Annotated in this window: 104 protein-coding genes, 5 tRNA genes and 1 pseudogene (1 of these 110 running past the window's edge); 40 read left to right on the forward strand and 70 right to left on the reverse strand. The window is 70.2% G+C overall.

Features of this window, described 5'->3' with window-relative positions; all coding sequences use genetic code 11:
* Both ABD366_RS24785 and ABD366_RS24790 read left to right on the forward strand, forming a co-directional pair.
* Window positions 1–850 (forward strand): sigma-70 family RNA polymerase sigma factor (locus ABD366_RS24785; protein ID WP_344442483.1); only part of this gene is annotated, 850 nt, incomplete at its 5' end.
* Complete coding sequence (locus tag ABD366_RS24790) at window positions 847–1,617, forward strand: hypothetical protein (RefSeq protein ID WP_324766516.1); 771 nt, start codon at window positions 847–849, stop codon at window positions 1,615–1,617. The genes ABD366_RS24785 and ABD366_RS24790, both read left to right, overlap by 4 nt.
* Before the next feature lie 65 nt (window positions 1,618–1,682).
* Here the strand turns inward: ABD366_RS24790 and ABD366_RS24795 are convergent, their stop codons facing one another.
* The 3 genes from ABD366_RS24795 to ABD366_RS24805 form a co-directional block, all read right to left on the reverse strand.
* Window positions 1,683–2,885 carry a polyamine ABC transporter substrate-binding protein gene (locus ABD366_RS24795; RefSeq protein WP_324766515.1) on the reverse strand — a complete coding sequence of 401 codons (1,203 nt, stop codon included), beginning with the start codon at window positions 2,883–2,885 and terminating at the stop codon, window positions 1,683–1,685.
* A 133-nt stretch (window positions 2,886–3,018) separates the two neighbouring features.
* A complete protein-coding gene (locus tag ABD366_RS24800) occupies window positions 3,019–3,537 on the reverse strand; it encodes a DUF1990 domain-containing protein (protein ID WP_324766514.1) in 519 nt (172 codons plus the stop codon).
* On the reverse strand, window positions 3,534–4,973 hold the full coding sequence (locus ABD366_RS24805) for a gamma-aminobutyraldehyde dehydrogenase (protein WP_324766513.1): 1,440 nt from the start codon (window positions 4,971–4,973) through the stop codon (window positions 3,534–3,536). The genes ABD366_RS24800 and ABD366_RS24805 overlap by 4 nt, the downstream gene beginning before the upstream one ends.
* 195 nt (window positions 4,974–5,168) lie before the next feature.
* Between ABD366_RS24805 and ABD366_RS24810 the strand changes: the two genes are divergently transcribed.
* The 7 genes from ABD366_RS24810 (at window position 5,169) to ABD366_RS24840 (ending at window position 11,714) form a co-directional block, all read left to right on the forward strand.
* Window positions 5,169–5,684 (forward strand): Lrp/AsnC family transcriptional regulator, encoded by a 516-nt coding sequence (locus ABD366_RS24810; protein ID WP_324766512.1) that lies wholly within the window; start codon window positions 5,169–5,171, stop codon window positions 5,682–5,684.
* Window positions 5,669–7,048 (forward strand): aspartate aminotransferase family protein, encoded by a 1,380-nt coding sequence (locus ABD366_RS24815; RefSeq protein WP_324766511.1) that lies wholly within the window; start codon window positions 5,669–5,671, stop codon window positions 7,046–7,048. Before ABD366_RS24810 ends, ABD366_RS24815 begins: the two co-directional genes overlap by 16 nt.
* A gap of 197 nt (window positions 7,049–7,245) precedes the next feature.
* Complete coding sequence (locus tag ABD366_RS24820; protein ID WP_324766510.1) at window positions 7,246–7,986, forward strand: ABC transporter ATP-binding protein; 741 nt, start codon at window positions 7,246–7,248, stop codon at window positions 7,984–7,986.
* Window positions 7,968–9,161: a hypothetical protein gene (locus ABD366_RS24825; RefSeq protein WP_344442487.1), complete on the forward strand. Its 1,194-nt coding sequence runs from the start codon at window positions 7,968–7,970 to the stop codon at window positions 9,159–9,161. Before ABD366_RS24820 ends, ABD366_RS24825 begins: the two co-directional genes overlap by 19 nt.
* A 75-nt stretch (window positions 9,162–9,236) precedes the next feature.
* Entirely contained in the window at window positions 9,237–9,644 is a 408-nt protein-coding gene (locus ABD366_RS24830) for a VOC family protein (RefSeq protein ID WP_324767369.1), read from the forward strand.
* 52 nt (window positions 9,645–9,696) lie between these two features.
* Window positions 9,697–10,851: an LOG family protein gene (locus ABD366_RS24835; protein ID WP_324767371.1), complete on the forward strand. Its 1,155-nt coding sequence runs from the start codon at window positions 9,697–9,699 to the stop codon at window positions 10,849–10,851.
* A gap of 185 nt (window positions 10,852–11,036) precedes the next feature.
* Complete coding sequence (locus ABD366_RS24840; RefSeq protein WP_324767372.1) at window positions 11,037–11,714, forward strand: LAETG motif-containing sortase-dependent surface protein; 678 nt, start codon at window positions 11,037–11,039, stop codon at window positions 11,712–11,714.
* Window positions 11,715–11,938: 224 nt separating this feature from the next.
* On the opposite strand, the gene ABD366_RS24845 is transcribed toward ABD366_RS24840, so the two are convergent.
* The 11 genes from ABD366_RS24845 to rpsB form a co-directional block, all read right to left on the reverse strand.
* Complete coding sequence (locus ABD366_RS24845; RefSeq protein ID WP_324767373.1) at window positions 11,939–12,751, reverse strand: maleylpyruvate isomerase N-terminal domain-containing protein; 813 nt, start codon at window positions 12,749–12,751, stop codon at window positions 11,939–11,941.
* Window positions 12,752–12,760: 9 nt separating this feature from the next.
* Window positions 12,761–13,810: an ABC transporter ATP-binding protein gene (locus ABD366_RS24850; RefSeq protein ID WP_324767374.1), complete on the reverse strand. Its 1,050-nt coding sequence runs from the start codon at window positions 13,808–13,810 to the stop codon at window positions 12,761–12,763.
* Window positions 13,811–15,517 carry an ABC transporter permease gene (locus ABD366_RS24855; RefSeq protein WP_411293649.1) on the reverse strand — a complete coding sequence of 569 codons (1,707 nt, stop codon included), beginning with the start codon at window positions 15,515–15,517 and terminating at the stop codon, window positions 13,811–13,813.
* Window positions 15,493–16,578: a thiamine ABC transporter substrate-binding protein gene (locus tag ABD366_RS24860; RefSeq protein WP_411293650.1), complete on the reverse strand. Its 1,086-nt coding sequence runs from the start codon at window positions 16,576–16,578 to the stop codon at window positions 15,493–15,495. The genes ABD366_RS24855 and ABD366_RS24860 overlap by 25 nt, the downstream gene beginning before the upstream one ends.
* Before the next feature lie 222 nt (window positions 16,579–16,800).
* The gene (gene rlmN, locus ABD366_RS24865) at window positions 16,801–17,907 is read right to left on the reverse strand and encodes a dual-specificity RNA methyltransferase RlmN (protein ID WP_324767375.1); all 1,107 of its coding nucleotides are present in this window, start codon (window positions 17,905–17,907) and stop codon (window positions 16,801–16,803) included.
* 29 nt (window positions 17,908–17,936) lie between these two features.
* Window positions 17,937–18,116, reverse strand: a complete 180-nt coding sequence (locus ABD366_RS24870; protein ID WP_324767377.1) for a hypothetical protein — start codon at window positions 18,114–18,116, stop codon at window positions 17,937–17,939.
* A gap of 79 nt (window positions 18,117–18,195) precedes the next feature.
* Entirely contained in the window at window positions 18,196–19,437 is a 1,242-nt protein-coding gene (locus ABD366_RS24875) for a phosphatidate cytidylyltransferase (RefSeq protein WP_324767378.1), read from the reverse strand.
* Between the two features lie 32 nt (window positions 19,438–19,469).
* Window positions 19,470–20,027 (reverse strand): ribosome recycling factor, encoded by a 558-nt coding sequence (gene frr, locus ABD366_RS24880; protein WP_324767379.1) that lies wholly within the window; start codon window positions 20,025–20,027, stop codon window positions 19,470–19,472.
* A gap of 169 nt (window positions 20,028–20,196) precedes the next feature.
* On the reverse strand, window positions 20,197–20,967 hold the full coding sequence (gene pyrH, locus ABD366_RS24885; protein ID WP_324767381.1) for a UMP kinase: 771 nt from the start codon (window positions 20,965–20,967) through the stop codon (window positions 20,197–20,199).
* Window positions 20,968–21,128: 161 nt separating this feature from the next.
* A complete protein-coding gene (gene tsf, locus ABD366_RS24890; RefSeq protein ID WP_324767382.1) occupies window positions 21,129–21,965 on the reverse strand; it encodes a translation elongation factor Ts in 837 nt (278 codons plus the stop codon).
* A 142-nt stretch (window positions 21,966–22,107) separates the two neighbouring features.
* On the reverse strand, window positions 22,108–23,034 hold the full coding sequence (gene rpsB, locus ABD366_RS24895; protein WP_324767384.1) for a 30S ribosomal protein S2: 927 nt from the start codon (window positions 23,032–23,034) through the stop codon (window positions 22,108–22,110).
* Window positions 23,035–23,703: 669 nt separating this feature from the next.
* Here rpsB and ABD366_RS24900 point away from each other — a divergent pair.
* Window positions 23,704–24,240 carry a peptidoglycan DD-metalloendopeptidase family protein gene (locus ABD366_RS24900; RefSeq protein ID WP_411293654.1) on the forward strand — a complete coding sequence of 179 codons (537 nt, stop codon included), beginning with the start codon at window positions 23,704–23,706 and terminating at the stop codon, window positions 24,238–24,240.
* Window positions 24,241–24,531: 291 nt separating this feature from the next.
* Here the strand turns inward: ABD366_RS24900 and ABD366_RS24905 are convergent, their stop codons facing one another.
* From ABD366_RS24905 to proS, 18 genes are all read right to left on the reverse strand, one after another.
* Entirely contained in the window at window positions 24,532–25,089 is a 558-nt protein-coding gene (locus tag ABD366_RS24905) for a TetR/AcrR family transcriptional regulator (protein WP_324767386.1), read from the reverse strand.
* A gap of 136 nt (window positions 25,090–25,225) precedes the next feature.
* The gene (whiG, locus tag ABD366_RS24910; RefSeq protein WP_324767387.1) at window positions 25,226–26,065 is read right to left on the reverse strand and encodes an RNA polymerase sigma factor WhiG; all 840 of its coding nucleotides are present in this window, start codon (window positions 26,063–26,065) and stop codon (window positions 25,226–25,228) included.
* A gap of 363 nt (window positions 26,066–26,428) precedes the next feature.
* Complete coding sequence (gene dprA, locus ABD366_RS24915; protein ID WP_324767388.1) at window positions 26,429–27,610, reverse strand: DNA-processing protein DprA; 1,182 nt, start codon at window positions 27,608–27,610, stop codon at window positions 26,429–26,431.
* Window positions 27,607–29,226, reverse strand: a complete 1,620-nt coding sequence (locus ABD366_RS24920) for a YifB family Mg chelatase-like AAA ATPase (RefSeq protein WP_324767389.1) — start codon at window positions 29,224–29,226, stop codon at window positions 27,607–27,609. Before ABD366_RS24920 ends, dprA begins: the two co-directional genes overlap by 4 nt.
* Window positions 29,226–29,585 carry a YraN family protein gene (locus ABD366_RS24925; protein ID WP_324767475.1) on the reverse strand — a complete coding sequence of 120 codons (360 nt, stop codon included), beginning with the start codon at window positions 29,583–29,585 and terminating at the stop codon, window positions 29,226–29,228. The genes ABD366_RS24920 and ABD366_RS24925 overlap by 1 nt, the downstream gene beginning before the upstream one ends.
* Before the next feature lie 125 nt (window positions 29,586–29,710).
* The gene (locus tag ABD366_RS24930; RefSeq protein WP_005311352.1) at window positions 29,711–30,019 is read right to left on the reverse strand and encodes a DUF2469 domain-containing protein; all 309 of its coding nucleotides are present in this window, start codon (window positions 30,017–30,019) and stop codon (window positions 29,711–29,713) included.
* Window positions 30,020–30,074: 55 nt separating this feature from the next.
* On the reverse strand, window positions 30,075–30,584 hold the full coding sequence (locus ABD366_RS24935) for an NUDIX hydrolase (protein ID WP_324767390.1): 510 nt from the start codon (window positions 30,582–30,584) through the stop codon (window positions 30,075–30,077).
* A complete protein-coding gene (gene lepB / locus ABD366_RS24940) occupies window positions 30,577–31,323 on the reverse strand; it encodes a signal peptidase I (protein WP_324767391.1) in 747 nt (248 codons plus the stop codon). Before lepB (ABD366_RS24940) ends, ABD366_RS24935 begins: the two co-directional genes overlap by 8 nt.
* A gap of 92 nt (window positions 31,324–31,415) precedes the next feature.
* Entirely contained in the window at window positions 31,416–32,276 is an 861-nt protein-coding gene (gene lepB / locus ABD366_RS24945) for a signal peptidase I (protein WP_411293651.1), read from the reverse strand.
* Between the two features lie 4 nt (window positions 32,277–32,280).
* Window positions 32,281–33,396, reverse strand: a complete 1,116-nt coding sequence (gene lepB / locus ABD366_RS24950) for a signal peptidase I (RefSeq protein WP_324767393.1) — start codon at window positions 33,394–33,396, stop codon at window positions 32,281–32,283.
* Entirely contained in the window at window positions 33,389–34,093 is a 705-nt protein-coding gene (gene lepB, locus ABD366_RS24955) for a signal peptidase I (protein WP_324767394.1), read from the reverse strand. Before lepB (ABD366_RS24955) ends, lepB (ABD366_RS24950) begins: the two co-directional genes overlap by 8 nt.
* Window positions 34,094–34,159: 66 nt before the next feature.
* Window positions 34,160–34,510 (reverse strand): 50S ribosomal protein L19, encoded by a 351-nt coding sequence (rplS, locus tag ABD366_RS24960; RefSeq protein ID WP_164303143.1) that lies wholly within the window; start codon window positions 34,508–34,510, stop codon window positions 34,160–34,162.
* Window positions 34,511–34,642: 132 nt separating this feature from the next.
* A complete protein-coding gene (gene trmD / locus ABD366_RS24965; protein WP_324767396.1) occupies window positions 34,643–35,464 on the reverse strand; it encodes a tRNA (guanosine(37)-N1)-methyltransferase TrmD in 822 nt (273 codons plus the stop codon).
* Window positions 35,461–36,048, reverse strand: coding sequence for a ribosome maturation factor RimM (rimM, locus tag ABD366_RS24970; protein ID WP_324767398.1), 588 nt, complete (start codon window positions 36,046–36,048; stop codon window positions 35,461–35,463). Before rimM ends, trmD begins: the two co-directional genes overlap by 4 nt.
* A 107-nt stretch (window positions 36,049–36,155) precedes the next feature.
* Window positions 36,156–36,395, reverse strand: a complete 240-nt coding sequence (locus tag ABD366_RS24975; RefSeq protein WP_324767399.1) for an RNA-binding protein — start codon at window positions 36,393–36,395, stop codon at window positions 36,156–36,158.
* A 2-nt stretch (window positions 36,396–36,397) separates the two neighbouring features.
* Window positions 36,398–36,820 carry a 30S ribosomal protein S16 gene (gene rpsP, locus ABD366_RS24980; protein ID WP_324767400.1) on the reverse strand — a complete coding sequence of 141 codons (423 nt, stop codon included), beginning with the start codon at window positions 36,818–36,820 and terminating at the stop codon, window positions 36,398–36,400.
* A gap of 253 nt (window positions 36,821–37,073) precedes the next feature.
* Window positions 37,074–37,670, reverse strand: coding sequence for a hypothetical protein (locus ABD366_RS24985; RefSeq protein ID WP_324767402.1), 597 nt, complete (start codon window positions 37,668–37,670; stop codon window positions 37,074–37,076).
* A gap of 258 nt (window positions 37,671–37,928) precedes the next feature.
* On the reverse strand, window positions 37,929–39,344 hold the full coding sequence (proS, locus tag ABD366_RS24990) for a proline--tRNA ligase (protein WP_324767403.1): 1,416 nt from the start codon (window positions 39,342–39,344) through the stop codon (window positions 37,929–37,931).
* Window positions 39,345–39,591: 247 nt separating this feature from the next.
* On the opposite strand from proS, the gene ABD366_RS24995 reads away from it, so the two are divergent.
* Complete coding sequence (locus ABD366_RS24995) at window positions 39,592–40,455, forward strand: SAM-dependent methyltransferase (RefSeq protein WP_324767405.1); 864 nt, start codon at window positions 39,592–39,594, stop codon at window positions 40,453–40,455.
* A 66-nt stretch (window positions 40,456–40,521) separates the two neighbouring features.
* Here ABD366_RS24995 and ftsH read toward each other — a convergent pair whose 3' ends face one another.
* Window positions 40,522–42,459 carry an ATP-dependent zinc metalloprotease FtsH gene (gene ftsH, locus ABD366_RS25000; RefSeq protein ID WP_324767406.1) on the reverse strand — a complete coding sequence of 646 codons (1,938 nt, stop codon included), beginning with the start codon at window positions 42,457–42,459 and terminating at the stop codon, window positions 40,522–40,524.
* 116 nt (window positions 42,460–42,575) lie between these two features.
* Between ftsH and yhfZ the strand changes: the two genes are divergently transcribed.
* The 8 genes from yhfZ to ABD366_RS25040 all read left to right on the forward strand — a co-directional run bounded on the left by yhfZ (window position 42,576) and on the right by ABD366_RS25040 (window position 50,452).
* On the forward strand, window positions 42,576–43,520 hold the full coding sequence (yhfZ, locus tag ABD366_RS25005; protein ID WP_324767407.1) for a GntR family transcriptional regulator YhfZ: 945 nt from the start codon (window positions 42,576–42,578) through the stop codon (window positions 43,518–43,520).
* A 91-nt stretch (window positions 43,521–43,611) separates the two neighbouring features.
* Complete coding sequence (locus ABD366_RS25010) at window positions 43,612–43,986, forward strand: PRD domain-containing protein (RefSeq protein ID WP_324767408.1); 375 nt, start codon at window positions 43,612–43,614, stop codon at window positions 43,984–43,986.
* 44 nt (window positions 43,987–44,030) lie between these two features.
* Window positions 44,031–44,387 (forward strand): DUF2620 domain-containing protein, encoded by a 357-nt coding sequence (locus ABD366_RS25015; protein ID WP_324767409.1) that lies wholly within the window; start codon window positions 44,031–44,033, stop codon window positions 44,385–44,387.
* Window positions 44,388–44,404: 17 nt separating this feature from the next.
* Window positions 44,405–45,751 (forward strand): YhfT family protein, encoded by a 1,347-nt coding sequence (locus tag ABD366_RS25020; RefSeq protein WP_324767410.1) that lies wholly within the window; start codon window positions 44,405–44,407, stop codon window positions 45,749–45,751.
* Between the two features lie 209 nt (window positions 45,752–45,960).
* Window positions 45,961–46,908 carry a phosphotriesterase family protein gene (locus ABD366_RS25025; protein WP_324767411.1) on the forward strand — a complete coding sequence of 316 codons (948 nt, stop codon included), beginning with the start codon at window positions 45,961–45,963 and terminating at the stop codon, window positions 46,906–46,908.
* Between the two features lie 2 nt (window positions 46,909–46,910).
* Entirely contained in the window at window positions 46,911–48,047 is a 1,137-nt protein-coding gene (locus tag ABD366_RS25030; protein ID WP_324767412.1) for an aminotransferase class V-fold PLP-dependent enzyme, read from the forward strand.
* A 6-nt stretch (window positions 48,048–48,053) separates the two neighbouring features.
* Entirely contained in the window at window positions 48,054–49,220 is a 1,167-nt protein-coding gene (locus tag ABD366_RS25035; RefSeq protein WP_324767413.1) for an alanine racemase, read from the forward strand.
* A complete protein-coding gene (locus ABD366_RS25040; protein WP_324767414.1) occupies window positions 49,217–50,452 on the forward strand; it encodes a phosphopentomutase in 1,236 nt (411 codons plus the stop codon). Before ABD366_RS25035 ends, ABD366_RS25040 begins: the two co-directional genes overlap by 4 nt.
* A 102-nt stretch (window positions 50,453–50,554) precedes the next feature.
* Here the strand turns inward: ABD366_RS25040 and ffh are convergent, their stop codons facing one another.
* From ffh to nsdA, 5 genes are all read right to left on the reverse strand, one after another.
* A complete protein-coding gene (gene ffh / locus ABD366_RS25045; protein WP_324767415.1) occupies window positions 50,555–52,111 on the reverse strand; it encodes a signal recognition particle protein in 1,557 nt (518 codons plus the stop codon).
* Between the two features lie 195 nt (window positions 52,112–52,306).
* Window positions 52,307–54,832, reverse strand: a complete 2,526-nt coding sequence (locus ABD366_RS25050; RefSeq protein WP_324767417.1) for a [protein-PII] uridylyltransferase — start codon at window positions 54,830–54,832, stop codon at window positions 52,307–52,309.
* 31 nt (window positions 54,833–54,863) lie between these two features.
* Window positions 54,864–55,202 carry a P-II family nitrogen regulator gene (locus ABD366_RS25055; RefSeq protein WP_116509391.1) on the reverse strand — a complete coding sequence of 113 codons (339 nt, stop codon included), beginning with the start codon at window positions 55,200–55,202 and terminating at the stop codon, window positions 54,864–54,866.
* Complete coding sequence (locus ABD366_RS25060; protein WP_324767418.1) at window positions 55,199–56,551, reverse strand: ammonium transporter; 1,353 nt, start codon at window positions 56,549–56,551, stop codon at window positions 55,199–55,201. The genes ABD366_RS25055 and ABD366_RS25060 overlap by 4 nt, the downstream gene beginning before the upstream one ends.
* 320 nt (window positions 56,552–56,871) lie before the next feature.
* On the reverse strand, window positions 56,872–58,350 hold the full coding sequence (gene nsdA / locus ABD366_RS25065) for a transcriptional repressor NsdA (RefSeq protein WP_324767420.1): 1,479 nt from the start codon (window positions 58,348–58,350) through the stop codon (window positions 56,872–56,874).
* A gap of 460 nt (window positions 58,351–58,810) precedes the next feature.
* Between nsdA and ABD366_RS25070 the strand changes: the two genes are divergently transcribed.
* Entirely contained in the window at window positions 58,811–59,479 is a 669-nt protein-coding gene (locus ABD366_RS25070; RefSeq protein ID WP_324767421.1) for a bifunctional DNA primase/polymerase, read from the forward strand.
* Between the two features lie 115 nt (window positions 59,480–59,594).
* Here ABD366_RS25070 and ftsY read toward each other — a convergent pair whose 3' ends face one another.
* A complete protein-coding gene (gene ftsY / locus ABD366_RS25075; RefSeq protein ID WP_324767422.1) occupies window positions 59,595–60,797 on the reverse strand; it encodes a signal recognition particle-docking protein FtsY in 1,203 nt (400 codons plus the stop codon).
* 209 nt (window positions 60,798–61,006) lie between these two features.
* Here ftsY and ABD366_RS25080 point away from each other — a divergent pair, with 209 nt between their 5' ends.
* Both ABD366_RS25080 and ABD366_RS25085 read left to right on the forward strand, forming a co-directional pair.
* On the forward strand, window positions 61,007–62,452 hold the full coding sequence (locus ABD366_RS25080) for a cytosine permease (protein WP_324767423.1): 1,446 nt from the start codon (window positions 61,007–61,009) through the stop codon (window positions 62,450–62,452).
* Window positions 62,453–62,534: 82 nt separating this feature from the next.
* Window positions 62,535–63,512 (forward strand): LLM class flavin-dependent oxidoreductase, encoded by a 978-nt coding sequence (locus ABD366_RS25085; RefSeq protein WP_324767424.1) that lies wholly within the window; start codon window positions 62,535–62,537, stop codon window positions 63,510–63,512.
* An 89-nt stretch (window positions 63,513–63,601) separates the two neighbouring features.
* Here the strand turns inward: ABD366_RS25085 and ABD366_RS25090 are convergent, their stop codons facing one another.
* The 4 genes from ABD366_RS25090 to ABD366_RS25105 all read right to left on the reverse strand — a co-directional run bounded on the left by ABD366_RS25090 (window position 63,602) and on the right by ABD366_RS25105 (window position 70,143).
* Entirely contained in the window at window positions 63,602–65,026 is a 1,425-nt protein-coding gene (locus ABD366_RS25090; protein ID WP_324767426.1) for a sugar porter family MFS transporter, read from the reverse strand.
* A 236-nt stretch (window positions 65,027–65,262) separates the two neighbouring features.
* Window positions 65,263–69,045 (reverse strand): AAA family ATPase, encoded by a 3,783-nt coding sequence (locus ABD366_RS25095; RefSeq protein ID WP_324767427.1) that lies wholly within the window; start codon window positions 69,043–69,045, stop codon window positions 65,263–65,265.
* Between the two features lie 227 nt (window positions 69,046–69,272).
* A complete protein-coding gene (locus tag ABD366_RS25100; RefSeq protein WP_324767428.1) occupies window positions 69,273–69,476 on the reverse strand; it encodes a hypothetical protein in 204 nt (67 codons plus the stop codon).
* Window positions 69,477–69,861: 385 nt separating this feature from the next.
* A complete protein-coding gene (locus ABD366_RS25105; RefSeq protein WP_324767429.1) occupies window positions 69,862–70,143 on the reverse strand; it encodes an acylphosphatase in 282 nt (93 codons plus the stop codon).
* 133 nt (window positions 70,144–70,276) lie between these two features.
* Between ABD366_RS25105 and ABD366_RS25110 the strand changes: the two genes are divergently transcribed.
* Both ABD366_RS25110 and ABD366_RS25115 read left to right on the forward strand, forming a co-directional pair.
* Window positions 70,277–71,542 (forward strand): CAP domain-containing protein, encoded by a 1,266-nt coding sequence (locus ABD366_RS25110; protein WP_324767430.1) that lies wholly within the window; start codon window positions 70,277–70,279, stop codon window positions 71,540–71,542.
* Between the two features lie 85 nt (window positions 71,543–71,627).
* Window positions 71,628–72,008 carry a winged helix-turn-helix transcriptional regulator gene (locus tag ABD366_RS25115; RefSeq protein WP_324767431.1) on the forward strand — a complete coding sequence of 127 codons (381 nt, stop codon included), beginning with the start codon at window positions 71,628–71,630 and terminating at the stop codon, window positions 72,006–72,008.
* On the opposite strand, the gene mutM is transcribed toward ABD366_RS25115, so the two are convergent.
* The 8 genes from mutM to recG form a co-directional block, all read right to left on the reverse strand.
* Entirely contained in the window at window positions 71,981–72,850 is an 870-nt protein-coding gene (gene mutM / locus ABD366_RS25120; RefSeq protein WP_324767432.1) for a bifunctional DNA-formamidopyrimidine glycosylase/DNA-(apurinic or apyrimidinic site) lyase, read from the reverse strand. The two genes, ABD366_RS25115 and mutM, sit on opposite strands and share 28 nt — an antisense overlap.
* 164 nt (window positions 72,851–73,014) lie before the next feature.
* Complete coding sequence (rnc, locus tag ABD366_RS25125; RefSeq protein ID WP_324767433.1) at window positions 73,015–73,833, reverse strand: ribonuclease III; 819 nt, start codon at window positions 73,831–73,833, stop codon at window positions 73,015–73,017.
* Window positions 73,834–73,840: 7 nt separating this feature from the next.
* Window positions 73,841–74,014 carry a 50S ribosomal protein L32 gene (gene rpmF, locus ABD366_RS25130; RefSeq protein ID WP_030361955.1) on the reverse strand — a complete coding sequence of 58 codons (174 nt, stop codon included), beginning with the start codon at window positions 74,012–74,014 and terminating at the stop codon, window positions 73,841–73,843.
* A 2-nt stretch (window positions 74,015–74,016) separates the two neighbouring features.
* Window positions 74,017–74,655, reverse strand: coding sequence for a YceD family protein (locus ABD366_RS25135; RefSeq protein ID WP_324767476.1), 639 nt, complete (start codon window positions 74,653–74,655; stop codon window positions 74,017–74,019).
* Window positions 74,656–74,824: 169 nt separating this feature from the next.
* Window positions 74,825–75,955 (reverse strand): F0F1 ATP synthase subunit B, encoded by a 1,131-nt coding sequence (locus ABD366_RS25140; protein WP_324767477.1) that lies wholly within the window; start codon window positions 75,953–75,955, stop codon window positions 74,825–74,827.
* A 91-nt stretch (window positions 75,956–76,046) separates the two neighbouring features.
* Window positions 76,047–76,526, reverse strand: a complete 480-nt coding sequence (gene coaD, locus ABD366_RS25145) for a pantetheine-phosphate adenylyltransferase (protein WP_324767434.1) — start codon at window positions 76,524–76,526, stop codon at window positions 76,047–76,049.
* 26 nt (window positions 76,527–76,552) lie between these two features.
* Complete coding sequence (gene rsmD / locus ABD366_RS25150; RefSeq protein WP_324767435.1) at window positions 76,553–77,149, reverse strand: 16S rRNA (guanine(966)-N(2))-methyltransferase RsmD; 597 nt, start codon at window positions 77,147–77,149, stop codon at window positions 76,553–76,555.
* Between the two features lie 101 nt (window positions 77,150–77,250).
* On the reverse strand, window positions 77,251–79,470 hold the full coding sequence (recG, locus tag ABD366_RS25155; protein ID WP_324767436.1) for an ATP-dependent DNA helicase RecG: 2,220 nt from the start codon (window positions 79,468–79,470) through the stop codon (window positions 77,251–77,253).
* Window positions 79,471–79,643: 173 nt separating this feature from the next.
* On the opposite strand from recG, the gene ABD366_RS25160 reads away from it, so the two are divergent.
* Window positions 79,644–81,455: an HSP90 family protein gene (locus ABD366_RS25160; protein ID WP_324767437.1), complete on the forward strand. Its 1,812-nt coding sequence runs from the start codon at window positions 79,644–79,646 to the stop codon at window positions 81,453–81,455.
* A complete protein-coding gene (locus ABD366_RS25165; RefSeq protein ID WP_324767439.1) occupies window positions 81,452–84,148 on the forward strand; it encodes a tetratricopeptide repeat protein in 2,697 nt (898 codons plus the stop codon). Before ABD366_RS25160 ends, ABD366_RS25165 begins: the two co-directional genes overlap by 4 nt.
* Before the next feature lie 15 nt (window positions 84,149–84,163).
* Here the strand turns inward: ABD366_RS25165 and ABD366_RS25170 are convergent, their stop codons facing one another.
* Complete coding sequence (locus ABD366_RS25170) at window positions 84,164–85,840, reverse strand: DAK2 domain-containing protein (RefSeq protein ID WP_324767440.1); 1,677 nt, start codon at window positions 85,838–85,840, stop codon at window positions 84,164–84,166.
* Window positions 85,841–86,101: 261 nt separating this feature from the next.
* Between ABD366_RS25170 and rpmB the strand changes: the two genes are divergently transcribed.
* The 3 genes and pseudogenes from rpmB to ABD366_RS25185 all read left to right on the forward strand — a co-directional run.
* Window positions 86,102–86,287 (forward strand): 50S ribosomal protein L28, encoded by a 186-nt coding sequence (gene rpmB / locus ABD366_RS25175; protein ID WP_003957616.1) that lies wholly within the window; start codon window positions 86,102–86,104, stop codon window positions 86,285–86,287.
* Window positions 86,288–86,432: 145 nt separating this feature from the next.
* On the forward strand, window positions 86,433–89,456 hold the full coding sequence (locus tag ABD366_RS25180) for an AfsR/SARP family transcriptional regulator (protein ID WP_324767445.1): 3,024 nt from the start codon (window positions 86,433–86,435) through the stop codon (window positions 89,454–89,456).
* 227 nt (window positions 89,457–89,683) lie between these two features.
* Window positions 89,684–90,952, forward strand: a pseudogene (locus ABD366_RS25185) (FAD-dependent monooxygenase); the annotation flags it as partial.
* Here ABD366_RS25185 and thiD read toward each other — a convergent pair.
* Entirely contained in the window at window positions 90,940–91,863 is a 924-nt protein-coding gene (thiD, locus tag ABD366_RS25190) for a bifunctional hydroxymethylpyrimidine kinase/phosphomethylpyrimidine kinase (protein WP_324767478.1), read from the reverse strand. The pseudogene ABD366_RS25185 and the gene thiD overlap by 13 nt on opposite strands.
* Window positions 91,864–92,027: 164 nt before the next feature.
* Window positions 92,028–93,011, reverse strand: coding sequence for a thiamine-phosphate kinase (locus tag ABD366_RS25195; protein WP_324767447.1), 984 nt, complete (start codon window positions 93,009–93,011; stop codon window positions 92,028–92,030).
* Between the two features lie 245 nt (window positions 93,012–93,256).
* Here ABD366_RS25195 and ABD366_RS25200 point away from each other — a divergent pair, with 245 nt between their 5' ends.
* Both ABD366_RS25200 and ABD366_RS25205 read left to right on the forward strand, forming a co-directional pair.
* Window positions 93,257–93,490 carry an Lrp/AsnC family transcriptional regulator gene (locus ABD366_RS25200; RefSeq protein WP_324767448.1) on the forward strand — a complete coding sequence of 78 codons (234 nt, stop codon included), beginning with the start codon at window positions 93,257–93,259 and terminating at the stop codon, window positions 93,488–93,490.
* Between the two features lie 20 nt (window positions 93,491–93,510).
* Window positions 93,511–94,020, forward strand: a complete 510-nt coding sequence (locus ABD366_RS25205; protein ID WP_324767449.1) for a DUF3515 domain-containing protein — start codon at window positions 93,511–93,513, stop codon at window positions 94,018–94,020.
* 159 nt (window positions 94,021–94,179) lie between these two features.
* Here the strand turns inward: ABD366_RS25205 and ABD366_RS25210 are convergent, their stop codons facing one another.
* The 3 genes from ABD366_RS25210 to ABD366_RS25220 form a co-directional block, all read right to left on the reverse strand.
* Window positions 94,180–95,388 (reverse strand): D-alanine--D-alanine ligase family protein, encoded by a 1,209-nt coding sequence (locus ABD366_RS25210; RefSeq protein WP_324767450.1) that lies wholly within the window; start codon window positions 95,386–95,388, stop codon window positions 94,180–94,182.
* Window positions 95,389–95,458: 70 nt separating this feature from the next.
* Window positions 95,459–96,469, reverse strand: a complete 1,011-nt coding sequence (locus ABD366_RS25215; protein WP_324767451.1) for an NAD(P)H-dependent glycerol-3-phosphate dehydrogenase — start codon at window positions 96,467–96,469, stop codon at window positions 95,459–95,461.
* Window positions 96,466–97,227, reverse strand: a complete 762-nt coding sequence (locus ABD366_RS25220) for a lysophospholipid acyltransferase family protein (protein ID WP_324767452.1) — start codon at window positions 97,225–97,227, stop codon at window positions 96,466–96,468. The genes ABD366_RS25215 and ABD366_RS25220 overlap by 4 nt, the downstream gene beginning before the upstream one ends.
* Before the next feature lie 182 nt (window positions 97,228–97,409).
* On the opposite strand from ABD366_RS25220, the gene cofC reads away from it, so the two are divergent.
* Window positions 97,410–98,042, forward strand: a complete 633-nt coding sequence (gene cofC, locus ABD366_RS25225; protein WP_324767453.1) for a 2-phospho-L-lactate guanylyltransferase — start codon at window positions 97,410–97,412, stop codon at window positions 98,040–98,042.
* Window positions 98,043–98,055: 13 nt separating this feature from the next.
* Complete coding sequence (locus tag ABD366_RS25230; protein ID WP_324767455.1) at window positions 98,056–98,259, forward strand: hypothetical protein; 204 nt, start codon at window positions 98,056–98,058, stop codon at window positions 98,257–98,259.
* 98 nt (window positions 98,260–98,357) lie between these two features.
* Here ABD366_RS25230 and ABD366_RS25235 read toward each other — a convergent pair whose 3' ends face one another.
* From ABD366_RS25235 to leuC, 4 genes are all read right to left on the reverse strand, one after another.
* Window positions 98,358–99,044, reverse strand: coding sequence for an HU family DNA-binding protein (locus ABD366_RS25235; RefSeq protein WP_324767457.1), 687 nt, complete (start codon window positions 99,042–99,044; stop codon window positions 98,358–98,360).
* A 132-nt stretch (window positions 99,045–99,176) separates the two neighbouring features.
* Entirely contained in the window at window positions 99,177–99,416 is a 240-nt protein-coding gene (locus ABD366_RS25240) for an SCO5555 family protein (protein ID WP_324767458.1), read from the reverse strand.
* A 318-nt stretch (window positions 99,417–99,734) separates the two neighbouring features.
* Window positions 99,735–100,328 carry a 3-isopropylmalate dehydratase small subunit gene (leuD, locus tag ABD366_RS25245; protein WP_324767459.1) on the reverse strand — a complete coding sequence of 198 codons (594 nt, stop codon included), beginning with the start codon at window positions 100,326–100,328 and terminating at the stop codon, window positions 99,735–99,737.
* 6 nt (window positions 100,329–100,334) lie between these two features.
* Window positions 100,335–101,765: a 3-isopropylmalate dehydratase large subunit gene (gene leuC / locus ABD366_RS25250; protein WP_324767460.1), complete on the reverse strand. Its 1,431-nt coding sequence runs from the start codon at window positions 101,763–101,765 to the stop codon at window positions 100,335–100,337.
* A 185-nt stretch (window positions 101,766–101,950) separates the two neighbouring features.
* On the opposite strand from leuC, the gene ndgR reads away from it, so the two are divergent.
* Window positions 101,951–102,667 carry an IclR family transcriptional regulator NdgR gene (gene ndgR, locus ABD366_RS25255; RefSeq protein ID WP_324767461.1) on the forward strand — a complete coding sequence of 239 codons (717 nt, stop codon included), beginning with the start codon at window positions 101,951–101,953 and terminating at the stop codon, window positions 102,665–102,667.
* 139 nt (window positions 102,668–102,806) lie between these two features.
* Here the strand turns inward: ndgR and ABD366_RS25260 are convergent.
* From ABD366_RS25260 to ABD366_RS25285, 6 genes are all read right to left on the reverse strand, one after another.
* Window positions 102,807–102,879, reverse strand: a tRNA-Glu gene (locus ABD366_RS25260).
* A 40-nt stretch (window positions 102,880–102,919) separates the two neighbouring features.
* A tRNA-Gln gene (locus ABD366_RS25265) sits at window positions 102,920–102,991 on the reverse strand.
* 30 nt (window positions 102,992–103,021) lie between these two features.
* Window positions 103,022–103,094, reverse strand: a tRNA-Glu gene (locus ABD366_RS25270).
* A gap of 88 nt (window positions 103,095–103,182) precedes the next feature.
* Window positions 103,183–103,255, reverse strand: a tRNA-Glu gene (locus tag ABD366_RS25275).
* A 41-nt stretch (window positions 103,256–103,296) separates the two neighbouring features.
* Window positions 103,297–103,368 (reverse strand) — tRNA-Gln (locus tag ABD366_RS25280).
* Between the two features lie 91 nt (window positions 103,369–103,459).
* Window positions 103,460–104,179, reverse strand: a complete 720-nt coding sequence (locus ABD366_RS25285; RefSeq protein WP_324767462.1) for an HAD family hydrolase — start codon at window positions 104,177–104,179, stop codon at window positions 103,460–103,462.
* A 99-nt stretch (window positions 104,180–104,278) separates the two neighbouring features.
* On the opposite strand from ABD366_RS25285, the gene ABD366_RS25290 reads away from it, so the two are divergent.
* Window positions 104,279–104,674 (forward strand): hypothetical protein, encoded by a 396-nt coding sequence (locus tag ABD366_RS25290; RefSeq protein WP_324767463.1) that lies wholly within the window; start codon window positions 104,279–104,281, stop codon window positions 104,672–104,674.
* A gap of 62 nt (window positions 104,675–104,736) precedes the next feature.
* Here the strand turns inward: ABD366_RS25290 and gltX are convergent, their stop codons facing one another.
* The 3 genes from gltX to ABD366_RS25305 all read right to left on the reverse strand — a co-directional run bounded on the left by gltX (window position 104,737) and on the right by ABD366_RS25305 (window position 107,270).
* Window positions 104,737–106,212: a glutamate--tRNA ligase gene (gltX, locus tag ABD366_RS25295; RefSeq protein ID WP_411293652.1), complete on the reverse strand. Its 1,476-nt coding sequence runs from the start codon at window positions 106,210–106,212 to the stop codon at window positions 104,737–104,739.
* Complete coding sequence (locus ABD366_RS25300; RefSeq protein WP_324767466.1) at window positions 106,205–106,990, reverse strand: fumarylacetoacetate hydrolase family protein; 786 nt, start codon at window positions 106,988–106,990, stop codon at window positions 106,205–106,207. Before ABD366_RS25300 ends, gltX begins: the two co-directional genes overlap by 8 nt.
* Before the next feature lie 94 nt (window positions 106,991–107,084).
* The gene (locus ABD366_RS25305; RefSeq protein ID WP_324767467.1) at window positions 107,085–107,270 is read right to left on the reverse strand and encodes a hypothetical protein; all 186 of its coding nucleotides are present in this window, start codon (window positions 107,268–107,270) and stop codon (window positions 107,085–107,087) included.
* Between the two features lie 559 nt (window positions 107,271–107,829).
* On the opposite strand from ABD366_RS25305, the gene ABD366_RS25310 reads away from it, so the two are divergent.
* The 5 genes from ABD366_RS25310 to ABD366_RS25330 all read left to right on the forward strand — a co-directional run.
* Window positions 107,830–111,852: a nitrate- and nitrite sensing domain-containing protein gene (locus ABD366_RS25310; protein ID WP_344442515.1), complete on the forward strand. Its 4,023-nt coding sequence runs from the start codon at window positions 107,830–107,832 to the stop codon at window positions 111,850–111,852.
* Between the two features lie 9 nt (window positions 111,853–111,861).
* The gene (locus ABD366_RS25315) at window positions 111,862–112,275 is read left to right on the forward strand and encodes a roadblock/LC7 domain-containing protein (RefSeq protein WP_164305831.1); all 414 of its coding nucleotides are present in this window, start codon (window positions 111,862–111,864) and stop codon (window positions 112,273–112,275) included.
* Between the two features lie 183 nt (window positions 112,276–112,458).
* Window positions 112,459–112,872 carry a DUF742 domain-containing protein gene (locus tag ABD366_RS25320; RefSeq protein ID WP_324775234.1) on the forward strand — a complete coding sequence of 138 codons (414 nt, stop codon included), beginning with the start codon at window positions 112,459–112,461 and terminating at the stop codon, window positions 112,870–112,872.
* A complete protein-coding gene (locus tag ABD366_RS25325) occupies window positions 112,853–113,443 on the forward strand; it encodes a GTP-binding protein (RefSeq protein WP_324775236.1) in 591 nt (196 codons plus the stop codon). The genes ABD366_RS25320 and ABD366_RS25325 overlap by 20 nt, the downstream gene beginning before the upstream one ends.
* Window positions 113,444–113,826: 383 nt before the next feature.
* A protein-coding gene (locus ABD366_RS25330; protein WP_324775238.1) for a nitrate- and nitrite sensing domain-containing protein crosses the window boundary here: on the forward strand, window positions 113,827–115,343 show its 5' portion. Its footprint extends 1,702 nt past the window's final position; 1,517 of the gene's 3,219 nt are visible here — the first part of the coding sequence; it begins with the start codon at window positions 113,827–113,829; its stop codon lies off the right edge, out of view.

Here is a 115,343-nt window from a genome sequence, read left to right on the forward strand (position 1 = left end):
CGGCCGCCCGCTGGGACCCATCGCGGCCGACTGCAGCAGCGCCCACCGCGCCTGGCTGGAGCCCGTACGCGACGCCTACCGCAGGTCCGGGCAGACCATGAGCCAGCTCGGAACCCAGCTGCACATGGCCAAATCGAAGATCTCCGAGCTGATGAGCGGCCGCATGTACCCACGCTGGGAAGTCCTGTATCCGCTGGCGGTCGAACTGCGCATCCCGTACTCGCCGTTGTTCCGCCTCTGGGCACAGGCCGCGGTGAAGACCCACAACAAGTCCCGCGCGTGGGTCGACGATTCCGTCGCCGGCGTGGCGGTGACGACCAGGCCCGCCGCCCCGCCCCTGGACTACAAGGCCTTCCGCAAGCTCACCCACGACGGCTACCGCGACTACGCCAGCGTCTTCCTGGCCGACGACTGCTGCGACCCGGCTCTCGACGACACCTACGACCAGCTGTGGCTGCGCTGGACCCACGCCCTCTCCAGCCCCGACGCCCGCCGCTACGCCTGGCAGGTCCTGCGCACCACGGTCATGGCCCTCACCCCGCACATCGACGGCCGCCCGGAGTTCTCCCACGCGGCCTTCGACACCGTCGCCCTGCAGGCCGCCACCGACCAGGACGCGGCCCTCGAGCAGTTGCACGAAACGCTCGGGCTCTACAAGGCGATGAGCCGGCTGCCCGACCACCAACTCGACGTCATCGTCCTGCGCCGGCTGCGCGCCATGCCCACCGAGACCGTCTCCGACCTGCTGGGCGCCCCGCTGGCCACCGTCCGCTCCGATGAACGGCACGCGACCCGCTTCCTCGAGACCGCCCTCACCGCCCCGCCCGACCTCGAAGGGAACCAACCGTGACTCGCATCGAAGACATCCTCTCCAGGGCTCTGCTGGCCCGGGACCGCACCGTGCCCCGCGACATCGTCCCGACCACGTGCCCCACCGCACGCCAAGCGCAGACCGCCCCCGACGCCCCCGTCGGCACCACAGCGGAAGGCGATGCCGCCGAAGATCTGCGGGCCCTGTGCGAGACCCTCGTCTCCCACACCCCGGCCACCGACGTCGCCGACTTCGTCACCGAGCAAGTACCGCAGCCACGCAGTGCGCTGGCTCTGGCGTGTGTGCTGCAACTGACCGACACGGACGACGGCGCCCGCTTCTGGTGGCAGTACGCCGCGGGCGCCGGGCAGCCCGCGGCCGCCTACTGCCTCTACCTCCACCACCTGGCCCAGGGCGAGGACGCCACCGCCGACTGGTGGCACCGGCAGACCGACGATGTCGAGCCCGTACCCGACAGCCCCGCCGCCGCGCAGCCCGGGACGCCGGGCCCCGACCAGCCGCACAGCACCTCCACCACCACGATCCTGCGGATCCTGCGCCATCTGTCCAAGCACAGCGTCCGCCCGCGCACCACGGCGGTCACCCATCTCATGGCGTACATGCCCACCGCCGTCACCATCGGCTACCTCCGCGAACCGGACATGGACCTGCCCCTGCCCGGCCCCGACTTCGCCCACCACGTCAGCGAACTCCTCACCGCCGCCGGCCGGCCCGACGTCTCCGACACCCTCCCCGGCCGCAAGTCGTACGACGCCCGCTCGTTGCAGGAGGCCGTCAGCCGCTGACCGAGCGCACGTCCGACGGGTGAGGGGCCGGGGTCACGTACGGGGGCCGGCCCCTCCCCGCACCCCTACAACCCCGCGATCGCGTTCCACCGCTTCGCGAACTCCGTGCGCTCCGACGCCCGGATGTCCCGCGCGATGGCCAGCCGCGAGCGCATCGTGTCGTCGGGGAAGATCAGCGGGTCCTCGGCGAGTCCGGCGGTCTCCTTGTCCTTGGCGGAGGCCAGGACCTCCCGCGCGGCCGGGACCGGGCAGACGTAGTTGACCCAGGCCGCGAGTTCGGCGGCGACCTCGGGCTCGTAGTAGTGGTCGATGAGGCGCTCGGCGTTGGCCTTGTGGTCGGCGAGGTCGGGGATCATCAGGGACTCCGCCCACAGTTCGGCGCCCTCCCGCGGGACGACGAACTCGATGTCCGGGTCGTCGGCCCGGAGTTGAATGACGTCGCCGCTGTAGGCCTGGCACGCGAGGACGTCGCCGCTGGAGAGGTCCTTGATGTAGTCGTTGCCGGTGAAGCGGCGGATGTGCTGGGCCCGCACCAGCTTCTCGACCTGGTCGCAGACCCGGTGGAAGTCGTCGGCGGTCCACCGGGTGATGTCGACGCCGTTGCCCTGCATGAGGAGCGCGAAGGACTCGTCGAGGCCGGAGAGGAGCGTGACGCGTCCCTTGAGGTCGTCGGCCCACAGATCGCCGACGTGCTGGATCTCGCGGCCGAGCCGGCGTTTGTTGTACGCGATGCCGGTGATCCCGGACTGCCACGGCACGGTGTACTTGCGGCCGGGGTCGAAGGCGGGCGAACGCAGCAGCGGGTCGAGGTACTTGGTCACGTTCGGCTGCCGCGTGCGGTCCATCTCCTGGACCCAGCCGAGCCGTACGAAGCGCGAGCACATCCAGTCGGAGATGACGACGAGGTCGCGGCCGGTCCGCTGATGGTTCATCAGCGACGGGCTGATCTTGCCGAAGAACTCGTCGTTGTCGTTGATCTCCTCGGTGTACGCGACCTGGATGCCGGTCCGCCGCTCGAACGCGTCGAGGGTGGGCCGCTTCGAGGGATCGTCGTCGTCCACGTCGATGTAGAGCGGCCAGTTCGCCCAGGTGAGCCGCTTGTCCGAGGAGGAGAGGTCCCGGCCGGCCCGGTCGCCGGGCTCGACGTACGCGGCGGGCACCCCGCACCCCGTGGCGAGGGCGCCGACCGCCACGGCCCCGGCACCACCGCCCAGGGCGCGCAGCAGGGAACGACGGGTGACCCGGGAGGTGAGGTGGTTGGCTCGCACGTCCGCAGGATGCCGCCGCCGCCCGATCCCCGGCAATGGACGCTGCGTCGAGCGGGACGGCCCGCAGCCGACACCCTGTCGATTGGGCGCCGTGCCGTGCGAGCGCGCCCGCGAGTCACGGCGCGCAGGGGCTTCAGAGCTGGTCCCCCGGCCCCCGCCCGCCCCCGACGGTCCTGGCCACGGCCCGCAGATACCGCCGCGTCGCCCATAGCTGCACCACCCGGCCGGCCGGTCCCGCGAGCCGCGTGTACCAGCGGCCCGGCCGGGAGAACGCCCGGATGCGGAACCACACCGAGTCGTCCGCGTCCCGTGTCACGAGGAACGCCTCCTCGCCGCGCTCCGGGTGCCCGGGCAGTGTCCCGTACGCGAAACCGATGCGCGTGCTGTCGCGCACGACCGCCACCACCCGGCAGGGGATCCGCAGCCACAGCAGCCGCAGCTCCACATCGGCGCCGTCCCTGACGTCGTCGCCGGGTGTCACCCGCAGGCCGGCCCCGCGCTGCGCGCCCCACGCGAGGACCGCCGACCCCGCCCGCTCGAAGCACTCCGGCCCCGAGCCGAGACGGACGCGGCGGTCCAAGTGGGCGTACCCCGGCGGGAGTTCTCCGCCCGCCAGGGTCGATCCGGTGGCCTCCGGGTAGGTGAGGCTCACGCGTCCAGCGACGTCATCACGTGCTTGATACGCGTGTAGTCGTCGAAGCCGTACCCGGACAGGTCCTTGCCGTAGCCGGACTTCTTGAAGCCACCGTGCGGCATCTCGGCGACGAGCGGGATGTGCGTGTTGATCCAGACGCAGCCGAAGTCGAGCACCTTGGACATGCGCATCGCGCGCGCGTGGTCCTTGGTCCACACCGAGGAGGCGAGGGCGTAGTCGACGCCGTTGGCCCACTCGGTGGCCTGTGCCTCGTCCGTGAAGGACTGGACGGTGATGACCGGGCCGAAGACCTCGTTCTGGATGATCTCGTCGTCCTGCTTGAGGCCGGAGACGACGGTCGGGGCGTAGAAGTAGCCCTTCTCGCCGACGCGGTGGCCGCCGGCCTCGACCTTGGCGTGCGCGGGGAGCCGCTCGATGAACCCGGAGACCTGCTTGAGCTGGTTGGGGTTGTTGAGCGGGCCGTAGAGCACGTCCTCGTCGTCCGGCCGACCGGTCTTGGTGTCGGCGGCGGCCTTGGCGAGCGCGGTCACGAACTCGTCGTGGATGGACTCCTGGACGAGGACGCGGGTGGCGGCCGTACAGTCCTGGCCCGCGTTGAAGTAGCCCGCGACCGAGATGTCCTCGACGGCCTTGGCGATGTCGGTGTCCTCGAAGACGACGACCGGCGCCTTGCCGCCCAGCTCCAGGTGGACCCGCTTGAGGTCCTTGGCGGCGGACTCGGCGACCTGCATGCCCGCGCGGACGGAGCCCGTGATGGACGCCATCGCCGGGGTCGGGTGCTCGACCATGGCGCGACCCGTGTCGCGGTCGCCGCACACCACGTTGAAGACGCCCTTGGGGACGATCGAGCCGACGATCTCGGCCATCAGGACCGTCGAGGCGGGGGTGGTGTCGGACGGCTTGAGGACGACGGTGTTGCCCGCGGCCAGCGCCGGGGCGAACTTCCAGACGCCCATCATCATCGGATAGTTCCAGGGCGCGACCTGCGCGCAGACGCCGATCGGCTCGCGCCGGACGATGGAGGTGAGGCCCTCCATGTACTCCCCGGCCGCGCGGCCTTCGAGCATCCGCGCCGCACCCGCGAAGAACCGGATCTGGTCGACCATCGGCGGGATCTCTTCACTGCGGGTCAGCCCGATGGGCTTGCCCGTGTTCTCCACCTCGGCCGCGATGAGCTCCTCGGCCCGCTCCTCGAACGCGTCCGCGATCTTGAGGAGGGCCTTCTGCCGCTCGGCCGGGGTCAGGTCGCGCCAGGCCGGGAACGCGGCCTCGGCGGCGGCCATGGCGGCGTCGACGTCGGCCTGCCCGGACAGCGGCGCGGTCGCGTACGCCTCGCCCGTGACCGGGTTGACCACCTCGGTGGTCCGTCCGTCGGCGGCGTCCCGGAACTCGCCATCGATGTAGTTACGCAGACGACGCAGCTCACTGGTCACTGACCGGCCTCCTTGCGGATGGAAAGGACGTGGAATGTCAGGGATTGACGTATGTCCACTGCTTGAGACACCACCCTATGCGGTGCACCGTCGCTTTCGACACCCCCCACCACCCTGCACCTACGAAATCCGTGACGATTGGAGTCGCAGACAACGAATTACATCGATCCGGGCTTGCGGAACTGACGAGTCCTCGTGCAGAGTGAGGTCGTGGCCAGTCGTAGCGCAGACCCCAAGGGACCCCGTTCGAGAAGCGGCGGAAGCCCGCCCCTCGACGCCGTCTCCCTCGCCATCATCGAGCAGCTCCAGGAGGACGGCAGGCGTCCGTACGCCGCCATCGGCAAGGCCGTCGGCCTCTCCGAGGCGGCCGTGCGCCAGCGCGTCCAGAAGCTGCTCGACCAGGGCGTGATGCAGATCGTCGCCGTCACCGACCCGCTCACCGTGGGCTTCCGGCGCCAGGCGATGGTCGGGATCCACGCCGAGGGCGACCTCGATCCGGTGGCGGACGCGCTGACGGCCATGCCGGAGTGCGAGTACGTCGTGATGACCGCGGGCTCGTTCGACCTGATGGTGGAGGTCGTCTGCGAGGACGACGACCACCTCCTGGAGGTCATCAACCAACGCATCCGGGCCCTGCCCGGCGTGCGCTCCACCGAGAGCTTCGTCTACCTCAAGCTCAAGAAGCAGACCTATATGTGGGGAACCCGATAGCCGTGAGCAAGGACCTCAGCCGAACCGCGTACGACCACCTGTGGATGCACTTCACGCGGATGTCGTCGTACGAGAACGCGCCCGTTCCCACCATCGTGCGTGGCGAGGGCACCTACATCTGGGACGACCAGGGCAAGAAGTACCTCGACGGGCTCGCGGGCCTCTTCGTGGTGCAGGCCGGTCACGGCCGGCGCGAGCTCGCCGAGGTCGCCGCCAAGCAGGCGGCCGAGCTGGCGTTCTTCCCCATCTGGTCGTACGCCCACCCCAAGGCGGTGGAGCTGGCCGAGCGCCTGGCCCACTACGCGCCGGGCGACCTCAACAAGGTCTTCTTCACCACCGGCGGCGGCGAGGCCGTCGAGACCGCGTGGAAGCTGGCGAAGCAGTACCACAAGCTCACCGGCAACCACCAGAAGTACAAGGTCATCTCGCGTGCGGTCGCCTACCACGGCACCCCGCAGGGCGCCCTGTCCATCACCGGACTCCCGGCGCTGAAGGCCCCGTTCGAGCCGCTCGTGCCCGGCGCGCACAAGGTGCCGAACACGAACATCTACCGCGCCCCGATCCACGGCGCCGATCCGGAGGCCTTCGGCCGCTGGGCCGCCGACCAGATCGAGCAGGAGATCCTCTTCGAGGGCCCGGAGACGGTCGCGGCCGTCTTCCTGGAGCCGGTGCAGAACGCGGGCGGCTGCTTCCCGCCCCCGCCCGGCTACTTCCAGCGCGTGCGCGAGATCTGCGACCAGTACGGCGTACTGCTCGTCTCGGACGAGGTCATCTGCGCCTTCGGCCGCCTCGGCACGATGTTCGCCTGCGACAAGTTCGGCTACGTGCCGGACATCATCACCTGCGCCAAGGGCATGACCTCGGGCTACTCCCCGATCGGCGCCGCGATCATCTCGGACCGCATCGCCGAGCCCTTCTACAAGGGCGACAACACCTTCCTGCACGGCTACACCTTCGGCGGCCACCCCGTGTCCGCGGCCGTGGGCCTGGCCAACCTCGACGTGTTCGAGCGCGAGGGCCTCAACCAGCACGTGCTCGACAACGAGGCGAACTTCCTGACGACGCTGCAGAAGCTGCACGACCTGCCCATCGTCGGCGACGTCCGCGGCAACGGCTTCTTCTACGGCATCGAGCTCGTCAAGGACAAGGCCACCAAGGAGACCTTCACCGACGAGGAGTCGGAGCGGATCCTGTACGGCTTCGTCTCCAAGAAGCTCTTCGAGTACGGCCTGTACTGCCGCGCCGACGACCGTGGCGACCCGGTCATCCAGCTCTCCCCGCCGCTGATCGCCGACCAGTCGACGTTCGACGAGATCGAGAGCATCGTCCGCCAGGTCCTCACGGAGGCCTGGACGAAGATCTGAGCCGCCCGCGGCCCCTTCCGGCGACGGCCCGGCCGCGCCCATCCGAGTGAGATGGGCGCGGCCGGGCCGCGTCTTTTGTGACGATATGGCCCTGAAAACCTAGCGTGCCCTGTGACCGATCGGCCCTGCCTTCGTTCCCCCGTACGGGGGACGGGAACTCTCTCCCGGCACAACTGATCCGAACCGAGGTGTACGCCATGGTGGCCCCACCGGACAACGACGTGCTCCGGGCTCGCGCCCTGCACTTCTCCCACAACGGCTCCCCCGCGCTCACCGGCGTCTCGCTCGGTGTCCGCGAGGGCGAGATCCTCGCGGTCGGCGGCCCGCGCGGAGCCGGCAAGACGACACTGCTGCGGTGCCTGTCGGGCCAGCTCCTGCCGCAGCAGGGCGAGGTGTGGTTCAACAGCACCCCGGTGCACACCATGGGCGCGCTGGTACGGGAGCGGCTGCGCCGCGACCGGTTCGGCTGGATCGACCCGGAGCCCGCCCTCGTCCCCGAGCTGAACGTCTGGGAGAACACGGCCCTGCCGCTGATGCTGCGCGGCACCGGCCGCCGCCCCGCGAAGAACGCCGCCCAGGAATGGCTCGACCGGCTCGACGTCGGCCACCTCGCCCGCAAGCGGCCCGGCGCCCTGCGCATGGCCGAGCGGCAGCGCGTCGCCATCGCCCGCGCCCTGGTGCACGCCCCGAACGTGGTCTTCGCCGACGAACCGACCGCGACCCTGCACCGCGCCGACCGCGCGCACGTCCTGCGCACGCTGACCGCGGCGGCCCGCTCGCACGCCGTCACCGTCGTCCTGGCCACGCACGACCCCGAGGTCAGCGCCCTCGCCGACCGCACGGTGTCGCTGCTCGACGGACGCCTCGTCACCACTGTGCCCCTGCCGGCCGCGGCCCCCGACTCGGAAGGCCAGGCCGCGTGCTCGCTCTCCGTCTAGCCCGCGGCGGCCGCCCCCTGGTCCAGCTGCGCAGACTTCTGGTCGCCGCCGCCTCCGCGGGCACCGGCTTCCTGATGCTGTGCACGCTGGGCTACGCGCTGGGCCACCCCGAAGCCTCCACGGCCGCCCGCCTGCGCCTGGCCTGGTGCCTGGTGCCGCTCGCCGCCACCGTGCACTTCGCGGTCGCCGTGGCCCGCTCCGACCCGGGTACGAAACCGCGCTCCGGCCTGTCCGCGGTCGGCCTCGGCCCGGCCCGCCTCTCCCTGCTCGCCGCGATCTCCACGGCGGTGGCCTGCACGCTCGGCTCGACACTGGCGCTGTTCTTCTTCCTGCATCTGCGCGGCGACCTGTCGGGGCTCCCGTTCGACGGCGCGGCACGCCACCTCCTCGCCGCCGACCGGCCGTTGCCGCTGGCCGCCGTGCTCACCCTGCTCACTTTCGTGCCGCTGGCCGCGTCCGGTGCCAGCGCCCTCGTGCTGCGCCCCCGCACCACGCAGGCAGCGAAGCCCGGCCACGCGGCCACGGACGAGCAGGAGGAACCATTCGCCGAGCCGTCCCCCGCGCCGACGGGGCTGCCCTGGGGCGTCGCGCTGCTCGCCGCCGGGCTCGCCGTGGAGACGTACGCCGCGCGTGCGCGCGGCGGCGACGGACCACCGATGCCGGGTGGCCTCGGCGGCAGCTCCACCGGCGTCCTGGCCGGCTGGGCGCTGACCGCACTCGGCCTCGCGTTCGCCGGGCCCGCCCTGACCCACCTGTGCGGGCGGGCCCTGCAGGCCGTCCGGCCGGGCGCCGTCCGGCTGCTCGCCGGGCGCGTGCTCCAGGAGGAGGCGCAGCGCATCGGGCGCCCGCTCGGCATCGTCTGCGCGGTGGCCTCGGGCGCGTACGCCGCGAACACCCTGTACGGGCACGCCGGGGACGCCGCCCCCGGCCTCGGCCCGCTCTCCGCGCTCGGCGCGACGCTCGTCGTCGGCTGCACCCTCGCCACGCTGCTGACCGCGGCCGTGGAGGCCCGCCAGGCCCGCACGCACACCACCGGCGCACTCCTGCGGCTCGGCGCCCCGGCGGCGAAGCTGCGCGGCGCCGCGGCCCTGCGCGCGGGCGCCCTGCTGGCCCTCTTCGGGCCGCTGACCTGGACCGTCGCGGAGCTTTCGGCCATTCCTCTGATTGCGCGATGACTTTTGCCATCCAGGCCCGTCTAATCCTGCGTAGGAGCACGACACCGACCGACACAGAAGGCGACGGGCCTCCCCATGTACCAGCAGATGATCTTCGTGAACCTGGCCGTCAACGACCTGGACGCCGCCAAGAAGTTCTTCTCGGAGCTCGGCTACTCCATCAACCAGCAGTTCACGGACGAGACGGCCTCGGCCGTGGAGGTCAGCGACACGATCGTGCTCATGCTGATGACCAAGGAGAAGTACGCGGGCTTCACCCAGAAGACGATCGTCGACTCGACCAAGAGCAGCGAGGTGCTGCTGTGTCTGAGCGCCGAGAGCCGGGAGAAGGTCGACGAGCTGGTCGAGCGGGCGCTCGCGGCCGGCGGCACCGAGCACGGCGAGAAGCAGGACCACGGTTTCATGTACGGCCGGGCCTTCGACGACCTGGACGGCCACACCTTCGAGGTCGCGTGGATGGACCCGTCGGCCATCCAGGGCTGATCAACTACCGGGTCCCCATAGCTCGATCGGGCGTCGTGTTTAGCATGGGCGGGTGCAGCCGACATCATCTGAGTCATCCGTACCCGCCCTTCCCCGCACCACTTCCGAGCGCGAGATCGAGACGCTCGCCGAGTTCGACGAGACGGTCGCCGCGCACGGCACGCTGGCCGGCCACCGGGTGCAGGCCGTCGATCTGACGCAGCGCACGGACCGGCTGCTCGCCGCCGACGTGGCGGGCGCCGTCTTCCTCGGCTGCCCCATGGACCCGGCGGCCGCCGCCCGTGTCAGGGCCGCCGGGGCGCTGGTCTTCCCGCCGGTCCCCGGCCTCCCGTTCGACCCGTACCGCGGGCATCTGTACACGCCGGACGAGCTGTTCGACGGGCTGTCCACGCCGGGCGGGTACGAGGCGACGCCGGATGCCCGCGCGTACGCCTGGTTCCAGCGGACCAAGAGCGACGGCGACGTGTTCGCGTCGATGCTGCGGGCCGTGCACGACGACTCGGTCTCCGACGCCCTCGACGAACTCCTCGCCGGTGCGCGGGTGGTGGGCGTCATGGGCGGCCACGCGATGGCGCGCGGCACCGACGAGTACGCCGGAGCGGCCCGCCTCGGCCGGTCGCTGGCGCGGGCCGGGCTCACGGTGGCGACGGGCGGCGGTCCGGGCGCCATGGAGGCGGCGAACCTGGGCGGGTACGCGGCCCCCTTCGCCGACACCATGCTGGAAGAGGCGCTCCAACTCCTCGGCAAGACACCGTCGTTCACGCCGTCGGTCACGGACTGGGCCGCCGCCGCGTTCGAGGTGCGCGGTCGCTGGCCGCGCGGAGGCACCTCGGTCGGCATCCCCACCTGGTTCTACGGGCACGAGCCGCCCAACGCGTTCGCCGCGCACCTCGCCAAGTATTTCGCCAACGCCACCCGCGAGGACGGCCTGCTGGCCCGTTCGAACGCGGGCGTCATCTTCCTGCCCGGTGCGGCCGGCACGGTGCAGGAGATCTTCGACAACGCCACGCCCAACTACTACGAGTCGCGCGGCGAACCGACCCCGATGGTCCTCGTCGACCGGGACCACTGGACGCGGAAGCTGCCGGCATGGCCACTGCTTCAGGCGCTCGCGCGCGGCCGGTCGATGGAGTCGCGGATCGCGCTCGTCGACTCGGTGGACGAGGCCGGCGAGGCGTTGCGAAGGATGACTCGCGAGACAACGTGAGACGGATTCCGGGGCCCGCAGGGTCAAGTGAAGGTCAAGTCTCAACTTTCAGTGCCCCCGACGTATTGACGCTGCGTTATGTGCGCTTGTAAACGTGAGGTGACCGTGAGGATGCTGAGGCGGGAGCCACGCGTTCCCTCACGGCATCCATCTCTTTTCTGCACTTGATCCCGTGAAGGACAACCGTGTCCGTAACCCCCCGTATATCCGCACGCGCCGCGCGCTTCGCCGGTGTGGCGGCTGCCGCCACCGCGCTGACGCTGGGCGTCGCCGGTACCGCTTCGGCTTGCAACATCAGTGAGTTCAGCGCCGAGGCCGTCTGCGACGGCGACCAGGGCGTCATCACCGTCAAGGACGTCGACTCCTCCGGCACGCTCGCCACCGTCACCGTCTTCCTCCAGACGGACGGTGCCGAGAAGCTTGTGGGGACCCAGACCGTGAAGGGCACCCGCGAGGGCGCCACCATCACGTTCAAGGAGAACTGGCAGCCGAACGCCAAGTACCGCGTCCACGTGAAGACCGACGCGTACAACGTGGACGACGACATCAAGGGCGGCGTCACCACCCCGGCGACGGCCTGCGCCACCGAGAAGCCGACCCCGCCGGCCTCCACCCCGCCGGCGTCCTCCCCGGCGCCGAGCACCCCGGCCGAGTCGGCCAAGCCGTCCCCGTCGACGTCCGAGTCCGCCACCCCGGCGGCCCCGGCGCCGGACAACTCGGCCTCCCCGGCCGGCGGTTCGGACCTCGCCGAGACCGGCGCCAGCAGCAACACCGGCCTGTTCGCCGGCATCGCGGCGGCGCTCGTCGTCGCGGGCGGCGGCGTGGTCTTCGCCCTGCGCAAGCGCGGTGCGGCCCAGCGCTAGTCGCTAGTCGCCAATCGCTAGTCGTTTGAGAGGGGTCGTACGAGGCGTCACCGGCCGAGCATTCGGGCCACCGCCTCGTACGGCCCCTTTCGCATGGGGAGTTCGGAGCCTGGGCGGCTCGGGGCTCCGTGCTCGGGGCTCCGTGCTCGGGGCTCGGGGCTCGGGGCTCCGTGCTCGGCTCGCGGCTCGGCGCTCGCGGCTCGGTGCTCGGGTGGCTCGAGGGCTCAGCCGAACGACGCCCGTGCCAGCCAGAAGTCCAGCAACGCCCGGTCGCCGAGCACCTCGACCCGTCCGCCGTCGAGCGGTTCCCGCCGGTAGAAGGCGAGCAGCACCGCCGTCAGCGGCCCGCGCAGGGCGACGTCGGCCTTCGCATGGTCGCGGCGCCAGACGACCCCCTCGTCGCGCAGCTCGATCAGCCACTCGGCGCCCAACTCCGGTGCGGTGTCGGTGGCGTGCAGATGCAGGGTGCGCCCGCCGGCCTTCAGCTCCTGGGCCGAGTCCCGGGCGTCGATGTCCTGGACGTACCGCACGATCCGCAGCCATTCGTCGATCGCGTCGGCGGCGATCTCGGGCACCACGTCGTAGCCGGCCTTCGCGGCGAGCGCCGCGTCGGCCCGGTGGATCACCGTCTCGTGGGCCATCCGGCGGGCCCAGAACCCGGAGTCATGCTGCCAGGCCCAGCTCCAGCAGGGGGTGTCGGGCCCGGCGGCGCGCAGGGTGTCCGCGAGGCGCCGGGCGCCGTCGTCGAGCCAGGTGCCGAGTGTGGCGGGGCCGTCGTCCGCCGGCGCGCGGTCCGGTACGTCGTCCTCGGACAGTTCCCCGGCCGCCCGGGTACGCACCATCGCCTCGGCCCAGCGGTGGGCGCTGCCGATGTGCTCGGCGAGCTCGCGCACGCTCCAGTCGGGGCAGGTCGGCACGGTGGCGGTGAGGTCGGCTCCGGCCAGCTGCTCCGTCAACAGGCCGGTCTGCGCGACGATTTCCTCGCAGAACCGGTCGTGGGAGAGCTGTCCGTGCGGCGGCGGCGCTGATGTCGTCATGCGCCGACCCTACGTAGCCGGACCCTCGCCCAGCATCACGATTTCGGCGGCGTCGAAGGCGACGCCGACCTCGGCGCCCTGTTCCGGCGCATCGCGCAGCGCGCACGCCGCTTCGAGCCGGGGCGCGTCCTCGGGTTCGAGCTGGAGCGCGACGTGCGTACCGCGGAAGGTGCGGGCGGTGACGGTGCAGGTCAGCTGGGCATCGGCGGCGGCGACCAGGCGTACGCCCGCGGGCCGGACGAGGATCTTGCCGGGGCCGGGCGGCGAGCCGGCCGGGACCGGCAGCTTGCCCCACGGGGTGTCGGCGGCGTCGCCCGAGACGGACACGGCTCCCTCGACGACGTTGTCGAAGCCGAGGAAGCGGGCCACGAACGCGTCGGCCGGGTGGCGCCACACGTCCAGGGGTGTGCCGGACTGGGCGATCCGTCCGTCGCGCATGACGACGACCCGGTCCGCGAGCGCGAAAGCCTCGCCCTGGTCATGCGTGACGGCGAGGACGGTGGTGCCCAACTCGCCGAACAGCTGGCGGAGTTCAACGACGAGGCGTTCGCGCAGCGACCGGTCGAGCTGGCCGAGCGGCTCGTCCAGCATGAGCAGGCTGGGCCGCGGCGCGAGTGCCCGGGCGAGGGCGACGCGCTGCTGTTCACCGCCGGACAGCGCGGCGACGGCCCGGCGTTCGGCGCCGGGCAGGCCGACGAGCTCCAGCAACTCCACCACCCGGGAGGCCTGTTCGCTCCGCCCGGCACCGTGCATGCGCAGCCCGAAGGCGACGTTGCCGCCGACGTCCCGCTGCGGGAACAGCTGGTGGTCCTGGAACATGAGGCCCACGCCCCGCTTGTGCGCGGGCACGCCCGCCTGGTCGCGGCCGCCGAGGAACACCCGCCCGGCGTCCAGGGGTTGCAGCCCGGCGACGGCCCGCAGCAGCGTCGACTTGCCACTGCCGCTGGGCCCGAGGACGCACACGATCTCGTGCTCGGCGACCTCCAGGTCCACACCGTCGAGGACGGCGCGCCCGCCGAACCGTACGGTCGCGTCGTCGAGTGCGAGCAAGGCCGCCATTCAGAACTCCCCGGTCGTGGCCCGCGCGGGCCGCATGCGTTCGAGCAGCAGCAGGGAGACGGCGCAGACGACCATGAGGACCGTCGAGAGGGCCATCGCCTGCCCGTAGTTGAGGTCTCCGGCCCGGCCGAGCAGCCGCGCCACGGCGACCGGCAGGGTCGGGTTGTCGGGCCGCGCGATGAACACGGTCGCCCCGAACTCGCCGAGGGACACGGCGAACGCGAATCCGGCCGCGACCAGGAGCGCCCGCCGCACCATGGGCAGATCGACCTCCCGCCAGGCCCGCAGCGGCGAGGCCCCGAGCACCGCCGCCGCCTCCCGGAGCCGCCCGTCCACGGCGCGCAGCACCGGCAGCATGGTCCGTACGACGAAGGGCACTCCGACCAGCGCCTGCGCGAGCGGCACCAGGATCCAGGAGGCCCGCAGGTCGAGCGGCGGCTTGTCGAGCGTGATCAGGAAGCCGAAGCCGACGGTCACCGCGGACACGCCGAGGGGCAGCATCAGCAGCGCGTCGAACCCGCGCACGAGGCGTCCCGCGCGCCGGGTCAGCGCGGCGGCGGCGAGCCCGCCGATGACGAGGGCGATACCGGTGGCGGCGAGCGCGTACTCCAGCGAGTTCCAGACGGCGTTGATCGGCGCTACGAGGAAGGTCCCGCCGTCGGAGTCGGTGAGGGCCCGGTAGTACGCGAACCCGTACCCGTCCGGTGCGTCCAGCGAGCGCTGCACGAGCACACCGAGCGGCAGGAGGACCAGTACGGCGACGGTTGTGAGCACGCCGGCGAGGAGCGCCCACTGTCCGGCCCCGCGCGGTCTGCGCGCCGTGTGCGCGGCGTCGACGAGCCGTAGCGCGCTCTCGCGCCGGCGCACACTCCAGGCGTGCACGCCGAGGATGAGCCCCACGGCGACGAACTGCACGATGGTGAGGACGGCGGCGGTCGACAGGTCGAAGATCTGCGCGGTCTGCCGGTAGATCTCGACCTCGAGGGTCGAATAGCCCGGCCCGCCGAGGATCTGCACGACTCCGAACGACGTGAACGTGAACAGGAAGACCATGAGGGCGGCGGCCGCCACGGCCGGGCCGAGCGCGGGCAGCGTCACCGTGCGCCAGGCCGCGAGGCGCGAGGCGCCGAGCATCCGCGCGGCCTCCTCCTGCCGCGGGTCGAGTTGCGACCACAGGCCTCCCACCGTGCGCACCACGACCGCGTAGTTGAAGAAGACATGCGCGATGAGGATGGCCCACACCGTGGTGTCGAGCCGGACGCCCCACAGCTCGTCGAGCAGCCCGCCCCGGCCGACGAGGGCCAGGAACGCCGTGCCCACGACGACGGTCGGCAGCACGAACGGCACGGTCACGACGGCCCGCAGCAGCTGTTTGCCGGGAAAGTCGAGGCGGGCGAACACATACGCGCCGGGGAGCGCGATCAGCAGCGTGAGAGCGGTCGAGGCGAGCGCCTGCCACGCCGTGAACCACAGGACGTGCCGGATGTCCGACTCCCCCAGCACGTCCACGATCCGCCCGAACTGCCAGCCGCCGTCGACGAGCAGCCCGCGCCGGACGATCGCGATGACGGGGTACGCGAAGAAGACGGCGAAGAACACGACGGGCACGACCATGAGGCCGAGCCGCGCCGCCGTGTCCCCTGGCCGGCGTACGCGGGCCACGCCCGTCCTCGCCTCGGGCGCTACTTCCTTACGAGCGAGGTCCACGACTTGACCCAGTTGTCACGGTTGTCCGCGATCTTGCGCGGGCTCATGGTCTCGGGGTCGTCGACCCGCACGGCGTACTTCGTGTAGTCGGCGGGGGCGGTGGCGTTCTCGGTCACCGGGTCGACGAACATGTTGAGCGGCATGTCCTGCTGGAACTCCTTCGAGATGAGGAAGTCGAGCAGCGCCCGGCCGCCCTTCTCGTTCCTGGCCCCGTCGAGCAGCCCGGCGAACTCGACCTGCCGGAAGCAGGTCTTGGCAGCGACACCGACCGGCGACGTCTTGGGCTGCGGGTCCGAGTAGATCGCCTCGGCGGGCGGCGAGGACGCGTACGACACGACGAGCGGCCGCTCGCCGCCCGCCTTCTTGCCGCCGGCGCTCCCGCTGAACTCCTCGTTGTAGGCCTGGTCCCAGCCGTCGACGACCTTCACGCCGTTGGCCACGAGCTTCTTCCAGTAGCCCTGCCAGCCGTCGTCGCCGTACTCGGCGGCCGATCCGAGCAGAAAGCCGAGACCGGGCGAGGAGGTCGCCGCGTTCTCGGTGACGAGCAGATCCTTGTACGCGGGCTCGGCCAGATCGGCGAAGGAGGACGGCGGCGTCAGCTTGTGCTGCTGGAAGTACTTCTTGTCGTAATTGACGCAGATGGAGCCGGTGTCGACGGGCGTGACGCGGTTCTTCCCGGCGTCGAGCTGGTACGCCTTCTTGACCTTGTCCAACCCCTGGGCCTTGTAGGGGGCGAAGACGTCGTTGTCGAGCGCGCGGGACAGCAGGGTGTTGTCGACGCCGAAGAAGACATCGCCCTGCGGGTTGCCCTTGGACAGGATCGCCTTGTTGACGGCCTGCCCGGCGTCACCGTCCTCCAGGACCTTCACCTTGTAGCCGGACTTCTTCTCGAAGTCCTTCAGCACGTTCTTGGAGACGGCCCACGAGTCGTGGCTGACGAGGGTGACGGTCTTGGAGTCGCCGCCCGGACCCGCGTCGCCGGACGACCCGCACGCGGACAGCATGACGAGCCCGAGGCCCACGGCCACGGCCCCGTACGTCTTCTTGCCGATGGTGCTCATTCGAATTCCTCCTGGAATGACCAGGAGAAGACGCGGCCCTGCCCGGAGACCGGTGAGGGTCCCCGGGCAGGGCGCAACAGCATGAGTGATGACCGAACTTCCTACCCGGAATGACCCGGGCGAGGTTCAGAGGGTCTGCGGCCTGTCCTGCTCTGGTGCCGCACTCTCAGCGCTGTGGCGCTCCCCTGTCGGAATATGCAGATGTGGGTATCGAACTAAAGGCTACCGCTCGGTGGCGGCGAGCTGACCACACGCCCCGTCGATCTCCTGGCCACGGGTGTCCCGGATGGTGACGGGCACACCGTGCGCGGCGATCGCGTCGACGAACGCCTTCTCGTCCTCCGGCCGCGACGCCGTCCACTTCGAGCCCGGCGTCGGGTTCAGCGGGATCAGGTTCACGTGCACCGGCTTGCCCTTGAGCATCCGGCCGAGCCGGTCGCCGCGCCACGCCTGGTCGTTGATGTCCCGGATGAGGGCGTACTCGATGGACAGGCGGCGCCCCGACCTCGCGGCGTACTCGAACCCGGCGTCGAGCACCTCGCGCACCTTCCACCGGGTGTTGACCGGTACCAGGGTGTCGCGCAGCTCGTCGTCGGGCGCGTGCAGCGAGATGGCGAGGCGGCACTTGAAGCCCTCGTCCGTGAACCGGTTGATGGCGGGCACGAGCCCGACCGTCGACACGGTGATGCCCCGCTGCGAGAGCCCGAGCCCGTCCGGCTCCGGATCGGTCAGCGCCCGAATGGACTGCACGACCCGCTTGTAGTTGGCGAGCGGCTCGCCCATGCCCATGAACACGATGTTGCTCAGCCGGGCCGGACCGCCGGGGATCTCCCCGTCCCGCAGGGCCCGCATCCCGTCCACGATCTGGTGCACGATCTCGCCGGTCGACAGGTTCCGGTCGAGCCCGGCCTGCCCGGTGGCGCAGAACGGGCAGTTCATCCCGCATCCGGCCTGCGAGGAGATGCACATGGTGACCCGGTCCGGGTACCGCATGAGCACCGATTCGACGAGCGTCCCGTCGAACAGCCGCCACAGCGTCTTGCGCGTGGTGTCCTGGTCGGTCGACAGATGCCGTACGACGGTCATCAGCTCGGGAAGCAGCGCCTCCCGCAGCTTCTCGCGCGAACCGGCGGGGATGTCGGTCCACTCCGCGGGATCGTGCGCGTACCGAGCGAAGTAGTGCTGCGACAGCTGCTTGGCGCGAAACGGCTTCTCACCGATCGCGGCAACGGCTTCCTTCCGCTCGGCGGGCGAGAGGTCGGCAAGGTGCCGCGGCGGCTTCTTGGCTCCGCGGGGGGCAACGAAAGTAAGTTCTCCGGGCTTAGGCATGGCTCACCCAGTGTCGCACGCGTCCCCGATCAGCCGAGAATCCCGCCGATCAGCACCGCGACCCGGGACCAGTAGAGCCTCCACCGGTGGCCCGTACGGCAGTAGCGTCGCCGTCTGCGGCGCCCGCTCTGGTCGATGGATGTGTCGCACCACTTGCACGGCGTGTAGCCGCTGTAGGTGCCGTCCTTGTCCCGCTCGGCACGCCCCATGGAACGGGACCCTACGACAACGGGCCCCCACCTCGAGGCGGGAGCCCGTACCGGTACGGCAACAGTCAGGAGAGCGGGGTCAGGACCCCACGAACAGCACCAACAGCAGCCACACCACCGGCGCCGTCGGCAGCAGGGAGTCGAGCCGGTCCATGATGCCCCCGTGCCCGGGGAGCAGCGTGCCCATGTCCTTGATGCCGAGGTCCCGCTTGATCATGGACTCGCCGAGGTCGCCGAGGGTCGCGCTCGCGGCGACGAGGACGCCGAGGACGAGCCCCTGCCACCAGGCACCGTCGTCCACCAGGAACTCCATGCACAGCACACCGGCCACCATGGCGAACGTCACCGCGCCGACCAGGCCCTCGCGGGTCTTGCCGGGGCTGATGCGCGGCGCGAGCTTGTGCTTGCCGAACCGCCAGCCGATCGCGTACGCCCCGGTGTCGCTGACCACGGTGAGGATCAGGAACGTCAGGACGCGCCACGCCCCGTCGTCCGCGGTGAGCATCATAGCTACGAAGGTCGCGAGGAACGGCACGTAGAACGCCGCGAAGACACCCGCCGTGACGTCCTTCAGATAGCCCTCGGGCGGCTCGGTCATCCGCCACACCAGGACGGCGAGCGCGGTCAGCGCCATGGCCACCCAGGCGCCCTCGGCGCCCCGGACGTAGCCCGCGACGACCATGGCCGCTCCGCCGACGGCCAGCGGCACGAGCGGCGCTTTGATGGCCTTGCGCTCCTCGAGCCGCGACGTCAGCTCCCACAGCCCGACGACGACGGCGACCGCTATCACGCCGACGAAGACCGCCTTGACGATGAACAGCGACGCGATGATCACCGCGCCGAGCCCGACGCCGACCCCTATGGCCGCCCCGAGGTCCCGGCCCGCGCTCTTCTTCTGCTTCTGCGGCTGCGACTCGGGCTGCGGCTGCGGCTGCGGCTGCGGCTGCGAAGGAGCGGTGGGCACGGGCTGCGGTGCTGCGCCGGGCATGGGCTCCCGCGGCGTCTGCGGGGGTGTCTCGTCGCGGAACAGGGGGCCGCTCAGCCGAGCGGCCCCGCGGTCCTCCTGGTCACCGCCGCCGGCGGGCACGTCAGGCATATCGGGCACGATGGGCATGGGCCGAGTCTCCTCAACCGCGTGCCGTTCATACGCGGGACCCGCCGGAGCGCGCCCCTGGTCGTACGCGGGGCCCTGACCATGGGCGGGTCCCTGGTCGTACGCGGGCCCCTGACCATGGGCGGGTCCCTGACCGTGGGCGGGCCCTTGGCCGGAAGGCCCCCAGTACCCGGGCCCGGACGGCGCCCTCCAGGAAGAGTCGTTCACGGATTCCTCGAACCTCGATGTTCCGCGCTCGCTCAGACTTCGAGCAGCTCGGCTTCCTTGTGCTTGAGCAGCTCGTCCACCTGGGCCACGTACTTGGCGGTGGTGTCGTCCAGTTCCTTCTCGCCGCGACGGCCCTCGTCCTCGCCGATGTCGCCGTCCTTGATCGCCTTGTCGATGGCTTCCTTGGCCTTGCGACGGACCGAGCGGATGGAGACCTTGCTGTCCTCCGCCTTGCCCTTGGCGACCTTGATGTAGTCGCGGCGGCGCTCCTCGGTGAGCTCGGGGAACGTCACACGAATGATATTGCCGTCGTTGCTCGGGTTGACGCCGAGGTCGGAGTCCCGGATCGCCTGCTCGATGTTGCGCAGCGCGCTCTTGTCGAACGGGGTCACCACGGCCATCCGCGGCTCGGGAACCGAGAACGAGGCCAGCTGGTTGATCGGCGTCAGCGCGCCGTAGTAGTCGGCCACGATCTTGTTGAACATCGCCGGGTGCGCACGACCGGTGCGGATCGCGGCGAAGTCCTCCTTGGCGACCACGACGGCCTTCTCCATCTTTTCCTCGGCCTCGAGGAGGGTCTCTTCGATCACCACTTGCTCCTGCGTGTCTTGAGTGAGGCCCGGCTTGCACGGGGGCGGCCGGCTGCGTCGCGTGTCTGTTTCCCGCGCGGTTTCCTGCGGTGTCCTTGCACGGTGTCCGACCGGCAGGACATTGTCCATCCCTCTCGGGTCCCCGCAAGGGCCCGTACGGACGTGAGGTTCAGGCGCGGGTGCCCTGGTCGCCCACGAGCGTCCCGATCTTCTCACCCTTGACGGCCCGGGCGATATTGCCCGACGTCAGCAGCTCGAAGACGAGAATGGGCAGCTTGTTGTCGCGGCACAGGGTGATCGCGGTCATGTCGGCGACCTTCAGGTCCCGGGTGATGACCTCGCTGTAGCTGAGCGCGTCGAACTTCACGGCCTCGGGGTTCGTCTTGGGGTCCGAGTCGTAGACACCGTCCACGCCGTTCTTGCCCATGAGGAGCGCCTCGGCGTCGATCTCCAGGGCGCGCTGCGCGGCGGTGGTGTCGGTGGAGAAGTACGGCATGCCCATGCCGGCGCCGAAGATGACGACGCGGCCCTTCTCCAGGTGACGTACGGCGCGCAGGGGAATGTACGGCTCCGCGACCTGGCCCATCGTGATGGCGGTCTGTACGCGGCTGTCGATGCCTTCCTTCTCCAGGAAGTCCTGGAGGGCCAGGCAGTTCATGACGGTGCCGAGCATGCCCATGTAGTCGGAGCGAGCCCGGTCCATGCCGCGCTGCTGCAGCTCGGCGCCGCGGAAGAAGTTGCCGCCGCCGATGACGACGGCGATCTGCGCCCCGTCACGGACCACGGCCGCGATCTCACGGGCGATGGCGTGCACCACATCGGGGTCGACACCCAGACCCCCGCCCCCGGCGAACGCCTCGCCGGAAAGCTTCAGCAGAAAGCGGCCCGTGCCTTTGCCGTCGTCGCTCTTGTCACCGTTGTCGGCCTGGGTGGTGGTCATGGAGTTCTCCTCGTGGTGCACATACGAAGGAGGCCACTGCCGGTGGGGTGTTCGCATCCCATGCGCGGCAATGGCCTCCTCGTCACATCTGCGGTCGCCCGGCGCGAACCCGGGCGACTGCTGTCGACCCTAGCGGGGTCTCGCGGCTGTCGCGTACAGACTCAGATGCCGACCTTGATGCGCGAGAAGCGCTTCAGGGTGACACCGGCCTCCTGGAGGACCTTCTCGACCGACTTCTTGTTGTCGAGGGCGTACGGCTGACCGAGCAGCGTCGCCTCCTTGAAGAAGCCGTTGACGCGACCCTCGACGATCTTCGGGAGCGCGGCCTCGGGCTTGCCCTCGGCGCGGGTGGTCTCCTCGGCGACGCGACGCTCGGACTCGACGACCTCGGCCGGCACGTCCTCACGGGAGAGGTACTTCGGCGCGAAGGCGGCGATGTGCTGCGCGACGCCCTTGGCGATCTCGGCGTTCTCCTTGTCGAGCTCGACAAGGACACCGATCTGCGGGGGCAGGTCGGGCATCGTGCGGTGCATGTACGCGCTCACGTAGCCGTCGCTGAACTGCGCGAAGCGGTCCAGGACGATCTTCTCGCCGAGCGTGGCGTTGGCCTCGTCGACGAAGGCCTGGACGGTCTTGCCGGCCTCGATCTCGGAGGAGAGCAGCGCCTGCAGGTCGGCCGGGTTCGTCTTGGCGACGTGCGCGGCGAGCTGGTTCGCGACGGCCTGGAACTTCTCGCCCTTGGCGACGAAGTCCGTCTCGCACTTCAGCTCGACGATGACACCGGAGGTGTTGTCGTCGGCGATGAGGGAGACAACGGCACCGTTCTCGGCGGAACGGCCCTCGCGCTTGGCGACGCCCTTCTGACCCTTGATGCGCAGGGCCTCGACGGCCTTGTCGACACTGCCGTCGGCCTCGTCGAGCGCCTTCTTGCAGTCCATCATGCCGGCGCCCGTGAGCTCGCGGAGCTTCTTGACGTCAGCGGCGGTGTAGTTCGCCATGATCCTGTTTTTCTCTCTACGAAGTCTGAGAGGTCTGTAGACGAAGAAGTCTGTAGACCAAGGTCACGGGTGAACGGCGGGGGCCGAAAAGGCCCCCGCCGTCACCTCATGCAACCGGTGTCGAACCCGGTACCCGTACGGGTCAGGCCTGCTCGGCGTCCGCGGCCGGAGCCTCGGTGGCGGCGGCCTCGGCGGCCGGAGCCTCCTCAGCGGCCGGAGCCTCGGCGGCGGGGGCCTCAGCGGCAGCGGCCTCGGCGGCCGGGGCCTCCTCAGCCTTCTCGTCGGCCTTCTTCTCGCCCTCGAGCAGGTCGCGCTCCCACTCGGCGAGCGGCTCGGCAGCGGCCTTCTCGCCCGGCTTCTGGTCGCCGGTCGCAGCGCCGGAACGGGCGATGAGGCCCTCGGCGACGGCGTCGGCGATCACGCGGGTGAGCAGGGTGACGGAGCGGATCGCGTCGTCGTTGCCCGGGATCTTGTAGTCGACCTCGTCGGGGTCACAGTTCGTGTCGAGGATCGCGACGACCGGGATGTTGAGCTTCCGGGCCTCGCCGACAGCGATGTGCTCCTTCTTGGTGTCCACGATCCAGACGGCGCTGGGCACCTTGGACATCTCGCGGATACCACCGAGGGTCTTCTCCAGCTTGGCCTTCTCGCGCGAGAGCACGAGAAGCTCCTTCTTGGTGAGACCGGACGCGGCGACGTCCTCGAAGTCGATCTGCTCGAGCTCCTTGAGGCGCTGCAGACGCTTGTAGACGGTCGAGAAGTTGGTGAGCATGCCGCCCAGCCAGCGCTGGTTCACGTAGGGCATGCCGACGCGGGTCGCCTGCTCGGCGATCGCCTCCTGCGCCTGCTTCTTCGTGCCGACGAACATGACCGTGCCGCCGTGGGCGACGGTCTCCTTGACGAACTCGTAGGCGCGGTCGATGTACGACAGCGACTGGAGCAGGTCGATGATGTAGATGCCGTTGCGCTCCGTGAAGATGAATCGCTTCATCTTCGGGTTCCAACGACGGGTCTGGTGACCGAAGTGGACGCCGCTTTCCAGCAGCTCCCGCATCGTGACGACGGCCATGGCCGTACTCCTTGTGTGTTCTCGGTTGTTTCCTGACGCCCCGCTCGCGCCTGCCGCGTACGTGAGTACGGGACCGAAAGACGCTTTACACAGAACCGGTGAGTCTCGATGAGACCCGCCGTGGCCCGGTGCCGGGGCGTGCGAAGTCGATCCGGTGGCCCGGATCGCCACATGAAGTGTACGGGACCCGCGAGGTGGGGGGTGACGCCGCTGTCCACAACCGCCCGGTAGTCCACGTTTCCCGGCCATGATCCCCCGAGTTCGTCCCGACCGAGGATCGTCACCCCCATGCGAAAACTACTGTGTGTGACGAGATTGCTGCTGCTCGCCGGCCTCGCCTTCACCCTCGGCGCTTTGTGCCCCGCCGGTGCCGCCTGGGCTGCACCCGAGCGTCCACCGGCGAGCGGCGTACACCTCTGGTTGGCGAGCGACCGGGCCGGGGTCTCCAGCACGGACGGAGACCGACCCGGGGGCGGGCTCGCGAGCAGCGGCGCCCGCCTGTGGCCGGTCAGCGAGCGAACCGGGGGCGGACTCGCGGACGGCGGCGCCCAGCTTTGGCCCGTCGGCGAGCGAACCGGGGGTGGGCGGGCGAGTGGCGGCGCCCGCCTGTGGCCGGTCAGCGAGCGAACCGGGGGCGGACTCGCGGACGGCGGCGCCCAGCTTTGGCCCGTGGGCGAGCGAACCGGGGGTGGGCGGGCGAGTGGCGGCGCCCGCCTCTGGCCCGTGGGGGAGCGACCCGCCGTGGTGCGGCCCTGGTCCCCACCGGCCACCTCCTACGGTCCGGGTCACCGCGGCGTCGACCTGTCCGCTCCCATCGACGCGCCGGTCCGCTCGGTCGCCGTCGGCCGGGTCTCGTTCGCGGGCGAGGTGGCAGGCCGTGGTGTGGTGTCCGTGGAACTGTCGGGGACGGGAGATCCGCCCCTGCGTACGACGTACGAACCGGTGACGGCGACGGTCGAAAAGGGCGACCACGTGGCACCGGGCGACCCGCTCGGATACCTGCAACTTCCTACGGGTCACTGCCCGCGCTCATCCCCGTCGTGCCTGCACTGGGGCCTCCTGAGAGGCACCACCTACCTGGATCCGCTGTCCCTGCTGGACCCGTCACTGCTACATCGGGACCCGGCGCGACTCCTGCCGGTGTGGGGGCCCGGGCGGGACTGGGCAGCCGCCGACGCGGGGTATGGAGGACGAGGCAGCCACTGACGCCGGACGCTGAGGATGAGGCAGCCACTGACGCGGGGCGCTGAGGATGAGGCAACCACTGACGCTGGGCGCTGAGGATGGGGCAACCACTGACGCTGGGCTGGAAATGAGGCAGCCGGCGACACCGGGCACCCGCGGATGAGGCGACCACTGACCCCGGCCGCTCGACGCGAGGCAGCCGCCGACTCCAGGCACTGGGCATCCGCCGACCTTAGACACTGGACACGCGGCAACCGCCGACCCCGCCCCGGAGGACGAGGTGAGCGCTCCCGCCCGGTCAGGACTCCGACCTCAGCCCCGAACGCCCCGCAGCGCCATCCCCACGGCCGCATCCACAATCACGCCCGGATCCTCCGCCGCGCCGAGCTCGATCCGCCGCACCGCCGCGTCGACCACGCCCTGCAGCAGCATCGCGGCGAGCCGGGGCTGCTCATGCCCCATCTCCGCGAGTGCCTCGACGATCATGGCGACGAGCCCGCCGTGCGCGGCCCGGATCTTCTCGCGCGCCCCCGCGTCCAGCTCGCTCGCCGAGATGGCCACCACGGCGCGGTGCCGCCGGTCCCCGACCAGGGACAGCTGCTCCCGCACATACGCCTCGACCTTGCCCTCAGGCGTGTCGGCCCGCGCCATCCCGTCCTCGACCTCCGCGGCCCACACCGGGAAGTCGACCTCGCACAGCTCCTCGACCACCGCCGCGCGGGACTTGAAGTACTCGTACACGGACGACCGCGCGAGCCCCGTCCGCTCAGCCAGCGCGGGAAACGTCAGCGCCTCCGTCCCCCCTTCGGACAACAGGGAACGCGCCGCGTCCAAAAGGGCGCCGCGCTGCATCGACCGGTGCTCGGCCACAGAGGCCGCTCGAATCCTTGGCACAGCTCCACTTTACGGACGCGCCGCCCGGGACGGGAGTCTCACCGGCCACCCCACGCGGTCGGCCCGCCCGGGGCCCGGCAGGGACGATTCACCACCAGCGGTCTCCGGCCACTCACCGACCGAAACTGGCCAGCTTCGCTCTCAGCTGCAACACCGACTTCGTGTGGATCTGACTGACCCGGCTCTCCGTGACCCCGAGCACATTGCCGATCTCGGCGAGAGTCAGGCCCTCGTAGTAGTAGAGCGTCACGACGGTCTTCTCCCGCTCCGGCAGCGTGTTGATCGCGCGCGCCAGGAACCGCCGCAGCTCCCGGTCCTCGGCGACCTCCACCGGATTGTCCGCCGCCCGGTCCTCAAGGGTGTCCATGAGGCTGAGCCGGTCCCCGCCCTCGCCGCCGACGTGCAGCAGCTCCTCGAGCGCCACTACGTTCGCCAACGACAACTGGCTGAAAACAGCGTGCAGTTCCTCCAGCGCGACCCCCATCTCCTCGGCGACCTCGGTCTCCGACGGACTGCGCCGCAACCGGGCCTCGAGCGTCGCGTAGGCCCGCTCGACATTGCGCGCCTTCTGCCGCACGGACCGCGGGATCCAGTCCAGGGCACGCAGCTCGTCGATCATCGCGCCGCGGATCCGGGTGATCGCGTACGTCTCGAACTTGATCTCGCGCTCGATGTCGAACTTCTCGATCGCGTCGATCAGCCCGAAAACCCCGGACGAGACGAAGTCGGCCTGCTCGACATTGGGCGGCAGCCCCACACTGACCCGGCCGGCGACGTACTTGACCAGCGGCGAGTAGTGCAGGATCAGCTGCTCGCGCAATCGCTCGTCGCCGGTCGCTTTGTACGACCTCCACAGCTCCTCGAGTGAGGTGGGGGCCGGAGGCCGCACGCTGGAGCCGCGGGCGGCGGGAGGGACCGCCGCCCGGTCGGATCCGGAGGTGTGCTGTGGCATGCGCCGCCTTGTGCCGTTCTGCTGCGTACCGACGGAGTCGGAGAGGGAGCCGGGGTGCGTGGCCTGAACTGTGGTCGCTGGAGTCGCTTTGCTGATGAAGATGCCGTCTTGCCCGTCTGGTGGTGACTGGTTCCGAACCGCCTGCCTGATTACGGAATGAGGGAACGAACCCCGAATGCTGGTGAGCGTAGCGTGACTGGAGTGTCGCAGTGTGCGAAGGCTATGGGATCGTACGCGCGCAGATACGTTCCGTTGGGGGACTTGCGCGGGCGCTTCCGTCGCCGTACGTGATCGGGTCGATCCGCCAACTACCGGAACTGCCAAGGTCATCGGGGGGTCATCCGGACGGCGCAATACTCTGCGTCAGGGGAGCCCTCCGTCCGAAAACACCGAGCCGTTCGCCTGGCGTGTCAACTGCCAGCCATCGCCGTGTCGTTCGACGAACCCCAACGAGCGCAGTTCGTACAACCTCCCGATCGTGTCGTCCGTGCTTCCCCCGGCCTCCGAAGCGATCTTGGCGACGGTGTGCATCCCTCGCGCGGGCAACGCGGCGAGCACACGGGCCGTGGCCGGCGACAGCAGATCCCGCGGCAGCACGGGCCCGCGGCGCTCCGGGGCCAGCTCGCCGATCGCGCCGACCAGTTCGATGACTTCCTCCGCGTCGGTCACCAGCGCACCTTCCTTGCGCAGCAGTTCGTGCACCCCGGCGGAGACTCCGCTGGTCACCGGGCCCGGCACCCCCATCGCGTGCCGCCCCAGACGCTGGGCCCAACGAGCCGTGCCCAGCGCGCCGCTGCGGTAGGCCGCCTCGACCACGACCGTGCCCCTGGTCAGCGCGGCGATCACCCGGTTCCGCAGGATGAAGCGGCTGGGCGTCGGATGATCACCCGGCGGCAACTCGCCGACCACGAGTCCCTGTTCCGCGATCCTGTCGATCAACTGGGCGTGCCCGCGCGGATAGACACGGTCGACCCCACAGGCGAGCACCGCGACGGTGACCCCCGCGGCACCGAGCGCCCCGCGGTGCGCCGCCGCGTCGATCCCGTACGCACCGCCGGAGACCACGACCCAGCCGCGCTCCGCCAGTCCTGCTCCGAGACTCGCGCCCATCCGGACCCCGTAGTCCGTGCACGCCCGCGCCCCGACCACGGCCACCGAGCGCAGCGCCCACATCCGCAGATTCGCCCCGCCCCGCACCCATAGCCCGACGGGCCGCTCGTCCCCCAAATCGTCCAGTTGTCCCGGCCACTCGGCGTCCCCCGGACACACGAACCGCGCCCCGAGCTTCTCCACCCGCGCCAGGTCCCGCTCCGCAGGGGGTGCATCTCGGGCCCGCGCGAGGAGCCCGGCCCAGCGCTCGGCTCGTACGCCCGGCAGCGGCAGCGGTCCCTCCGCCTTTTCGTCGGCCTCGTCGATGCGCCGGACGGTCTCCAGGGGGCCGAACTCCCTGAGCCAGTGACCGGCCACGTCCCAGCCCGGCTCGACGATCCGGGTCAGCCGGGCCCGCGCGAGGCGCACCGCGTCCGGGACGTGCGCCCCCGTCACGAGCCGGCTCCGATCGTCATCGGCACACCGCGGGAGATCCCGGTCCGCAGTTGCAGTGCGAGCGCCACGTCCTGCGCGAAGGGCCGGTCGTGTCCGGAGAGGTCGGCCACGGTCCAAGCCACTCGTAGGACCCGGTCGAGCCCGCGGGCGGTCAGGAAGCCGCGCTCCAGATCCATCTCCGCTTCGTCCAGGGCGCCGGGCGCGGCGGGCCACCGCGTACGCAAGGCGTGCCCCGGCACTTCGCTGTTGGTCCGCCAGGGCGTGTCCGCGTACCGGGCCACCGCCCGCTCCCTGGCTGCCCGGACCCGGTCGGCGACCACCTGGGTGCTTTCGCCCCGCGGCCCGTACCCGGACAGTTCGTTACGGGTGACCGCGTCCACCTCGACCCGCAGATCGACCCGGTCGAGCAGGGGCCCGGACAGTCGCGCCTGGTAACGCCGCACGGTGGCGGGCGCGCAGTCGCACTCACCGCCCAGGGCCCGGTACTGCCCACAGGGACACGGGTTCGCGGCGAGCGCCATCAGGAAGCGCGCGGGCAACCGCACCACCCCGGCGCTACGGGCGATCACGACGTGCCCCGCTTCGAGCGGCTGACGTAGGGCGTCGAGTGCGCGGCCGCTGAATTCAGGCGCTTCGTCCAGGAAGAGCACCCCTCTGTGTGACAGCGACACCGCTCCCGGCCGCGCCACCCCGGGCCCGCCGCCTACGAGGGACTGCATGGTCGCCGAGTGGTGGGGTGCGCAGTAGGGCGGTGTGTCGATCATCGATTTGCCCGGTGGCAGCATGCCGGCCACCGAGTGGATCGCTGTGACCTCCAGGGACTCCACGCGGGTGAGCGGGGGCAGGACGGTCGGCAGCCGCTCGGCGAGCATCGTCTTGCCCGCTCCCGGCGGGCCCGAGAGCATCACATGGTGTCCGCCCGCCGCGGCGACCTCGATAGCGGTCCGGGCCGACAGCTGGCCTACGACGTCGGCCAGGTCGAGTCCGTGCCCGTCGTTCAGCGGTCCGCCGAGGCCGGTGCCCGCGCCGCTGCCCGGCATGGACAGACCGGCGAGCATCGGATCGGGACGGCCGCGCTCGTCCGGCTCCTCGTCCGGCACCGGCTCGTCCGTGAGCACGGCGATGAGCTGCCGCAGGCTGCGGACACCGAGCACGGAGACGCCCGGCACCAGCGTCGCCTCACCGGCGGTGCACTCGGGGACCACGACCTGCTCGTACCCCGCGTCGGCCGCGGCGAGGACGGCCGGCAGCACACCCCGCACCGGTCGCACCCGCCCGTCGAGACCCAGCTCCCCGATCATCACGATGTCGGCGAGGACACGCGGATCGATCCGCTCGGCCGCGCCGAGGACCGCGCAGGCGACAGCCAGGTCGAACCCGCTGCCACCCTTGGGCACGGACGCCGGGCTGAGTCCCACCGTCAGCTTCTTCTGCGGCCACTCCGCCCCGGAGTTGACCACCGCGGCCCTGACCCGGTCGCGGCTCTCGACGAGGCTCTTGTCCGGCAGCCCCACGAGCGTGAACGCGGCGATGCCCGGCTCCAGATCCGCCTGCACCTCGACGACGACGCCCTCGACGCCCACCAGGGCCACCGAACAAGTACGCGCGAATCCCATCAGGACACCCCCCGCACGTGCTCGACGCGCGGAGCTCCGCGCTCGGGCAGCAGAACGCCGACGAGATCGATCCGGACTCCGCCCGGTGGCGCTCCCCCGTGCTCCTGCACCCAGCGCTCCGCGAGCGCCCGGAGCCGTCGGGCCTTGAGTGGGGTGATCGCGGCCATGGGGTGCTCGAAGGCGTCACCCTCCGTGCCGCGCCCCCTGCGGGTCTTGACCTCGCACACGACGATCGCGTCGCCGTCCCGCGCCACGATGTCGAGCTCGCCCGTCCGCCCCGCTCGCCAGTTCCGCGTGAGCACCGTCATCCCGGCGTCGGTCAGCCGCCTCGCGGCCAGATCCTCGCCGTACTTTCCCATCGCGCCCCGTGCGTTCACGTCGGCACCACCTCCGACGCCCACGCTGACGCACGGGCTCGACCGGAGTGGATCTTGGTGAACTACTCAGGGGTTGTGGAAAACCCCGTCACACACCTGGGTGGGGCTCAGCTGCCCGGAAGTTCCAGGTCGCTCTTGTTGAGCTCCTCGATATTCACGTCCTTGAACGTGAGCACCCGGACCTGCTTCACGAACCGCGCCGGCCGGTACATGTCCCAGACCCACGCATCCGCCATCGACACCTCGAAGAACACCTCGCCCTGAACCGAGTGCACCTGCATCTCGTAGTCGTTGGTGAGGTAGAAACGCCGCTCGGTCTCGATCACGTATTTGAACAGCCCGACGACATCGCGGTACTCCCGGTAGAGCTTCAGCTCCATCTCGGTCTCGTACTTCTCGAGGTCCTCGGCGCTCATGGCATGTTCCCCTTCAGCCGTGCGTCCCCCTATTGTGCGCCAGCCTCTGCAGCCTCTAGGCGATTTCCGTATCGAGGACCAGCGGCCGGCCGGGGGGACCTTCGTCGAACAGCCGGTTCAGCAGCTCGGCGAGTCTGGTCGGATACACCGTCTCATGCGCCTCGGTCAGTTCCCGGTACGTCCACCAGCGCGCTCCGGCGACACTACGGCGTTCCAGGTCGGTCAGGCCCGCCTCGTTGATCTCCGGTCGCACCGTCGAGGAAGCCGTGCGCGCCAGGAAGTACCACTCGTCCTGGTCCCAGCGCCGCCCGTCGAACGGGAACGAGCAGATCCGCTGCCACAGCACGGGACCCAGCTCCACGTCGGTGATGCCGGTCTCCTCCGCGAGTTCCCGCAGCGCCGCCTGTTCACGCGTCTCGTCGCCCTCCAGACCGCCGCCCGGCGTGAACCACCAGTCGTCCGCCCTGTCGCCGGGCTCGTGCCCGTGCAGCAGCAGTACGCGGTTCTCCGGGTCGAGCAGCACGACCCGCGCCACCCGGCGCAAGGCGTGCCCCTGCTCAGGCACGGACCGGCTCCGAGTCCCTGGTGCGGGACCGCCGCGCCCGCCTGGCGATGGGCCCGTACGCGGCGCCCGCAAGGACGAGGACCGCTCCCGCGACGACGGCCGTCACCACAGGAGTGAGCGGTCCCGGCTGCGAGATCCCACCGGGCAGCGCCTCGAAAGCGGTGGGCTTCTCCAGCATGCCGAAACCGTCCATCGGCCAGGCCACCGCGTCCACCCGGGCCCGCACGGCGCCGCGCTCCACCGAGCCGTGGTCGGCGTCGCCGAGGTGGACGGTGGAGTCGAGGGACCCGCTGCGCTCGTCGCCAAGCAGGAACAGTCGGCCCTTGGGGACGGTCGTGGACTTGATACCGGTGAGCGCGGCGTTGGTACCGGTCGGCAGATACGGTTCTTCAATCTTCTTGCCGTTGACCGTCAGCTTGCCGTCCGTGCAGCAGGCGACCTCATCGCCGCCGATGCCGACGACGCGCTTGACCATCGGCATGTCGCCCCAGGTGGCCTCCTGGAAGACGACGACGTCACCACGCTTGACCTCGCTGCCGTCGATGCGCTGGGCGAGGACGCGGTCGCCCGCGCCGATCGTCGGCGACATCGAGTCGGTGGGCACCGTGTACGGCTGGTAGACGATGGCGCCCCATACGAATCCGCCGAGGAACAGCACACAGCCGAGGCCCACGGCTATGCCCGACAGCGTGCTGCCGACCCCGCCGTGGCCCTCGCCCGTACGACGTGTCCTGCTCATCCCAGTTGCTCCCCGCGTCGGAGAAATCGATCTCCGGGGTCCGGCCTCGGAACGGCGCGGACCACGGAAGATCGGCGATCTGGGACGGCACCCTACCCGGCGGTTTCGGTGGCAGAAACCCTGGTGTTCCCCTCGGTAAGGCGCTGGTTGATCTTGCGCCTGCGCCACAGGACGAACGGCACCGCGCCCGCGAGCCCGAGCGCGCCCGGGGCCGCGCCCGCCGCGGCGTTGATGCCCGGCTGGTCGAAGGTGTCCGGCACCGGCAGTGTCGACCAGTGCGTGGGCGGCCAGGCGACGACGATGGCACGGCCCACGACGTTGTCGACCGGCACGAAGCCACTGTTCTTGTCGCTCTGGTGGTAGCGGGAGTCCATCGAGTCCTGGCGGTGGTCGCCCATGACCCAAACTTTGCCTTCAGGAACCTTCACCTTGAAGGTCCCGCCCACGTTGTCAGCGGTGCACGGGGTGTTGCCCGCGTACACGTACGGCTCGCTGAGCGCATTGCCGTTGACCTTGAGCGGGCCCGTGCCGTTGCACTCGATGGTGTCGCCACCGACGCCGACGACACGCTTGATGAGGTCCTTCTCGTCGGCGGACGGCATCAGACCGACCCAGCTGAGAACCTGCTGCACCGCGTTCGGCTCCGGCGTCGGCTCGCCCTCCAGCCACCCGTCCGGGTCGTGGAAGACGATGACCTCGCCGCGCTCGGGCTCCGAGCCGAACCACGGAGTGAGCTTGTCGACGAGCACACGGTCGCCGATCTGCAGCGTGTTCTCCATCGAAGCCGACGGGATCGAGAACGCCTGGACCAGGAACGTCTTGATCACCAACGCGAGGACGAGGGCGATGACGATGAGGAGCGGCAGCTCCTTCCAGAAGGAGCGGGGCTTCTTCTGCTTGCTCGCGGCCTCGTCGCTCCCGGATCCCGCCGCACTCCCTGGTGCCGGCTCCATCGCGTCACCCTCCTCGGGGACGCGATCCGTCACGGCCGGACTCGCCGCGTCGTCGGATCGCCCGGGCTGCTCCTCGGGTCCATGCCCTGACCGTGCGCCGACCGCCAAGTCCCCCACATCCACTCCTCACTCCGTGCCGCTGCCTGATCCCTACGCGATGCAGGCCCACCATTCCCATAACGAGCGGGAGTTCCGCAGGGGTCGGGAGGGGGATCGATCCGTCCGAATTCGGTGCCTTCGAACTCGATACGGCGCTGTTCGCGGTAGCCAGCCTATGCGACGTACCGACGGCCGCGGCCGACCCGTCGCCATGCGCGTCGGCCACCGCCGCGAACGTGTCCGGCTCCGCCAGTCCTGTCCAGTGCCCGACGGGCCACACGATCCACCGGGCGCGGCCGACCACGGACTCCTCGGAGACCGTCCCGTTGAACTTGTCGGTGAGGTGATAGCGCGAGTCCGCGGAGTTCGCGCGGTGGTCCCCCATCATGAACAGCCGCCCCTCGGGCACCTTCACCGAGAAGTCGAACTTGGAGGGGGCGTTGCCCGGGTGAATGTACGAAGTCTCGTTCAGCGGGACCCCGTTGACCGTGACGCGGCCCTGCTTGTCGCAGCACTTCACGGTGTCGCCGCCGACCCCGACGACGCGCTTGATGAGGTCGCGCTCATTGTCCGACGGCAACAGGCCGATCCAGGTCAGGCCCGTCTTGATCTGCTTGACACCGACCGGGGCCTCCTTCGTCGGGCCGGTCTCCTGCTCGAGCCACTTTCCGGGATCCCGGAAGACGACGACATCACCGCGCTGCACCTTCGCGCCGAACCACGGGGTGAGCTTGTCGACGACGACGCGGTCACCGATCTTGATCGTCTGCTCCATGGAGCCCGACGGGATCACGAAGGCCTGTATGAGGAACGTCTTCAGGACGAGCGCGATGAGCAGGGCCACGCCTATGAGGAGGGGTATCTCCTTGATCGCGGAGCGCCGTCTGCGCCGCTTCACCTTGCGGGCGAGTTTGCGTCGCTCGGCGCGGCCGGGCAGCGGCTGGTCGCTGGTGGGCCGGCTTCCGGTGGGCAGCTGGTCGTCGGAGGCGTGGCCGGCGCGTGCCTTCCCACGCCTACCCATGGGCACCGCCGGGTGTGGGCACGCGCGCGTAGACGTCAGCACGCGACAAGGAGTGCCAGTGTCCGGCGGGCCAGGCGATCCACTGAGCCCTGCCGATCACCCGGTCGACCGGGATGTAACCGCCGCCGGGAGCGCCCAGGTAGTCGCGGGAGTCGCGGCTGTCACTGCGGTGGTCGCCGAGCAGAAAGAGGGTTCCGTCGGGAACTTCAATGTCGAACGGCACTTCCGAAGGGGCGTCTCCCGCGTGCAACAAGGAGCGCTCGTTCACGGACTCCCCGTTCACCTCGATCCTCCCCTTGCTGTCGCAGCAGACCACGCGGTCGCCCCCTACGCCGACGACACGCTTGATGTAGTCGGCATCACCGAAGTACCCGCTGCCGTCGAAGACGACCACGTCCCCCCGCCCCGGTTCGGCACCGAAACGGTACGCCAACTTATTTACGAGAACGCGGTCCCCGACCCTCAACGTGCTCTCCATGGAGCTGCTGGGAATCTGGAACGGCTGCATCACGAAGACGCTGAACGCCAAGAGGAACGCCATGCACGCAAGCAGCGTCAGCGTGACGCGGCCGCCCGGCAGCCAGGCGGCGACCCCGGACAGCAAAGAGGAGCGCGACCGGTCCTCCTCGCCCGCTGAGGTGCTCATCGAGGGCTCGGAGGAGCGATCGCGCTCCGCATGCTGTGCTTCGGTGTCCATCGTGGCCAGATGTTATCCGGCCGCGCTGTGACGCCGTCCGCGAGAGGTGATCTCGCGGGCGCGAGATCAGTTCTCGCGCTTCTCCTTGATCTTCGCGGCCTTGCCGCGCAGGTCGCGCAGGTAGTACAGCTTGGCGCGGCGGACGTCACCCTTGGTCACAAGCTCGATCTTCTCGACGATCGGCGTGTGCACCGGGAAGGTGCGCTCGACGCCCACGGAGAAGGAGACCTTGCGGACCGTGAAGGTCTCGCGGACGCCGGCGCCCTGGCGGCGGATGACTACGCCCTTGAACTGCTGCACACGGGAGCGGTTGCCCTCGATGACGCGGACGTGGACGTTGACGGTGTCACCCGGGCGGAAGGCCGGGAGGTCGCTGCGCAGCGACGCGGCGTCGACGGAGTCGAGCAGGTGAGTCATGATCGTCTGCTTTCTTCACCGATGCCACAGGTCATCGGCGGGAGGTATGCGATGAGTTTCGGTAGCTGATCGCGTCGGGCCTAGCGTCGTTCCCCCTGTGGCAGGGGCGCAGGCTGGACGTACAGCAGCGGCCTATTCTTCCACGGCCTCGGGCGTTGGCCCAAATCGCCCGTCGGGACCCGGCCGCCACCCGAGGATCGAGAGCATCTCGCGGTCCCTCTTGTCGAAGGCTTTCGGGTCCGTGCGCCGGACGAGGTCCGGCCGGTTGCGCACGGTGCGGCGCAGCGCCTCGTCCCGGCGCCAGCGCGCGATCTTGCCATGATGGCCGCTGAGGAGCACGTCCGGGATGTCCCGCCCGCGCCACTCCGGCGGCTTGGTGTAGACGGGTCCCTCCAGGAGGTTCGCCATGGCGCCGGGCGCGAAGGAGTCGTCCTGGTGCGAGGCGGCGTTGCCGAGTACGCCGGGCAGCAGGCGGGCGACCGCCTCCGTGATCACGAGCACCGCGGCTTCTCCGCCCGCGAGGACGTAGTCGCCGATGGAGACTTCGTAGACGGGCATACGGGTCGCGTACTCGTCGATGACGCGGCGGTCGATGCCCTCGTAGCGCGCGGGCGTGAAGACCAGCCAGGGCCGCTCGGAGAGCTCCACGGCGAGTTCCTGCGTGAAGGGGCGCCCGCTGGGCGTGGGGACGACCAGGACGGGCCCCCGGGCCCCGTTCTCGTACCCGTCGGCCAGTACGTCGTCGAGGGCCGCGCCCCAGGGGTCGGTCTTCATGACCATGCCGGGGCCGCCGCCGTAGGGGGTGTCGTCGACCGTGTTGTGCCGGTCGTACGTCCACTCCCTCAAGTCGTGCAGGTGGACATCGAGTTGCCCACGCGCGCGTGCCTTGCCGACGAGCGAGACGTTCAGCGGTTCGAGGTACTCGGGGAAGATCGTGACGACGTCGAGCCTCATGCGGACTCGTCCTCCGCGGCATCGGCGTCGGTGTCGGCATCGGCATCGGCGTCACGGCTGGAGACGATCTCCGCCTGGTCGTCGATGAGGCCGGGCGGCGGGGTGATGACCGCCTTCTGCTCCTCGAGGTCGATCTCGGTGACGATCTCCTCGACGAACGGGATCATGACCTCGCTGCCGTCGGGCCGCTCCACGATGAACAGGTCCTGCGAGGGCAGGTGCGAGATCTCCGTGATGCGGCCGACCTCGATGCCGTCGGCCGTGACCACGTCGAGGTCCATCAGCTGGTGGTCGTAGAACTCCTCCGGGTCCTCCGGCAGCTCCTCCGGGTCGACCTCGGCGATCAGGAGGGTGTTGCGCAGCGCCTCCGCCCCGGTCCGGTCGCTGACGCCCTCGAAGCGCAGCAGCAGCCGGCCGCTGTGGACACGGCCGGACGCGATGGTGAGCGGCCCGGTGGCGGCGGGGTCGGTGGCGAGCACCGCACCGGGGCCGAGCCGCAGCTCGGGCTCGTCGGTGCGCACCTCGATGGTGACGTCGCCCTTGATGCCGTGGGCGCGGCCGATGCGCCCGACTACCAACTGCACGATCGGTGACTCTCCTGTCATGCCTGTCATACGACTGGGCCGGTGAAACGACTAGGGCCGGGGACGGCTCGTAAGCCCTCCCCGGCCCGAGCCGGTGTTCAACTTTGTCAGCGAGCCTGGTCGACGTCGACGAGGTCGACGCGGACACCGCGGCCGCCGATGGCGCCCACGACAGTACGCAGAGCACGCGCGGTGCGGCCGTTACGGCCGATCACCTTGCCGAGGTCGTCGGGGTGAACCCTGACCTCGAGTACGCGCCCACGCCGCAGGTTGCGCGAGGCGACCTGCACGTCGTCGGGGTTGTCGACAATGCCCTTCACGAGGTGCTCAAGAGCCTCCTCGAGCATGCTCAGGCCTCGGTCGACTCGGACGCAGCCTCGGGGGCCTCGTCCTTCTTCTCAGCCTTCTTCTTCTGAGTGATGGCCTCACCCTTGGGCTCGTCGGCCGTGGCGAGCGCCTCGAAGGAGGGACGCGCCTTCTTCGGCTCGGCGACCTTCAGCGGCTCCGGGGCGGGCAGACCCTTGTGCTTCTGCCAGTCACCGGTGAGCTTCAGGATGGCCATGACCGGCTCGGTCGGCTGCGCGCCGACACTCAGCCAGTACTGCGCGCGCTCCGAGTCGACCTCGATGCGCGACGGGTTCTGCACCGGGTGGTACAGGCCGATCTCCTCGATGGCCCGGCCGTCACGGCGGGTACGGGAGTCGGCGACGACGATGCGGTAGTGAGGCGCACGGATCTTGCCCAGACGCTTCAGCTTGATCTTGACTGCCACGGAAGTGGTGTCTCCTGGTCTTGACGTGGGTGGGCACGGCGAGATTGCCGCGTGGGGTTGCGGTACCCGAGTGCCCGACGGACGCGTCAGCCGGAGGAGAGAGGGGTCCTATGCGACTGTCGAGTACAGCTAGCCATTGTGCCATACGTCGACGGGGCGGCCGAATCCTCCCCTGAGCTCCCCCACCGTGTTCGAGCAGGTGCGTTCGCGCAGGCAGGTGTTGCCTTCGGCCGCCCCACCAGTCATCGGGCCGTCAGCCCACGGCGGCTCCGACGACCTCCGGGATGCGGAACGGCTTGCCGCATCCGCCGCACATGATCGGAGCCTGGGCGAGCACCGACGGCACGACGCGGACATTGCGGCCGCAGTCGCAGACGGCCTTGACGCGGACGCCGCCCCCGGAGGAGCCGTGCCGGGCGGCCGGGCCGCGGAAGCTGCGCTTGGTGTCCGCGGCGGTCGCGACGGTGTGCGCCTTGAGGGCGCGGTGCAGTCGCTCGATGGTCTGCCGGTAGCGCTGCTTGGCCTCGGAGTTGAGTGTGACCAGTGAGAAGCCACTACTGGGGTGCGGCTCCTCGGGGTGGTCGAGGCCCAACTCCTCGGCGATGGCCAGGAATCTGCGGTTGTGGTACCGGCCGGCGCGCGAGGTGTCGCGGATTCCGCGCGCGGCAGCGATGCCATGGACTGCCTCATGGAGGAGTCGCTCGAAGGAGAGCTCGTGCCCGCAGGCGGACGACGACTCCCCGATCAGGGATTCGGGCGCGGCAAGATCCGGCAGTTCGGGGTGGTGCCGCTGAATGTCGGCCCACGCCCCTGCCAGCTCTGCGGCGAGAACAGGTGGTGTCGTGCTCACGTCGTGACAACGAGCCGGAGTGCCTCTGTGTTCCTATTCCGGGGCATCCCAAATATTTTGCACGTACCAGTCAGTTGCCGCTCATGTATCCGGACGAGGGCGGGTGCGCTGATCTGCGGAGAAGCCGCACAGCTCGCAACAAGGTGGTGCGTAGTAACACGTACGCCCGGCGCGTAGATGGACCACTCGCGCCGGGGCGTACGTATCTGTCAGCTACGCAAGGGACGTTTCAGCCGCTTCCGCATGACTACAGGTCGCTCAGTAGGCGCGTGCCACGACCGCGACGTTACCGGGTGCGTCGTCGGACTCCGGCACCGCCCCGTCCGCGGCGAGCAGACACCGTACGGACACCGCGTGCTCGGCGAGAGTCGCTTCGCCCGTCTCGCCGAGTGTCGCCCACGGGATGCGCGCCCATCCGCCGGCGGTGGCCACCTCGATCGCGTCTTCAATGGTCGCGACATCGCTCGTACGGGACTCGCGGCGCTCTCGCGATTCCTTGAGGAGCAGCGCCTGGTCCTGCTCCAGGACGGTGGGCAGCAGTGCGGCCAGGGCGTCGACGGCCACGGCTTCCTTGCCGCCGGGGATGCGGCGGACGAGCATCGCGGTGCCGCTCTCCAGGTCGCGGGGCCCGACCTCGACGCGTACGGGGACGCCCTTGAGCTCCCAGTCGACCGCGCGGCGCCCGAAGGGGGTGTCCGTACGGTCGTCGATCCGGACGCGGATGCCGGCCGCCTTCAGGGTGTCGCCGATCTCGCGGACCTTGGCGAGAACGGCCTCGTCGCCCTTGATGGCGAGCACGACGACCTGAACGGGGGCGAGCCTGGGCGGTACGCGCAGCCCCTTGTCGTCGCCGTGCATCATCACCAGGGCGCCGATCATGCGGGTCGTCGAGCCCCAGGAGGTCTGCCAGACCAGCTCCTGCTTGCCTTCCTTGGACAGGTACTGGGTGTGGAACGCCTTGGCGAAGTTCTGGCCGAGTTCGTGGCTGGTGCCCATCTGGAGGGCCTTGCCGTCGCCCATCATCCCTTCGAGGGTGAGGGTGTTGATGGCGCCGGCGAAGCGCTCCTTGGGTGTCTTGCGTCCCAGGACGACATCCATGGCGAGCACGTTCTCCATGAAGTCCGCGTAAACGTGCCGATGGATGCGTGCCGCGAAATCGCGCGCCTCCTCGTACGTCGCGTGCGCCGTATGGCCTTCCTGCCACAGGAATTCCGTCGTACGCAGGAAGAGCCGGGGGCGTAGTTCCCAACGCACCACATTGGCCCACTGGTTGATGAGCAGCGGGAGATCGCGGTAGCTCTGGACCCACTTGGCGAAGTAGTCGTTGACGATCATCTCGGAGGTGGGGCGGACGACGGCGGGCTCCTCCAGTTCCTTGCCGCCTCCGTGGGTGACCACGGCCAGCTCGGGCGCGAAGCCCTCGACGTGGTCGGCCTCCCTGGCCAGGTAGGACTGCGGGATCAGGAGCGGGAAGTACGCGTTCTGCGTGCCCGTCTCCTTGATGCGGGCGTCCATGTCCTGCTGCATCCGCTCCCACAGCCCGTAGCCGTACGGCCGGATGACCATCGTGCCGCGCACCGGGCCGTTGTCGGCCAGTTCGGCCTTGGAGATCAGGTCCTGGTACCAGCGCGGGAAGTCTTCCGCCTGGGGCGTGAGAACAGGGGCTTTGGCCATGGCGCGCATGCTACGGCGCGGGCCACGGCGCACCCGAATCCTTTTCGCCCGGATGCCCGCCCCGCCGCCTGCGGGGGCGCACGACGGTGCATGCGCGCATTGTCGGCACACCTGCCAAACACCCCCTAGACGTGACGGACGATGCGGAGTTCTCTGGCTTACGGGGGGAGTGCGAGCAGCGCGCGAAAACGGTCTTCACACCACAGCGACAACTCTCGGCATCTCTCGGCGGATTGGGGCATTTTCGATGACACCTACGCTCGTGCGGCGACACCTTCCCCACGCGGCCCCCGCGCCGCGCGTGGACCTGTGCGCACGCGCGCGTGACTGGTCAGAGATCCAGGAGCGGATGCTGGTTCCTGTCTACGAAGCGGTGTACGAGCGGCTCGAGGTCGGTTCTGGCACCCGGCTCCTGGGCCTCGACTGCGGTTCCGGCCTGGCCCTGCTCATGGCGGCCTCGCGCGGCGCCGCCGTGACCGGCGTCGAGCCCACGGAACCCGAGCGCCTGGCACTCGCCCGGGACCGGCTGCTGCCTCCTGAGGGGGAACGGCGCGGCCCTGGCGCGGCCCGGCTGACGGACGGCGGCGAGGACGGCATCACGGTCGCCGTGCCGGACGAGCCTCCGTACAACTTGATCACCGCCTTCCAACCGATCGGCTGCATGGCCGGTGACTCGGCCGGCCTGTCCACGCTTCTGGAGAGCGTGGCGCCGCTGGCGGAGCGGGGCGCATACGTGGTGCTCGTCGGGTGGGGTCCACCCGAGCGCTGCACCTCGTCGTCCGTCCTACGGGTGGCCACAAAACTCGCCGACCCGCTACGTAGTACGGGCAGTTGGCGGCCCGCTCTGAGGGACGACCTGGAAGAAGTGGCTCAGCGGGCAGGGCTGCGACCCGACGGCTCGGGACGTGTGGCGTGCCCCTTCGGGTACGCGGACGCGGAGAGCGCGGTGCGCGGTCTGTTGTCCACCGGGCTGTTCGACGCGGCGGTGGGTGCGACGGATCTGGCGCAGGTGGACAAGGAGGTGACCGAGGCGCTGCAACCGTATGTGCGCTCGGACGGCACCGTATGGATGCCGAACGTCTTCCGGTACTTGATTGCCCGTACGCCGTGAATCACTGATGCAGCGCGCCTGGTCCGCCTTGTTGCGGCGCGCTCAGTAGTTGTCGGCCAGGCGCGTTCAGTCCTTGGCGAGGCGGGTGATGCCTGCGACCCGGTAGGCGTGTGCTTCTTCGAGGGTCTCGTTCTCCAGCAGTGCGGCGGCGAGCGCGTCCAGCTTGTCGCGGTTCTCTCGGAGTTTGTCACATGCCTCCTGGTAGCACTCGTCCACGATGCGGCGCATCTCGCCGTCGATCGTGTCGAGGGTGTCGGGGGCGGCGGCGAGCCCGTAGGCCTGCTGGGCGTCGTTCGGGAGGGCCGATAGGCGGCCGACCTTCTCGCTCATGCCCCAGCGGGCGACCATGCCGCGGGCGATGTTGGTGACCTGTTCGAGGTCGTTCTCGGCACCCGTCGTGATGACCCCGTAGACGACCTGTTCGGCCGCCATGCCTCCGAGGGCTCCGATGATGCGGCCACGAAGGTACTCCTCCGTGTACGCGTATCTGTCGGCGTCCGGGGTGGACAGCGTCACGCCCAGCGCCCTGCCGCGCGGCACGATGGTGATCTTGCGGACCGGGTCGGCGCCGGGCCTGAGCATGCCCAGAAGGGCGTGCCCGCTCTCGTGGTACGCCGTGCGGCGGCGCTCCTCGTCCGGCATCACCAGGGGCCGTTCGGCGCCGAGCTGGACCTTCTCCAGCGCTTCGGAGAGGTCGGTCTGGGTGACCTGCTCCTGCTTGCGCTTGACGGCGAGGAGAGCGGCTTCGTTGGTGAGGTTGGCGAGATCGGCGCCGGTCATGCCCGGTGTCGTGCGCGCGACCTGGGAGAGGTCCACGTCGGAGGCGAGCGGGATCTCACGGGAGTGGATCTTGAGGATGGCCTCACGGCCGCCGCGATCGGGCGGCGAGACGTTGACGACGCGGTCGAAGCGGCCCGGCCGGGTGAGAGCGGGGTCGAGGACGTCGGCGCGGTTGGTGGCGGCGATGACGATGACGCCCTCGGAGCCGGTGAACCCGTCCATCTCGGTGAGGATCTGGTTCAGGGTCTGCTCGCGCTCGTCGTGGCCGCCCATGCCGCTGCCGCCGCCCCGGGCGCGGCCGATGGTGTCGATCTCGTCGATGAAGATGATCGACGGGGCGACCTTGCGGGCCTCGGCGAAGAGTTCCCGGACGCGCGAGGCGCCGACGCCGACGATCATCTCGATGAACTCGGAGGCGGAGGCCGAGAAGAACGGCACGCCAGCCTCACCCGCCACCGCGCGCGCGAGCAGCGTTTTTCCGGTGCCGGGCGGGCCCGCGAGAAGGACGCCACGCGGCATCTTGGCGCCCATCTTGCGGTAGGCCTCGGGGTTCATGAGGAAGTCGACGACGTCGTTGAGCTCGCCCTCGACCTCGTCGATACCGGCGACGTCCTCGAAGGTGGTGCGTTTCTTGCCGGGTTCCAGCTCGACCGGTTTGGGCGGCTGTTTGCGGCCGAGCATGCCGCCGGCGCCGCCCATGCCCTGGCTCATGCGCCGCGCGATGAAGATCCACAGGAAGACGAGGAGCAGCATCGGGGCGAGCGAGATGAGCAGGTTGGAGAGGAAGCTGCGCTCCTGGACAACCGGTTCGGCCGTCACGGTCACATCGTGCTTCTCCAGGTTCGCCCAGAGGTCGTCGTCGGCGAACGACGGCCGCTGTGTCGTGAACTTCGTGTATTTCTTGCCGCCGCTGTCGCTGTCGTCCGGGGTGGGCTGCTCCTTCTTGAGCTGTCCCTGGATCGCGTCACCCTTGGCGTAGATCTTGGTGACGTTGTCGTCGGCGACCTGCTTGCTGAACTCGGTGTACGAGATCGTCGGCTCGTCGCCCTGGTTGAAGAACGACAGGATCAGATTGGCGACGAGGTAGACGACCAGGGCCGTGAGGATGAGCCCGCCCCAGCCGCCGGGCATCTTCCGCTTGGGTGTCTGCGGGGGCGGCGGCGGTGCTCCCTCGGAGCGCCAGGGCTGATCGGTCCGGTCGCGCGGGGGTACGGGGTCAGCCACGCCTGTTCTCCTTGGAGCCAATCAAAACCCTTATAGCCACTCAGAAGCCTTGGGCCCATGACCGCACAGATCACGGACCCTTGCCAGTATCCAGAATCCTGGTTACTGTCTGAGTTGTGAACGGTTTCGACGATCGCTTCCTGACGCGCAACGGGCTCGCGGCCCGACAGCTCGCGGTCCTGCTCATGGGCCACGAGCGGGACACGCGGCTGCCGCGTGTGAAGGACTTCGCCCAGGAACTGGGCTGCGGGAACGGCACCGTGCAGGCGGCACTGCGCCTCCTTGAGGAGTCGGGCGGTATCGCGACGGCGGCCCGGGGCCATCTGGGCACCTTCCTGGTCCGCTCGGATCGCGCCATACTGTGGCGCCTCTCCGGACTCGGCACCTTGCTGGCCGCGATGCCACTCCCCTACTCGCGCCGCTACGAAGGACTGGCCACAGGCCTGCGCGCCGCCTTCGAAGAAGCCGGTACGCCTTTTGCCATCACCTTCATGCGAGGTGCCGGCGACCGTACCGCCGCTCTTCTTGAAGGCAAGGTCGACCTGGTGGTCCTGTCGCGCTTCGCGGCCGACGGACTGGTCGAGCAGCACAAGGACCAGTTGGCGCTCGTCGCCGACCTGGGACCGGCCACCTATGTAGGCGCGCACGGATTCCTGGTGCGCGAGGGCGTCTCACTGGACGCTCCCGGTCTGCGGGTCGCTGTCGACCACGCCTCGGAGGACCAGCGGATGCTGGCGGAGCGGGCCTTCGCGGGACGCGACGACATCCAGTGGGTCGAATCGTCGTACATGCAGCTGCGCGACCTGTTCGCACAGAAGCAGGCCGATGCCACCGTCTGGAACCTCGACGAGGTGCAGGGGCGGCTCGGCATGGAGGTGGACGTACTGCCTCTGGGTGACGAGGTCACCCGCGATCTGGCGCTGCGCAACTCCAGTGCGGCGATCATCGGCAGGACCGAGGGCGCGAAGGCGCTGTCCGCAGTGCGGGACGCCCTCGACCTGTCCCAGGTGGCGCAGCTTCAGTCCGAGGTGCTGCGAGGCGAGCGCATCCCTTCGTACTGACGCGAGTCGGTCAGGGCGAGTCCCGAACTTGAGGACTTTCGTCCCGGCTCAAAATCCAAAATCCCGGTTACTGTCTCGCTGAGGAGGTCCCATGGACGACCAACTAGCCCTCCGCATCCGACTGTTCCGCGAGGGCGGCCAGGTCGCACCGGAGGTCGCCGACTTCGTCACCGCTGAACTGACGGCCCTGGAGAACGAGGGCCGCACCGTCACGGAGGAGAGCGCCGGGATGCTCACCAGCCATCTGATGATGGCGCTCACCCGGCTCATCGGCGGTGCCCCGATCACGGAGTTCCTCACGGACGAGCAGGTCGCCGCCGAACTGGCGGACCACCCCGAGGCCGTGGAGCGTGCCCGGCGCGTCTCCGCCCGGGCGCGCACGGAACTCGGAGCGACCCTGCCCGAGTCGGAGATCAACTTCCTGGCCATGCACCTCGCCGTTCTGGCGCAGCAGCCGTCCCACTGAGCCCAACCAGGTCCCACCGGGTCCTACGAAAGAAGGAACCAGTCATGACGAAGATCCTCACCGGCGGCGTCGGCAAGGTCGAAGTGGCGAACACGGTCAAGGAGCTGGGGCTCGACGGCGTCGAGGTCACCCTCTCCAGCGACATGGACGCGGCGATGAAGCTGCGCGCCGGGCAGGCCGACTACTTCCTGGGCACCTGTCACACCGGCGCCGGAGCCTCCCTCGGCGTACTCGTCGGCCTGATGGGGCAGCCCGCCTGTCACACCTTCGGGCGCGGCGTGCCGACCGAGGACGAGGTCAACGCCCTGCTGGCGGACGGCAAGAAGGTGTTCGGCTTCTCCATGGACCAGATCGACCGGATCGCACCGCTGATCGCCCGGGCGATCGCGGCCCGCTCGTAACCGCGTAGGGCACCGCCATGAACACCTCGACGGGTACCGTCATCGCCGCCGGCGCGAACCTCGACTTCACGCTCGCGCAGCAGCTCACCGTGATCGCCCTGTGCGCGCTGACCGCGTTCACCTCGCACATGGCCCTGGCCGTCTTCAACGACGGCGTACGCCCCTTCATGCTCGACTTCATCCAGGGGCGGTCCACCCGCAGCGCCACCACGGCGGTCTCCTTCGGCCTGTCCGCCGGGTTCATCTTCGGCCTGGGCGCGCCGATGGCCCTGTCCACAGGGGTCCTCAACCCGTGGCTGGTGTTCCTGCCCACCGACATCCTGGGCATCCTGGCGCCCAAGAAGTGGCTCGCGCCGATCCTGGGCGGGGCCTGGGGCGCGGTCGTCGTCTTCGGTCTGAACGGCGCCAACAATCTCGCGCACGACCTGCCCGTCGACTTCCTGACCGCGATGCAGCAGATGTCGACGCCGATCCTGTTCCTGTTCACGCTGTTCCCGGTGCTCGCGATCACCAAGCAGTTCGGGCGCAAGTGGGGCGGGATCGCGGGCGTCGCCGAACTGGCCCTGGTCGTCATGACCATGAAGCTGTGGCCCAAGGTTTTCGCGGGCGCCATCGCCATGGCCGTCGGCGTCCTCCTGCTGATCGCCCTCGCGGTCGCCAAGGACCTCAAGCAGCGCAAGGCGGACCGGGCGAACGAGGTCGAGGAGATCGCCCTCGCCGACGACCCGATGGCCTCCCTGTTCAGTGCGAGCGCGGCCCGGCTGCGCCGGTACCTGCCGCTGTTCATGGTGCTCGGCGCGGGTGTCTGCGTCCTGGCTCAGATGCACATATTCGGCGGTGGCGAGGCGACCAGCTTCCTGATCGCCAAGGGGCAGTACGGAGAGGCCGCTCAGGTCGACTTCTACCGCGTCTTCGGCTTCATCCCGCTGATCGCGACCACGGCCCTGGCCTCCGGCGCCTACGGCATCGCGGGCTTCACGCTCGTCTACCCCATCGGCTACCTGATGCCGAACCCGTTCCTCGCGGCCGTCGTCGGCGCCCTCGTCTTCGCGGCCGAGGTGCTCGCCCTGTCGTACATCGGCAAGTTCCTCGGCAAGCTGCCGAGTGTGCGTGATTCGTCGGAGCACCTGCGCAGCGCGATCTCCGACACGCTGCAACTGGCGATCCTGTTCGGTTCGTTGATGGCGGCGAACGCGATGGGAGCGGGGCTCGGCATCCTCATCGTGGGCGGGTTGTACCTGCTGAACGAGGCGATGGGCCGGCCGGTGGTACGGATGGCGGCGGCGCCCGCGGCCGTGATCGTCGGCGGCATCGCGCTCAACGTCCTGTACTGGCTCGACCTGTTCACCCCGCTCAAGGCGTGAGCGGGGTGCCACCGACGCGGCGTCGCTCCGCCGCTCGATCCACCAAGCTCCCCGAGTTTTCACGCTCTGTGAAACTCTTCCCATCTTTCGTCACTCTCCGTGGAACTTTTGCGGAACGCGAACCGTTGAGGAGGTGAGCGGCCGACGACCGAGGCCGACAGCACCACCCGGCCCGCCGGGGTCAGCACGCGGAAAGGAACACCCCCACCATGCACACGAGCACCCTTCACACCGTCACGGGCCCCCTTTCCTACGAGGCCGTCCGCGGCCCCGTCCTCGCCCATGAGCACCTCGTCCTCGACCTGGACCTCAAGGGCGACGGCGGCGCCGTCCTCGACGCGGAACGGCACGGCCCGGCGGTCACCGCCGAACTCGCCGACCTGCGCGAGAAGTTCGACCTCTCCCTCGTCATCGATCTGACCTGCCGCGGGATGGGGCGTGACCCACGCGCACTCGCCGCCGTGGCGCGTGAGGCAGGGGTCGCGGTCGTCGCTGCCACCGGCTGGTACTACGAGCCCTTCCATACGCCGGAGTTGGCCTCGATGAGCGTGGAGGAGCTCGCGGGAAGCCTCGTGCGCGAGATCGAGGGCGGTTTCGACGCCGACGGCATCCGGCCCGGTGTCCTCGGCGAGGTCGGCAGCCACGGCGACGTGCCCAGCGCACCCGAGACCCGTTCGCTGCGGGCCGCCGCCCGGGCCGCCGTCGCCACAAGCCTGTCCGTCGCCACCCACGCCCAGCTCGGACGCGGCGGCCTCGCACAGCTGGAGCTGCTCACCGCGGAAGGGCTTCCCGCGCACCGCGTCTCCATCGGACACCAGGACCTCCTGGACGATCCGGCGGTGCACAAGGAGCTGGCGGGAAGAGGCGCGTACGTCGCGTTCGACACGGTCGGCAAGGAGAGCTACCAGAGCGATGACACCCGGCTGCGGCTCCTGCTCGCCCTCCTCGAGGCGGGCCACGCCGACCGGGCCCTGCTCAGCTGCGACATCTCCCGGCACGGATATCTGGTGTCGGAGGGCGGTCAGGGCTACGGACACCTGTTCCGGTCGTTCCTGCCGCGCCTTCGGGCCGCCGGGGTCGACGACGACCTGATCGACCTGATGACACGGCGCAACCCCCTGCGCTTCCTGACCGGCGCGAGCACGGAGGAGATCTGACCATGCCACCGCTTCCGACGACGTCTCCCGCGCCCCCGCCTTCCTTGCCGACGACCTACCCGCTCGCCACCGTTCCCGTCGAGGAGGCCGCGGCCCGGCAGTTCCGGCTCCTGGAGTGCACGGCCGCGCACTTCCAGGGCGCCGAGCTGTTCGCCGCGGACGCGGGTGTGGTGCCCGGCCTCGGCCGACCGCGGACCACCGCCCAGGTGGAGGCCGTACTCGCCGAGTTCTTCGGCGCCGAGGACGCCGCCCTCGTCCAGGGCGCGGGCACGGGTGCCATCCGGGCCGCACTGAGCGCGGCGGTGAGCGCGGGCGATCCGCTGCTCATCCATCGCGCCCCCGTCTACCGCACCACCGAAGTCACCCTGCGCGGCCTCGGCGTACAGACGCACGAGGTCGACTTCAACGACAGCGAGGCGCTGCGCGCCGCCCTCACCTCCGGCCGGTTCCGCTGGGCCTACGTGCAGCACACACGCCAGCGGCTCGGCGACTCGTACGACCCGGGTGAAGTGCTGGCCGCCTGCCGGACCGCCGGGGTGCGCAGCATCGTCGACGACAACTACGCGGTGATGCGCGTCCCCGCCTCGGGGGTCGAGCTGGGCGCCGACGCCTCCTGTTTCTCCCTGTTCAAGCTGCACGGCCCTGAGGGGGTGGGCGTCGTGGTCGGCACCCGCGATCTCGTCGAGCACGTCCGCGCGGACAACTACTCGGGAGGCGGCCAGGTCCAGGGCCACCAGGCGCTCGACGCGCTGCGCGCGCTCACGCACGTGCCGGTGATGTGGGCGTTGCAGTCGAGGGTCGGCGCGGAGGTGGCCGAGCGCCTCGCGGCCGGAGAGGTGCCGGGCGTCGCCGAAGTACGGATCGCCAACGCGCAGGACCGCTGCCTGCTGGTCCGGCTCGACCGGCCCGTCGCGCGCGAGCTGCCCGCCGTGGCGGCGGGGTTCGGGGCGGCTCCCTACCCGGTGGGCTCGAACTCCCGGTACGAGATCGCGCCGCTCTTCTACCGCATGTCCAGCTCCGCCCTCGACGACGCCCCGGAGCTCGCCGACTGGACGGTCCGGATCAATCCGATGCGCGCGGGCGCCGACCTGGTGGTCTCCATCCTGCGCCGCTCGCTCCACGAACTCAGCAAGGACTGACCGACCGTGTTCCTCGACAGTCTGCTCGCCCGCAACCCCGCGCTGATCGACGCGGCGGCCGATCTCCACCGGCGTGGTGCGATCCCGCCGGACACCTACGTGATGGACCTCGACGCCATCGAGGAGAACGCGGCGCTGCTCGCCGCGGAGGCCGAACGGCTCGGCCTGAGCCTCTGGTTCGTCGTCAAGCAGCTCGGCCGCAACCCCGAGTTGATCAAGGCCATCGCGCGGCACATCCCGAAGTACGCCGCCATCGATCCGCCCGAGGCCCGCACCCTGCACGCCGCCGGCGCACAGGCGGGCAACCTCGGGCATCTGGTCCAGATCCCGCACCGGGCGCTGCCGGAGATGCTGGCGTGGCGCCCCGAGACGGTGACCGTCTACGACCTGGCGAACGCGCGGGCGGTGTCCGAGGCCGCAGGCGAACTCGGCCGGGTGCAGGACCTCTTGATCCGCCTCGAAGGAGCGCCGGGGTCGGTGTACCCCGGGCAGGAGGGCGGCGTCCCGCTCACCGGGGTCGAGGAGTTCGCGGCGGCCGTGGAGCGACTGCCCGGGGTACGGATCGCGGGCGTCACCGCCTTCCCGTGCGTGCTCTGCGACCCGGCGACAGGCCTGCCGGCGCCCACCCCGAACTTCGAACTCGCCCTCAAGGCCCGCCAGATACTGGCCGCACGCGGGCACGAGGACCTCAAGCTCAGCGCCCCCAGCGCCACGTCCATGGCGACGCTGCCCCTGCTCGCCGAACTCGGGGCCACACACGGCGAGCCCGGCCACTCCCTCACCGGCACCACCCCGCTGCACGCGCGGGACCTCAGCCAGCCCGAGAAGCCCGCCTACGTGTACGTCACGGAGGTCGCGCACACCCTGGCCGACGGTCGGCCCGCGGTCTTCGGCGGCGGTTTCTACGCGCGTTCCCACATCAAGTCGGCGCTGCTGCCCCGCACCGGCCTGCGGTTGCCGGTGCAGGATGCTCCGCCGGAGAACATCGACTACTACCGGCTGCTGGACGCCCCCGAGGCCGTCGCGGACGTCCGGCCGGGTGACACCGCGCTGCTCGCGTTCCGCACGCAGATCTTCGTGACGCGCTCGACGGTCGCGGTGGTCTCCGGCCTCTCGGCCGGGGCGCCTCGCCTGGTCGGGCTGTACGACGCACAAGGGAAGGCCGCCTCATGAGCAAGACCGTGATCGTGGTGGTGGACGGGTTCGGCGTCGGCGCCATGCCGGACGCGGGGGCCCTGCGCCCCGGTGACCTGGCCGCCGACACCTGCGGGCATGTGCTCGACCGGTGCCGGGAGGCCTTCGGCAGAGCGCTGCGGCTGCCCGCGCTCGGCGCGCTCGGCCTCGGCCTGGTGCACCCGCACCCCGACCTGGCCCGACGCACCCGTCTGCCGGTGGCGGCGGGGCGGGCCGCGCTCGGCTACCCGGGGGCGGACACGTTCGCCGGGCACCAGACGATGATGGGCGCGGACTTCAGCCGGGTGACGGTGGCGCGGCTCGCCGAGCACCTGGACGAGGTGACGCACGCCCTCGCGGACGCGGGTCACAAGGCCGAACTGCTCGACGGCAAGCCCCTGCTGCTCGTCGACGGCACCGTCCTCGTGCACGACAACCTGGAGGCGGACCCGGGGATCAACTGGAACGCGTCGGGCCGGCTCGACGACATCGACTTCCCGGGCATTCTGTCGATCGCCCGCACGGTACGGGCCATCGCTCCGGTCGCCCGGGTCATCGCGGTCGGCGGCCGGGCGGACGGCCCCCTGGACACGTTCGTACGCGCGGGCGACGGTGGCACGGTCGGCCTGGACACCCCGGCGACCGGCTTCTACCGCAACGGTGGACTGCAAGTGCAGCACCTGGGCGCGGAGTTGGACCACACCCGGCAGCTGCCGGACCTGGCAGCGCGCGCCGGCATCCCGGTGACGCTCGTCGGCAAGGCGGCGGACATCCTGGCCTGCGAGGCGGCGGTGCGGCGCCCCGCGGTCGACACAGCCGAGGTTCTCGCGCAGGCGCTGGAGGCCGCGCGGGCCGACGGGGACGCGCTGATCGTGGCGAACGTGCAGGAGAGCGACCTCGCCGGGCACCAGCAGGACGTCGAGCGCTACGGACGGATCCTGGAGCAGGTCGACGCGGGCCTCGCGGCGCTGCTGGCCCTGCTGTCCGAGCCCGGCGACCGGCTGATCGTCACGGGCGACCACGGCAACGACCCGACGATCGGCCACGCCTTCCACACCCGCGAGTACGTCCCGGTGCTGATCCACCGCCCCGAGGCGCCGGGCCCCGAGCTGCTGCCGGACGCCCCGAGCCTGGCCGACGTGGGCGCCACGGCCGCGGCGGCGCTCGGCCTCGACCCGGCCGGCCTGGCCAACGGCGCGGAGATACGCGAGGCCGCCACGCGGGCCGCCTGACACCCCAGGACAGAAAGTCATCTCCGTACAGGAGTGAGGGGCGCCCGCACCAGCGAGCGCCCCTCTCCCCTCCGTGTACGGAAAGGTCACCTACCCATGACGTCAGCCCATGAACTTCTTGAACTCGTCGGGCAGTTCGAAGTCCTTGTCGGCCGGTCCGGCGCCGGGCAGGCCGAGCGCGCCGCCCGCCTCGGCGGCGGCCGCACGCCGGGCGGCCTCCTCCTGCTCCTGCTGCTTGCGCTTCATCGGGTTGCCGGAGCGCTGCTTGCCCTTGGCCTTCTTCGCCTGCTTCTTCTGCCGGCCGGGACCGCCACCCGTGCCAGGCATGCCGGGCATCCCCGGCATGCCGCCGCCCTGGGCCATGCGCGACATCATCTTGCGGGCCTCGAAGAACCGCTCGACCAGGTTCTTGACCGCACTGACGTCCACACCGGAACCCTTGGCGATACGGGCGCGGCGCGAGCCGTTGATGATGGCGGCGTCGGCGCGCTCGGCCGGGGTCATCGACTTGATGATGGCGGCGGTGCGGTCGACATCGCGCTCGTCGAGGTTGGCGATCTGGTCCTTCATCTGGGCCATCCCCGGCAGCATGCCGAGCAGCTTGGAGATGGAGCCCATCTTCCTGACCTGCTCCATCTGCGCCAGGAAGTCGTCGAGCGTGAAGTCCTGGCCCTTCTTGGAGGCCAGCTTCGAGGCCATCTTCTCGGCCTCTTGCTGCGAGAAGGTCTGCTCGGCCTTCTCGATCAGCGTGAGCATGTCGCCCATGCCGAGGATGCGGGACGCCATCCGGTCCGGGTGGAACGCGTCGAAGTCGTCCAGCTTCTCGCCGTTCGAGGCGAACATGATCTGGCGGCCGGTGACGTGCGCGATCGACAGCGCCGCACCACCACGCGCGTCACCGTCGAGCTTCGACAGCACGACACCGTCGAAGCCGACGCCGTCACGGAACGCCTCGGCGGTGTTGACCGCGTCCTGACCGATCATCGCGTCGACGACGAACAGGACCTCGTCCGGCGAGACCGCGTCACGGATGTCCGCGGCCTGCCGCATCAGCTCCTGGTCGATGCCCAGGCGGCCGGCGGTGTCGACGATGACGACGTCGAAGACCTTGGACTTCGCGTACTCGATGGAGTCCTTGGCGACCTTGACCGGGTCGCCCACCCCGTTGCCCGGCTCGGGGGCGTAGATGCCGACGCCGGCGCGCTCGGCGACGACGCTGAGCTGGTTCACGGCGTTCGGGCGCTGCAGGTCGCAGGCGACGAGCAGCGGCGAGTGGCCCTGGGACTTGAGCCAGTGGCCGAGCTTGCCCGCGAGGGTCGTCTTACCGGCACCCTGCAGACCCGCGAGCATGATCACGGTCGGCGCGGTCTTGGCGAAGCGCAGGCGGCGGGTCTCGCCACCGAGGATGCCGATGAGCTCCTCGTTGACGATCTTGATGACCTGCTGGGCGGGGTTCAGCGCCTGGGAGACCTCGGCGCCGGCCGCGCGTTCCTTCACCTGCTTGATGAAGGCGCGGACGACGGGCAGGGCGACGTCGGCTTCCAGCAGGGCGATCCGGATCTCGCGCGCCGTGGCGTCGATGTCCGCCTCGCTGAGGCGACCCTTGCCGCGGAGATTCTTGAATGTCGCTGCGAGGCGATCGGAAAGAGTGTCGAACACGGCGGTCGCGAATCCTCGGGTCGGGTGGCTCTACGGACAGGTCGCCTTCCAGGGTATCGGTCGCGACGGATTGGGTCTGCGCCCCGTCAGGGACGCGGGAATCCGAAGGACCGGCCGAGTGCGGCACGCGCCCTCGGCCGGCTCCTCGACCGGTATCGAAGGGGAACCTCGAAGTCCGGACGCGGGTCCCTTTCGTCAGGCGCCGGAGTGGCTCGTCTGCAGGGCCCCTTCCAGCGATCGCGCGACCGAGATCGCCTCCTCCGACGGCAGCGGAGCCCCTTCGGGTCCGGTGACGTAGAAGGCGTCCACGGCGTTGGCGCCCAGCGTCGAGACGTGCGCCGAGCGCACCCGGACGTCGGAGACCTCGAACGCCCGCCCGATCCGGTGCAGCAGCCCGGGCGCGTCCTGGGCCCGTACCTCGATGACGGTCGCGAGCCGGGAGCCCGCCGAGGCCACGGTTACCCGGGGCGGCGGTGCCACCACGCCGCGCCGTCGCGGGTAGGCGGCGTCCCGCTCGGCGAGCCGGGCCGCAATGTCGAGCGACCCGTCGAGGGCGCGTACGAGATCGGCGCGGAGCCGGGCGGCCTGCGGCAGGGAGCCGTACTCGGCGGAGACCCGCCAGTTCAGCAGCAGGACCGAGCGGCCCTCCTGGCGTCCGCTCTCCTCCTTGCGTGGCCGCGCACCCTGGCCCCATTCCTCGGGCAGCGAAAGGGAGCGCAGCTCCGCGGTGCGCACGGCCAGTCGGTGCATCGCCAGCACTCCGGCGACGGCCGGGAGCACCCCCGGCTGGTCCGGCACCGCGATCAGCAGCTCGACGCCCTGCGGCTCCGGCTCAGCCGCCTCGGAGGTGTCCTCGGGCGAAGGCACCGCGTCCGTCTGCGCGCGCAGGGCGAGCACGGGGCCGCCGGTGCGGAACGCCTCGACGGCGAGCCGTTCCTGTTCGGCGGTGGGCTCGGCGTCAGGGGCGTCCGGATCGCTGGGGTCGTCCCCGGCGAGTACCGCGGAGACCCGCTTGACCAGGTCGGTCACGAGCGATCCGCGCCACGACGACCAGGCGGCGGGGCCGGTGGCCAGCGCGTCCGCCTCGGTGAGGGCGTGCAGCAGTTCCAGCGTTCCTTGCGAGCCGACGGCGTCCGCGACGGCTCGCACGGTGGCCGGGTCCTCGAGGTCGCGCCGGGTGGCGGTCTCGATGAGCAGCAGGTGGTGCCGGACGAGGGTGGCGAGCACCGCGACCTCGGCCCGGTCGAAGCCGATCCGGGCCGCGACGTCCCGCGCGATGATCTCGCCGGCCACCGAGTGGTCGCCCGGCCAGCCCTTGCCGATGTCGTGCAGCAGCGCCGCCACGAGCAGCAGGTCGGGCCGCCCGACGCGCCGGGTCAGCTCCGACGCGCGTACGGCGGTCTCGACGAGGTGCCGGTCGACGGTCCAGGTGTGGACGGCGTTGCGCTGCGGCCGGCACCGGACGCGCTCCCAGTCGGGCAGCAGCCGGGTGATGAGTCCCTCGGCCTCCAGTGCCTCCCACACCTCGACGGTCGGGCGTCCGGCGCCGAGCAGCGTCACGAGTTGTTCGCGTGCCTCGGCGGGCCAGGGGGTGGACAGCGGGCGGGCGGCCGCGGCCATCCGCCGGACCGCGTGCAGCGACAGGGGAAGCCCGGCCTGGGCCGCGGCGGCGGCGGCGCGCAGCGGGAGCACCGGGTCCCGCTCGGGCTTGGCCGCCCGCGCGAGGACGACCTCGCCGTCCATCTCGACGACGCCCTCGGCGAGCGGCGAGCGTTCCACGGGCGCGGATCTGCCGCCCAGCATGGCCCGCAGGCGGGGCCGTACGGAGCGGGACTTGAGGACCCGGCCGACCTCGCGCCAGGTCACGTCGCTCGCGTACGACACGGTGCGGGCCGCCTCGTACACCTGTCGCAGCAGGGTGTCGGCGTCCAGCAGGCCCAGTTCGGCGGCGACCTGGTCCTGTTCCTGGAGGGCGAGTCGGTCGGTGGCGCGGCCGGTGGCCAGATGCAGGGCGTCGCGCACGTCGAGGAGGCGGCGGCGGGCGTCGGCGAGGCCTTCGCGTGGCGCGTCGGCCAGCCAGGAGGCGGCGACGGCGCGCAGTGCGGTGGCATCCCGCAGCCCGCCCCGTGCCTCCTTCAGGTCGGGTTCGAGGAGGTACTGCAGTTCGCCCTGGCGCTCGGCCCGTTCCTCGCACAGTTCGCGCAGTTCGGGGAGGCGTTTGGGTGCCTGGTTGCGCCAGTCCGCGAGGACGGCGGTGCGCAGCCCGGCGGTGAGCCCGAGGTCGCCCACGAGATGCCGGGCGTCGAGCAGCCCCAGCTGCACCTTGAGGTCGTCGCCCGCGGTCTTGCGTGCCTCCGCGGGTGTACGGACGGAATGGTCGAGGGCGAGGCCGAGGTCCCAGACCGGGTACCAGATGCGGTCGGCGAGCGCGGCGACGGCGGCGGGGTCGGCCGAGCCGTCGTGCAGGAGCAGCAGGTCGAGGTCGCTGCGCGGGGAGAGTTCGCCGCGTCCGTAGCCGCCGACGGCGACGAGCGAGACGCCCGCGCCCGGTGTCCCGGCGCCGAACAGCTCCGTCAGCCAGTCGTCGGTGAGCTCCGCGAGGGCGGAACGGCGCGGCGGCCCGGACCGCGCCTCTCCCTGGAGGAGGCGCAGCCGAGCCGCCGCGTAGCCGCTGGGTTTGTCGTCCGCTTCTTCGGTCCGTACGTCGTTCACACTCGTCACCCGGCGACTCCCGTTCCGTCCGTCGAATCGGTTACAGCGCGTCCGGTCCGCGCTCGCCGGTCCGGACCCGCACGGCCGTCTCGACGGGGACCGCCCAGACCTTGCCGTCCCCGATCTTGCCGGTTCGCGCGGCCTTCACGACCACATCGATCAGCTGCTCCGCGTCGTCGTCCTCGACCAGCACCTCGATACGGATCTTGGGTACCAGATCGACGGTGTACTCCGCTCCACGGTAGACCTCGGTGTGGCCGCGCTGGCGGCCGTACCCGCTGGCCTCCGTCACGGTCAGGCCCTGGACGCCGAAGGCCTGGAGGGCCTCCTTGATCTCGTCGAGCCGGTGCGGCTTGACGACCGCGGTGATGAGCTTCATGCGTCCACCTTCTTGGTGTTCGGAGCAGTCGTGGCGGACGGGGCGGGCTGGGGCGCCCGGGCGGCGGTGCCACCGCCCGCGCCGCTGAAGTCGTACGCGGTCTCGGCATGCTCGACCTGGTCGATGCCGGCGACCTCGTCGTCCTCGCTGACCCGCATGCCCATCGTCTTGTCGATCAGGAAGGCCAGGATTGCGGAGACGACGAGCGAGTAGGCGAGGACACCGCCGACTCCGGCGCACTGCTTCCAGAACTGGCTGAGGCCACCGCCGTAGAAGAGGCCCGCCGCGTCGGACTGGCCGCCACCGGTGGCGAAGAAGCCGATGAGCAGGGACCCGGCGATACCGCCGACCAGGTGGACGCCGACGACATCGAGGGAGTCGTCGTAGCCGAACTTGTACTTGAGGCCCACGGCCATGGCGCACAGCACACCGGCGATGGCTCCGACGGCGATCGCGCCGAGCGGCGAGATGGCACCACCGGAAGGAGTGATCGCGACAAGTCCGGCGACCGCGCCGGAGGCGGCGCCGAGCGAGGTGAACGCACCGTGGCGCAGCTTTTCGTAGACGAGCCAGGCGAGCATGGCGGCGGCGGTGGCGACCTGTGTGTTGACGAACATCAGCGCGCCGACGCCGTCGTTGTTGCCGAGCCAGGAACCGGCGTTGAAGCCGAACCAGCCGAACCAGAGCAGACCGGCGCCGAGCATCGTCCAGGGCAGCGAGTGCGGCCGCATCGGGTCCTTCTTGAAGCCCGCGCGCTTGCCGATGACGAGGATCACGCCGAGGGCCGCGGCACCCGCGTTGATGTGCACGGCCGTACCGCCGGCGAAGTCGATGACGCCGAGGTCGAAGGCCCAGCCGCCGGTCCCCCACACCCAGTGCGCGACCGGGAAGTAGACGATCGTGGCCCACAGGGTGATGAACAGGGCCCAGGCGGTGAACTTCACGCGGTCGGCGAGGGCGCCGCTGATCAGGGCGGGCGTGATGATGGCGAACATCAGCTGGAAGACGGCGAAGACATAGACCGGGATGGTGTAGCCGTCCCAGAGCTGGGTGAGACCGATCCCGCTGAGACCGACGAAGTCGCCGTCCCAGCCGATCAGCGATCCCTTGTCGGTGCCGAACGCGAGAGAGAAGCCGTACAGCACCCACAGGATCGTGACGATCCCGAGGCTGATGAAGCTCATCATCAGCATGTTCAGGGTGCTCTTGACCCGGACCATGCCTCCGTAGAAGAAGGCCAGGCCCGGCGTCATGAGCATCACCAGGGCGGAACAGATCAACATGAAGCCTGTGTTCGCGGCGGAGAGCTTGGGTGCTTCCGCGGCGAGCGTGATGGCGGCTGGTGCCATCGGCGTCTCCTCGTCATTGGTACGGCCCCGTGCGGGCGAAGCCTGAAGCGGTCATGAGGGGTGGGCCGGTTATGCGCCAGAACATTGGCGCAGCGCGGTTTCCGTGGGTGCCCCTCGATGTTTCGCCGCAGTGACGAAGAGGTCCTGGGTGTTACGCGTACATGAAGTGCCGGATGGCGGCGGTGCCGATCGTTATCGTGACGCAACCAAGCGGCGCCACGAGAAACCGGCCGCGGACGTCCGTCCGCGATGACCTGGCGTAGGGGAGCCGAGTCGGGCTGTTACGGGACGGACGGCCGCGGCCGGCGTTCAGGGCAGTGTCAGACTGCCGCTTCGGCGGTCTCGGGGAGCTGGACGGCCAGCTGTTCGGTCAGCTGGATCACTTCGGCGACGTCCCCGAAGTCGCGCACCGCGGTGTCCACGGTCTTGCGGATCCGGGTGTTGACCCGCTCGGAGCGGACCTTTCTCGCGATCCCCAGCGCACGCTCCGCCATGACGGTGGCCTGCTCGGGCTCCTTCTGGAGGAGGTGCACCGTGGCCATGCCGATCAGGTTCAGTGCGTACGAACGCTGGTGCTCGATGTCCTTGCCGAACAGCTCGACGGCCTGCTGCATGACCGGCTCGGCCATCGACGCGTACGTAGGGCTGCGACCGGCCACGTAGGCGAGGTCGCGGAACGAGTGACTGTTCTCCCCGTGCAGCTCGGCCTTGGAGAAGAAGCGGATCCAGTCGGGGTCCGGGTCGTCCCAGTCGTCGGCGTCGGTGAAGGTGTCCTCGGCCATCCGCACGGCCCGCTTGCACTTGCCGGGCTGCCCCATGTTCGCGTAGGCGCGGGCCTCCATCGCATACAGCATGGACTGGGTGCGCGGGCCGGCGCAGTCGCGGCTGCCGTACTGGGCGAGATGGATGAGCTCCAGTGCGTCCTCGGGGCGGCCGAGGTGGATCATCTGGCGGCTCATGCTGCTCAGGATGTACGAACCGAGCGGCTTGTCGCCCGCTTCCTTGGCGGCGTGCAGGGCGAGCACGAAGTACTTCTGGGCGGTGGGCTGCAGGCCCACGTCGTAGCTCATCCACCCGGCCAGCTCCGCCAGTTCGGCCGCGACCTTGAACAGGCGCTTCGTCGTGGCCTCGGGCTGCTGCTCCTGGAGGAGGTCGGTGACCTCGTGCAGCTGCCCCACGACCGCCTTGCGGCGCAGGCCGCCGCCGCACTGGGCGTCCCACTGGCGGAACATGACGGTGGTGGACTCGAGCAGGTCCAGCTCCGGCCTGGACAGCCGGTTCCCACGGCGCTGCGCGGCGGACTCGGACTCCATGACCGACGCTCCGCCGGGACCCGGCACCAGCCAGCGCTGCATCGGCTCGATGAGTGAGGGGCCGGCGGCGAGCGCGAGTGAGCTGCCGAGGAAGCCGCGGCGTGCCAGCATCAGGTCGCTGCGCGAGAACTCGCCGATGAGCGCGACGGTCTGCGGCCCCGTCCAGGGCAGGTCGACGCCGGACACCGAGGGCGCCTGGTGCGCGGCTCGCAGTCCCAGGTCCTCGACGGCGACCACGCAGCCGAAGCGCTCGGAGAACAACTCGCTGAGGATGCGCGGGATCGGCTCGCGCGGGTTCTCCCCGTCGAGCCAGCGCCGCACACGCGAGGTGTCGGTGGAGATGTGGTTCGCGCCCAACTGCCGCGCCCGCCGGTTCACTTGACGCGCCAGCTCGCCCTTCGACCAGCCACTGCGCACGAACCACGAACCGAGCAGTTCGTTCGGGCGCTTCTCAGCGTTCGTCACGCTTCCGCCGCTGCCGCCCACTGAACGCCCCCATCCCTGAAGCCATCTAAGACACCCGACGCCACGCCCTGTCGGTCATTCTGTCCGCAAGCCCTATCAGGATGCCGTCAACTACGGCTCTCCGTCCGGCAGTTGTCACTCCTCGAACAGGAAATCGACTTGCCTGCGGCATACCCACGGGTGCACATACCCCGAAGGGCCGTGTACTGAAAGTAATCCTACGATCACCCCTCCGGCGAGGGCGAACCTGGAAACGCCACCATTCGCCACCCCTTCGAATGAACTCAAGGGCGGCCACACGCGATTCACTTGACATACGACAGCCGGAAGTAGGCGAAACGGTGTGCGCCAGGGCGCGCGACACCGGGCGCACCACCCCGGATGCGACTCTGCGCCGCCACGACCAGGCGGTGTGCGCACACTGGGTCACGATTCGATTGCGTCACGTAACCACCGGCTCGCTGGACCCGTTGGAGGGGGCATGGGCTTCACGATCGGCGGCATTCGCGAGATGCGCTCCGGCACACGTCGCCGCGGCCGCACGTCCGGCCGCACTTCGGACTGCACCGCGGTGGCCGAGTTCACCGGCCTGTGGGGCTGGGACGTGGTGCCCGGCGCACGTGCCGCGGGACCAGCATGCTCCTGCGGCAAGACGGACTGCCCGGCACCCGGCGCCCACCCCCTGGACCCGGCGGCGGTGGTACCGGCCGGCGCGACTCTGGGTGAAGTGACCGCCTCCTGGAGCCGGTTCCCCGGCGCGTCGGTCCTCCTCCCGGTGGGCCGCGCCTTCGACATCATCGACGTCCCCGAGCCGGCGGGCCGTCGCGCACTGATCCGCCTGGAGCGGATGGGCCTCCCCCTCGGTCCGGTGATCGCCACCCCCGAGGGCCGCGCCCACTTCTTCGTGGCGCCCGGAGCCGCGGCGCAGCTCCCGACCCTGCTCTACCGCATGGGCTGGGACGACGCGACGCTCGACCTCCACGCACTCGGCCCGGGCGCGTACATCACGGCCCCGCCCTCCGACCGTGGCGGCCTCGGCCCCGCGGCCTGGCTGCGCGCCCCGTCCCTGGACACGGCGACCCAGCCGCCGCAGGCACGGCTGCTGCTGGGGACCTTGGCGTACGTGGCGCATCGCTCGCCCTGCGCCTGACGAAACGACAAGCCGGACCAAACGAATAAGGGGGGCAGGGTGTGACGAGCCGGGATCCGGCTCGTCACACCCCGCCCCCCTGAAGTCCTCGCGGGCTCCGAGCGGGGCTGCTCGGCTACTCCCCGATCAGCGCGTCCACGAACGCCTCCGGCTCGAACGGCGCCAGATCGTCCGGACCCTCGCCGAGCCCGATCAGCTTCACCGGCACACCCAGCTCCCGCTGCACGGCCACGACGATGCCGCCCTTGGCCGTACCGTCCAGCTTGGTCAGCACGATGCCGGTGATGTTGACGACCTCGGCGAAGACCCGCGCCTGCACCAGACCGTTCTGCCCGGTCGTGGCGTCGAGGACCAGCAGCACCTCGTCGAGCGGCGCGTGCTTCTCCACGACGCGCTTGACCTTGCCGAGTTCGTCCATCAGGCCGGTCTTGGTGTGCAGCCGGCCGGCCGTGTCGATGAGCACGACGTCCGCGCCCGCCGCGATGCCTTCCTTCACGGCGTCGAAGGCGATGGACGCCGGGTCGCCGCCCTCGGGCCCGCGCACCGTACGCGCGCCGACCCGCTCGCCCCATGTCTGCAGCTGGTCGGCCGCGGCGGCGCGGAAGGTGTCGGCGGCGCCGAGCATGACGTTCTTGCCGTCGGCGACGAGCACGCGCGCGAGCTTGCCCGTCGTGGTGGTCTTGCCGGTGCCGTTGACCCCGACGACCATCACGATGCCCGGCGTGTCCAGGTTGGAGTCCGTCTTGACCGTGCGGTCGAACTCGGGGACGAGCAGGGCGAGCAGTTCCTCGCGCAGCAGGCCGCGCAGCTCGTCCGGGGTGCGGGTGCCGAGCACCTTCACGCGCTCGCGCAGCCGCTCGACCAGCTCCTGGGTGGGCTGCACGCCGACGTCGGCGGTGAGCAGCGTGTCCTCGATCTCCTCCCAGGTGTCCTCGTCGAGGTGCTCGCGGGACAGGAGCGTGAGGAGCCCCTTGCCGAGCGCGTTCTGTGACCGGGAGAGGCGGGTGCGCAGCCGGACCAGGCGGCCCGCGGTCGGCTCCGGTACCTCGACCTCGGGAGCGGCCGGCTCCTCGATGACCTCCTCGGTGACCGGTTCGGCGACCGGGAGGTCGACCTCCTCGATCGTGCGCCGCGCTTCGTCGCGCGGCGTCTCGGCCTCGTCGCCGACGCGCGGCTCAGTGGGCGGGGCGGTGGTGATGTCGGGCGCCGAGGGCGGGGCGGGCGGCAGCTGCTTCTTCTTGCGGCTGCCGATCACGAGCCCGCCGAGCGCGCCGATCACGACCACGGCGATGACTACAGCAAGGATGACGATTTCCATAACGCGTCCAGTATCAGTCATGAGGGTCCGGCGGGGCCGCTCTCGTCGCATCCTCCAAAGGACAAAGGTCTCCAGAGGGTATTACTCGGACTAAACTACGATGGAAGAGGTCGCATCAACGCGCGTAGAGTCCATCGCGATCTCCCTCCCCCGCCCCACGCGATCTCTCTCCCCCCGCCCCACCCCACAGAGGCACGGAACCCCACCGCATGAGCAAGACCGCCGAATCCGAAGGCGCCCTGGAGACGCGCGGCATCGAGCCCGTCCCCGATGCCGAGCGCACCGCCAAGACCCGCGAACTGTTCCCGACGTGGGTCGCGGCCAACATCAGCGTGCTGCTGCTCACGATGGGCGCGAGCCTCGTCGTGGCGTACAAGCTCAACTTCTGGCAGGCCGTCGTCGTCGCGGTCGCCGCGCCCATGGTGTCGTACGGGCTCGTGGGCCTGATCGGTATCGCGGGCAAGCGCGGTGGCGCCCCGGGTATGGCGCTGTCCCGGGCGGTCTTCGGTCAGCGCGGCAACCTGCTGCCCGGCTCGCTGATCTGGGTGGCGCGCTGGGGCTGGGAGACGATCAACGCGGTGACGGGCGCGTACGCCGTGCTCACCGTCCTGGACATCTGCTTCGACATCCGGCAGAACGACTTCCTGGTGATCCTCACGCTGCTCTGCTTCGTGGTCGCCACGTTCGCGATCTCGGGCCTCGGCATCAACGCCGTGCAGAAGTGCAACAAGTACGCGACGTACCTCTTCGGCCTCTTCTCGGTCATGGTGCTGATCTATCTGATCGTCGACACCGACTGGTCCGAGGTCTTCGGCCGGCCCGCGGGCCAGACGTCCCTGATGGTCGCCGGTATCGGCATGATCGCCGCGGGCGGCGTCAGCTGGATCCCGTCCTCCCCCGACTTCACCCGCTACCTGCCGCGCACGGCCTCCTCCGCGGCGATCGTGCGGAACTCGATCGGCGGCGCCGGCATCGTCGTCCTGCCGATGGTCCTGATGGGCGCCGTCATGGCGGTGTCCACCCCGGACCTGGCCTCGGCCGCCGACCCGGTCTCCTTCCTCGGCGAGATCCTGCCGATGTGGATCGCGGTGCCGTACCTGCTGATCGCTCTGGTCGGCATGCTGCTGATCAACGCCATGTCGATGTACTCGGCCGGTTTCACCGCGCAGACGCTCGGCTTCAAGGTCCCGCGCCACTGGGCCGTCTCGGTGAACGCGGTGATCTCGCTGATCTTCGGCGGCATCCTGATGCTGGTCGCGACGAGCTTCATGGGCTCCTTCATCGCCTTCCTGTCGCTGCTCGCCGTCGCCTTCTCGGCCTGGGTCGGCGTGTTCGGCGCGGACATGTTCACGCGCAAGCACTACGACCCCGCCGCCCTCGTCGACACGGGCCGCACCAGCGCGTACTGGTACAAGGGCGGTTTCTCCCCCGCCGCGGTCATCTCCTGGGCGATCGGGCTCGTCGCGGGCCTGCTGTTCACGACGTCGGACTGGTTCACCGGGCCGCTCGCCACCAACAACTTCATCGGTGAGTACGGTCTCGGCTGGGTCGTCACGATCGTGGTCTCCGGTCTGCTGTACCTCGCGCTGCCAAAGCCCGCGGACACCACCACGGCCCCGGAGGACAGCAAGGAGTCCGCACCCCTGGCTGTCTGACGCCCCGTCAGCTACCGTCCCCCTTCACCCGGGCCTGAAGCCTGAAGCCGGGTTCCGAGCCCGCGTGAAGGGGGACTTTTCGATGCCCGTCTCCGTCGTACGGTTCAATCTGGTCGAACCCGATGGCACCCCCGAGTCGCTGAGCGCCCGTTACAAGGCGGCGGTAGAGATGGCCTCGTACGCCGACGACCGGGGCGTCGACACGGTGCAGACCGAGGAGCACCACGGCGCCGCCAACAACTGGCTGCCCTCCCCGTTCACCTTCGCCGGCGCGGTCTTCGGCGCCACGCGCCGCATCGCGGTCACCGTCTCCGCGATCATCGGCCCGCTGCACGATCCGCTCCGCCTCGCCGAGGACATCGCCGTACTGGATCTGCTGAGCGGCGGCCGTCTCGTCACGGTGGCCGGGATCGGCTACCGGCCACAGGAGTACGCGCAGTTCGACGTGGAGTGGACGCGGCGCGGCAAGCTCCAGGACGAGCTGCTCGAAACGCTGCTGAAGGCATGGTCCGGCGAGGAGTTCACCTTCCGCGGGCGCCAGGTACGGGTCACCCCGCGCCCGCTCACCCAGCCGCACCCGCTCCTCCTGGTCGGCGGCTCCTCGCAGGCGGCCGCGCGCCGGGCGGCCCGGCTCGGCCTGCCCTTCTTCCCGAGCGCGCATCTGCCGGAGCTGGACGCGTACTACAAGGAGCGGCTCGCCGAATACGGCACCGAGGGCTGGACCATGATGCCCGCGAAGACCACGTCTCTGCTGCACCTGTCCGAAGATCCGGACCGCACTTGGGCCGAGTACGGCGCGCACTTTCTGCACGAGGCGCGGACGTACGCGTCCTGGCAGTCGAGGGACATCCGGTCCGCCGTGAAATCGGCGGCGACGACGGTCGACGAACTGCGCGCCGAGGGCGTCTACCGGATCCTCACGCCGCAGGAGTGTCTGGCGCAGGGCCTCGAGAACTACGTCCTGCATCCGCTGTCGGGCGGGATGCCGCTCGACGAGGGGTGGCGCAGCCTCCACCTGTTCTGCGAAGACGTACTGCCCCGGCTCAAGGACCTGGCGTAGGCCGGTGAGCCGGGGCAGTGACGTGAACGGGGAGATGGCAGCGGGGACTTGATCCATCTCCCCGGGTCTCGCGGGGAGCGGGGCGCTTGTCAGCCCATCTCCTCCAGGGACTTGCCCTTGGTCTCCTTCACGAACTTCATCACGAACGGGATGGAGATCGCGGCGAAGGCACCGTAGATGATGTACGAGCCGGTCAGGCTCCACTCGGACATGCTCGGGAAGGTCTTGGTGATGGCGAAGTTGGCCAGCCACTGGGCCGAGGCCGCCACACCGAGCGCCGCGGCACGGAGCCGGTTCGGGAAGATCTCACCGAGCAGCACCCAGACCACCACGCCCCAGGACAGGGCGAAGAAGAGCACGAAGGCGTTGGCGGCGATGATCGCGGTCAGGCCCTGCGCGTTCGGCAGCGAGACGTTGTCGCCGGTGCCGGTCCGGTACGAGAAGGCCCAGGCGCAGGTGAACAGGGCGAGCGCCATACCGGTGGAGCCGATGATCGCGAGCGGCTTGCGGCCGATGCGGTCGACGAAGACCATCGCGATGACCGTACCGATGATGTTCACGATCGACGTCTCGAACGAGTACAGGAACGAGCTGGAGGGGTCCTTGCCGATGGACTGCCACAGCTGGTTCGAGTAGTAGAAGATGACGTTGATGCCGACGAGCTGCTGGAAGACCGACAGGAAGATGCCGATCCAGATGATCGGCAGGAAGCCGAACTTGCCGCCGAGCAGGTCCTTGAAGGACGACTTGTGCTCGCTGCGCATGCCTGCCTCGATCTCGGCGATGCGGGTGTCGGCGTCGATTCCGGTGCCCTCCACCTCGCCGAGGACCTTCTTGGCCTGCTCGTGGCGGCCCACGGAGATCAGGAAGCGCGGCGACTCGGGGATCGCGAAGGAGAGCAGCCCGTAGAGCAGGGCCGGGATGACCATGACGCCGAGCATCCACTGCCATGCTTCCAGGCCGCCCAGCTTGCCGCGCTGGTCACCGTCGGCCATGTTCAGGATGCCCCAGTTGACGAGCTGGGAGATCGCGATGCCGATGACGATAGCGGCCTGCTGGAACGAGGCGAGCCGGCCGCGGTACGCGGGCGGGGCCACCTCGGCGATGTAGGCCGGGCCGATCACCGACGCCATGCCGATGCCGAGGCCGCCGATGACCCGCCACATCGTCAGGTCCCAGGCCGCGAAGGGCAGGGAGGAGCCGATGGCGCTGATCGCGAAGAGGAAGGCGGCGATCTGCATACAGCGGATACGGCCGATGCGGTCGGCGATGCGTCCGGCGATGGCGGCACCGACGGCGCAGCCGAGCAGCGCGGACGCGATGATCCAGCCCAGGGTGTCGGCGCTGACGTCGAACTTGTGCTGGATCGCGACGGTCGCGCCGTTGATCACGGAACTGTCGTAGCCGAACAGGAAGCCGCCCATCGCGGCCGCCGCCGTGATGAAGATGACGTGCCCGAGGTGATCGGGCTGGGCGTTTCTGGCTCCTGACGAAGGTGCCTCTGTGCTGGTCACGTGTACTCCTCGGGCCACCGGCCTCGCTGCCGGGGGTGGGGGCGAGCCCTTCCAGTGGCGCACAACTGCACGCCGCCCACCACCTGAAGGTAAAAGCAACGTTGCGAAGACTATGCCTTCAAGTTTCGAAGTCAATAGTGAGGCTGGTGTGAGTTTTTAGGCACTGAAGTGGCAGTTGAGTTCAAGACTTGAAGACTGCCTGAGGACTATGTGGGCCGTTGACGACTCTTGAATGCTCAGCGCAGCCGCTGGCTGATCACCTTCGACACCCCGTCGCCCTGCATGGAGACTCCGTACAGGGCGTCCGCGACCTCCATCGTGCGCTTCTGGTGCGTGATCACGATGAGCTGCGAGGCCTCCTGCAGCTCCTGCATGATGCGGATGAGGCGCTGCAGATTCGTGTCGTCCAGGGCGGCCTCGACCTCGTCCATCACGTAGAACGGGCTGGGGCGCGCCTTGAAGATGGAGACCAGCAGAGCCACCGCCGTCAGCGACCGCTCGCCGCCCGAGAGCAGGCTCAGCCGCTTGACCTTCTTGCCCGGCGGGCGGGCCTCGACGTCCACGCCCGTGGTGAGCATGTTGTCGGGATCGGTCAGGATCAGCCGCCCCTCACCGCCCGGGAACAAGCGGCTGAAAACGCCCTCGAACTCGCGCGCGGTGTCACGGTAGGCCTCGGTGAAGACCTGCTCGACCCGCTCATCCACCTCCTTCACCACCTGAAGGAGGTCGGTGCGCGTCTTCTTCAGATCCTCCAGCTGCTCACTGAGGAATTTGTGGCGCTCTTCCAACGCCGCGAACTCCTCGAGAGCCAGCGGATTGACCTTCCCGAGCTGCTGGTAGGCGCGCTCGGCGGACTTGAGCCGCTTCTCCTGCTCCGAACGGACGAAGGGACGCGGCTTGTTGCGCGGATGCTCCGGGTCCTCCGGCAGTTCCTCGCCCTCGGCGGGGAGCGAGGGCGGCACGGGCTGGGCCGGACCGTAGTCCGCGACAAGCCCGGCCGGCTCGACACCGAGTTCCTCCAGCGCCTTGGTCTCCAGCTGCTCGATCCGCAGCCGCTTCTCGGCTCCTAGTACCTCGCCTCGGTGAACTGAATCAGTGAGTTTGTCGAGCTCCGCCTTGAGATCGCGGCCACGGGCCCGTTCGGCGACGAGTTCCCGCTCCCGCTCCGCCTTGGCCCGCTCCGCCAGGGTCCGCTCGTCGTCGGCCCGGGTGACGGACACCTCGACGTGCGCGAGCAGCTGGCGGGCGCCGGCCGCGACCGCCTCGGCAACCGCGGCCTCGTACTTCAGGCGGGCACGCTGTCGCTCGGCACGCGCGCGTGCCTCGCGTTCGGCGCGGGCGGCCCGGTCGAGCGAGTCGGCCCGCCCGGCGAGCCCCTTCACCCGCTCCTCGTGCGTACGTACCTGGAGCCGGGCCTCCATCTCCGTCTGCCGCGCGTTGGCCCCGTCGGCGGAGAGGCGGTCCCGCGCGGAGGTGTCCGGTTCCTCGTCCCCTCCTTCCCCAGAGGCTTGCTCCTCGGCCACCGCCAGCCGTTCCGCCAGCTCCTCCGCTTCCATGGCCGCCTGCTCCAGCGCGTCCTGCGCCTTGGCCGCCGCGGTGGCGCTGCGCTCGGCCTCACCCGCGGCGCCGCGCGCCTGGCCGGCGAGCCGCCCGAGCTGCTGGGCGCGGCCCGAACGCTCCCGCTCTATGGCTCGCTGCCGCTGCCCCAGTTCCTCGACGAGCCCGGCGCACTCCTTGCGCCGGTCGATCGCCGCGTGCTGCGCCTCGGCCAACTCCTCGCACTGCGCGGCCAGTTCCTCCAGTTCCGCGGCGGCCTCGTCGACGGACGCCTGCACCTCCAGGAGGCTGGGCGCCCCCGCGGACCCGCCCTGCGCGAAGTGTGCCCCGAGCAGATCCCCCTCGGCGGTCACCGCGGTCAGCTCGGGCCGCGCATAGACCAGATCCTCGGCATCCTCGAGCGACCCCACGACCACGATCCCCCGCAACAGCCGCCGCACGGCGGGCATCAACTCAGCGGGCCCACGGACCAGCTCGGCGGCGGCCGGGGGGTTACTGGGGCGCTGGTCGGGGGCGGGTTCGGGGGACGGGCGGTTGGTGGGGGCGGCTGACGGGTCGGCACCGGGCCCGGACGACGGGCCGCCCCGTTCCTGAGCAGCTGTTCCCAGCAGGCCGCCCCGCTCCAGCGCTGAGGTCCCGGGCAGACCATCCCGCTCCAGCGCAGACGCCCCCGGCAGACCACCCCGCTCCTGAGCAGCTGCCCCGGGCAAGCCGCCCCGCTCCCCCGCAGACCCCCCGGACGGGTCCCCGGCCAGGACCAGTGCCGCCCGGCCCGCGTCCTGCTTGCGCAGCAGGCGGATCGCTTCCGCGGCGGAGGCGGGTGTGGTGACGGCGATCGCGTCGGCGGCCACGCCGAACGCGGCCGCGACCGGCACCTCGAACCCCGGCGTCACCGACAGCAGCTCGGCGGCTGGCCCGAGTACCCCGGCCAGCTGCTCCTTCGCCCCGAGCAGCGCCCCCGTACCGTCCTTCCTGCGCAGCCCGAGCGCCAGCGCCTCGTGCCGTGCGGCGACAGCGGCCCGCCGCCGCTCCGCGGACGTGGCCGCCTCACGCGCCGCGGACAGCGCGGACTCGGCCCCGGCGAGCGCCGCCTTGGCTCCTTCCAGCTGCTCTACGAGTTCCTCGTCCCCGGCGTCGAGCCCGTCGACCTCGGCCTTGAGCTGCTCGTACTCCTCCTGCGCGGAGTCGGCCCGCTGCTGTGCCTCGTCCCGGGCGGCGGCGAGCCGGTCGATCTCGGCCTGCGCGGAACCGGCCCGCGACCGGGCGGCGTTGACCTGCCCCTGCAGACGGGCCAGACCCTCCCGACGGTCGGCGATGGCGCGGGCGACGTCCTTCAGGCGCCGCTCCTCGACGGCCAGATCGCGCTCCAGTTCGGCCCGGTGAGCGATCGTTTCGTCCAGCGCGACCTGGGCCGATTCGAGTGCCGCCGCCAGCTCGGCCTCCTGCTCCCGCACCCGGGCGGCCTCGCGCTCCAGGTCCTCGGGGTCACGCCCGCGCCGCTCCTCGACAGGGGCGGAGGTGGCGCTCTTGACGCGCGCGTCGGCCAGCGAGATCGTGCCGCGCACCCGCTCGGCCAGCTGCGACAGCTCGTACCAGCTCTGCTGCGCCCGTTGGAGCCGCGGCGTCAGCTGCCGCACCTGGTCCTCCAGATGCCCCTCGCGCAGCAGCGCCTTCTTCAGTTCGCCCTCGGCCGCTTCCTTGCGCTGCTTCAGCTCGGCCTCGTCCGCGACCTCGGTGCTGAGCGCCTCCTGGAGACGTACGAGATCGTCGGCGAGCAGCCGCAGGCGCGCGTCGCGCAGATCGGCCTGGATGACGGCGGCGCGGCGCGCGACGGCGGCCTGCCTGCCGAGCGGCTTCAACTGCCGCCGCAGCTCATCGGTCAGGTCCTGGACGCGGGCGAGGTTGGCCTGCATCGCGTCCAGCTTCCGCAGCGCCTTTTCTTTGCGTTTGCGGTGCTTGAGGACACCCGCGGCCTCCTCGATAAAGGCGCGGCGCCCCATGGGATCGGCGTGCAGGACGCCGTCGAGCTGGCCCTGCCCGACGATGACGTGCATCTCGCGTCCGATGCCGGAGTCGGAGAGGAGGTCCTGGATGTCGAGGAGACGGCAGGTGTCCCCGTTGATCTGGTACTCGCTGCCGCCGTTGCGGAACATGATCCGCGTGATGGTGACCTCGGCGTACTCGATGGGCAGCGCGCCGTCGGAGTTGTCGATGGTGAGCGACACCTCGGCGCGGCCCAGCGGCGGGCGCCCGGTGGTGCCGGCGAAGATGACGTCCTCCATCTTGCCGCCGCGCAGCGATTTGGCGCCCTGCTCCCCCATGACCCAGCTCAGGGCGTCCACGACATTGGACTTGCCCGAACCGTTGGGGCCCACGACGCAGGTGATGCCCGGCTCGAACCGCAGCGTGGTGGCCGAGGCGAACGATTTGAACCCGCGCAGGGTCAGAGCCTTGAGATGCACGCCGTCGGACTCTACCCGGCACCTCTGTCTCACTCCATGAACCCACGGTTTCGCTGCTGAACGTGCAGGGCACATCAGACGTTAAGAAACCGCTTCGGTGCGCGGGGGGCGTTGAAACCGAAGCACAGGAGCCTGGAAAACAGAAAGAAGGGACGCCGAAGCGTCCCTTGCGTATTTCTGTCAAGCGGCTGGTACGAGCAGCTGCTCACGCGCGTCGCTGAGCGTGATCAGGTGAGCGCCGGCTCCGCCTGGGGTACGTCGATGCTCTCCATGAGAGAGTCGTGAGAAGCGGCAGCCGCGAGCGCGTCGTTCTCGGCCTGGATCCGTCCGAGCTCGGATTCGAGGTCCTGAACGCGCTGCTGGAGCCGTCGCATCTCGGAGAGGAGTCGCGGGTCGCTGCCGCCGACGTAACCGAGAAGCGCCTTTGCCATGATGGATGGTCCTCCACAATGAGTGACCGACCGAAGCGGTGTGGGTCGTGAGGGATTCGCACCCGCGGTGCTTGGCACTTCTTGTTGTCTTTGCTGCCGTTCTTACATGCCAAACAGCTAAGGTGCGCGGGGATTCCAGAGTCTCACCAAAAAGTTTGACGGTCAACACGATCACGCCCCGTATTGGCGGACAACCCGCGGGCCTCGCACCGTGAATGGTCCGGTGCGGCCTGTCCTTCGGGGCCCTGAGGGCGTAGTGATCTTCCGTTCTCCCGGAGCCTGCCACGAGCGCCCCGCCTTGGCAACCACCAGGGCGTTTCTGCCCCGAGCAGTTGCCGGTGGCACCTGTTTCCCGGGGGTACCGGGCCCCACCAGCAGTGACGGTTCAGCGAATGGCAAACCCGTCGTAGCCGCCCCGGGGCGTGTCCCAGATCTCAGTGACACCGTCGACGCGCCCGGGTGTGTCGCCGTCGTGGAGCCAGTCGAGCAGTTGCTGGCATGCCTGCCGCTGCCCCTCGGCGACCACTTGGACGCGGCCGTCCTCCAAATTGAGAGCAAAGCCACACAGGCCGCCGATCTCCATGGCTCGCGCACGGGTGAACCATCGAAAACCCACACGTTGGACGCGTCCCCGCACCCACGCCGTCAGCCGTACCTCTTCGTTCATGCGAGCACGCTAACCGGCCAATTGCACAAGGGGCACTTCGCCCCCTTGCGCCTTGCGGTACCGTCGCGGACCGATGAGCCTCACTCGTACGGGTGAGTCACATGGACGACCGCGAGGACGAGGAAGGCCACACATGGGACGCCACCGACGCTCCGACGCCGGCCGCGCCGCCACGGGCCGCGCCGCGGACACCCCGGAGACCCACCCCGAGGGAACGTACGCCGAACGCTACGGCGAGACGTACGGGGAGACATACGGCGCAGGTCAGGCGGGGTCGTACCGCACGTCGTACCCCGCGGCCCAGGGGCACGGGTACGCCACCGCACCCTCGCCGCGCTCCCCCTACATACCGGAGTCCTCTCACATACCAGAGTCCTCTTACGTAACGGAGCCCTCTCACGTACCGGGGCCCTCTTACGTACCGGCGTCTCCGGACCGCGCGTTCCCGGACCTGTCGGACTTCTCGGACTTCTCAGGCCTCTCGGGCTTCTCGGGCTTCTCGGACGACGACGCGACCGTGACCGGCGGCGTCTACGGCTCCATATCCTCGGCCGGCGGTTCGGCCCAGGAGCCGCACAACCGGTCGCACCGGCGCAAGAAGCGCAGCGGTGTCCCCGTCCGCACCGGGCTGCTCGGTGTCTCCGCCGCCGTCGCCCTGGGTGCGGTCGCGGTGGCCTCCGGGCTGATACCGGGCACCGACACCTACAAGTTCGGCGGCGACCACGACGGAAGCAAGGTGCAGGCCGCCGGCTCCCCCACGGTCGAGGCGCAGGGCGGCACGGACGGCCCGGTCGAAGACCGCGCCCCGTCGGCCGCGAGCCGCAACACCGAGCGCGCCACCCCTTCGGCCTCGCCCTCGAAGTCCGCTCCGGCCAAGCCGTCCGCCGAGCCCTCGAAGAAGCCGGCGCCGTCCAAGACGTCCGCCGCCCGCGACACCGGTACGACGAAGAGCGCGAGCCCGTCGGCCAAGGCCCCCGAGAAGACCGAGGCCCCGGCCGCCTCCGCGCCCGATCCGTCGTCGCAGGGTGGGGTCGCGGCGCAGGTGCTGACCCTCGTCAACCAGGAGCGGGCCAAGGCCGGCTGCTCCCCCGTGACCGCCGACAGCGGTCTCGCCGCGCTGGCGACCGCGTTCAGCGAGGACATGGCCGCACGGGACTTCTTCGACCACACGGACCCGGACGGCGCGACGCCATGGGACCGCGCCAAGAAGGCGGGCATCACGAACCTCGGCGGCGAGAACATCGCCCGCGGCCAGGCCAACGCCAAGTCCGTGATGGAGGCCTGGATGAACAGCCCCGGCCACAAGGCGAACATTCTCAATTGCGACTACAAGACCCTCGGCGTAGGTGTGCACTTCGGTTCCGGTGGCCCGTGGTGGACGCAGGACTTCGGCTTCTGAGCCCCGTTCCGTCACACTCGCCCCTCGCGCTTACTCCTGGATAGCGCAACCCGTCGGAGCGCGCTGTCCGGAGTACTCTCGGCGTATGGACACTATCGACCTCGCCTACGACGTGTTCTCCAAGGCGTGCCCCTCGCGCGGCACGCTGGAGCACGTGACGGGCCGCTGGGGCGCGCTCACGCTCGGGGCGCTGCACGAGGGTTCGCTCCGCTTCAACGAACTGCGCCGCCGGGTGGACGGCGTGAGCGAGAAGATGCTGTCCCAGACTCTGCACGCGCTGGAGCGCGACGGTCTGGTGCACCGCGAGGCCCAGCCGACGAACCCGCCGCGCGTGGACTACGAACTGACGCCGCTGGGCCGGGAAGTGGCCGACCGGTTGCTCTCCCTCATCCACTTCGTGGAGGGGCGGATGGACGACGTTCTGGTGGCGCGCCGGCGCTACGACGCCACGCGCGGGGCGCGCTGACAGCGCGGGCAGAAGTAGCTCGACCGGTTCATCCAGGCCCGGCGGCGCATCGGCGTGGCACAGCGCCGACAGGGTTCGCCCTCGCGTCCATATGCGTCGAGGGAGCGGTCGAAGTAGCCCGATTCGCCGTTCACATTCACATAGAGCGAATCGAAGCTCGTCCCGCCGACCGCGAGTGCCGCGTTCATCACGTCCCGCACGTGTGCCAGGAGTTCGGCCGTGCGCGGGCGTGTGAGCCCGGCGGTGGGGCGCTCGTAGTGCAGCTTCGCGCGCCAGAGCGCCTCGTCCGCGTAGATGTTGCCGACACCGCTGATGAGTGACTGGTCGAGCAGCGCCCGCTTGATCGTGGTGCGTTTGCGGCGCAGCGCCTCATGGAAGGCGGCGTCGTCGAAGAGCGGGTCCAGAGGGTCGCGGGCGATGTGCGCGATGACGTCGGGCAGACCGTCCGCACTGTTCTCGGCGGTCTCGTGCAACGAGAGTCCGCCGAAGGTGCGTTGATCGACGAAGCGGAGCTCGGTACCGAGGTCGTCGGCGAACCGGACGCGGATGCGCAAGTGCTTCTCGTCCGGAGCGTCGTGCGGCTGGACCAGGAGCTGGCCGCTCATGCCGAGGTGCGCGAGCACGGACATGTGCGTCGTCTCGAGCGGCAGCCAGAGGTACTTGCCCCGTCGGCTGGGCTCACCGATCCGCTGCCCCACGAGGCGGGACGCGAAGTCGTCACCGCCCGCGATGTGACGGCGTACGGAGCGGGGGTGCAGGACCTCCGCGCCGGCGACGGTCCTGTGCGCCACCCACCGCGCGAGCCCGCGTCGAACAACCTCTACTTCGGGCAGCTCAGGCACGGTTTCCTCCAGAAAAAGGGGCGGGTCGATGAGCCCTGGAAGGGGCGCGGGAAACTGTGCGACCAGCCCCGCCGAGCCGCGCATACAACACGACCTCAGGCCGCTGAAAAACGCCCGCCCCCACCGGCCGGAGCCGATGAGGACGGGCACAGGAAGCGCAGCGATCAGACGCCGGGGGCGGTGTCGGCCGCTGCCGGGTCGGAGGCAGCGGCCGAAGCCGCCGCCTTGGCCCGCTCGTCCGCGGCAGCGCGAATCGCACGCCACGCGGACTCGGCGGCCTGCTGCTCCGCTTCCTTCTTGCTGCGGCCGGTGCCGGTGCCGTACGAGACGCCTCCGACGCGGGCGGCAGCAGTGAAGGTCTTCTCGTGATCGGGGCCGGTCTCGGAGACCAGGTACTCGGGAACGCCGAGCCCTTCGGTCGCCGTGAGCTCCTGGAGACTGGTCTTCCAGTCCAGGCCGGCTCCCAGGTTCGAGGACTTCTCGATCAGCGGGTCGAACAACCGGTGCACCAACTCACCGGCCGCGTCCAGCCCTTGATCCAGATAGACCGCGCCGATCACCGCTTCAAGGGTGTCGGCCAGAATGGACGCCTTGTCCCGGCCGCCCGTGCCTTCCTCGCCCCGGCCGAGCCGGATGAAGGAGCCCAGGTCCAGCCCGCGGCTGACCTCCGCCAGTGCACGCGAATTGACCACCGCGGCCCGCAACTTGGCCAGCTGGCCTTCGGGCAGGTCGGGGTGGGTGCGGTAGAGCGTATCGGTGACCACGAGGCCGAGCACGGAGTCACCGAGGAACTCCAGGCGCTCGTTCGTGGGCAGTCCGCCGTTCTCGTACGCGTACGAGCGATGCGTCAGCGCACGCACCAGAAGGGCGGACTCGAGCTTGTACCCGAGCCGCCCTTCCAGAAGCGTGTGGGACGAGGCTGTGGTGTCGGCCTTTTTCTTGGCGTCATCCGCCGATTTATGGCTAGCCACTGTGCCTCTCACCAGCCGCTCAGACCTCGAGGACCTGGCGCTTGTTGTAGGTGCCGCAAGCGGGGCACGCGATGTGCTGCAGCTTGGGCTCCTGGCAACGCTCACACGAAACCAAGGTGGGGACCGCAGCCTTCCACTGCGACCGGCGGTGGCGCGTGTTGCTGCGCGACATCTTCCGCTTCGGAACAGCCACGGCTACTTCTCCTGCTTCTCGTCGACGCCCGACTCGGCGCCGCTCAGCTCGTCCTTCTCGCCGTCCTGGATGGATCCAGCGAGTCCCTGCAAAGCCGCCCAACGGATGTCGACGGCGTCATGATGATGTCCCGGTTCGTCCGCGAGCCGCACCCCACACTCGGAGCACAGTCCCTCGCAGTCGTCCTGGCACACCGGCTGCATCGGCAGTGCGAGCACCACCGCATCACGCAGCACGGGCTCGAGGTCGAACAGGCCGTCCTCGAGAAAGAGCCTGTCCTCGTCGTCCTCGGCGTCGTCGCCCGGTTCCGCTTTCACACGGCCCCGGTCGTCGGCGTCAGGGTACGAGAACATCTCCTGGAAGTCCGCATCGGCGTCGAGGCCGATCGGCTCCAGACACCTTACGCACTCCCCCTTCGCCAGTGCACGGGCGGTGCCTGTGACAAGCACCCCTTCCATGACTGACTCCAGTCGGAGCTCGAGCTCCACCGGGGCGCCTTCCGGCACCTCGATGACTCCCTGGATACCGAAGTCCCGGGGAGCGTCGATCGTGCGGGACAACCGCTGCATGGCACCAGGACGCCGGCCCAGCTCGTGCGTATCGAACACAAGTGGGTTGTGGTGGTCGAGGCGAGTACTCAGGGCTGTTCCTGCTTTCGATCTTCGAAACTCATGGGGGTCGCCACCGCGAACTTTCCGGGCAGCTTGAGATCACACGTGTACGCGCGACCGAAGAACCAGGGTACTGGACCATTCGCTCTCGGCCCAATCCGGTCCCGGCCACCCCGCGACGACCCCGGGAGCAGCGGCGTCAGCGGCCCTGCTCGTACTGGCGCATCTGCTCCAGGCTGATCATGCTCGTGTCGAAGAGACTGGTCTCGTCGAGCGCGCCGGCCTGGTCCTGCTGCTGGTCGTGGTGCGGCTGCTGGTCCTGGTGCGGCGGCTGCTGGTACCCGAACGGATCCTGCTGCTGGTACGCGGCGTAGGGATCCTGCTGCGGTTGCTGGTACGCGTACGGGTCCTGCTGCTGGTAGGCGGCGTACGGGTCCTGCTGTCCGTACCCCTGCTGCTGGTAGCCGTACGGATCCTGCTGCTGGGCGTACGCGTCGGCCGGCTGCTGCGGCTGCTGGGCCGGGATCTGCGGCACGGCCGTGGGGTCGGGCTGCTGCTCCTGGCCCTGCGCCGGGTTCCGGGACTGTCCCTGGGTCTGGTCCTGGCCACCGATCTCGGCGAGGCCCGCCAGGTAGTCGGCGTCGCTGGTGTGCGCCTGGGGGCCGCCCTCGCCGTCCATGGACAGGGCACCGAGGTCGTCGCTGGCGAGCCGGCCGTGCAGCTTCTGCCGGCCCTTGCCGACGGCGTCCAGGGTCTTGGCGAGCACCGCCTCGAAGGCGCCCAGCTTGGTGTCGACGTAGGCGTCGGCGTCGCGGCGCAGGGTCTCCGGGTCGTGGCTGCGCTCGGGGGCGTCCGCGTCCTCGTATCCCTGCTCGTCCGTGCCGGGACCGGTGCCGAGGAGCTTCTCGCGGCCGCGGCCGACCGAGCCGAGGGTCTTGGTGAGCACGACCTCGAAGTTGGCCAGCTTGGAGTCGACGTAGTCGTCGGCCTCCGCGCGGACCTCCTCGGCCTCCTGGCGGGCCTCGGTGAGGATCCGCTCCGCCTCGTTCTGCGAGCGGCGGGCGATCTCGGTGTCGGAGATCAGCGAGCCGCGCTCGGCGTGCGCCGTCTCGATGATCCGGTCGGCCTCCGCCCGGGCCTGCTCGACCATCTGCTCACGGCCGCCGATGAGCTCCTGGGCCTGCGCGAGGGAGCCGGGCAGCGCTTGGCGCACCTCTTCGAGCATCGCGAGCAGGTCGGCGCGGTTGACCACGCACGATGCCGACATGGGCATGGACCGGGCGCTGCCGACCGCGGCGACGATCTCGTCGAGCTTCTTCTGCACGTCCACCGTGTGCTCGCCACTCTCTCGTCTTGTCACCGAGGTGACAGGGGGTTTGGAGACGGACGGGACGACTGTATGCCCAACTGGCGGGTGGGTGTCACTTCTTGGGGAGGCGCTCGGTCAGTGCCTCGTGCACCAGCGGCGGGACCAGGTGCGATACGTCGCCGCCCCAGGCCGCGACCTCCTTGACCAGCGAGGAGGACAGGAAGCTGTAGGTGGGGTTGGTGGGCACGAAAAGGGTCTCGACGCCCGACAGACCGATGTTCATCTGGGCCATCTGCAGCTCGTAGTCGAAGTCGCTGACGGCGCGCAGACCCTTCACGATGGCCGGAATGTCGCGCTGCTTGCAGAAGTCGACGAGGAGGCCGTGGAAGGACTCCACCTCCACGTTGCCGAATTCGGCGGTGACCTCGCGGATCAGCTCGATCCGCTCGTCGACCGCGAACAGGCCCTGCTTGGACTGGTTGATCATCACTGCGACGTGCACGACGTCGTACAGCTTGGAGGCTCTGGCGATGATGTCGAGGTGGCCGTTGGTGATGGGGTCGAACGACCCGGGACAGACTGCGCGGCGCACGGGAAGTCCCTCGCTCTCCGGTCCGGTCATCGTGCGTCGTCGCACGTGAGGGTGGTGTTCAGGGCGGCGCGACCGTACCAAAACGTGCCCTCGCCGTAGCGACGGGACCTCAGTCCCTCGAAACCGTCGGGCCACCGGAAATCGCCGCCTCTGGTGCTGCGTTCAACGGTGACGAGCGCGTCGTCCGTGAGCCAGCCCTGAGTGCGGAGTGTGAGGAGGATCTCCCGAAGATCGTCGTTCGTGACGGCGTACGGAGGGTCGAGAAAGACCAGGTCGTAGGGCGTTTCCGGGGGCGGTCCGGCAACGACTTGTTCCGCTTTTCCGGTACGTGCCTCCGCTCCGGGCAGACCGAGCGCCCGGATGTTCTCGCGGACGGTGCGGGCGGCTCGGGCGTCGGCCTCGACCAGCAGCGCGTGCGCGGAGCCCCGGGACAGGGCCTCCAGGCCGACGGCGCCCGAGCCCGCGTACAGGTCGGCTACGCGGGTGCCGTCGAGTGTGCCGAGCAGCGCCTGCCAGGTGGAGAAGAGGCCTTCGCGCGCCCGGTCGGAGGTGGGGCGGGTGCCGTTGCCCGGCGGTACGGCCAGGCGGCGTCCGCCGGCGCGTCCGGCGATCACGCGGGTCATCTCGGTCCTTGTCGGCTAGTCGACTCTTCGGCTTCACGGTGTCAGGACCACTCCGACCGGCCTGGTGTCGGTGGTCGGCGCGGTCCCTCCCGATCAGTGTCTCAGCCCTTGTCGAGGTACTGCTCACGCTCCTCGTCCAACAGGGCGGCGAGGGCGATGCCCAGGCCGGGCAGCCGCTCCAGGTCCGGGTCGGCCGCGACCACCTTGGTGGCCTCCTCCCGTGCCTCGGCGATAATCTCCTCGTCCTCGATGACAGCGAGCATCCGTAGCGAGGAACGCACTCCGGACTGGGCCTGTCCGAGGACGTCGCCCTCCCGGCGCTGCTCCAGGTCGATGCGGGACAGCTCGAAGCCGTCCAGCGTGGAGGCGACGGCGCCCAGGCGCGCGCGGGCGGGGCTGGCCTCCGGCATCTCGGTGACCAGGAGGCACAGGCCGGGCGCCGAACCACGGCCGACCCGGCCGCGCAGCTGGTGGAGCTGGCTGACGCCGAAGCGGTCGGCGTCCATGATCACCATCGCCGTCGCGTTCGGCACATTCACCCCGACCTCGATGACCGTCGTCGCCACCAGGACGTCGGTCTCGCCCGCGGCGAAGCGGCGCATCACGGCGTCCTTGTCATCGGGGTGCATTCGGCCGTGCAGCACCTCGACCTTGATCCCCTGGAGCGGCCCGTGCGCCAGCTCCTCGGCGACGGCGAGCACGGCGAGCGGGGGCCGCTTCTCCGCCTCGTCCTCGGCGGACTGCTTCTTGGCCGCACTTTTGGCGCCCTTCTTGGGCTTCTCGTCCTCGTCGTCGCCGATGCGCGGGCAGACCACGTACGCCTGGTGGCCGTTGCTCACTTCCTCGCGTACGCGCTCCCACGCGCGGGAGAGGAAGTGTGGTTTGTCGGCGGCGGGCACCACATGGCTGGCGATCGGCGAGCGGCCTGCCGGGAGCTGGTCGAGGACGGAGGTCTCCAGGTCGCCGAAGACCGTCATGGCGACCGTGCGCGGGATCGGCGTCGCCGTCATGACCAGGAGGTGCGGGGGCTGCTTGCCCTTGGAGCGCAGGGCGTCGCGCTGTTCCACACCGAACCGGTGCTGCTCGTCCACGACGACCAGGCCCAGGTCGTGGAACTGCACCTTGTCCTCGATCAGCGCGTGCGTGCCGATGACGAGGCCTGCATCGCCGGTGACCAGGTCGAGCAGGGCCTGACGGCGGGCGGCGGTGCTCATGGAGCCGGTGAGCAGCACGACCTTGGTGGAGTGGTCCGAGCCGCCGAGCATGCCCCCTTCGGCCAGCTCGCCCATCATCTCGGTGATGGAGCGGTGGTGCTGCTGGGCGAGGACTTCGGTGGGGGCGAGCATCGCGGCCTGCCCGCCCGCGTCGACGACGGCCAGCATGGCGCGCAGCGCGACCATCGTCTTTCCGGAACCGACCTCGCCCTGAAGCAGCCGGTGCATCGGGTGCTCGGTGGCCAGGTCGTCGAAGATCTCCTTGGAGACCTTCTGCTGACCGTCGGTGAGGGTGAAGGGGAGCTTCGCGTCGAAGGCGGTGAGGAGACCGTCCGGCTTCGCCACGCGCGGGGCGGCGGTCAGCTGGGTGTCGGCGAAGCGGCGCCGGGCGAGAGCGACCTGGAGGACGAACGCCTCGTCCCACTTGAGGCGGGCGCGCGCGTCGGCGATGTCGGCCTTCGTGTGCGGCCGGTGGATCTTCAGCAGCGCCTCGGTCAGCGGGACCAGGCCCCGGCCCTCCCGCAGCGACCCGGGCAGTGGATCGACGGCTTCCGGGGCACTGGGCAGCACCAGGTCGACCGCTTTGGCGATCTTCCAGGACTCCAGCTTGGCGGTGGCCGGGTAGATCGGGAGCAGCGCGCCGGCCCAGGAGCCGACGGTCTCGGCGGCCTCTTCGGAGGAATCGGCGCTCAGCAACTGGTAGGCGGGGTGGGCCAGCTGCATCTTCCGGTTGAAGACCCCGACCTTGCCCGCGAACATCGCGCGCGTGCCCGGCAGCAGGTCCTTGTGCGGCTTGTGGATGCCGCGGCCGAAGAAGACGAGCTGGAGCTCGCCGCTGCCGTCGGTGATGGTGACTTCCAGGCGCTGCCCACTGCCGCCGTTGAACCGCAGGACGCGGGCGGTGGCGACCTGGGCGACGACCGTCACGTGCTCGTCGAGGGGCAGCTCGGCGAGGCGGGTCAGCTCCCCACGCTCCGCGTATCTGCGCGGGTAGTGGTGGAGCAGATCACCGACGGTGTGCAGGCCTAGATGCTCGGCCATCACCTTCGCGGTGGGAGGGCCGAGCACTTTCTTCAGCGGTTCTTCGAGCACGGGCACGAGATCCATTGCACACCACGCCACTGACAATCCTGTCCAGCCCCGCGAACATCCGTGAGAAACCGCTGGTCGCAAGGGGCCCTGCGGCCGTAGAGTGACCGGCTCCGGCCCTTGATCGCGGTCACCTCTCGCGGGACCGCCCGACCCGCGCCGTCGCCTGTCCCCCCACCGGCGCAGCGACGATGAACTCACAGACACCGCACACTTTCCAGGTCGACCTGCGCGGCCTCGTCGACCTCCTCTCCCATCACCTGTACTCCAGTCCCAAGGTCTATCTGCGCGAGCTGCTGCAGAACGCGGTGGACGCCATCACGGCCCGCCGCGCCGAGCAGCCCGATGCCCCTGCCACGGTGCGTCTGTACGCGGAGGGCGGGGTGCTGCGCGTCGAGGACTCGGGCATCGGCCTGACCGAAGCCGATGTGCACAGCCTGCTCGCGACGATCGGCCGCAGTTCCAAGCGCGGCGACGGTCTGGAGTCGGCCCGTGCCGACTTCCTCGGACAGTTCGGCATCGGCCTGCTCGCCTGCTTCGTGGTCGCCGAGCGGATCCGTGTGGTCAGCCGCAGCGCGCGCACGCCCGACGCGCCCCCGGTCGAGTGGACGGCCCGCGACGACGGCTCGTACACGGTCCGTACGCTCCCGGACACGGCCCGCCCCGAGCCGGGTACGACCGTGCACCTGGAGGCCCGCGCGGGCGCCACCGACTGGCTGACCGAGGAGCGGGTCCTGTCCCTGGCCCGGGATTTCGGCTCGCTGCTGCCCTACGACGTACGCGTCGGGGACTCCCCCGTCACGGACGTGCCCGCCGCCTGGAGCCGTACGTATCCCAGCCCGGCCGCCCGCCGGGTGGCCCTGGCCCGCCACTGCCACGAGCTGTTCGGTTTCACGCCGCTGGACTCGATCGATCTGGAGGTACCGCTCGCCGGCATCCGGGGCGTCGCCCATGTGCTGCCGCAGGCCGTCAGCCCGGCGCAGCGCGCGGGGCACCGGGTCCACCTCAAGGGCATGCTGCTCACCGACCGGGCCGAGCAACTGCTGCCCGACTGGGCCTTCTTCGTGCGCTGCGTGATCGACACGGACAGCCTGCGCCCCACCGCTTCGCGCGAGTCGCTCTACGAGGACGAGACCCTGGCCGCTGTGCGGGAGGCCCTGGGTGAGCGGATCCGGGAGTGGCTGACGTCGCTCGCGGCCGGTGACCCCGAGCGGCTCGCCGCCTTCTTGTCGGTGCATCACCTGGGGGTCAAGTCCCTCGCGCGGCACGACAAGGAGATGCTGCGCACGATGCTTCCCTGGCTCCCGTTCGAGACGACGGACGGGCAGCTCTCCCTGGAGGAGTTCGCCCAGCGGCACCCTGTCGTGCACTTCACGCGGACCGTGGAGGAGTACCGGCAGGTCGCGCCGATCGCCTCCGCGCAGGGCATCGGGGTCGTCAACGGTGGTTACACGTATGACGCCGATCTCGTCGAGGCGCTGCCGTCGGTGCGCCCCGGCACGGCCGTCTCGGAGCTGGACGCGGACACGGTGACCGCGCACCTGGACGCCGTCGACCCGGCCGTGGAGCTGGCCCTGTCGGCCTTCCTGGCGGCCGCGCGGGCCAGGCTCGACCCGCTGGGCTGTGACGTGGCGCTGCGCGCCTTCCATCCGCTGACGGTGCCCGCACTGCACCTGGACGACCGGGCCGCCCGGCACGAGCAGGCACGCGCGGACGCTGAGGCGGGGGCCGACGACCTGTGGGCGGGCATCCTCGGCTCACTGCGCGGCACCGCCCCACGCGCGCGGCTGGTCCTCAACCACCTCAACCCGTTGATCCGCCGAGTGAGTTCACTCTCCGACCCCGAGCTGATCGGTACGGCGGCCGAGGCCCTGTACGGGCAGGCGCTCCTGATGGCGCAGCGCCCGCTGCGCCCCGCCGACTCCGCGCTCCTGAACCGCTCGTTCATCGGCCTCCTGGAGTGGGCCACGCACCCCGGCACCGGAAAGGACGACCCCCGATGAACGGGACCATGGATCTGGACGCACTGCGAGGGGCGATGGCGGAGAACGCCGCGCAGCCCGAGGGCCCTTCCCGAGGTGCCCGTGCGGAACAACTGCTCGTCGAGGCCGAGAAGCTCGGCGTCCCGCTCGCCGTGATCGAGGCCCTCGGCCACCAGCTGCAGATGTACAACTACAGCTCCGAGAAGGACAAGATGTTCGTCCCCTTCGCGCGGCTGCTGCGCATGTGGGACGAGCGCCCCGAGGACTTCGACGCCTACGAGACGCACTCCTTGCACTGGGTCTTCAAGTGGATGTCCGGCGGCATGCTGCACCAGCCGCACATCCCGCTCGCCTCCATAGAGAAGTGGCTCGGCGAGATGGAGCACCGCTACAGGGTTGCCGGTCACTCCGAGCGGGCCGTCCGGATGAGCGAGTTCTACGTCGCCGACCACATAGGTGACGAAGAGCGGGCCACGCGCGCGTACGACGCGTGGCTGGCGGCGGACCGCGACGACATGGCCGACTGCCACGCCTGTGAGCTGAACGGGCAGGGCGAGCGCCAGTCGGACCTGCTGCGGGACGAGCGGGCCCTGGAGTTGTGGCAGCCGGTCCTGGAGGGCGAGTTCTCGTGCGCCCACGAACCGCACGCCACGCTCGCCACCTCGCTGATCCCCCTGCTGCGCCTGGGCCGCCCGGAGGAGGCCCGCGCGAACCACCTGCGCGGCTACCGCCTCGTACGCTCCATGGAGTCCATGCGGGGCGCGTTCGCGTCGCACGTGGAGTTCTGTGCCCTGACCGGCAATGCAGCACGGGCCCTCGAACTGCTGGCGGAGCGGCCCGCGTACTTCACGGACAGCGGTAATCCGCAGGGCCTGATGGACTTCCTCGGGGTGACCGCGCTGGTGATGGACCGGCTGGTCGCGCTGGGGATGGGCGAGCAGGAAGTCCCCGGCCCCGCGGGCCGCGCCTGGACCGCATCCGAACTCGCCGTCCACGCGCGCGGGGAGGCACTGTCCATCGCGGCCCGCTTCGACGAGCGCAACGGCACCGCGCGCGTGGGCACGCGGATCCGGCAGCGGATGGACCAGCCGCCCCTGCTGGAGCGGCTGCCGCTGGGCGTCCGGGTCGTACGGACGGCCGTCCCGTCGAAGCCCGTGGTCGCGGCGCCGGCGGAACCGGCCGAGGACGCGACGGCTCTGGTGGCCGAGGCACGACGGTTGTCGGCGACCGAGGGCGGCCCCGACGCGGCCGTCGCCTGGCGGACGGCCGAGCGGGCCGCCGAGTCGGAGGGTCTGGAACTCACCGTGCACGACCGCGCGGAGATCGCCGACTACGCGGCGATGGACGCCGGGGACGCGCCCGACCTCTTCGCGCGGGCCGCCGAGTTGTACGAGGCGGCCGGGGTGCCGGACGAGGCGAGGGCGGCACGCGCGCGTGGTGCGTACGCGCTGTCCCGCGCCGGGCGTAACGACGAAGCCGTGGCCGCGGTCCAGGAGCCGTACGAGCAGGTGCTCGCCACCCTGAAGGACCTGGACGCCACGACGGCCCGCCCCGCCGCCGCCGTCCTGGCGTGCCGTGCGCGCATCCTGCTGGCGGCGCACAGCGGGGATGCTGACGCCGCCGCGGCCGAGGAGTGCGTCCGGCAACTGCTCGCCCTGACCGAGCCGTACGGCGATGTACCGCGGCTCGCCTCGCAGGCCGCGTCGGCGCGGTCGATGCTCGGTGACATCGCGGTGCATCGCGGGGACACGGAGACGGCCGTGGCGCTGTACGAGGAGGCCGCGGCCACGCATGTGGCGGCGGGGCGCCCCTGGCTGGCCGTGGACTGCTCGGTGCGGCTCGCGGGGCTCGCGCGGGAGCGGGACGACCTGGCGGGCGCCGAGCAGGCGCTGCGGGCGGCCCTGGAGCACGGCGCGGGGTACATGGACCCGTACGGTGCGGCGCGACTGCACCTCCAGCTCGCCGACGTGCTGGCCGCCACCGAGCAGTTCGGGCAGGCGTCCGCGCACGCACTGGAGGCCGCGCACTGGGCCGACGAGGCGGGCGGTGACACCGGGCTCGGCGCCTGGGCGCGTTTCCAGCTGGGCGGCCATCTCCTGCGCGAGGAGCGCGTGGCGGAGGCCGCCGAAGTGCTGGAGTCGGCGCTGCTCGACCTGACCGAGGAGGACCACGGCGACGGGGCGCTGGTACAGGCCCTCTGGTGGCTGGGCGACTGCGCCCGCGCGCTCGGCGAGCACCTGCAGTCCGCCGAGGCCTGGCTGAAGGCGGCGGAGTACGCCCAGCACTGGTCCGAGCAGCGTGACCACGCGATGCTGGCCAATCTGGCGGCGGATGCCCTGGACCGGGCCGGCCGGCCCGAGGACGCGGATCGTGCCTACGCGCGCGCGGGTGAGCTGTGGCGCTCTCTCGGGAACGTGTATGCGGTGATCCGCTCCCTGCGCGCGCGTGCCTGGCTGGACTCCGCGTCGGCTGACGACGAGCGGGAACTCATGAGCGCGGCGATCCACGCCGGTGAGGAGGCTCTGGCCTCGGAGGACTTCGACCGCGAAGCCCTCCTGTCCGAACTCGGCCATACGCACCGGCAGTTCGCGCAGCTCCTGGAGCGGCGCGACGACAAGGAGGGTGCGGTCCAGCTGGAGCGCGCCGCCGTCGCCTTCGACGAGGCGGGCGACACGGAGCGGCGGGACGAGGCCCGCGCGGCGCTCGCCCGGTAAGGCCCGGGAGGGCGGCTACTCGACGCCGATCAGCAGCGGCGCCGACTGCCGCCCGCCCCGGTACACCACGGTGTCCACGGCCAGATAGGTCTCGCGGACGTGCTGCTCCAGGCCGTCCGCGACCTCGTCGGCGATCTCGTCGCCCAGGACGAGCGTGACAAGTTCGCCGCCGGCCGCGAGCATCCGGTCGAGGACGGTGCGGGCAGTCCCGGGGACCTCGGCGCCGATGACGGCGACATCGCCGTCGATGAGCCCGAGGATGTCCCCGGCCTGGCAGATGCCGGCCATCGTCCACGACTGCCGTTCGGCGACGGCCAGTTCGGCGTATCTGGTCGCTCCGGCGGCCGAGGTCATCGCGACGACGTCCTCGTCGAAGCGCCAGTCGGGCTCGTGCACGGCGAGCGCGGCGATGCCCTGCACCGCGGACCGCGTCGGGATGAGCGCGACCCGTACGCCCTCGGACCGGGCCTGCTCGGCCGCGGCGGCCGCGGTGTGCCTCAGCTCCGCGTCGTTCGGCAACAGCACCACCTCACGCGCGTGGGCACGCCGGATCGCGTCGACCAGTTCTCCGCTGGCGGGCGGTTCGCCCGGCCGGTCGGGCACGGTCGTCGCTCCCGCCTCCGCGTACAGGCCCGCGAGCCCGTCGCCCGGCACGATCGCCACGACGGCCCGCTGCGCCCGCTCGCGCGGCGGCGCGGAGGAGCGGGCCGCGTGCGCGTCCCCGAGGCCGAAGTGCGTGATGCGGATGCGATACGGCCGCCCGGCCTCGACGCCCGCCTCCACGGCCGCGCCCGCGTCGTCGACGTGCACATGGACGTTCCACAGGCCGTCCCCGCCGACCACGACCAGCGAGTCCCCGAGGGCGTCGAGTCTGGTCCGCAGCCGGGCCACGGCCCGGTCGTCGGCTTCAAGCAGGTAGATGACCTCGAAGGCGGGTCCGGCGGCGCCGTGCTCTTCCGCACATTCGAGGGCGGTGGCATCGTCCACGCGTGCGTGGCCGCCGTTGGAGCGGGCACGTATCGGGGCCGCCTGTCCGGAGACGGCCTCGCTCAGCGCCCCGAGCACCACGACGAGACCTCGTCCGCCCGCGTCCACGACCCCGGCCCGGCCCAGCACCGCGAGTTGGCCCGGCGTCGCGTCGAGCGCCACGCACGCGCCTTCGTATGCGGCGCGGACCACGGCTCCGCAGTCCCCGTCGCCGTCGATGTCCGCCGCCGCTTCCGCGGCCGCCGTGGCGACGGTCAGGACGGTGCCCTCCACAGGATGGGCGACCGCTTCGCGCGCGGATTCGGCGGCCCGGCTCAGCGCGAGCCGCAGCGCCCCCGCGTCCGCTCCGGCGTGAGTCCCGTCACGATTTTTTTCATCGGCGAGGACCTGGGCCATGCCCCGCAGCAGCTGCGCGAGGATCGTCCCCGAGTTGCCGCGGGCTCCGATGAGGGCGCCGTGGGCCATCGCGCGCATCACCTCGGGCAGCGCGGGCACGGCGGGCTCGGGACCGGCCTGGAGCCCCGCGAAGACCGCCTCGACGGCCTGCTGCGCGGACTCGACGGTCAGGTAGAGATTGGTGCCGGTGTCCCCGTCGGCCACGGGATACACGTTGATCGCGTCGATCTCGGCACGGTCGCGGCCGAGCCCCTCCAGAGCCAGGGAGCACCAGGCACGTACCGCGACGACGTCGAGCACCTGCGGCACCTGCGCCTCCTTGAGCGGCTGGACTGGCCTCGCAGAGTAGACCCCGGCGGGAGGCCGCCGGGGAAGGGGCCCGGCCCAGGTGGCGGGGCGGTGGCCCGGGCACCCATGGTAGTTTCGTTGTACCGAAGCAGCCGTTGTATGCTGCTCCGGTTGCCCGATATCCATCGGGCTCTCCCTGGCACCGCCACTCAGATCCTCTGATCCTGATCCCGGCATGCCGGGATTCAACCGTAAGTGCATCTGAAGTCTTTGGAGTGACCCGTGGCTGCCAACTGCGACGTCTGCGGCAAGGGGCCGGGCTTCGGCAACAACATTTCGCACTCGCACCGCCGTACGTCCCGTCGCTGGAACCCGAACATCCAGCGTGTGCGTGCAGTGGTCGGTCGGACGCCGAAGCGGCTCAACGTCTGCACCTCGTGCATCAAGGCCGGCAAGGTCTCGCGCTGACGTTTCGCGTAGCGCGGCCACCTCGCTGGTTGCTTGGAAGAGCCGGTCCCCTCGGGGGCCGGCTCTTTCGTCTGCCCGCTCCCTGACCGGGCACAAGATCCTCGCTCCGGGCACCACTGTCAGTGGCGGCTGCCAGACTCTGCGCATGCGGTTCGGCATCCTCGGCCCCCTCGACGTGCGGGCCCACGACGGCAGCCCCCTGGACCCCGGGGGGCCGCGGCCGCGTGCCCTGCTGACGGCGCTGCTGCTGGACGCGGGCCGAACCGTCTCGGTGGAGCGGCTCATCTACGGCCTGTACGGCGAAGAGCCCCCGGCCGGCGCGGGCAACGCCTTGCAGTCGCAGGTCTCCCGGCTGCGCAAGCGGCTCGGTCTGGAGATCGAGACCGGTCCGGCGGGATACCGGCTCGTCGTCGATCCGGACACCGTGGACGTGCACCGCTTCGAGCGTCTGGCGCGTGCGGGCCGGCAGTCCCTGGCCGCGGGAGACCATGCGCGCGCGGCGGCGCTCCTGCACGAGGCCCTCGGGTTGTGGCGTGGTCCGGCGCCGGAGGACCTGCCGCGCCTTGAGGAGCTGCGACTCGGTGCCGTGCAGGACCGCATCGAGGCGGATCTGGCCCTGGGCGACTCCGCGGAGCTGGTCGCGGAGGTGCGCGAGCTGCTCGCGCGATACCCGCTCGGCGAGCGCCTCTACGGACTGCTGATGCGCGCACTGCATGCGACAGGGCGTCCCGCTGAAGCGCTGCGCGTCTACGAAGAGGCGCGGCGCGTGCTCGCGGACGAGCTGGGCAGCGATCCGTCGCCCGAGCTGTCGGCGCTGCATCTGGAGCTGCTGCGGGAGCAGGGGCGTGAGCAGGGGCGGGAACCCCTGCGACAGCGTGGGGTGCCGGCCCAGCTGACACGCTTCGTAGGGCGGACGGACGAGCTGGCCAGGATCGACGCGCTGCTGGCGGGTGCCCGGCTGGTGACGCTGACCGGGCCCGGCGGCGCGGGCAAGACGCGGCTCGCCATCGAAGCGGGTAGGGCCCGCGAGGACGTCTGCTACGTGGAGCTGGCGCCGCTGACCGACGGCGGGGCGATCCCGTACGCGATCCTCACCGCGCTCGGTGTGCGCGAGGGGCTGCGCGGACCACAGGGCGAGGAGGCCACGGAGCGGCTCGTGGCCGCCCTCGACGGCCGTGACCTGCTGCTCGTGCTCGACAATTGTGAGCACTTGGTCGACGGCGCGGCCCAGGCGGCGGGAGTGCTTCTGGGCACCTGTCCCGGCCTGCGGATCCTCGCTACCAGCCGGGAGGCGCTCGGTATCACCGGTGAGGTGCTGTGCCCGGTACCGCCCCTCGCGGCAGGACCCGCCGCCCAGCTGTTCCGGGACCGGGCGGCGGCGGTGCGGCCGGAGTTCGCGGCGCACGGCCGTGCACACGACGCCCGGATCGACAGCATCTGCGAGGCCCTGGACGGACTGCCGCTGGCGATCGAGCTGGCCGCTGCCCGGCTGCGTACGCTCACGGTCGACGAGCTGGCCGAGCGGCTCGGGGACCGCTTCAGGGTCCTGTCGCGCGGGGACCGCACCAAGGCACCGCGCCACCGAACACTGCGGGCCGTCGTGGAGTGGAGCTGGGAACTGCTCGACGCCGAGGAGCGGGATCTGGCCTGCCGGATGACGGTGTTCGTGGGCAGCGGCCTCTCCGGCGGCGTGCCGCTGGACGCCGTGGAAGCGGTGTGCGGCATCCCGTATCCGGAGGACCTGCTGGCCTCGCTCACCGAGAAGTCGTTCCTGGAGACGTCCGACGGTCGCTACCGAATGCTGGAGACGATCCGCGCCTTCTGTACCGAGCAGCTGACGGAGGACGTCCTGGCGGAGCTGCGAGTCGCACACGCCGCCTACTTCCTGCGGCTCGCGGCGGCGGCCGAGCCGCGCCTGCGCGGACACGATCAACTCCCCTGGTTGGCCCGACTGTCCGCGGACCGCGGCAATCTGGACGCCGCGCTGCGTCACCTCCTTCATGCCGCACCGTCCGACGGGCTGCGTCTCATGGCGGACCTCTCGTGGTTCTGGCGGCTGCACGGACTGGCCGGTGAGCGGGTGGCCCTGGCCCGCGAGCTGATGGACGCGGTGGGTCCCGAGGCGCCGCCCGGTCTGGAGGAGGAGTACGCCCTGTGCGCGCTCAACTCTGTGCGGGGAGACGGTGACGAAGCCCGGATCGCGCGCGCGGACCGGGCGCTGGCGACGATCGACCACCAGTTGCGGCTGCCGTTCACGGTGGTTCTGTGGACGCTCGCCGTCGGGCCCGAGCGGTCCCACGACGAGCGGGTGCGCGCACAGGTCGGGAGCGATCCGTGGGGCCGTGCGCTGCTCGCTGTGGGGCTCGGGTTCCAGGAGCAGTTCGCGGGGCGTCCCGCGGCATCGGAGGCCTTGTTCGCGCAGGCCCTGGCGGGTTTCCGGGAGACCGGAGACCGCTGGGGCATGGCCAACTCCCTCGATCAACTCGGGCTGTTCGCCGACTGGCGCGGTGAACGCGATCACGCCCTGAAGCTCATCGACGAGGCGCTCGGCTACGCGCGCGAGCTGGCAGCGCCGGAGGAGACCGCCGACCTCTTGTGCAGACGCGGCGCTGTCCTGCTGCACACCGGGGCGTACGAGGAGGCGGCCGCGGAGTTCGCGCGGGCCGGGGAGCAGGCGCGGGCGGCGGGTGCGCCCGAGAAGGTGGCCGGTGCGCTCTGGGGCATGGGCGACGCGGCGCGTCTGTCCGGGGACACGGGCCTCGCGCGGCAGCACTACGAAGCGGCTCTGGAGACGAGCGCCCGCTCCTGGTACAGCGTCGGCCGAACAGTCGACATTTTTCTGGGCCTCGGCCGCGTGGCCCTGGCTGAGGGACGTTCGGACGAGGCCGACGACTGGTTCGCGCAGGCCCGCACACTGTCGGCGGCGACCCAGACCCAGGAGCTCGAACTCGCGCGGGTGGCCGAAGCATTGGCGTCCCGGGCGGAGGAACCCGAGCACGCGGCGACGCTGCTCGGCGCGGCGTCCGCGATGCGCGGGCAGCTGATCGTGGACGACCCGGACGTCACTCCCATCGAGCGTCGGCTCCGGCGCATGCTTGCGCCCGAGGTGTTCAAGAAGGCCTTCGAGCTGGGGGGAAGCTTGCGGCACAGGGCGGTGCGCGAGCCGTAGCGGTACGTGCGCCACGCGGCTCCTGGGCTCGAGCCTTCGGGCTCTACCTCTGTCCCCGCTCCACCCTCACCCTGACCAAGACCCCGATCCCGATCCCGGCCCCGGCCCCGGCCCCGGCCCCGGCCCCGGCCAGCGGCCAGCGGTCAACAGCCGACGGTCAGCGGCCGGTAAGGGGCGGTCAGCGAGTGGTCAGCGAACGGTAAGCGCCTGGCCGCAAGCTCACTGCCATGACGAAACGAACGCACGACACCACCCGCGCCACTGCCCGCCGAACCACCGCCCACCCCGCGCCTCAACCCACCGAACCGCTCGCCCACCTGGACGTCCTGGTCTCCGGCGCCAGCATCGCCGGGCCCGCTATCGCCTTCTGGCTCTCCCGTCAGGGCGCCCGGGTCACGGTCGTGGAGAAGGCACCCGCCCTGCGCGGGGGCGGCTTCGCGGTCGACTTCCGCGGCCATGTCCACCGCACTGTCCTGACCCGCATGGGCATCTGGGACGACCTGCACGCCATGCAGACGGACATGGGCCGCCAGACCATCGTCGACGCGGACGACAGCGACCGTGTGGACCTGCCCGCGCATCTGATGAGCGGCGACGTCGAGGTGTTCCGCGGCGACCTGTCCAAGCTCCTGTACGAGCGGACGAAGGACAGCGTCACGTATGTCTTCGGCGACTCGATCGCCTCGATCGAGGAAACCGCCACCGGCGTCGACGTCACGTTCGACCACGGTGCGCCCCGCGCCTTCGACCTGGTCGTGGGCGCGGACGGTCTGCACTCGAACACCCGGCGTCTGGTCTTCGGCGACGAGTCCCGGTACCTGCGCTTCTTCGACTACTACGTCGCCGGGTTCGACATGCCCAACCACCTGGGCCTCGACCGCACCGCCCGGCTGTACAGCGAACCCGGCTGCACCGCGATGATCAACAACTATGACGGGGCCCCCGACCGGGCCGGCGCGGCCGTGGTCTTCCGCTCGGAGCAGCTCACGTACGACCGCAGGGACGTCGACCAGCAGAAGCGGATCGTCGCCGAGAAGCTGCGCGGCATGGCATGGCCCCATGTCCAGCAGATCCTCGACGCGCTCGAAGAGACCGACGACCTGTACTTCGACGCGATCGCCCAGGTCCACATAGACCGGCTTTCCCAGGGCCGCGTGATTCTGCTCGGCGACGCGGGGCACGGCGCCACGATGGGTGGCATAGGTACCGGCACGGCGCTGGTGTCGGCCTACGTCCTGGCCGGCGAACTGGTGGCGGCGCGCGGCGATCACCGCACCGCGTACGCGGCCTTCGAAGCGGAGATCACGAAGTACGCGAAGGGCTGCCAGAAGCTTTCCGGGAACGCGGGCCCGTTCTTGGCCCCGCCCACCGAGAAGAAGATCCGCAGTCGCGACCGGGCCTACCGAATGCTCGGCTCACGCTTCCTGGCGGGCTTCTTCAAACGCCTCACGGAGAAGGCCGCCAGCAATCTGACGCTGAAGGACTACGACTTGGCCGGCGAGTCCATAGGCGGTGAGTCCGTACGCGGCGAGTCCGTACGCGCTGGGTCCATACGGGGCGAGTCCGTACCCGGTGAGTCCATACCCGCGGACGACCTGAACCTCCAGCCGTGATCCACGGGCCCGATGCCGCCGCCGAGTGCGAACCCGGCGGCGATCGCCCCGGTCACGTACTCCTTGGCCGCCCGTACGGCCTCGGGCACCGACTGGCCCTTTGCCAGTTGCGCCGCGATCGCGGAGGCGAGGGTGCAGCCGGTGCCGTGTGTATGACGGTTGTCGTGACGCGGGGCGCGCAGCCAGTGCTCCTCGGACCCGTCCGTGAGCAGATCCACAGCCTCGACGGATCCCGCCAAGTCGGATCCCGGCCCACCTGAAGCGGAGGAGGAGCGCAGATGCCCACCCTTGATGACCACCCACCGTGGTCCGTACGCGAGCATCGCCGCGGCGGCGCGGCGCATGCCGTCCTCCGTCTCGACGTGCACGCCGGTGAGTTGGGCCACCTCGTCGAGGTTCGGGGTCGCGACGGTGGCGGTCGGCAGCAGCTTCGTACGGACGGAGTCCAGCGCGGACGCGGCGAGCAGCGAGTCCCCGTGCTTGGAGACGCCGACCGGGTCGATGACGATCGGCGCCGCGGTGTTCGCGAGCAACTCGGCTACGCATTCGACGAGTTCGGGCGAGGAGAGCATCCCCGTCTTGACGGCCTGGACGCCGATGTCGTCGACGACACTGCGGTACTGGGCGCGGACCGCTTCCGCCGGGAGCTCCCAAGCTCCTTGCACGCCGAGGGAGTTCTGGGCGGTGACGGCCGTGACGACGCTCATGCCGTGGGTGCCGAGGGCGAGCATGGTCTTCAGGTCGGCCTGGATGCCGGCACCGCCGCCGGAGTCGGACCCGGCGACGGTCAGCACCCGTACGGGCGCGGAGGAGGCGGAGCCGGAAGCGGAGTCGACGGCAGAGGCCGAAGCAGAGGGTGCGGAGCCGGAACCGGATGTGTAGGCGGACGCGGAGCCGAAGCCGGATGTGGAGGCGGACGCGGAACCGGATGTGGAGCCCGAGGCGGATGCGGAGGCGGTCATGATTCGATCTCCCCACCGGGAAAGTCGTCCCCGAAGTGGTCCCAGCCGCCCTTGCTGGTCCAGGGCGCGCCGTCCACGGTGACCTGCGGCAGGGCCGAGGGGTTCAGCACCTCGCCGATCACCTTCCAGCGTGCGGGCAGTTTCACGTCCGGCGGGAAGGTTGCCACGATCGCGTGGTCCTCTCCCCCGGTGAGTACCCATTGCAGCGGGTCGACGCCGACGGCCTGGCCGATGTCGTTCATCTGGGAGGGCACGTCCACCTTCCCGGACTTGATGTCGATGCGGACCTTGCTGGCTTCCGCGATGTGGCCCAGGTCGGCGATGAGTCCGTCACTGACGTCGCACATGGCGGTCGCGCCCAGCCCGGCGGCGGCGGGGCCCGCGTGGTACGGCGGCTCGGGCCGGCGGTGGGCCTCGACGAAGGCGCGCGGGGAGCGGAAGCCGCGGGAGAGCACGGCGTATCCGGCCGCGGACCAGCCCAGCCAGCCCGTCACGGCCACGACGTCGCCGGGTCCGGCGCCGGCGCGTGTCACGGGGTCGTGGTTGCGCAGGTCGCCGAGCGCGGTGATGGCGATGGTGATGGTGTCGCCGCGGACGACGTCACCGCCGACCACCGCGGCGCCGGCCACCTGGCACTCGTCGCGCAACCCGTCCATCAACTCCGACGGCCAGGACGCGGGCAGTTCGGCGGGGACCACGAGGCCGAGCAGCAGGGCCGTGGGTACGGCGCCCATGGCGGCGATGTCGGCCAGGTTCTGTGCGGCGGCCTTACGACCGACGTCGTACGCGGTGGACCAGTCGCGTCGGAAGTGCCTGTTCTCCAGCAGGACGTCCGTGCTGGCGACGACTCTGCGGTCCGGCGCGGCGATCACCGCGGCGTCGTCGCCGGGGCCGATCCGTACGGCCGGGGTGGTGGTGAGCCGTGAGGTCAGCTCTCGGATGAGTCCGAACTCCCCCAGCTCGCCGACGGTGCCCTTCATGCGCGTACTGCCCCTTCTGCCGCGGCCTGCTTGCGGTCGCGAGCCGTCTCTGTCATGGGTACGGTTTCTGTCATGGGGCGCGCCCTCTGCTTCCCTCTTGGGCCGGCCCCTACGATCCCTTGCGCGGCCGCCGTGTATTCGGTGTGTACGCCACAGACGCCCCGGGTCTCCCCGCGACGAGCGGCGACGCGATACCGTGGCGTCCCTTTCCCCCACATGATCCTCGTGGCCGCCCTGGAGGTTCCGTGGTACAGGCGTACATCCTGATCCAGACCGAAGTAGGCAAGGCGTCGACCGTCGCCGAGTTCATCGCGAAGATTCCGGGAGTGATCCAGGCCGAAGATGTCACCGGCCCCTATGACGTGATCGTGCGCGCGCAGGCCGACACCGTCGACGAACTGGGTCGCATGGTGGTCGCCAAGGTCCAGCAAGTGGACGGCATCACGCGCACCCTGACCTGCCCGGTCGTCCACCTCTAGCCCCCGTCTACCCTGTGCCGGTGAACTCTTTCCGTCACCGGCTCCGTCCTGTCATCGGGCTGCCCGCGCTCTGTCTGCTGATCGGCGCGGCGGGCTGCTCCTCAGCAGACGGCAGCGCGTCGGTCGTGGTTCCCCGTCCGGGCGCGACGGCCACGAAGCTGTGTCAGAACCTGGACAAGGTCCTGCCGTCGAAGCTGGACGGCCTGAACCGCGAGGATCCCGATCCCTCGTCCGAGTTGACCGCGGCCTGGGGGGGCAACGCGATCATACTGCGCTGCGGTGTCGTGCAACCCCCCAAGATGATCGACCCGAAGGTGGCCGAGGGGGGCGATCCCGACGCCGTCGCGGGTGGGGTGAACGGGGTCGACTGGTTGATGGAGAAGCAGGACGACGGGGCGTACCGCTACACCACCGCCAGTCGCAAGGCGTACATCGAGGTGAGCGCGGAGAAGGGGCGGGACGCCACCGGTGCCCTGGTGGATCTCGCCCCGGCCGTGAAGAAGGCGATCCCCAAGGGGATCGCCTCCTGACCGACCTGCCGACCCAACCGAACTAACAGACCCAACCGACCTAACCGACCCACCGCGCTGGCGACCTGACCGCTGCCGCCGGGCGCGGGCCGGGCCGACCGGGCAATACCCACCCGCGCAGGCCCCGCGCAAGCCCCGCCCGGGCAGCGCCGGATCCGGCTAGCGCAGGCCCGTGGAGCGGCGCAGCGCGGCCTGGAGCAGGAGGTCCACCAGCTCCGGGTAGCTGACCCCGCTCTCCTGCCACATCCGCGGGTACATCGAGATGGGCGTGAAGCCGGGCAGCGTGTTGATCTCGTTGATGACGAACTCGCCGTCCTCGTCGAGGAAGAAGTCCGCCCGGACGATGCCCTCGCAGGACACGGCGTCGAAGGCGGCGACGGCGAGTCGCTGGACCTCGGCCGTCTGTTCCGGGGTGAGCGGCGCGGGCACGATCCCGGCGGCGGAGTCGATGTACTTGGCCTCGAAGTCGTAGAAATCGTGGGCCTGGACCGGCGGGATCTCGGCGGGGACGGAGGCCCGGGGCCCGTCCTCGAACTCGAGCACACCGCACTCGATCTCGCGTCCGGCGATCGCCGCCTCGACGATGACCTTCGGGTCATGGGCGCGGGCCGTCTCCATGGCCTCGTCGAGTCCCTCGAAGGACTCGACTTTGGTGATGCCGATGGACGACCCGGCCCGCGCGGGCTTGATGAACAGCGGCCAGCCCTGCTCGCCGACGAACTCGGCGATGCGCCGCCGCGCGCCTTCCTGATCGCGTTCCCACTCGCGCGGCCGGACGACTAGATACGGGCCGACCTTCAGCCCGAAGGACGTGAAGATCCGCTTCATGTACTCCTTGTCCTGGCCGACGGCCGAGGAGAGCACACCGCAGCCGACGTAGGGCGTCCCTGACAGGTCCAGGAGGCCCTGGATCGTGCCGTCCTCGCCGTACGGGCCGTGCAGCACGGGGAAGACGACGTCGACGTCGCCGAGCGCCTTGGACACGGAGCCCGGCTCGTTGTAGACGACCTCGCGGGAGGCCGGGTCGACGGGAAGCACCACGCCGCCCTCGGGCGAGTCCGCGAGATCGGCGACGTCCGGCACCTTGCGGTCGGTGATCGCCATGCGCTCGGGGTCGTCCGACGTCAGCGCCCAACGGCCCTCGCGGGTGATGCCGATGGGCAGCACGTCGTACTTGGAGCGGTCGATGGCGCGCAGCACGGCGCCGGCGGTGACGACGGAGACGCCGTGCTCGGAGCTCCGGCCACCGAAGACGACGGCGACACGCGGCTTCTGCCCGCTCGCACCACTCTCAGAGGTCGCGGAGGACACCGAAGACACCGAGGGCACGGAAGGCGCAGGGCTCTGGGGGAGGTTCTCGCTGCTCATATCGCGTTGAGCGTACCTGCTGGTAGTACGGGAGTCAGCGCCGAACAGAGCCAAGCCGCGCCGCCGTCGCTCAGCGTCGCTCGGGCTTGGCGGAGCGCGACATGAGCTCCTTGAGGGCGACGACCGGCGGCTTCCCCTCGTGGACGATGCCGACGACCGTCTCCGTGATCGGCATGTCGATGCCGTGGCGGCGTGCCAGGTCGAGCACGGACTCGCAGGACTTGACGCCCTCGGCGGTCTGCTTGGTGACCGCGATGGTCTCCTCCAGCGTCATGCCCTTGCCGAGGTTCGTGCCGAAGGTGTGGTTGCGGGAGAGCGGCGACGAGCAGGTGGCGACGAGGTCGCCGAGGCCCGCGAGCCCGGAGAAGGTGAGCGGGTCGGCGCCCATCGCGTGCCCGAGGCGGGTCGTCTCCGCGAGGCCGCGCGTGATGAGCGAGCCCTTCGTGTTGTCGCCCAGGCCCATGCCGTCGGCGATGCCGACGGCGAGCCCGATGACGTTCTTGACGGCGCCGCCGAGTTCGCAGCCGACCACGTCGGTGTTGGTGTACGGCCTGAAGTACGGGGTGTGGCAGGCGACTTGGAGGCGCTGGGCGACGGCTTCGTCGCGGCAGGCGACGACCGCGGCGGCGGGCTGGCGGGCGGCGATCTCCCGGGCCAGGTTCGGGCCGGTGACGATCGCGATGCGGTCCTCGCCGACCTTGGTGACGTCCTCGATGACCTCGCTCATCCGCATGGCCGAACCCAGCTCGACGCCCTTCATCAGCGAGACGAGCACGGTGTCGGGGGCGAGCAGCGGCGCCCATTCGGCGAGGTTGCCGCGCAGCGTCTGCGACGGCACGGCGAGGACGGTGAAGTCGGCGTCCGCGGCGGCCTCGGCCACGTCGGCCGTGGCCCGCACAGTCGCCGGGAGCTCCACACCGGGCAGGTAATCCGGGTTCGTGTGGGTCGAGTTGATGGCGTCGGCCAGTTCGGCACGGCGGCCCCAGAGCGTGACGTCGCAGCCCGCGTCCGCGAGCACCATGGCGAACGCCGTGCCCCAGGAACCGGTCCCGAATACCGCGGTCTTCACAGGTCGGGTCACTTGCTCTCCTCCGAACTGCCGCTCTGCGCCTGCGACTTGCGGCGCTGCTCGATACGCGCCTCACGCGGGTCGTAACGCTTCTGCGGAGCCTGCTCGCCGCGCAGCTCCGCCACCAGGGAAGTGATCTCGGTCATGATGACCTCGGTCGCCTCCTTCAGAAGGTCCGGCGTCATTTCCTTGTCGTAGAAACGCGTCAGGTCGACGGGCTCGCCGGCCAGGACATGGTGCGTCTTGCGCGGAAAGAAATGCGGTTTCTTCGCATAGGGCGCGAGTGCCTCGGTGGCGCCCCACTGGCCGACGGGAATGACCGGGCACTGCGTCTGCAGTGCGACGCGCGCGACGCCCGTCTTACCGGCCATGGGCCACAGCTCGGGATCCCGGGTAAGCGTTCCTTCTGGATAGAAGGCGACACACTCTCCGCGCTCGACGGCGTCGATCGCGGCACGGAAGGCGCTCAGCGCGTTCGTGGACTCGCGATAGACGGGAATCTGCCCGGTGCCGCGCATCGCGGCCCCCACGAAGCCCTTCCTGAAGAGGCCGTGCTTGGCGAGGAATCGCGGCACTCGTCCACTGTTGTACTGATAGTGGGCGTAGAGGAACGGGTCCAGATGCGAATTGTGGTTCACCGCGGTGATAAATCCGCCGTCGGCAGGAATGTTCTCCATTCCGCGCCAGTCCCGCTTGAACAGAACCACCAGGGGCGGTTTGCAGAGGACCGCTGCGAAGCGGTACCAGAAGCCGATTCTGCGGCGGGACACTCGGACACCTTCCTCTAGGACCTGGCAGGTGGGATCCCGTCGGGCCGCACAAGTGTCGCCCCAGGCCACCGGTCTGTCGAGAACACCGTACGCCCGCCCGTCGCGCGCCACCGCCCCTGTACGGACCTCGCACACCTGGCCTTACGCACGGTCGCACCTCGAGCACGCGTCACAATGGGCGCGTGCAGTGGACCCTGGTGATACCGCTGAAACCGCTGGTGCGGGCCAAGAGCAGGCTGGCGCCCGCGGCCGGGGGCCTGCGCCCGGGCCTGGCCCTTGCGTTCGCGCAGGACACCGTGGCCGCCGCGCGGGCCTGCGACGCGGTCGGCGATGTGGTGGTCGTCACGGACGACGCCCTGGCGGAACGTGAACTGGCGGCGCTCGGCGCCCGCATCGTCCCCGACTCGCCCGGAGCGGGTCTCAACGCCGCTCTGGCGCACGGAGCCGCGTTCGTACGCGCCTCGGCCCCGGCCGCGCCCGTGGTTGCGCTGAACGCGGATCTGCCGGCGCTGCGTCCCGTCGAATTGGCCCGTGTTCTCGGCGCGGCCGCCGCTTTTCCCCGGGCATTTCTGCCCGATGCCGCCGGAATCGGCACCACACTGCTGTCCGCCGCTCCCGGTGCGGAATTGCTTCCCGCATTCGGCGTGGCCTCCCGCGCCCGGCACACGGCGTCCGGCGCCGTGGAACTCGTCGCCGAGGGCGTCGATTCCGTACGCCAGGACGTCGACACCGGCGATGATCTGCGCACGGCACTGACCATGGGCGTGGGCCCGTACACCGCGAATGCCTCGGCGGGGCTGCTGACGTTGGACTGAGTACGCTGCCTGTATGCAGGCCACCGCGTACACGTACGACTCCGATTCCCGCTCCGGCAGCGTTCTTCTGGACGACGGCACGCCGCTGCCGTTCGACGCCGCCGCCTTCGACGCGGGCGGGCTGCGCCTGCTGCGCCCCGGCCAGCGGGTGCGTATCGAGGTCCAGGGCGAGGGTGCGGCACGGCAGATCGCGCTCGTGACCCTGCAGACCTTCTGAGCTGCCTCGAGACATGCCGCGGGCCGGGCTCCCCGAGGGGAGCCCGGCCCGGCGCGTGAGCAGCCTTGTGGCGTACGCCCAAGAAGAAGGCGGGTGCCTTACTTCTTGCGGGCGGTGGCCTTCTTGGCGGTGGTCTTGCGCGCGGTCGACTTCTTGGCGGGCGCCTTCTTGGCCGTGGCCTTCTTGGCGGGCGCGGTCTTCTTCGCCGTGGCCTTCTTGGCGGTGGCCGCCTTCTTGGCCGGGGTCGCCTTCTTGGCCGTGGCCTTCGTCGCCGTGGCCGCCTTCTTGGCGGGAGACGCCTTCTTGGCGGTGGCGGTGGTCTTCTTCGCCGCTGCCGCCGTCGTCTTCTTGGCGGTGGCGGCGGACTTCTTCGCCGGCGTCGCCTTCTTGGCGGCGGCCTTCTTGGCCGTCGTCTTCTTGGCCGCGGCCTTCTTGACCGTCGCCGAAGCGGCGCCCGTCAGGCTGCCCTTGGGCGCCTTCTTGACCGCGACGTCGTTCTTGGGGAGCTTCTTCGAGCCCGCGACGAGGTCCTTGAAGCCCTGACCGGCGCGGAAACGCGGGACCGACGTCTTCTTGACCCGGACGCGCTCGCCGGTCTGCGGGTTGCGGGCGTAACGGGCCGGACGGTCCACCTTCTCGAACGAACCGAAGCCGGTGACCGAAACGCGGTCACCGTTGACCACGGCACGGACGACGGCGTCGAGTACCGCGTCGACGGCGTCGGCGGCCTGCTGACGGCCGCCGACCTTGTCGGCAATCGCTTCTACGAGCTGCGCCTTGTTCACGTCTTCCCCTTCGGAGACATTGCCGGAACGAATCTTTTTCGGCCCGGCTTTTTCGCACGTTAGGCAGATATATACCGCAAATCAAACACGAAACGGGCTAATCACCCTTGTGCCGCAACGAACTCGGCCGTCTCAGAGTTCCTCTTCAGTGCCGGAGCCCTCTTCGAAGTCGTCGAGGTCCGCACCGAATCGCTCCAGACGTCTGGCCGCACCGGCGAGATCATGTTTGGCCGCGGCCGTAATGGCCAGCAGCTTCCGGGTCAGCGCCATCCGTACGCCCTCCGGGACTTGCAGTGCGCGCACTCGGGCGTGCGCTTCCTTGAGTTGGTTCGCGACCGCCACGTACATCTGGAGTTGGCCGTCGTGTTCCATGCACAGATTGTGCCATCTGGGGCGAGTTGTCGCCTCCGCAGGGGGTAACTCCCGCCCCACAAGGGCCTGCTGAGCCCCTGCGTAGCGTGCTCGTCCGGAGCAGCGCCGAGACTCGCGTACCCCGGGAACACCCCTGGTAACCAAGGGAGTTGAGGGAAGCCGGAGCCCGCCGGGAGGGGCCTCTCGGGGGCGTTCGGAGCCGGACACGGAAGTACCCCCAACCGTTGCACGATTGGGGGTACGAGGCCTGCGGATGTGGCCTGAATGAGCCTTGCCCGGCAGCGGATCAGACCGGCCGGGTCGGGCTCGGCGGGCGGCTCAGACCTGAGTGGTCTGCGGCTTGTGCGCGGGGCGCTTCGCCTCGTAGGCGGCGATGTCGGCCTCGTTGCTCAGCGTGATGCTGATGTCGTCGAGCCCGTTCAGCAACCGCCAGCGGGAGTTCTCGTCGAGCTCGAAGGAGGCGGTGATGCCCTCGGCGCGCACCTCGCGCTCCTCCAGATCGACCGTGATCTGCGCCTGCGGGTCCTTCTCCACCAGATCCTGGAGCGCGTCCACGATCTTCTGGTCCAGGACCACGGTCAGCAGACCGTTCTTGAGGGAGTTGCCCCGGAAGATGTCGGCGAACCGGGCGGAGATGACGGCCTTGAACCCGTAGTTCTGCAGCGCCCACACCGCGTGCTCACGGGAGGAACCGGTACCGAAGTCCGGGCCGGCCACCAGCACCGTGGCGCCCTCGCGCTCCGGCTTGTTGAGCACGAACTCGGGGTCCTTGCGCCAGGCCTCGAACAGCCCGTCCTCGAACCCGTCCCGGGTCACCTTCTTGAGCCAGTGAGCAGGGATGATCTGGTCGGTGTCGACATTGCTGCGGCGCAGCGGGACGGCCCGGCCGGTGTGTGTGGTGAAAGCTTCCATGGCTGATCAGACTCCAGCGGGCGTACGGGCGTCGGCGTCGGACAGGTCGGCCGGGGAGGCCAGATGGCCCAGCACGGCGGTGGCGGCGGCGACCTGGGGCGAGACCAGGTGCGTACGGCCGCCCTTGCCCTGCCGGCCCTCGAAGTTGCGGTTGGAGGTGGACGCGGAGCGCTCGCCGGGGGCGAGTTGGTCCGGGTTCATGCCCAGGCACATGGAGCAGCCCGCGTGCCGCCACTCGGCGCCGGCCTCCTTGAAGACCTTGTCCAGACCCTCGGACACGGCCTGGAGGCCCACCCGCGCGGAGCCGGGCACGACCAGCATCCGTACGCCGTCGGCGACTTTGCGGCCCCCGACGATCTCGGCGGCGGCGCGCAGGTCCTCGATACGGCCGTTGGTGCAGGAACCTACGAAGACGGTGTCGACCTTGATGTCGCGCAGCGCCTGCCCGGCGCTCAGTCCCATGTACTCAAGGGCCTTCTCGGCGGCGTAGCGCTCCGAAGCGTCTTCGTACGAAGCAGGGTCGGGGACGGACGCCGAAAGCGGAGCACCCTGGCCGGGGTTGGTACCCCAGGTGACGAACGGGGAGAGTTCCTCGGCCTTGATGAACACCTCGGCGTCGAAGACCGCGTCGTCGTCGGTGCGCAGCGTCTTCCAGTACGCGACCGCGGCGTCCCAGTCCTCGCCCTCGGGCGCGTGGACGCGGCCCTCGAGGTAGTCGAACGTGGTCGCGTCGGGGGCGATCATGCCCGCGCGGGCGCCGGCCTCGATCGACATGTTGCAGATGGTCATGCGGGCTTCCATCGAGAGCTTCTCGATGGCGGAGCCGCGGTACTCCAGGATGTAGCCCTGGCCGCCGCCGGTGCCGATCTTCGCGATGATCGCCAGGATCAGGTCCTTGGCCGTGACGCCGTCGGGCAGTTCGCCGTCGACCGTGATCGCCATGGTCTTCGGGCGGGCCATCGGCAGGGTCTGCGTGGCGAGCACGTGCTCGACCTGCGAGGTGCCGATACCGAAGGCCAGCGCGCCGAACGCGCCGTGGGTGGAGGTGTGCGAGTCGCCGCAGACCACCGTGGTGCCGGGCTGGGTCAGGCCCAGCTGCGGTCCCACCACGTGCACGACGCCCTGCTCGACGTCGCCCAGGGAGTGCAGACGTACGCCGAACTCGGCCGCGTTCTTGCGCAGCGTCTCCAGCTGTACGCGCGAGACCGGGTCGGCGATCGGCTTGTCGATGTCGAGGGTCGGGGTGTTGTGATCCTCGGTGGCGATGGTGAGATCGAGGCGCCGCACCCGGCGCCCGGCCTGCCGGAGGCCGTCGAAGGCCTGCGGGCTGGTCACCTCGTGCAGCAGGTGCAGATCGATGAAGAGGAGATCGGGCTCGCCCTCGGCGCGCCGGACGACGTGGTCGTCCCAGACCTTCTCCGCGAGTGTCCTACCCATCGCTTTCCCTTCGACCGACCAGCCGCGCCGGCCCTACTAGAGATTCGGATCGCCGTCGTTCGTACCCCTCGTACCGGACGTCGGCCGCCGGGCCCGTTGGTCCACGGGCCGGTGTCCGTACAGAGTGGCAAGTTCCACGGGAAATTGAACTTGCGTTTCACAGAGTGAGACGGGAGTATCGACGCATGGACAACAGTAGCGGCGTCGGCGTTCTGGACAAGGCAGCCCTTGTCCTGGGCGCTCTGGAGTCCGGGCCCGCGACCCTCGCAGGACTAGTAGCGGCCACCGGACTGGCAAGACCCACGGCTCACCGCCTCGCGGTGGCTCTGGAGCACCACCGCATGGTGGCGCGTGACATGCAGGGCCGTTTCATTCTCGGCCCGCGTCTCGCGGAGCTCTCTGCGGCGGCCGGCGAGGACCGCCTGCTCGCGACCGCGGGCCCGGTGCTCACACATCTGCGGGACGTCACGGGCGAGAGCGCGCAGCTCTATCGCCGCCAGGGCGACATGCGCATCTGTGTCGCCGCGGCGGAGCGCCTGTCCGGCCTTCGGGACACGGTCCCGGTCGGTTCGACGCTCACGATGAAGGCGGGTTCGTCCGCGCAGATCCTGATGGCCTGGGAGGAGCCGGAGCGCCTGCACCGCGGTCTCCAGGGCGCCCGCTTCACGGCGACGGCCCTGTCGGGTGTGCGCCGCCGCGGCTGGGCCCAGTCGATCGGCGAGCGGGAGCCGGGCGTCGCGTCCGTCTCCGCGCCGGTGCGCGGCCCGTCGAACCGCGTGGTGGCCGCCGTCTCGGTCTCCGGCCCCATCGAGCGCCTGACGCGCCACCCGGGGCGCATGCACGCCCAGGCCGTGATCGATGCCGCGGGGCGCCTCTCCGAGGCCCTGCGCCGCACGGGCTGACGCACAAGTCGCCTTACTCTTCTGCCAGTTCCGGCCGGTCGCTTCAACGCCGCAGCGACCGGCCGGAGTTGTGTCCGGCCGCTCATCGCCCTACGCGAAGAGGCCCTTCCCGCGAGGGGAAGGGCCTCTTCGTCTTGTGTACCCCCGACCGGATTCGAACCGGCGCTACCGCCTTGAGAGGGCGGCGTGCTAGGCCGCTACACAACGGGGGCCTTGCGGATCAGATCCGCGGTTGCAGATGAGCTCTGCGAGCTGGCCTACCAGGACTCGAACCTAGAATGACGGTACCAGAAACCGTAGTGTTGCCAATTACACCATAGGCCATAGTGGTCCAGACCAATGCGGTCCGAACAGTACCCCCGACCGGATTCGAACCGGCGCTACTGCCGTGAGAGGGCAGCGTGCTAGGCCGCTACACAACGGGGGCCCTAGCGATCCTCCACCCGGCGCCAGCCGGATATTGTCACCGCATGGTCGGAGGGTGCTACCCGTACCGTCCTCGCGGGAAGGATCTGTACCCCCGACCGGATTCGAACCGGCGCTACTGCCGTGAGAGGGCAGCGTGCTAGGCCGCTACACAACGGGGGCATGTGGATCTGGAATCCACGGTTGCAGATAAGCTCTGCGAGCTGGCCTACCAGGACTCGAACCTAGACTAACGGAACCAGAAACCGTCGTGCTGCCAATTACACCATAGGCCACCAAAACGCGAACCCCTGGGGGGGGTTCTTGCTCGGCTTGCGCTTCCGGGTCCCGGCCTTTCGGCTCGCTTCCCTCGGCGCAGGAAGAACATTACCCGAAGGAGTCCGGCGCTCCAAAACGGGTATCCCGGGCCAGCAGCGGGGGCAACTGTTCAAGACCGGTGATCCGGACGAGCTCGGGCCGGCCGCCGGTCCCGGCGCGGTCGAGCCAGATGCCGGTCAGCCCCGCCTCGACCGCTCCGCGCGCGTCGGTGTCCGGCTGGTCACCCACGTACGCGACGTCGTGCGGCGCCAGACCGAGCTCCTCGCACACCGCGTGGAAAGCGGCAGCTTCCGGCTTGGCGACACCCAGCTCGGCCGCGCAGAGAAGTGTCTCGAAGCGGTCGCGAACGCCGAGGACGCGGAGCTTGCGGTCCTGGTTGTGGAGCGAGGAGTTGGACAGGACCGCGTGCCGGTAGCCGGCGGCGAGGGTGTCGAGGGCGGGCACGGCGTCCGGGAACAGGCTCCAGGCCGCTTCGTAGTGGCCGAGATAGCGGGTGAACCACGCGTCGGCGCTCACGTCGTCCAGCGCCCGCCCCACGAAGGCGCGCACCCGGTCCCTGCGCTGGCCCTCCCAGTCGGTCTCACCCGCCTCGAAGCGGGCCCAGTGCTCGCGGGTCAGCGTCTTCCAGTGGGCGAGGGCCCGCTCGACCGTGCCGAAGGTGTCGGTCAGCCCCTCGACGGTGAGGTGGGCGCGCATGCCGGCCGTGTCGGCGGTGGCGTAGTCGAAGATCGTGTCGTCGATGTCCCAGACGATGGCCTTGAGAGTCACCGGCCGATCGTACTCAGCGCTATTTCCCGGCACGCGGACCGGAGATCTTCTAGCATGCGCGGGTCAACTAAGCCCGAGCAACGGGGAGTTAAAGTCTTGATGAAGAACGCGACAGCCCGTAAGCGCATTCAGCTGGCCGTCGGCGGCCTGGCAGCCGCGGCGACGCTCATGGTCGCCACCTCGACGCCGGCCCTGGCCGGGACCTCCAACAACGTCAAGAATTCGACCGGCGCGTCGATAGCGTGGTTCTGGGAGGAGGGGGACCACCTCCAGAGTTCCGACCAGTGGCAGGACGGCCACGGTTCGGTGGCCGAGTGGAGGTACAGCCCCGGCTCCACCATCCACGAGTACTACAACGGTGGCGGCTTCGGCGTGACGAAGTCGTGGAACCTCAACTTCACCGAAGGTAAGAGCCTGCAGATTCGCTCGTGCCTGGCCGACGGCTCGAACGGCACCCCGTTCAGCTGTGGAAGTTGGGTCAACGCCAAGGCCTGAGCGGCTGGCGCAAACGCGCTTGAGGGGGGCTAAATCCGCCCCCCTCAAGCGCGTTTGCGTACTTACGCGGCGAGCTTCGCCAGGGCCGCGTCGATGCGGGTCAGCGCCTTGTCCTTGCCCAGGATCTCCAGGGACTCGAAGAGCGGGAGGCCGACCGTGCGGCCGGTGACCGCGACGCGGACCGGGGCCTGGGCCTTGCCGAGCTTGAGGCCGTGGGCCTCGCCCGCCGCCAGGACCGCTTCCTTGAGGGACTCCGGGGACGTCCAGTCCGCCGACTCCAGCTTTTCGCGGGCCGTGCGCAGGAGGGCGTCGGAGCCCTCCTTCATGGCCTTGGTCCAGCTGGCCTCGTCGACGGCCGGCTCCGGGAGGAACAGGAAGTCGACGTTGTCGGTGATCTCGGAGAGGACCTTGAGACGGGTCTGGGCGTGCGGGGCGATCGCCGCCCACTTCGCCTCGTCGAAGTCCTCCGGGGCCCAGGGCGCGACCGGGGCCTTCAGCCAGGGCTCGCAGCGGGCCGCGAAGTCCTTGGGGTCGAGCATCCGGATGTGGTCGCCGTTGATCGACTCGCACTTCTTGAGGTCGAAGCGGGCCGGGTTCGGCTGCACGTCGGCGATGTCGAAGGCCGCCACCATCTCGTCGATCGAGAAGATGTCGCGGTCGGCGGCGAGCGACCAGCCGAGCAGGGAGAGGTAGTTGAGCAGGCCCTCGGGGAGGAAGCCGCGCTCGCGGTAGAGGTTCAGCGACGCCTGCGGGTCGCGCTTGCTGAGCTTCTTGTTGCCCTCGCCCATGACGTACGGGAGGTGGCCGAAGAGCGGGGTCTGCTTGGCGATGCCCAGGTCCGCCAGCGCCGCGTACAGGGCGATCTGGCGGGGGGTCGAGGAGAGCAGGTCCTCGCCGCGCAGGACGTGGGTGATCTCCATCAGCGCGTCGTCGACCGGGTTGACCAGCGTGTACAGCGGGGCGCCGTTCGCGCGGACGATGCCGTAGTCCGGTACGTTCTCCGGCTCGTACGTGATGTCTCCCCGGACCAGGTCCGTGAAGGTGATCGTCTCGTCGGGCATCCGGAAGCGCACGATGGGCTTGCGGCCCTCCGTCTCGTACGCCTGCTTCTGCTCGGCGGTCAGCTCGCGGCAGTGGCCGTCGTAGCCGGACGGCTTGCCGGCGGCGCGGGCCGCGTCGCGGCGGGCGTCCAGCTCCTCCGTGGAGCAGTAGCAGTAGTAGGCGCGGCCGGCGTCGAGGAGCTTCTGCGCGACATCCTTGTAGAGGTCCATGCGCTGCGACTGGCGGTACGGCGCGTGCGGGCCGCCGACCTCGGGGCCCTCGTCCCAGTCGAAGCCGAGCCAGCGCATCGAGTCGAGGAGCTGGTCGTACGACTCCTCGCTGTCGCGGGCCGCGTCGGTGTCCTCGATACGGAAGACCAGGGTGCCCTTGTTGTGGCGCGCGAAGGCCCAGTTGAACAGGGCGGTGCGGACCAGTCCCACATGCGGGTTACCGGTGGGGGACGGACAGAAACGGACGCGTACGGGTGCGCTAGCCACGCTTGACAACCTTGTTGGTGAGAGTGCCGATGCCTTCGATGCTGACGGCGACCTCGTCGCCGATCTGCAGGGGGCCGACCCCTTCGGGGGTGCCCGTGAGGATGACGTCGCCGGGGAGGAGGGTCATTGCCTCGGAGATGTTGGCGATCAGGTCCGCAATGGACGTGATCATCTGGGACGTGGAGCCGAGCTGGCGCTGCTGCCCGTTGACCGTGCACTGGATGCCGAGGTCGGAGGCGGCCGCCACGTCCAGGTCCGTCTCCACCCAGGGGCCCAGCGGGCAGGAGGTGTCGAAGCCCTTGGCGCGGGCCCACTGCTTCTCGCGCTTCTGTACGTCACGGGCGGTCACGTCGTTCGCGGCGGTGTAGCCGAGGATCACGTCGTTGACGCGCTCGGGCGGGACCTCGCGGCACATGCGGCCGATGACGACAGCCAGCTCCGCCTCGTGGTGCAGCTCCTGCGAGAACGAGGGGTACTGGATCTCGTCGCCGGTGCCGATCACGGACGTCGACGGCTTGAAGAAGGCGAAGGGGGCGTCGGGGACCTCGTTGCCCAGCTCCTTGGCGTGCTCCGCGTAGTTGCGGCCGAAGGCGATCACCTTGTTCGGGAGCACGGGCGGCAGCAGCCGGACCTTGCTCAGCGGGACCTTCGTGCCGGACAGCTCGAAGTCCGCGAAGGGGATGCCCTTGATGATGTCGAGGACGAGCTCGTCTGGCTTGTCGCCCTCGACCGCGCCGAAGGCGACGTTCCCGTCGATGGAGAATCTGGCGATGCGCACGGGTGGCTGCGCCCCTCAATCTTGCGTTGGGCCCGGGTGGGATGTGACCGCTCCAGGCTAACGCGGCGCCCCTGGCGCGGTGTCCCTATAAGGACTACGCCACGGTCTGCTGCGGCTTCTCCATGAGGATGGTGCGCTTCGGGTTGGCCGTGTTCGTCGGCAGCTCGAGGGTGTGCTCCGGCAGGAGCGGCGCGGCCTGGATCTCCTCGGCGTCCTTGAGGTGCGCCAGCGTGGTGCGCCGCGGGTTGGCGAGGTGGAGGAACATCGTCGTCGTCTTCATGGCTGCGCTCTTGAACCTTCTCGGTTGTCGGTTGGGCCGTCCCTGTAAAGCGTCAGGCTAAACATCTGATTCCCGCCGAAAGCCGGGAAGTAATGATCGCCGACATGTGAGTTTGCTCACGAGCGCCCTCTCAAATGGGGCACTTCGGGCCACGAACTCGCCCTCGGGAAACGGACATTGCACCACTGAAGCCACCATTCCGCTCCCGATCGTCGCGACTGGGACACCCCCCGACCGTACGAGGAACGTCCGCGAATGCCCGGTTTCCCCTAGATCACTTTCTACGTCTCGTTACCCTCTCCTCACACCGGGTCACAGGAGGCACAGCGCATCCCTCGGGCCTTGTTGGAGATCCTGCACTGTGCTGAAATTCCCGGGACCGTCGCGGGATGGAACCGGTGCACAGAGGCGCGTGCAGCGCCGAGCTGCGACGGGGAGGGGAGCCAGCGCCGGTCACTCACGACCACAGGGGGGCGTTTCAGGTCGCCCTTCGAACTACGCCGACACCGTCCTGCCCGCGTATGCGGAAGGGACGCCTGGTCCAGAGGTTGCGACGCTAGTGCAGGGACGTAAGAACAGGGATGGCAGCGCTGCGGCGGAGCCGGAGCCGCGCGGCGGGACCGGTCCGATATCAGGCGGCTCCCAGCCCCCGCACGCCCAGAACCCGGGGCGCACGGCGTCCGTCGAGACGGGTGAGCGCGACGGGCGCTCCGTGTCCGGCGGTCCGACCACGCCGGCGCCCGCCCCGGCCAAGCCGAAGACGCCCACCGGGCCCGGCCCCCGAATAGCGCTGCGCAACTGGCGCATCTCGACCCGTCTGGTCGCACTCCTCACGCTGCCCGTGGTCGCCGCGACCTCCCTCGGCGCCCTGCGTATCTCGGAGTCCCTGGACGACATCCAGCAGCTCGACAACATGAAGCTGCTCACCGAGATGACCAAGCAGGCCACCGACCTGGCGTCGGCGCTCCAGGAGGAGCGCGACCAGTCGGCGGGGCCGCTGTCGAACAACCCGAAGGCGACCGGCGACTTCAGCATCAAGGCGGCGCGCGAGAAGACCAACCGCGCCCGTGACACGTTCCTGCAGAGCACGACCGACATCGAGGGCGACAGCGGCTCAGGCAGCCTCAACGGTGTGCGTGAGCACGCCGTGCAGATCGCCCACGAGCTGATCAACCTCAACAAGATCCGGCAGGGCTCCTACGCCGCCAAGACCAACTCGTCGCAGACGGTCGAGGCGTACGCCCGCATCGTCGAGCAGCTGCTCTCCCTGTCGACCGACATGGCGCAGGCGACCAGCAGCCCCGAGATGATCCAGCGGACCCGCGCCCTGGCGGCGTTCTCCTCGGCCAAGGAGTACGCGTCCGAGCAGCGCGCCGTCATCGCCGCCGCGCTGCCGCCCAACAGCTCGACGTTCGGCTCGATCACGGAGACGGACCGCCAGTACGCGCTCGCGGCGTCCGAGAACCAGGCCTCGCAGCTCGACTCGTTCCGCAGCGTCTACGGCGAGGTCGACGCGCAGGAACTGCTCAAGCCCCTCGACGAGAACAACGCCACCATCAAGGCGGCGGACAACTACGCCGAGCGCGTGCTGGCCAAGTCGGACGGCATCAAGACCCAGGACAAGCGCTCCTACAAGGACTGGGTCGACGCGGACAGCTCCCGTATCCAGGAGATGTCCAAGATCGAGCTGACGCTGCTCAACCAGATGGAGCAGCAGGCCCGTGAGCTGCGCAACTCCTCCGAGCAGTCCGCGATCATCAACGGTGCGCTGATCCTGATCGTGCTCGGCGTCTCCCTCGTCGGCGCGTTCGTCGTGGCCCGCTCCATGATCCGCTCGCTGCGCCGGCTCCAGGACACCGCGACCAGGGTCGCCCAGGACCGCCTGCCCGAGCTGGTCAAGCAGCTCTCCGAGTCGGACCCGCAGGACGTCGACACCTCCGTCGAGTCGGTCGGTGTGCACTCCCGGGACGAGATCGGCCAGGTGGCCGGGGCCTTCGACGAGGTGCACCGCGAGGCCGTCCGTCTCGCCGCCGAGCAGGCCCTCCTGCGGGGCAACGTCAACGCGATGTTCACCAACCTCTCGCGCCGCTCCCAGGGTCTTATCCAGCGCCAGCTCTCGCTCATCTCCGAGCTGGAGTCCCGCGAGGCCGACCCCGACCAGCTCTCCTCGCTGTTCAAGCTCGACCACCTCGCGACCCGTATGCGCCGGAACGGCGAGAACCTCCTCGTCCTCGCCGGTGAGGAGCCGGGCCGCCGCTGGACGCGGCCCGTGCCGCTCGTCGACGTGCTGCGTGCCGCCGCGTCCGAGGTGGAGCAGTACGAGCGCATCGAGCTCGCCTCGGTCCCCGCGACCGAGGTCGCCGGCCGCGTCGTCAACGACCTCGTGCACCTGCTCGCCGAGCTGCTGGAGAACGCGACATCGTTCTCCTCGCCGCAGACCAAGGTGAAGGTGACCGGTCACGCGCTGCCCGACGGCCGCGTCCTGATCGAGATCCACGACACCGGTATCGGCCTCTCCCCCGAGGACCTCGCCGCGATCAACGAGCGGCTCGCCTCGCCGCCCACCGTGGACGTGTCGGTCTCGCGCCGCATGGGTCTGTTCGTGGTCGGCCGCCTGTCGCAGCGCCACGGCATCCGCATCCAGCTCCGCCCCTCCGACTCCGGTGGTACGACCGCGCTGGTCATGCTGCCCGTCGATGTCGCCCAGGGCGGCAAGAAAATTCCCGGCAGCCAGGCGGGCCCCGGCGGTGGCGGTCCGGCCGCCGCGCAGGCCGCGGCCGGTGCCGGTGCCGCACGGCGCGGTGTCGCGCCCAGCGGCGGCGGCACGGCGGGCCGGCTCAACGCCGGGCCGGGTGCGGCGCGGCCGCAGGTCGGTGCCGGTGGCGGTGGCCCCCGGCCGGCGCTGCCCGCCCGGGACGGCGGCTTCAACCTCGGCCCGCAGAACCCGCAGGGTCCGCAAAGCCCTCAGGGTCCGCAGAACCCGCAGGGTCCGCGTGACTCCGGGCAGCAGCGCGGCCCGCAGAACCCGCAGGCACCCCAGCGCCCGCAGGCCCCGCTGCCCGCGCGCGCCCAGCAGAACCCGCAGGCCCAGCAGAACCCGCAGGCCCCGACCGGTTCGGGCACCGGTGCCTTCAACGGCGCCGGGCAGGGTCCCGTCGCGCCGCAGCAGCGCACGCACAACGACCCCGCCGAGAAGCAGGGCCGGCGCCGTCCGGTGCTGCCTCCGCGCGGTGGTCCGCGTGCCGAGCTGCCGGGCGGCAACCCGCAGCCCCGCGTGCCGAGTTGGAGCGACGAGAACGCGCAGCCGCACCTCGACGCGCCGCGCGGTCACGACGAGCCGGACTCGACGTCGCAGTTCCCGCGGGTCCAGGACGACCGCCAGGGCCCGGGGTCCACGGCCGAGTTCGCCCGCCCCGACTACGACGCGCCGCCGCCCGCACCCCGGTCCGGCCAGGACCAGGGCACCGGCCAGTTCGTCCGCTCGGACGTCTTCGGCGGCATCCCGAACGGGAACGGCGGCCAGGGCGGCGGCAACGGCTTCCGGGACAACGGCCTGCCGAACCGTCAGGACCCGTCCGGCACCGGCCAGTTCGAGCGTCCGCAGGACCCGTCGGACCTGGGCCAGTACGGCCGGCAGCAGGACCCGTCCGGCACCGGCCAGTACGAGCGTCCGCAGGAACCGTCCGGCACCGGCCAGTACAGCCAGTTCCAGGACCCGTCGAACACCGGGCAGTACGAGCGTCCGCAGGAACCGTCCGGCACCGGCCAGTACGGCCTGCCGCAGGAGCCGTCCCACAGCACCGGGCAGTACAGCCAGTTGCAGGGCCCCTCCGACAGCGGGCAGTACGGGCGTCCCCAGGACCCGTCCGCCACCGGTCAGTACGGCCAGGCGCAGGACCCGATGAGCACGGGGCAGTACGAGCGTCCCTCGGCTCCGCGTCAGCGTGGCGGTGGGCAGGACTTCCCGCCCGTGCCGCGTCCGGCCGGGCAGGACCAGGGCATGCCGGTGCAGCCGCAGCAGCAGGAGTACCTGCCGCCGGCCACCGGTCCCGGCGACGGTCGTACGCCGCTGTACGACACGCTGGAGACGAACTGGTTCCACGGCCAGCAGGCCCAGGGACAGGGTCAGGGCCCGCAGCAGAACCAGGGCCAGGACCAGCAGAACGGGCTGCAGGGACGCCCCCTGCCGCAGCGCGGCCCTCAGCAGGCCGCCCCCCAGCAGGCTCCGCGGCGTGCGCAGGCACCGTCGGCGCCCGCCACCCCCGACTCCGGGCAGAACCAGGCGAACTGGCGGCAGTCCCCGAACGACGAGCTGATGCGTCAGGCCGAGCGGGTGCGCAAGCCCGCCGCGGGCGGCGTCACCGTCTCGGGTCTGCCGCGTCGTGTGCCGCGCGCGAACCTCGTGGCGGGCACGGCCCAGGAGCAGCAGCAGAACCAGACCGGCCCTCAGGTCTCACGCGCGCCCGACGAGGTGCGCGGACGGCTGACCAATCTCCGTAGGGGCATTCAGCAGGGCCGGCAGGCCGGTGGCACCGGTCAGACCGGCAGCTACCCCCGCCCCACTCACCAGCAGGAGCGTTAGTTGAGCCAGATGAGCCAGGCGGCACAGAACCTGAACTGGTTGATCACCAACTTCGTGGACAACACGCCGGGGGTCTCCCACACGGTCGTGGTGTCCGCGGACGGTCTGCTGCTCGCGATGTCCGAGGGCTTTCCGCGCGATCGCGCGGATCAGCTGGCGGCCGTCGCGTCGGGTCTGACCTCACTGACCGCGGGGGCCTCGAGAATCTTCGAGGGCGGCCCGGTCAATCAGACGGTCGTGGAGATGGAGCGCGGCTTTCTTTTCATCATGTCCGTCTCCGACGGATCATCGCTCGCCGTGCTCGCGCACCCGGATTGCGACATCGGTCTCGTCGGGTACGAGATGGCGCTGCTCGTCGACCGGGCGGGCGCCGTGCTCACCCCGGATCTACGCGCAGAGCTGCAGGGCAGCCTGCTGCACTGATGAGGGTGACAGCCGGTAACCCCGGCCACACCTGAAGTCTGGTGCATCACCCGCCCCGGAATCCAGAGAAGCCACGTAATCCCCTTCCGATCTGCGTCCCGTCACCGTATGGCCGTCACAATCCCCCCACCGGCCCACCCTCAGACGCCAGGCTCTCGGCCTGCCGTCCCGCCCGGAGGATCCATGACCCCGCCCACCGCTCCTCACGATCCGTACGGCAGCGCAGCCGCACAATCTGCCTACGGTTTTGAGGGCGACCAGCCGCTGGTCCGCCCGTACGCGATGACCGGCGGCCGGACCCGGCCGCGCTACCAGCTCGCCATAGAGGCGCTCGTCAGCACGACCGCCGACCCGGCGGCCCTGGTGACGCTGCTCCCCGAGCACCAGCGCATCTGCCACCTGTGCCGCGAGGTGAAGTCGGTCGCCGAGGTGTCGGCCCTGCTGTCGATGCCGCTCGGCGTGGCCCGGATCCTCGTCGCGGACCTGGCCGAGGCCGGGCTCGTCGCGATCCACCAGCCAGGCGGCGACGAGAACAACGGCGGCGCGCCGGACGTGACTCTGCTCGAAAGGGTGCTCAGTGGACTTCGCAAGCTCTGACGGCGCCACCGGGGCCGCTCCCCGGTCGACCACTTCGGCCAAGATCGTGGTGGCCGGTGGCTTCGGCGTCGGCAAGACCACGTTCGTGGGCGCTGTCTCCGAGATCAATCCGCTGCGCACCGAGGCCGTCATGACCTCGGCCAGCGCCGGTATCGACGACCTCACGCACACCGGGGACAAGACGACCACGACGGTCGCCATGGACTTCGGCCGCATCACGCTCGACCAGGACCTGATCCTGTACCTGTTCGGCACGCCCGGCCAGGACCGCTTCTGGTTCATGTGGGACGACCTGGTGCGCGGCGCGATCGGCGCCGTCGTCCTCGTGGACACGCGCCGCCTCGCCGACTGCTTCCCGGCCGTCGACTACTTCGAGAACTCCGGCCTGCCGTTCGTCGTCGCCCTCAACGGCTTCGACGGACATCAGCCGTACAACCCGGAAGAGGTGCGGGAGGCGCTGCAGATCGGGCCCGACACCCCGATCATCACGACGGACGCCCGACACCGTGCGGATGCGAAGAGTGCGCTGATCACGCTGGTGGAGCACGCTCTGATGGCCCGTCTCAAGTAGACGGGAACAGTCGGAAGTCGGCCACCAAGTGGCTAGATCCGTACGGCAGTTGTCGTAGGCCCTTCGTAGACCCTCCGGTGGCCCCTGTGGCCTTTGACACGCGGGGCCACTGTGTTCATAACGTTTCGACAGAGAATTCCGGGGGTGCAGACACACGTCGCGCACACCCGGTTCCACTGTGCTCACAAGAGCCCCGCCTTTTGGCGGGGCTCGCTCTTTATGACCGTTTTATCTGGGGCATACATCACGGAGAGGTTCCGCTTCCGACTGTTTGGAGGTGCGCCTCCTGACGTGCTGGAATGCGCTGAACTGCCCAGTAGGTACGGGCCTGGAGACACACAGCGGCACAACGTAGGTGCCGACGCCGAGAGGTTGTTGGTCGAGTGAGGCGAAGCAAGAACAGTCCCGAGCCGGCATCGGCGCGGGGCAACTTCACCCCGCCGCCGCGCACGGCGGCGCAGGCCGCCCCGGCCGAAACGGCGGTGCCGAAGCCGTCGGGGGGCCGGATGTCGCCGCGCAACTGGCGTGTGCCCACCAAGCTGAACGCGATCCTGCTCATACCGGTGCTCGTCGGCCTGGTCATGGGTGGCTTCCAGGTGAAGAACTCGATCGACACCTGGCACGAGGCCGAGGACGCCGAGAGCACCGCACGGCTCGTCCAGGCCTCGCTGACGTACGGCAACCGCCTCGTCGACGAGCGTGACATCTCCGCCGCTCCCCTGCTCCAGGGCAAGAAGAACGACCCGAAGGTCGTCAAGGCCCGCGCGGCGACGGACGCCGCCGCCGACGAGTTCCACGCCGCGGCCAAGAACATGCCGCACAAGGAGGGCCTGGAGCGCCGCATGGCGCAGTTCACCCAGGTCGAAGGCGGCCTCGACAAGCTGCGTGCCGCCTCCTACACCTCCAAGCTGCCCGGCGTGGCGACCGAAGAGGGCTACGTCGCCATCCAGCACCCGCTGATGGAGTTCGCCAACGAGCTGGGTCTCGGCACCGGCAACATCACCAGCTACGGCCGTACGGTCTACGCGATCTCGCTCACCAAGGCGGCGCTCTCCCTGGAGCGCTCCATCGGTATGCACCTGCTGGTCAAGCCCGGTCCGACCGTGACGAGCTTCGCCAAGCAGCGCACCGCGCTCGGCAGCTATGCCTACCTCGAGGGCATCGCCATCGAGGAGTACAAGGGCGGCGGTACGCCCGAGGACCTCAAGAACCTCGAAGCCACGATCAAGCAGCTGAAGACGGACGGCCAGAAGCAGGCCGCCGCCGCCAAGGCGAAGGACCCGAGCTACGTCCCGCCGCCGGCCGACACCACCGAGATGGTCGGCGACATCGTGGCGCTGCCCAGTACCCAGCCCAGCGCCCGGCTCGCTCTCGCGCAGAAGGGCGTGACGGCCCAGAACTGGTGGGCGGTCAACACCGCCAAGTTCGACGCCTACCGCGGAATCGAGTCGGACCTCGCCGACAAGGCCGTGACCGAGGCCTCCGGCATCGCCGCCGACGCCAAGCAGCAGGCGTTCATCATCGGCGCGGCCGTCGTCATCGCCCTGCTCGCCGCGTTCATCATCGCCGGGATGATGGCCCGCCAGATGTCCCGCTCGATGCGCCGGCTGCGCTCCGCCGCCTTCGACGTGGCCGAGCAGCGGCTGCCGATGCTGGTCGACCAGCTCTCGCGGACCGAGCCGGGCCGGGTGGACACCCGCGTCCAGCCGATCCCGATCAACACCCGTGACGAGATCGGCGAGGTCGCCCGCGCCTTCGACCAGGTCCACCGGGAAGCGGTCCGGCTCGCCGCCGAGCAGGCCCTCCTGCGCGGCAACATCAACGCGATCTTCACCAACCTGTCGCGCCGCAACCAGTCCCTGATCGAGGGCCAGCTGACCCTCATCACCGACCTGGAGAA

Source organism: Streptomyces kunmingensis, from assembly GCF_039533535.1.
In the GTDB taxonomy this organism is placed as follows: Bacteria; Actinomycetota; Actinomycetes; order Streptomycetales; family Streptomycetaceae; genus Streptomyces; species Streptomyces kunmingensis.

Excerpts from the sequence above, each read along its gene's own strand:
- ABD366_RS24820 (WP_324766510.1), top strand. The coding sequence starts at position 7,246 with ATGGTGGCCCCACCGGACAACGACGTGCTCCGGGCTCGCGCCCTGCAC.
- ABD366_RS24830 (WP_324767369.1), top strand. The coding sequence starts at position 9,237 with ATGTACCAGCAGATGATCTTCGTGAACCTGGCCGTCAACGACCTGGAC.
- ABD366_RS24845 (WP_324767373.1), bottom strand. The coding sequence starts at position 12,751 with ATGACGACATCAGCGCCGCCGCCGCACGGACAGCTCTCCCACGACCGG.
- ABD366_RS24850 (WP_324767374.1), bottom strand. The coding sequence starts at position 13,810 with ATGGCGGCCTTGCTCGCACTCGACGACGCGACCGTACGGTTCGGCGGG.
- ABD366_RS24860 (WP_411293650.1), bottom strand. The coding sequence starts at position 16,578 with ATGAGCACCATCGGCAAGAAGACGTACGGGGCCGTGGCCGTGGGCCTC.
- rlmN (WP_324767375.1), bottom strand. The coding sequence starts at position 17,907 with ATGCCTAAGCCCGGAGAACTTACTTTCGTTGCCCCCCGCGGAGCCAAG.
- ABD366_RS24870 (WP_324767377.1), bottom strand. The coding sequence starts at position 18,116 with ATGGGGCGTGCCGAGCGGGACAAGGACGGCACCTACAGCGGCTACACG.
- pyrH (WP_324767381.1), bottom strand. The coding sequence starts at position 20,967 with ATGACCACCACCCAGGCCGACAACGGTGACAAGAGCGACGACGGCAAA.
- tsf (WP_324767382.1), bottom strand. The coding sequence starts at position 21,965 with ATGGCGAACTACACCGCCGCTGACGTCAAGAAGCTCCGCGAGCTCACG.
- rpsB (WP_324767384.1), bottom strand. The coding sequence starts at position 23,034 with ATGGCCGTCGTCACGATGCGGGAGCTGCTGGAAAGCGGCGTCCACTTC.
- whiG (WP_324767387.1), bottom strand. The coding sequence starts at position 26,065 with ATGCCACAGCACACCTCCGGATCCGACCGGGCGGCGGTCCCTCCCGCC.
- ABD366_RS24920 (WP_324767389.1), bottom strand. The coding sequence starts at position 29,226 with ATGGGATTCGCGCGTACTTGTTCGGTGGCCCTGGTGGGCGTCGAGGGC.
- ABD366_RS24925 (WP_324767475.1), bottom strand. The coding sequence starts at position 29,585 with ATGGGAAAGTACGGCGAGGATCTGGCCGCGAGGCGGCTGACCGACGCC.
- ABD366_RS24930 (WP_005311352.1), bottom strand. The coding sequence starts at position 30,019 with ATGAGCGCCGAGGACCTCGAGAAGTACGAGACCGAGATGGAGCTGAAG.
- lepB (WP_324767391.1), bottom strand. The coding sequence starts at position 31,323 with ATGAGCAGGACACGTCGTACGGGCGAGGGCCACGGCGGGGTCGGCAGC.
- lepB (WP_411293651.1), bottom strand. The coding sequence starts at position 32,276 with ATGGAGCCGGCACCAGGGAGTGCGGCGGGATCCGGGAGCGACGAGGCC.
- lepB (WP_324767393.1), bottom strand. The coding sequence starts at position 33,396 with ATGGGTAGGCGTGGGAAGGCACGCGCCGGCCACGCCTCCGACGACCAG.
- lepB (WP_324767394.1), bottom strand. The coding sequence starts at position 34,093 with ATGGACACCGAAGCACAGCATGCGGAGCGCGATCGCTCCTCCGAGCCC.
- rplS (WP_164303143.1), bottom strand. The coding sequence starts at position 34,510 with ATGACTCACCTGCTCGACTCCGTCGACGCCGCGTCGCTGCGCAGCGAC.
- trmD (WP_324767396.1), bottom strand. The coding sequence starts at position 35,464 with ATGAGGCTCGACGTCGTCACGATCTTCCCCGAGTACCTCGAACCGCTG.
- ABD366_RS24975 (WP_324767399.1), bottom strand. The coding sequence starts at position 36,395 with ATGCTCGAGGAGGCTCTTGAGCACCTCGTGAAGGGCATTGTCGACAAC.
- proS (WP_324767403.1), bottom strand. The coding sequence starts at position 39,344 with ATGGCCAAAGCCCCTGTTCTCACGCCCCAGGCGGAAGACTTCCCGCGC.
- ABD366_RS24995 (WP_324767405.1), top strand. The coding sequence starts at position 39,592 with ATGACACCTACGCTCGTGCGGCGACACCTTCCCCACGCGGCCCCCGCG.
- ABD366_RS25010 (WP_324767408.1), top strand. The coding sequence starts at position 43,612 with ATGGACGACCAACTAGCCCTCCGCATCCGACTGTTCCGCGAGGGCGGC.
- ABD366_RS25015 (WP_324767409.1), top strand. The coding sequence starts at position 44,031 with ATGACGAAGATCCTCACCGGCGGCGTCGGCAAGGTCGAAGTGGCGAAC.
- ABD366_RS25020 (WP_324767410.1), top strand. The coding sequence starts at position 44,405 with ATGAACACCTCGACGGGTACCGTCATCGCCGCCGGCGCGAACCTCGAC.
- ABD366_RS25025 (WP_324767411.1), top strand. The coding sequence starts at position 45,961 with ATGCACACGAGCACCCTTCACACCGTCACGGGCCCCCTTTCCTACGAG.
- ABD366_RS25030 (WP_324767412.1), top strand. The coding sequence starts at position 46,911 with ATGCCACCGCTTCCGACGACGTCTCCCGCGCCCCCGCCTTCCTTGCCG.
- ABD366_RS25040 (WP_324767414.1), top strand. The coding sequence starts at position 49,217 with ATGAGCAAGACCGTGATCGTGGTGGTGGACGGGTTCGGCGTCGGCGCC.
- ABD366_RS25055 (WP_116509391.1), bottom strand. The coding sequence starts at position 55,202 with ATGAAGCTCATCACCGCGGTCGTCAAGCCGCACCGGCTCGACGAGATC.
- ABD366_RS25060 (WP_324767418.1), bottom strand. The coding sequence starts at position 56,551 with ATGGCACCAGCCGCCATCACGCTCGCCGCGGAAGCACCCAAGCTCTCC.
- ABD366_RS25070 (WP_324767421.1), top strand. The coding sequence starts at position 58,811 with ATGGGCTTCACGATCGGCGGCATTCGCGAGATGCGCTCCGGCACACGT.
- ftsY (WP_324767422.1), bottom strand. The coding sequence starts at position 60,797 with ATGGAAATCGTCATCCTTGCTGTAGTCATCGCCGTGGTCGTGATCGGC.
- ABD366_RS25080 (WP_324767423.1), top strand. The coding sequence starts at position 61,007 with ATGAGCAAGACCGCCGAATCCGAAGGCGCCCTGGAGACGCGCGGCATC.
- ABD366_RS25085 (WP_324767424.1), top strand. The coding sequence starts at position 62,535 with ATGCCCGTCTCCGTCGTACGGTTCAATCTGGTCGAACCCGATGGCACC.
- ABD366_RS25100 (WP_324767428.1), bottom strand. The coding sequence starts at position 69,476 with ATGGCAAAGGCGCTTCTCGGTTACGTCGGCGGCAGCGACCCGCGACTC.
- ABD366_RS25105 (WP_324767429.1), bottom strand. The coding sequence starts at position 70,143 with ATGAACGAAGAGGTACGGCTGACGGCGTGGGTGCGGGGACGCGTCCAA.
- ABD366_RS25110 (WP_324767430.1), top strand. The coding sequence starts at position 70,277 with ATGGGACGCCACCGACGCTCCGACGCCGGCCGCGCCGCCACGGGCCGC.
- ABD366_RS25115 (WP_324767431.1), top strand. The coding sequence starts at position 71,628 with ATGGACACTATCGACCTCGCCTACGACGTGTTCTCCAAGGCGTGCCCC.
- rsmD (WP_324767435.1), bottom strand. The coding sequence starts at position 77,149 with ATGACCCGCGTGATCGCCGGACGCGCCGGCGGACGCCGCCTGGCCGTA.
- recG (WP_324767436.1), bottom strand. The coding sequence starts at position 79,470 with ATGGATCTCGTGCCCGTGCTCGAAGAACCGCTGAAGAAAGTGCTCGGC.
- ABD366_RS25160 (WP_324767437.1), top strand. The coding sequence starts at position 79,644 with ATGAACTCACAGACACCGCACACTTTCCAGGTCGACCTGCGCGGCCTC.
- ABD366_RS25165 (WP_324767439.1), top strand. The coding sequence starts at position 81,452 with ATGAACGGGACCATGGATCTGGACGCACTGCGAGGGGCGATGGCGGAG.
- ABD366_RS25180 (WP_324767445.1), top strand. The coding sequence starts at position 86,433 with ATGCGGTTCGGCATCCTCGGCCCCCTCGACGTGCGGGCCCACGACGGC.
- ABD366_RS25195 (WP_324767447.1), bottom strand. The coding sequence starts at position 93,011 with ATGAAGGGCACCGTCGGCGAGCTGGGGGAGTTCGGACTCATCCGAGAG.
- ABD366_RS25210 (WP_324767450.1), bottom strand. The coding sequence starts at position 95,388 with ATGAGCAGCGAGAACCTCCCCCAGAGCCCTGCGCCTTCCGTGCCCTCG.
- ABD366_RS25230 (WP_324767455.1), top strand. The coding sequence starts at position 98,056 with ATGCAGGCCACCGCGTACACGTACGACTCCGATTCCCGCTCCGGCAGC.
- ABD366_RS25240 (WP_324767458.1), bottom strand. The coding sequence starts at position 99,416 with ATGGAACACGACGGCCAACTCCAGATGTACGTGGCGGTCGCGAACCAA.
- leuD (WP_324767459.1), bottom strand. The coding sequence starts at position 100,328 with ATGGAAGCTTTCACCACACACACCGGCCGGGCCGTCCCGCTGCGCCGC.
- leuC (WP_324767460.1), bottom strand. The coding sequence starts at position 101,765 with ATGGGTAGGACACTCGCGGAGAAGGTCTGGGACGACCACGTCGTCCGG.
- ndgR (WP_324767461.1), top strand. The coding sequence starts at position 101,951 with ATGGACAACAGTAGCGGCGTCGGCGTTCTGGACAAGGCAGCCCTTGTC.
- ABD366_RS25290 (WP_324767463.1), top strand. The coding sequence starts at position 104,279 with ATGAAGAACGCGACAGCCCGTAAGCGCATTCAGCTGGCCGTCGGCGGC.
- ABD366_RS25305 (WP_324767467.1), bottom strand. The coding sequence starts at position 107,270 with ATGAAGACGACGACGATGTTCCTCCACCTCGCCAACCCGCGGCGCACC.
- ABD366_RS25315 (WP_164305831.1), top strand. The coding sequence starts at position 111,862 with ATGAGCCAGGCGGCACAGAACCTGAACTGGTTGATCACCAACTTCGTG.
- ABD366_RS25320 (WP_324775234.1), top strand. The coding sequence starts at position 112,459 with ATGACCCCGCCCACCGCTCCTCACGATCCGTACGGCAGCGCAGCCGCA.